85 protein-coding genes, 5 tRNA genes and 1 pseudogene (1 of these 91 running past the window's edge) are annotated in these 115,343 nt (G+C 72.1%); 44 read left to right on the forward strand and 47 right to left on the reverse strand.

Annotation, left to right across the window (positions count from 1 at the left end):
• Positions 1-354 precede the first annotated feature (354 nt).
• The 7 genes and pseudogenes from glgB to RIN46_RS00035 form a co-directional block, all read right to left on the reverse strand.
• Positions 355-2,583 (reverse strand): annotated as a pseudogene (glgB, locus tag RIN46_RS00005) (1,4-alpha-glucan branching protein GlgB); the annotation flags it as partial.
• Positions 2,580-4,637, reverse strand: coding sequence for an alpha-1,4-glucan--maltose-1-phosphate maltosyltransferase (locus tag RIN46_RS00010; RefSeq protein WP_309080834.1), 2,058 nt, complete (start codon positions 4,635-4,637; stop codon positions 2,580-2,582). The pseudogene glgB and the gene RIN46_RS00010, both read right to left, overlap by 4 nt.
• A 151-nt stretch (positions 4,638-4,788) precedes the next feature.
• Positions 4,789-6,882, reverse strand: a complete 2,094-nt coding sequence (gene glgX, locus RIN46_RS00015; protein ID WP_309080833.1) for a glycogen debranching protein GlgX — start codon at positions 6,880-6,882, stop codon at positions 4,789-4,791.
• 17 nt (positions 6,883-6,899) lie between these two features.
• Positions 6,900-7,871, reverse strand: a complete 972-nt coding sequence (rlmB, locus tag RIN46_RS00020; RefSeq protein WP_309080832.1) for a 23S rRNA (guanosine(2251)-2'-O)-methyltransferase RlmB — start codon at positions 7,869-7,871, stop codon at positions 6,900-6,902.
• A 278-nt stretch (positions 7,872-8,149) separates the two neighbouring features.
• Positions 8,150-9,589, reverse strand: a complete 1,440-nt coding sequence (gene cysS, locus RIN46_RS00025; RefSeq protein ID WP_309080831.1) for a cysteine--tRNA ligase — start codon at positions 9,587-9,589, stop codon at positions 8,150-8,152.
• A gap of 48 nt (positions 9,590-9,637) precedes the next feature.
• Entirely contained in the window at positions 9,638-11,086 is a 1,449-nt protein-coding gene (ispD, locus tag RIN46_RS00030; RefSeq protein WP_309080830.1) for a 2-C-methyl-D-erythritol 4-phosphate cytidylyltransferase, read from the reverse strand.
• A gap of 182 nt (positions 11,087-11,268) precedes the next feature.
• Positions 11,269-11,751, reverse strand: coding sequence for a CarD family transcriptional regulator (locus RIN46_RS00035; protein WP_309080829.1), 483 nt, complete (start codon positions 11,749-11,751; stop codon positions 11,269-11,271).
• A gap of 266 nt (positions 11,752-12,017) precedes the next feature.
• Between RIN46_RS00035 and RIN46_RS00040 the strand changes: the two genes are divergently transcribed.
• Positions 12,018-12,554 carry a hypothetical protein gene (locus tag RIN46_RS00040; protein WP_309080828.1) on the forward strand — a complete coding sequence of 179 codons (537 nt, stop codon included), beginning with the start codon at positions 12,018-12,020 and terminating at the stop codon, positions 12,552-12,554.
• 112 nt (positions 12,555-12,666) lie between these two features.
• On the opposite strand, the gene RIN46_RS00045 is transcribed toward RIN46_RS00040, so the two are convergent.
• Positions 12,667-13,347, reverse strand: coding sequence for a response regulator transcription factor (locus RIN46_RS00045; RefSeq protein ID WP_309080827.1), 681 nt, complete (start codon positions 13,345-13,347; stop codon positions 12,667-12,669).
• Positions 13,348-13,358: 11 nt separating this feature from the next.
• Positions 13,359-14,540 carry an ATP-binding protein gene (locus tag RIN46_RS00050; protein ID WP_309080826.1) on the reverse strand — a complete coding sequence of 394 codons (1,182 nt, stop codon included), beginning with the start codon at positions 14,538-14,540 and terminating at the stop codon, positions 13,359-13,361.
• 184 nt (positions 14,541-14,724) lie between these two features.
• On the opposite strand from RIN46_RS00050, the gene phoU reads away from it, so the two are divergent.
• The gene (gene phoU, locus RIN46_RS00055; protein ID WP_309080825.1) at positions 14,725-15,387 is read left to right on the forward strand and encodes a phosphate signaling complex protein PhoU; all 663 of its coding nucleotides are present in this window, start codon (positions 14,725-14,727) and stop codon (positions 15,385-15,387) included.
• A 142-nt stretch (positions 15,388-15,529) separates the two neighbouring features.
• Here the strand turns inward: phoU and RIN46_RS00060 are convergent, their stop codons facing one another.
• From RIN46_RS00060 to RIN46_RS00070, 3 genes are all read right to left on the reverse strand, one after another.
• Positions 15,530-16,276, reverse strand: coding sequence for a phosphoglyceromutase (locus tag RIN46_RS00060; RefSeq protein ID WP_309080824.1), 747 nt, complete (start codon positions 16,274-16,276; stop codon positions 15,530-15,532).
• A 163-nt stretch (positions 16,277-16,439) separates the two neighbouring features.
• Positions 16,440-16,739, reverse strand: coding sequence for a DUF2516 family protein (locus RIN46_RS00065; protein WP_309080823.1), 300 nt, complete (start codon positions 16,737-16,739; stop codon positions 16,440-16,442).
• Positions 16,740-16,748: 9 nt separating this feature from the next.
• Positions 16,749-18,035, reverse strand: coding sequence for a PLP-dependent transferase (locus RIN46_RS00070; protein ID WP_309080822.1), 1,287 nt, complete (start codon positions 18,033-18,035; stop codon positions 16,749-16,751).
• Between the two features lie 82 nt (positions 18,036-18,117).
• Here RIN46_RS00070 and tmk point away from each other — a divergent pair, with 82 nt between their 5' ends.
• The 4 genes from tmk (at position 18,118) to RIN46_RS00090 (ending at position 21,712) form a co-directional block, all read left to right on the forward strand.
• Entirely contained in the window at positions 18,118-18,816 is a 699-nt protein-coding gene (gene tmk, locus RIN46_RS00075; protein WP_375141858.1) for a dTMP kinase, read from the forward strand.
• Positions 18,813-19,952, forward strand: a complete 1,140-nt coding sequence (locus RIN46_RS00080; RefSeq protein WP_309080821.1) for a DNA polymerase III subunit delta' — start codon at positions 18,813-18,815, stop codon at positions 19,950-19,952. Before tmk ends, RIN46_RS00080 begins: the two co-directional genes overlap by 4 nt.
• 48 nt (positions 19,953-20,000) lie before the next feature.
• A complete protein-coding gene (locus tag RIN46_RS00085; protein ID WP_309080820.1) occupies positions 20,001-21,515 on the forward strand; it encodes an alpha/beta hydrolase in 1,515 nt (504 codons plus the stop codon).
• Between the two features lie 124 nt (positions 21,516-21,639).
• Positions 21,640-21,712 (forward strand) — tRNA-Thr (locus RIN46_RS00090).
• Positions 21,713-21,844: 132 nt separating this feature from the next.
• Here the strand turns inward: RIN46_RS00090 and RIN46_RS00095 are convergent.
• From RIN46_RS00095 to RIN46_RS00110, 4 genes are all read right to left on the reverse strand, one after another.
• The gene (locus tag RIN46_RS00095; protein ID WP_309080819.1) at positions 21,845-22,690 is read right to left on the reverse strand and encodes an aldo/keto reductase; all 846 of its coding nucleotides are present in this window, start codon (positions 22,688-22,690) and stop codon (positions 21,845-21,847) included.
• 184 nt (positions 22,691-22,874) lie between these two features.
• Positions 22,875-23,348 (reverse strand): hypothetical protein, encoded by a 474-nt coding sequence (locus RIN46_RS00100; protein ID WP_309080818.1) that lies wholly within the window; start codon positions 23,346-23,348, stop codon positions 22,875-22,877.
• A gap of 96 nt (positions 23,349-23,444) precedes the next feature.
• A complete protein-coding gene (locus RIN46_RS00105; protein WP_375141862.1) occupies positions 23,445-24,434 on the reverse strand; it encodes an NAD(P)H-quinone oxidoreductase in 990 nt (329 codons plus the stop codon).
• 62 nt (positions 24,435-24,496) lie between these two features.
• Complete coding sequence (locus RIN46_RS00110; protein ID WP_309080816.1) at positions 24,497-26,110, reverse strand: OFA family MFS transporter; 1,614 nt, start codon at positions 26,108-26,110, stop codon at positions 24,497-24,499.
• A 218-nt stretch (positions 26,111-26,328) separates the two neighbouring features.
• On the opposite strand from RIN46_RS00110, the gene RIN46_RS00115 reads away from it, so the two are divergent.
• Positions 26,329-26,416: transfer RNA gene (locus RIN46_RS00115), tRNA-Ser, on the forward strand.
• Between the two features lie 172 nt (positions 26,417-26,588).
• Here the strand turns inward: RIN46_RS00115 and RIN46_RS00120 are convergent.
• Both RIN46_RS00120 and RIN46_RS00125 read right to left on the reverse strand, forming a co-directional pair.
• On the reverse strand, positions 26,589-28,310 hold the full coding sequence (locus tag RIN46_RS00120; RefSeq protein WP_309080815.1) for an ABC transporter transmembrane domain-containing protein: 1,722 nt from the start codon (positions 28,308-28,310) through the stop codon (positions 26,589-26,591).
• 77 nt (positions 28,311-28,387) lie between these two features.
• Positions 28,388-29,647, reverse strand: coding sequence for a DUF1611 domain-containing protein (locus RIN46_RS00125; RefSeq protein ID WP_309080814.1), 1,260 nt, complete (start codon positions 29,645-29,647; stop codon positions 28,388-28,390).
• A 274-nt stretch (positions 29,648-29,921) separates the two neighbouring features.
• Here RIN46_RS00125 and RIN46_RS00130 point away from each other — a divergent pair, with 274 nt between their 5' ends.
• Complete coding sequence (locus tag RIN46_RS00130) at positions 29,922-32,489, forward strand: ExeM/NucH family extracellular endonuclease (protein ID WP_309080813.1); 2,568 nt, start codon at positions 29,922-29,924, stop codon at positions 32,487-32,489.
• Between the two features lie 84 nt (positions 32,490-32,573).
• Here the strand turns inward: RIN46_RS00130 and RIN46_RS00135 are convergent, their stop codons facing one another.
• A complete protein-coding gene (locus RIN46_RS00135) occupies positions 32,574-34,586 on the reverse strand; it encodes an FAD/NAD(P)-binding protein (protein ID WP_309080812.1) in 2,013 nt (670 codons plus the stop codon).
• A gap of 487 nt (positions 34,587-35,073) precedes the next feature.
• On the opposite strand from RIN46_RS00135, the gene RIN46_RS00140 reads away from it, so the two are divergent.
• Both RIN46_RS00140 and RIN46_RS00145 read left to right on the forward strand, forming a co-directional pair.
• On the forward strand, positions 35,074-37,176 hold the full coding sequence (locus RIN46_RS00140) for a prolyl oligopeptidase family serine peptidase (RefSeq protein ID WP_309080811.1): 2,103 nt from the start codon (positions 35,074-35,076) through the stop codon (positions 37,174-37,176).
• Positions 37,177-37,217: 41 nt separating this feature from the next.
• Positions 37,218-37,309: transfer RNA gene (locus RIN46_RS00145), tRNA-Ser, on the forward strand.
• Positions 37,310-37,385: 76 nt separating this feature from the next.
• On the opposite strand, the gene RIN46_RS00150 is transcribed toward RIN46_RS00145, so the two are convergent.
• Both RIN46_RS00150 and RIN46_RS00155 read right to left on the reverse strand, forming a co-directional pair.
• Positions 37,386-38,480, reverse strand: a complete 1,095-nt coding sequence (locus RIN46_RS00150) for a hypothetical protein (RefSeq protein ID WP_309080810.1) — start codon at positions 38,478-38,480, stop codon at positions 37,386-37,388.
• A gap of 25 nt (positions 38,481-38,505) precedes the next feature.
• Positions 38,506-40,710 (reverse strand): RecQ family ATP-dependent DNA helicase, encoded by a 2,205-nt coding sequence (locus tag RIN46_RS00155; protein WP_309080809.1) that lies wholly within the window; start codon positions 40,708-40,710, stop codon positions 38,506-38,508.
• Positions 40,711-40,827: 117 nt separating this feature from the next.
• Here RIN46_RS00155 and manB point away from each other — a divergent pair, with 117 nt between their 5' ends.
• Together manB and RIN46_RS00165 are read left to right on the forward strand one after the other, a co-directional pair.
• Complete coding sequence (gene manB / locus RIN46_RS00160) at positions 40,828-42,312, forward strand: phosphomannomutase/phosphoglucomutase (RefSeq protein ID WP_309080808.1); 1,485 nt, start codon at positions 40,828-40,830, stop codon at positions 42,310-42,312.
• A complete protein-coding gene (locus tag RIN46_RS00165; RefSeq protein WP_309080807.1) occupies positions 42,309-42,788 on the forward strand; it encodes a hypothetical protein in 480 nt (159 codons plus the stop codon). Before manB ends, RIN46_RS00165 begins: the two co-directional genes overlap by 4 nt.
• 123 nt (positions 42,789-42,911) lie before the next feature.
• On the opposite strand, the gene RIN46_RS00170 is transcribed toward RIN46_RS00165, so the two are convergent.
• From RIN46_RS00170 to RIN46_RS00180, 3 genes are all read right to left on the reverse strand, one after another.
• Positions 42,912-43,685, reverse strand: a complete 774-nt coding sequence (locus RIN46_RS00170; RefSeq protein WP_309080806.1) for an alpha/beta fold hydrolase — start codon at positions 43,683-43,685, stop codon at positions 42,912-42,914.
• Positions 43,682-44,209, reverse strand: a complete 528-nt coding sequence (locus RIN46_RS00175) for a PadR family transcriptional regulator (protein ID WP_309080805.1) — start codon at positions 44,207-44,209, stop codon at positions 43,682-43,684. The genes RIN46_RS00170 and RIN46_RS00175 overlap by 4 nt, the downstream gene beginning before the upstream one ends.
• A gap of 131 nt (positions 44,210-44,340) precedes the next feature.
• Positions 44,341-46,182 (reverse strand): phosphoenolpyruvate carboxykinase (GTP), encoded by a 1,842-nt coding sequence (locus RIN46_RS00180; protein ID WP_309080804.1) that lies wholly within the window; start codon positions 46,180-46,182, stop codon positions 44,341-44,343.
• Positions 46,183-46,493: 311 nt separating this feature from the next.
• Between RIN46_RS00180 and RIN46_RS00185 the strand changes: the two genes are divergently transcribed.
• Positions 46,494-46,567, forward strand: a tRNA-Arg gene (locus RIN46_RS00185).
• 84 nt (positions 46,568-46,651) lie between these two features.
• On the opposite strand, the gene RIN46_RS00190 is transcribed toward RIN46_RS00185, so the two are convergent.
• The 4 genes from RIN46_RS00190 to RIN46_RS00205 form a co-directional block, all read right to left on the reverse strand.
• Positions 46,652-47,188 carry a DUF488 domain-containing protein gene (locus RIN46_RS00190; RefSeq protein ID WP_309080803.1) on the reverse strand — a complete coding sequence of 179 codons (537 nt, stop codon included), beginning with the start codon at positions 47,186-47,188 and terminating at the stop codon, positions 46,652-46,654.
• Positions 47,189-47,197: 9 nt separating this feature from the next.
• Positions 47,198-47,413 carry a DUF2945 domain-containing protein gene (locus tag RIN46_RS00195; protein WP_309080802.1) on the reverse strand — a complete coding sequence of 72 codons (216 nt, stop codon included), beginning with the start codon at positions 47,411-47,413 and terminating at the stop codon, positions 47,198-47,200.
• A complete protein-coding gene (locus RIN46_RS00200) occupies positions 47,410-47,955 on the reverse strand; it encodes a histidine phosphatase family protein (RefSeq protein ID WP_309080801.1) in 546 nt (181 codons plus the stop codon). The genes RIN46_RS00195 and RIN46_RS00200 overlap by 4 nt, the downstream gene beginning before the upstream one ends.
• A 166-nt stretch (positions 47,956-48,121) precedes the next feature.
• A complete protein-coding gene (locus tag RIN46_RS00205) occupies positions 48,122-48,925 on the reverse strand; it encodes a winged helix-turn-helix domain-containing protein (protein ID WP_309080800.1) in 804 nt (267 codons plus the stop codon).
• 457 nt (positions 48,926-49,382) lie between these two features.
• On the opposite strand from RIN46_RS00205, the gene RIN46_RS00210 reads away from it, so the two are divergent.
• Both RIN46_RS00210 and RIN46_RS00215 read left to right on the forward strand, forming a co-directional pair.
• The gene (locus RIN46_RS00210) at positions 49,383-50,123 is read left to right on the forward strand and encodes a response regulator transcription factor (RefSeq protein ID WP_309080799.1); all 741 of its coding nucleotides are present in this window, start codon (positions 49,383-49,385) and stop codon (positions 50,121-50,123) included.
• A 59-nt stretch (positions 50,124-50,182) separates the two neighbouring features.
• A complete protein-coding gene (locus tag RIN46_RS00215) occupies positions 50,183-51,646 on the forward strand; it encodes a HAMP domain-containing sensor histidine kinase (protein WP_309080798.1) in 1,464 nt (487 codons plus the stop codon).
• Between the two features lie 21 nt (positions 51,647-51,667).
• On the opposite strand, the gene upp is transcribed toward RIN46_RS00215, so the two are convergent.
• Positions 51,668-52,306 carry a uracil phosphoribosyltransferase gene (upp, locus tag RIN46_RS00220; RefSeq protein WP_309080797.1) on the reverse strand — a complete coding sequence of 213 codons (639 nt, stop codon included), beginning with the start codon at positions 52,304-52,306 and terminating at the stop codon, positions 51,668-51,670.
• A gap of 57 nt (positions 52,307-52,363) precedes the next feature.
• Between upp and tadA the strand changes: the two genes are divergently transcribed.
• Positions 52,364-52,846 (forward strand): tRNA adenosine(34) deaminase TadA, encoded by a 483-nt coding sequence (gene tadA, locus RIN46_RS00225; RefSeq protein ID WP_309080796.1) that lies wholly within the window; start codon positions 52,364-52,366, stop codon positions 52,844-52,846.
• 111 nt (positions 52,847-52,957) lie between these two features.
• Positions 52,958-53,048: transfer RNA gene (locus RIN46_RS00230), tRNA-Ser, on the forward strand.
• A gap of 62 nt (positions 53,049-53,110) precedes the next feature.
• Here RIN46_RS00230 and RIN46_RS00235 read toward each other — a convergent pair.
• The 3 genes from RIN46_RS00235 to RIN46_RS00245 all read right to left on the reverse strand — a co-directional run bounded on the left by RIN46_RS00235 (position 53,111) and on the right by RIN46_RS00245 (position 56,470).
• Positions 53,111-54,070 carry a carbohydrate ABC transporter permease gene (locus tag RIN46_RS00235; protein ID WP_309080795.1) on the reverse strand — a complete coding sequence of 320 codons (960 nt, stop codon included), beginning with the start codon at positions 54,068-54,070 and terminating at the stop codon, positions 53,111-53,113.
• Positions 54,067-55,038: a sugar ABC transporter permease gene (locus RIN46_RS00240; protein WP_309080794.1), complete on the reverse strand. Its 972-nt coding sequence runs from the start codon at positions 55,036-55,038 to the stop codon at positions 54,067-54,069. The genes RIN46_RS00235 and RIN46_RS00240 overlap by 4 nt, the downstream gene beginning before the upstream one ends.
• Positions 55,039-55,132: 94 nt before the next feature.
• Positions 55,133-56,470: an ABC transporter substrate-binding protein gene (locus tag RIN46_RS00245; RefSeq protein ID WP_375141856.1), complete on the reverse strand. Its 1,338-nt coding sequence runs from the start codon at positions 56,468-56,470 to the stop codon at positions 55,133-55,135.
• Between RIN46_RS00245 and RIN46_RS00250 the strand changes: the two genes are divergently transcribed.
• From RIN46_RS00250 to RIN46_RS00305, 12 genes are all read left to right on the forward strand, one after another.
• Positions 56,456-57,667, forward strand: coding sequence for a LacI family DNA-binding transcriptional regulator (locus RIN46_RS00250; protein WP_309080793.1), 1,212 nt, complete (start codon positions 56,456-56,458; stop codon positions 57,665-57,667). The genes RIN46_RS00245 and RIN46_RS00250 overlap by 15 nt on opposite strands.
• Positions 57,668-58,051: 384 nt before the next feature.
• Entirely contained in the window at positions 58,052-60,037 is a 1,986-nt protein-coding gene (locus RIN46_RS00255) for a BCCT family transporter (protein WP_309080792.1), read from the forward strand.
• A gap of 64 nt (positions 60,038-60,101) precedes the next feature.
• Positions 60,102-60,560: a 23S rRNA (pseudouridine(1915)-N(3))-methyltransferase RlmH gene (locus RIN46_RS00260; RefSeq protein ID WP_309080791.1), complete on the forward strand. Its 459-nt coding sequence runs from the start codon at positions 60,102-60,104 to the stop codon at positions 60,558-60,560.
• 136 nt (positions 60,561-60,696) lie between these two features.
• The gene (locus RIN46_RS00265) at positions 60,697-61,830 is read left to right on the forward strand and encodes a hypothetical protein (RefSeq protein WP_309080790.1); all 1,134 of its coding nucleotides are present in this window, start codon (positions 60,697-60,699) and stop codon (positions 61,828-61,830) included.
• Positions 61,831-61,947: 117 nt separating this feature from the next.
• Positions 61,948-62,118 carry a hypothetical protein gene (locus tag RIN46_RS00270; protein WP_309080789.1) on the forward strand — a complete coding sequence of 57 codons (171 nt, stop codon included), beginning with the start codon at positions 61,948-61,950 and terminating at the stop codon, positions 62,116-62,118.
• Positions 62,061-67,295, forward strand: a complete 5,235-nt coding sequence (locus tag RIN46_RS00275; protein WP_375141861.1) for a DEAD/DEAH box helicase — start codon at positions 62,061-62,063, stop codon at positions 67,293-67,295. Before RIN46_RS00270 ends, RIN46_RS00275 begins: the two co-directional genes overlap by 58 nt.
• A complete protein-coding gene (locus tag RIN46_RS00280; protein ID WP_309080788.1) occupies positions 67,288-68,094 on the forward strand; it encodes a DNA-formamidopyrimidine glycosylase family protein in 807 nt (268 codons plus the stop codon). Before RIN46_RS00275 ends, RIN46_RS00280 begins: the two co-directional genes overlap by 8 nt.
• A 200-nt stretch (positions 68,095-68,294) precedes the next feature.
• Positions 68,295-69,398, forward strand: a complete 1,104-nt coding sequence (locus tag RIN46_RS00285; protein WP_309080787.1) for a hypothetical protein — start codon at positions 68,295-68,297, stop codon at positions 69,396-69,398.
• Between the two features lie 130 nt (positions 69,399-69,528).
• The gene (locus tag RIN46_RS00290; protein WP_309080786.1) at positions 69,529-70,605 is read left to right on the forward strand and encodes a pseudouridine synthase; all 1,077 of its coding nucleotides are present in this window, start codon (positions 69,529-69,531) and stop codon (positions 70,603-70,605) included.
• Positions 70,602-71,216: a VTT domain-containing protein gene (locus RIN46_RS00295; protein ID WP_309080785.1), complete on the forward strand. Its 615-nt coding sequence runs from the start codon at positions 70,602-70,604 to the stop codon at positions 71,214-71,216. Before RIN46_RS00290 ends, RIN46_RS00295 begins: the two co-directional genes overlap by 4 nt.
• Positions 71,217-71,225: 9 nt before the next feature.
• Complete coding sequence (locus RIN46_RS00300) at positions 71,226-72,242, forward strand: DUF1684 domain-containing protein (RefSeq protein ID WP_309080784.1); 1,017 nt, start codon at positions 71,226-71,228, stop codon at positions 72,240-72,242.
• 50 nt (positions 72,243-72,292) lie between these two features.
• The gene (locus RIN46_RS00305) at positions 72,293-73,378 is read left to right on the forward strand and encodes an NADH:flavin oxidoreductase/NADH oxidase (protein WP_309080783.1); all 1,086 of its coding nucleotides are present in this window, start codon (positions 72,293-72,295) and stop codon (positions 73,376-73,378) included.
• 156 nt (positions 73,379-73,534) lie between these two features.
• Here RIN46_RS00305 and RIN46_RS00310 read toward each other — a convergent pair whose 3' ends face one another.
• Positions 73,535-75,025: an MDR family MFS transporter gene (locus RIN46_RS00310; protein ID WP_309080782.1), complete on the reverse strand. Its 1,491-nt coding sequence runs from the start codon at positions 75,023-75,025 to the stop codon at positions 73,535-73,537.
• A gap of 363 nt (positions 75,026-75,388) precedes the next feature.
• Between RIN46_RS00310 and RIN46_RS00315 the strand changes: the two genes are divergently transcribed.
• Together RIN46_RS00315 and RIN46_RS00320 are read left to right on the forward strand one after the other, a co-directional pair.
• Entirely contained in the window at positions 75,389-75,928 is a 540-nt protein-coding gene (locus RIN46_RS00315; RefSeq protein ID WP_309080781.1) for an NUDIX hydrolase family protein, read from the forward strand.
• Between the two features lie 41 nt (positions 75,929-75,969).
• Positions 75,970-76,869, forward strand: coding sequence for a DUF6707 family protein (locus tag RIN46_RS00320; protein WP_309080780.1), 900 nt, complete (start codon positions 75,970-75,972; stop codon positions 76,867-76,869).
• 114 nt (positions 76,870-76,983) lie between these two features.
• Here the strand turns inward: RIN46_RS00320 and RIN46_RS00325 are convergent, their stop codons facing one another.
• A complete protein-coding gene (locus RIN46_RS00325; RefSeq protein ID WP_309080779.1) occupies positions 76,984-77,253 on the reverse strand; it encodes a DUF6480 family protein in 270 nt (89 codons plus the stop codon).
• A 216-nt stretch (positions 77,254-77,469) separates the two neighbouring features.
• Here RIN46_RS00325 and RIN46_RS00330 point away from each other — a divergent pair, with 216 nt between their 5' ends.
• Together RIN46_RS00330 and RIN46_RS00335 are read left to right on the forward strand one after the other, a co-directional pair.
• Positions 77,470-78,483, forward strand: coding sequence for a TIGR03885 family FMN-dependent LLM class oxidoreductase (locus RIN46_RS00330; protein WP_309080778.1), 1,014 nt, complete (start codon positions 77,470-77,472; stop codon positions 78,481-78,483).
• Positions 78,480-80,222: an alpha-amylase family protein gene (locus RIN46_RS00335; RefSeq protein ID WP_309080777.1), complete on the forward strand. Its 1,743-nt coding sequence runs from the start codon at positions 78,480-78,482 to the stop codon at positions 80,220-80,222. The genes RIN46_RS00330 and RIN46_RS00335 overlap by 4 nt, the downstream gene beginning before the upstream one ends.
• A gap of 24 nt (positions 80,223-80,246) precedes the next feature.
• Here the strand turns inward: RIN46_RS00335 and RIN46_RS00340 are convergent, their stop codons facing one another.
• Entirely contained in the window at positions 80,247-81,344 is a 1,098-nt protein-coding gene (locus RIN46_RS00340) for an FUSC family protein (protein ID WP_309080776.1), read from the reverse strand.
• Between the two features lie 41 nt (positions 81,345-81,385).
• Here RIN46_RS00340 and tgt point away from each other — a divergent pair, with 41 nt between their 5' ends.
• The 3 genes from tgt to RIN46_RS00355 all read left to right on the forward strand — a co-directional run bounded on the left by tgt (position 81,386) and on the right by RIN46_RS00355 (position 86,264).
• Positions 81,386-82,717, forward strand: coding sequence for a tRNA guanosine(34) transglycosylase Tgt (gene tgt / locus RIN46_RS00345; RefSeq protein ID WP_309080775.1), 1,332 nt, complete (start codon positions 81,386-81,388; stop codon positions 82,715-82,717).
• 411 nt (positions 82,718-83,128) lie between these two features.
• Positions 83,129-85,750, forward strand: a complete 2,622-nt coding sequence (locus RIN46_RS00350; protein WP_309080845.1) for a phosphoenolpyruvate carboxylase — start codon at positions 83,129-83,131, stop codon at positions 85,748-85,750.
• Between the two features lie 259 nt (positions 85,751-86,009).
• Complete coding sequence (locus RIN46_RS00355) at positions 86,010-86,264, forward strand: hypothetical protein (protein WP_309080774.1); 255 nt, start codon at positions 86,010-86,012, stop codon at positions 86,262-86,264.
• 35 nt (positions 86,265-86,299) lie between these two features.
• Here the strand turns inward: RIN46_RS00355 and RIN46_RS00360 are convergent, their stop codons facing one another.
• Positions 86,300-86,998 carry a queuosine precursor transporter gene (locus RIN46_RS00360; RefSeq protein WP_309080773.1) on the reverse strand — a complete coding sequence of 233 codons (699 nt, stop codon included), beginning with the start codon at positions 86,996-86,998 and terminating at the stop codon, positions 86,300-86,302.
• A 158-nt stretch (positions 86,999-87,156) separates the two neighbouring features.
• Between RIN46_RS00360 and RIN46_RS00365 the strand changes: the two genes are divergently transcribed.
• The 4 genes from RIN46_RS00365 (at position 87,157) to dctA (ending at position 95,283) form a co-directional block, all read left to right on the forward strand.
• Complete coding sequence (locus RIN46_RS00365; RefSeq protein ID WP_309080772.1) at positions 87,157-89,175, forward strand: penicillin-binding transpeptidase domain-containing protein; 2,019 nt, start codon at positions 87,157-87,159, stop codon at positions 89,173-89,175.
• Between the two features lie 135 nt (positions 89,176-89,310).
• Positions 89,311-90,126: a hydroxymethylpyrimidine/phosphomethylpyrimidine kinase gene (locus RIN46_RS00370; RefSeq protein ID WP_309080771.1), complete on the forward strand. Its 816-nt coding sequence runs from the start codon at positions 89,311-89,313 to the stop codon at positions 90,124-90,126.
• Between the two features lie 153 nt (positions 90,127-90,279).
• Positions 90,280-93,564, forward strand: a complete 3,285-nt coding sequence (locus tag RIN46_RS00375; protein ID WP_309080770.1) for a S8 family serine peptidase — start codon at positions 90,280-90,282, stop codon at positions 93,562-93,564.
• Positions 93,565-93,843: 279 nt separating this feature from the next.
• Entirely contained in the window at positions 93,844-95,283 is a 1,440-nt protein-coding gene (gene dctA / locus RIN46_RS00380) for a C4-dicarboxylate transporter DctA (RefSeq protein WP_309080769.1), read from the forward strand.
• Positions 95,284-95,380: 97 nt separating this feature from the next.
• Here dctA and RIN46_RS00385 read toward each other — a convergent pair whose 3' ends face one another.
• Both RIN46_RS00385 and RIN46_RS00390 read right to left on the reverse strand, forming a co-directional pair.
• Positions 95,381-96,706, reverse strand: a complete 1,326-nt coding sequence (locus RIN46_RS00385) for a Y-family DNA polymerase (RefSeq protein ID WP_309080768.1) — start codon at positions 96,704-96,706, stop codon at positions 95,381-95,383.
• Positions 96,703-97,104: a S24 family peptidase gene (locus tag RIN46_RS00390; protein ID WP_309080767.1), complete on the reverse strand. Its 402-nt coding sequence runs from the start codon at positions 97,102-97,104 to the stop codon at positions 96,703-96,705. The genes RIN46_RS00385 and RIN46_RS00390 overlap by 4 nt, the downstream gene beginning before the upstream one ends.
• A gap of 195 nt (positions 97,105-97,299) precedes the next feature.
• Between RIN46_RS00390 and RIN46_RS00395 the strand changes: the two genes are divergently transcribed.
• Together RIN46_RS00395 and RIN46_RS00400 are read left to right on the forward strand one after the other, a co-directional pair.
• Positions 97,300-97,842: a hypothetical protein gene (locus tag RIN46_RS00395; RefSeq protein ID WP_309080766.1), complete on the forward strand. Its 543-nt coding sequence runs from the start codon at positions 97,300-97,302 to the stop codon at positions 97,840-97,842.
• A 254-nt stretch (positions 97,843-98,096) separates the two neighbouring features.
• Positions 98,097-100,346 (forward strand): LuxR C-terminal-related transcriptional regulator, encoded by a 2,250-nt coding sequence (locus tag RIN46_RS00400; RefSeq protein ID WP_309080765.1) that lies wholly within the window; start codon positions 98,097-98,099, stop codon positions 100,344-100,346.
• A gap of 34 nt (positions 100,347-100,380) precedes the next feature.
• Here RIN46_RS00400 and RIN46_RS00405 read toward each other — a convergent pair whose 3' ends face one another.
• From RIN46_RS00405 to RIN46_RS00430, 6 genes are all read right to left on the reverse strand, one after another.
• A complete protein-coding gene (locus RIN46_RS00405; protein WP_309080764.1) occupies positions 100,381-100,995 on the reverse strand; it encodes a malonic semialdehyde reductase in 615 nt (204 codons plus the stop codon).
• A 237-nt stretch (positions 100,996-101,232) separates the two neighbouring features.
• Entirely contained in the window at positions 101,233-103,275 is a 2,043-nt protein-coding gene (locus tag RIN46_RS00410; protein WP_309109428.1) for a DUF222 domain-containing protein, read from the reverse strand.
• A gap of 312 nt (positions 103,276-103,587) precedes the next feature.
• Complete coding sequence (locus tag RIN46_RS00415) at positions 103,588-105,069, reverse strand: aldehyde dehydrogenase family protein (RefSeq protein ID WP_309080762.1); 1,482 nt, start codon at positions 105,067-105,069, stop codon at positions 103,588-103,590.
• A gap of 166 nt (positions 105,070-105,235) precedes the next feature.
• Positions 105,236-106,804: an APC family permease gene (locus RIN46_RS00420; protein WP_309080761.1), complete on the reverse strand. Its 1,569-nt coding sequence runs from the start codon at positions 106,802-106,804 to the stop codon at positions 105,236-105,238.
• An 88-nt stretch (positions 106,805-106,892) separates the two neighbouring features.
• Positions 106,893-107,840 carry a helix-turn-helix domain-containing protein gene (locus RIN46_RS00425; RefSeq protein WP_309080760.1) on the reverse strand — a complete coding sequence of 316 codons (948 nt, stop codon included), beginning with the start codon at positions 107,838-107,840 and terminating at the stop codon, positions 106,893-106,895.
• 94 nt (positions 107,841-107,934) lie between these two features.
• Positions 107,935-108,543, reverse strand: coding sequence for a TetR/AcrR family transcriptional regulator (locus RIN46_RS00430; protein ID WP_309080759.1), 609 nt, complete (start codon positions 108,541-108,543; stop codon positions 107,935-107,937).
• 540 nt (positions 108,544-109,083) lie between these two features.
• Between RIN46_RS00430 and RIN46_RS00435 the strand changes: the two genes are divergently transcribed.
• Positions 109,084-111,177: a primary-amine oxidase gene (locus RIN46_RS00435; RefSeq protein ID WP_309080758.1), complete on the forward strand. Its 2,094-nt coding sequence runs from the start codon at positions 109,084-109,086 to the stop codon at positions 111,175-111,177.
• A gap of 567 nt (positions 111,178-111,744) precedes the next feature.
• Here RIN46_RS00435 and RIN46_RS00440 read toward each other — a convergent pair.
• A complete protein-coding gene (locus RIN46_RS00440; RefSeq protein ID WP_309080757.1) occupies positions 111,745-112,326 on the reverse strand; it encodes a TetR/AcrR family transcriptional regulator in 582 nt (193 codons plus the stop codon).
• 245 nt (positions 112,327-112,571) lie between these two features.
• Positions 112,572-114,263: a ribonuclease J gene (locus RIN46_RS00445; protein ID WP_309080756.1), complete on the reverse strand. Its 1,692-nt coding sequence runs from the start codon at positions 114,261-114,263 to the stop codon at positions 112,572-112,574.
• A gap of 117 nt (positions 114,264-114,380) precedes the next feature.
• Here RIN46_RS00445 and RIN46_RS00450 point away from each other — a divergent pair, with 117 nt between their 5' ends.
• Complete coding sequence (locus RIN46_RS00450; RefSeq protein WP_309080755.1) at positions 114,381-114,782, forward strand: VOC family protein; 402 nt, start codon at positions 114,381-114,383, stop codon at positions 114,780-114,782.
• A gap of 25 nt (positions 114,783-114,807) precedes the next feature.
• Here the strand turns inward: RIN46_RS00450 and RIN46_RS00455 are convergent, their stop codons facing one another.
• Positions 114,808-115,343, reverse strand: the 3' portion of a protein-coding gene (locus RIN46_RS00455) for a response regulator (protein ID WP_309080754.1). It continues 283 nt past the right edge of the window; 536 of the gene's 819 nt are visible here — the last part of the coding sequence; its start codon lies beyond the right edge, outside the window; the stop codon is at positions 114,808-114,810.

The following is a 115,343-nucleotide window of genomic DNA, read 5'->3' on the forward strand; positions in this document are numbered from 1 at the left end:
ACCAATTCACCAAATAAAACAATTTGGTATCAACAAACTTGGCACACTATTGAGTTCTCAAACAACAGACACCCCGGACTACCACAACCAGGACCATTCATCCCGACCGCTTCGCTCCGAAGCAACTTGTCAACCTTACCTCAGTCCGTTCAGCGTGTCAACTCGACTCCGCCGAACCTCCTGAGAAATTCATCCGCCGTTCTCCGTCAGGCTTCGTTTCCGTTGCCTTCCGTCCCCGGCGCGAGAAAAAACTATACACGCCCCGGGGCACCCTCGCAACTCGAGGGGCCACCTCCCCGCGGGACGCGCTCGGATCCCCGGAATCCCGGGCCGTAGCCCGCCTCCGCCGCCTCGTCAGCGCGTCTCCGGGGTGCCCTTGGCCGGGGTGAAGTAGAGCACAGAGAACGCCGGGACGGTGATGTCGGCGCTGGCCGGCTGTCCATAGTGCGGCTCGGGCTCGGCCTCCAGCCCGCCGGCGTTCCCGAGTCCAGAGCCGCCGAACTCCTCGGCGTTGGTGTTGACGGCCTCCGTCCACCGGCCGGCACGCGGCAGGCCCAGGCGGTAGCCGTGATGGTCCGAGCCGGAGAAGTTCGCGACGACGACCACCAGTCCGCCGTCCGTCCCCCGACGGGTGAACGCCAGGATGTTCCCCAGCGCATGGTGTGCGTCGATCCAGTCGAACCCGGCCGGGTCGTTGTCCTGGTTCCACAGCGCGGGCGTCTGCCGGTAGGCCTCGTTGAGCGCCCGCACGGAGAGCTGCACTCCCCGGTGCGCGGGCGTCTCGGTCAGCCACCAGTCGAGCCCGTGCTGCTCGCTCCACTCGGACTCCTGGGCGAACTCCGTCCCCATGAAGATGAGCTGCTTGCCCGGGTGCGCCCACTGGAACGCCAGGTAGGCGCGGACCTGGGCAGCCTGCTCGTACCGTCCGCCCGGCATCCGGCGCAGCAGCGACCCCTTGCCGTGCACCACCTCGTCATGGCTGATGGGCAGCAGGTAGTTCTCGCTCCATGCGTAGGCCAGGGAGAACGTGATCCGGTCGTGGTGGTACTGCCGGTGGATCGCGTCCTCCTGCATGTACTGCAGCGAGTCGTGCATCCAGCCCATGTTCCACTTCAGCCCGAACCCGAGGCCGCCGTGCGCGGTCGGACGGGTCACGCCGTCGTACGCCGTGGACTCCTCGGCGATCATGATGATGCCCGGGTAGCGGCCGTAGGCGGTGGCCGTGGCCTCCTTGAGCAGGGCCACCGCCTCCAGGTTCTCGTTGCCCCCGTGCACGTTGGGCTCCCACTCGCCGTCCTCGCGGGAGTAGTCGAGGTAGAGCATGGAGGCCACGGCGTCCACGCGCAGGCCGTCGACGTGGAACTCGTCCAGCCAGTACAGCGCGTTGGCGACGAGGAAGTTGCGGACCTCGTTGCGCCCGAAGTCGAAGATGTGGGTCCCCCAGTCCGGGTGGTCGCCCCGGCGCGGGTCCGGGTGCTCGTAGAGCGCCGTGCCGTCGAAGCGCGCCAGCGCCCACTCGTCCTTGGGGAAGTGCGCCGGGACCCAGTCGAGGATCACGCCGATCCCGGCCCGGTGCAGGGTGTCGACCAGGTAGCGGAAGTCGTCGGGCGTGCCGAAGCGAGACGTCGGCGCGTAGTAGCCCGTGACCTGGTAGCCCCAGGAACCGCCGAAGGGGTGCTCGGCCACGGGCATGAACTCCACGTGGGTGAACCCGAGCCAGCCGACGTACTCGGCGAGCTGGTGCGCCAGCTCCCGGTAGTCCAGCCCGGGGCGCCAGGAGCCGAGGTGGACCTCGTACACGCTCATCGCGGACTCGTGCGGGTTGCTCGCCGCGCGGGCCGCCATCCACTCGTCGTCGTGGAACGCGTAGGCGGACTCCGTGACGACCGATCCGGTCCGCGGCGGCACCTCGGTGCACCGGGCCATGGGGTCGGCCTTGTCCCGCCACACGCCGTCGGCACCGAGGACCTCGTACTTGTAGACCGCGCCGTCGCCGACGCCGGGGAGGAAGATCTCCCACACGCCCGAGTGGCCCAGCGAGCGCATCGCGGTGCCGCCGCCGTTCCAGTGGTTGAAGTCGCCCTTGACCCGCACGGCACGCGCATTGGGTGCCCACACCGCGAAGCTGGTGCCGTCGATGTCCCCGAGTGCGGAGTGGTAGCGCCGCACGTGCGAGCCGAGCACCGTCCACAGCCGCTCGTGCCGGCCCTCCCCGATCAGGTGCAGGTCCAGTTCCCCGAGGGTGGGCAGGTGCCGGTAGGGGTCGTCCTGCAGGACGGGCCCGGCGTCGGCGTACGTGGTCCGCACCCGGTAGTCGGGCACGTGCCCGGGGCGGGCGGTCTGCGGCAGGACGGCGACCCAGACGCCGCCGTGCTCGTGCTGCATCGGGAGCGTCTCGCCGGAGTCCAGCACGACGTCGACCGACTCGGCCAGGTGCCGCAGCGCGCGGAAGGTGACGGCATCGTCGTCGTGCAGGTGCGCGCCGAGCACCGCGTGCGGCTGGTGGTACGTGCCGTGCGCGACGGCGTCGAGCACGTCCGGGGCGATCGGCAGTGGTGCGGGGCGGGCGGACTGATGGGTCATGCGGTGCTCCGGACGATGTGGAGGATGTGCGCCGGCTCCTGGTAGGGATCCAGCCGGACGTAGTTGTGCTCGCCCCACCGCCAAGTCTGGCCGGTGAGCAGATCTCGGACCTCGAAGCGGCCGTCGTCGTCGAGGTCGGCCGGCGTCAGGTCCAGGGCCGCGAGGTCCAGGGTGACCGTGGACTCCCGGGCGGCGTGCGGATCCAGGTTCACCACGACGACGACGGTGTCCGCCGGCTCGGTGTCGGCGGCGTCCAGCAGGCCGCGCGGGGCCGGCCTGGACTTGGAGAACACGAGCGTGGCCTCGTCGGTGGCCGTGTGCAGGTGCAGGCTGGCCAGGTCCCCGAGGGCGGGGTGGGCGCGGCGGATCTCGTTCAGCCGCGTCAGGTACGGCGCGATGGACCGGCCCTCGGCCTCGGCGGCCGCGAAGTCGCGCGGCTTGTACTCGTACTTCTCGTTGTCGACGTACTCGCCGGATCCCGGCCGGGCGGCGTTCTCGCAGAGCTCGTAGCCCGTGTAGACGCCCCAGAGGGGGCTGCCCGTGGCGGCGATGACGGCCCGGAGCTTGAACGCCGCCGGCCCGCCGTACTGCAGGAACTCGGGCAGGATGTCCGGGGTGTTGACCCAGAAATTGGGCCGGAAGTAGGGAGCGGTCCGGTGCGAGACCTCGGTGAGGTACTCCTCCAGCTCCTCCCGAGTGTTCCGCCAGGTGAAGTACGTGTAGGACTGCTGGAACCCGGCCTTCCCGAGGGCATGCATCATCGCCGGGCGCGTGAACGCCTCGGCGAGAAACACCGCGTCCGGGTGCCGCTGGGAGACCTCGCGGATCAGCCACTCCCAGAACCAGAGCGGCTTGGTGTGCGGGTTGTCGACGCGGAAGATCCTCACCCCGCGCTCGATCCAGAGCAGCACGATCCGCAGGACCTCCTCGCGCAGGCCCTTCGGGTCGTTGTCGAAGTTCAGCGGGAAGATGTCCTGGTACTTCTTCGGCGGGTTCTCCGCGTACGCGATCGAGCCGTCGGCGCGCGTGGTGAACCACTGGGGGTGCTCGGTCACCCAGGGATGGTCCGGCGATGCCTGCAGGGCCAGGTCCAGGGCCACCTCGAGGCCCAGTTCCCGGGCACGGTCGACGAACGCCGCGAAGTCCTCGACCGTGCCGAGGTCCGGGTGGATGGCGTCGTGCCCGCCCTCGGCCGCGCCGATCGCCCACGGCGAGCCGGGGTCGTCCTCGCCGGCGGTGAGGGTGTTGTTGGGCCCCTTGCGGTGGGTCCGCCCGATCGGGTGGATGGGCGGGAGGTAGACGACGTCGAATCCCATCTGCGCGACGGCGTCGAGCCGGCGCTGGGCGGTGGCGAAGGTGCCGGACGCGTACCGGCGCGTGCCGTCGTCGTACTCCTCCTCGAGGACGGCGCCCTCGGAGCGCGGGAAGAACTCGTACCAGGCGCCCTGCCCGGCGAGGCGGCGCTCGACGAGCAACGGGTACGCGCCGCCGCGGGTGACGTGGCGGCGGATCGGCCGCTCGGCCAGGAGGGCGGTCAGCTCGGGCGCCTCGGCCGCGGCGAACCGCTCGGCGACGCTGCGGCCGGTGTCCTCCAGGACGCGGGCGACGCCGCGGAACACCTCGGCGTCGGCGGCGGCGGTCTTGCGGTCGCGGGCGGCGGCGGCGAAGAGCCGCGCGCCCTCGGCGAGCATGAGCTCCTCCTCCAGGCCCGCGCCGATCTTGATACCCGCTGCGTGGTGCCACGTGCCGTAGGGGTCGTCCCAGCCCTCGATCTCGAAGGTCCAGGTGCCGACGTCGTCGGGGCGGAGGGTGGCGTGCCAGCGATCGGTGCCCGGCGCGCCGGGGGTCATCCGGACCCGCTGGGCCGCCGTCCCGTCGGGCCGGTACAGCACCGCGGTGGCGCCGACCGAGTCGTGCCCCTCGCGGAAGCAGGTCGCGGAGACCGGCACGTCCTGCCCGGCGACGGCCTTGGCAGGGAAGCGGCCCCCGTCCACCACTGGCTGGACATCGGTGACGGGGATCCGTCCGAAACGCGTCGCGGGAAGTCTCTTCACACGCTAGACGCTAGTGGGCACGGGTGGGCATGCCAAGGGTTTGACCGAAAACGACGCAGGTCAGCACGCGGGGACGCCCGGCCCGGCCCGGGTCCGGCCGGGACGCGGGCGCCGACGGCGGCGCCGTCGGTGCCCGGCGCGGGCCCCGGCCTCAGCAGCGGAAGACGGCCACCGAGTTGGCGGCGACGGTGTGCGCCGCACCGGCCCCCAGGACGGTGCCGCGGCGGGGGCGGTCGTCGGGATCCGTGCTGAAGCGGAGATCGAAGCGCAGATCGTCCTCGTCGCGGCCGATGAACTCGCGCAGCTCCTCGCCGTGCGGCAGCGTCAGCTCGACCGGCTCCAGGGTTCCGTTGAAGACCACCAGCCCGTCGAGCCGACCCTCCGGGGACCCGATGAGCAGCTGCATGACCCGGGTCCCCGGGTCCACCCACTCCTCCTCCTGGAGCGGCTCCCCCGCCGTGTTGAACCACAGCAGGAATCCGCTGTCGTCGTGGGCGGGGTACGTGTAAGGCTGGTTCGCGAGGAACTCGCGCCGGATGCGCACCAGGGCGCGCGTGATGCCGAGCATGGCCTGCTGGTCCGCCGTCAGGTCCCAGTGCAGCCAGGACATGGGGTTGTCCTGGCAGTAGGCGTTGTTGTTGCCGGTCTGCGTCTTGCCCCGCTCGTCGCCGGCGGTGATCATCGGCACCCCCAGCGACAGCAGCAGGGTGGCCATCATGTTGGAGGCCGTCTTGAGCCGCTCGTGGTTGATCCCCGCGTCGCCGGTCTGGCCCTCGACCCCGTGGTTGTAGCTGTGGTTGTCGCTGGTGCCGTCCCGGTTCTCCTCGCCGTTGTCCTCGTTGTGCTTGCGGTCGTAGGAGACCACGTCGCGCAGGGTGAAGCCGTCGTGAGCGGTGACGAAGTTGACGGAGGCGAGCGCCCCGCGGCCCGACGGCGCGAAGAGGTCGCGGGACCCGGCGAGCACGGTCGCCAGGGAGGCGACGGAGGAGCCGTGCTCCCCCGCGGCCAGGCGGCCGTGGTCAGCGGCCCAGAAGGTGCGGACGGTGTCGCGGAACTTGTCATTCCAGTCGGCGAATCCGCGGGGGAACCGGCCCGTCTGCCAGCCGCCCGGGCCGACGTCCCACGGCTCCGCGATCATCTTGACGCCCGTGAGGGTCTCCGAGGCGGCGATCGCGGCGAAGAAGGGATGCTCCGGGGTGAACGCGTTATTCCCGTCGCGGCCCAGCGTCGCGGCGAGATCGAAGCGGAAGCCGTCCACCTGGAACTCCTCCACCCAGTAGCGCAGCGAGTCCATGGCCATCCGGATGACGGCCGGCTCGGTGAAGTCCAGCGTGTTCCCGCAGCCCGTGGTGTCCAGGTAGTGACCGTCCGCGGTGTGCCGGTAGTAGTGGTGGTCGGCGAGGCCGCGCCAGGACAGCGCCGGCTCGGCGGGCCCGCCCTCGGCCGTGTGGTTGTAGACGACGTCGAGGATCACCTCGATGCCCGCGGCGTGCAGGTGCTTGACCATGCCCTTGAGCTCGTCGCGCACGGCGGCCGGGCCGGCGGCGCGTGCGGCGGCCGTGGCGTAGTCCTGGTGCGGGGCGAAGTAGCCGAGCGTGTTGTAGCCCCAGTAGTTGGGCAGGCCGAGTTCGCGCAGGTGCGGCTCGTCGATGTGGAAGTGCAGCGGCAGCAGCTCGACGGCGGTCACGCCCAGCTCGCGCAGGTACCCGATCATGGCCGGGTGCGCCAGCCCCGCATAGGTCCCGCGCAGCTCCTCCGGGAGCTCCGGGTGGAGCATCGTCAGGCCCTTGACATGGGCCTCGTAGATCACGGTGTCCCGCCACGGGATGTGCGGGCGGCGGATCTCGCCCCAGTCGAAACCGGCGTCGGGGACGTACACGCCCCAGTAGTTGCCGTCGTCGTCCTGCTCGATCGCCCGGGCGTAGGGGTCCACGAGCAGTTGGCCGCTCTCCGGGCGCTCGGCCCCGTGGGCCCAGAACGCGTAGCGGGCGCCCGGGCGCAGGCCCTCGACGGCGCCGTGGTGGGCGCCGTCGGTCAGCTCGGTGAGCGTCGCCGGGGCGAGCTCGCCGCCCGGGACGGTGAACCAGACGTCGACGCCCCCGAGCTCGGGGGCGAACACGGACACGTTCACGGTGTCGGCGACGTCGGCGATGCCGGCGACGTCGTCGTGCACGCCGCGCGGGAAGGGGCGCGACGGGTGGCCCCGGCCCTCGAGCGAGGCCGGGACGTTCAGGGGTTCGGTCATGACAGCGTCCCGGGTCCTCATGCGCCCCGGCGCCGGGAGACCTCGTAGAGGGAGATGCCCACGGCCATCGAGGCGTTCAGGGACTCCATGGCGGAGTCGATCGGGATGGACACGATCGCGTCACAGGTCTCGCGGACGAGCCGGGAGAGGCCCTTGCCCTCGGAACCGACGACGATGCACAGCGGCTCCGTGGCGAGCTGGAGGTCGGGCAGCTGGACGTCGCCGTCGCCGTCGAGTCCGACGACGAACACGCCCATCGCCTTGATCTCCTTCAGGGCGGTGGTCAGGTTGGTGGCGCGGGCCACCGGCACGCGGGCGGCGGCGCCTGCGCTGGTCTTCCAGGCCGCGGCCGTCATGCCCACGCTGCGGCGCTCGGGGACGATCACACCGTGGCCGCGGAACGCGGAGACGGAGCGCACGATCGCACCGAGGTTGCGGGGATCGGTGATCCCGTCCAGGGCGACGAAGAGCGGCTGCGTGCGGATGTAGCCCTTCTGGGCCCGGGCCACGGTCGCCTCGGCGAGCTCGATCGCCTCGGCGTACTCGTAGGGCGGGACCTGCAGGACCAGACCCTGATGGACGGCGTCGTCCGTCATCCGGTCCAGCTCCTGCTTGCTGGTCTCCAGCACGGCGATCCCGCGCTCGGCGGCCAGCTTGAGCGTCTCGCGGACGCGGTCGTCCACGTCGATGCGGGTGGCGACGTAGAGGGTCTTCGCGGGGATCTCGGCGCGCAGGGCCTCCACCACGGAGTTGCGGCCGGTGACCATCTCGGCGGCGTTCTTGGAACGGCCGGTGCGTCCCCGCCCGCCCTGCTTGGCGTTCGAGCGCTCGGAGAGCTGCTTGGCGCGATAGGCCTTGTGGTAGACGCGCTCCTCCGCCTTGGGCGTCGGGCCCTTCCCCTCGAGGGACTTCCGGCCGTGGCCGCCGGTGCCGACGGAGGGGCCCTTCTTCGTCTTGCGGACGGCGCCGGGACGCTTGGGAGTTGCCATGATTCGGATCCTTGTCACGTGTGTACTGAGTCGCGCGTACTGAGCCGCGTTCGAACCGTGCCGCGCTGGGATGTCGCCGGGAGCACAGGGGGCCTGCAGCGGCACAGGGCACGGCTCGAGAGAAGGCCCCGGGCAGGGACCATCCTACGCGGGCGATGCGGGCCCGGCGCGAGGGACCCGAACTCTTGAGCAAGCCTGCATGCAACGCGGTGCTGCTGGCGGGTCCTGGCCGGCGGCCCGTGCCGGCGCCCGCTCCCGCGCCAGCGCGGGCCTGCGGGCTAGCCGCCGAGGCTCCAGCGGGCCCCGTCGGTCGAGTCCTCGACGACCACCCCGGCCGCGGAGAGCGTGTCGCGAATCGCATCCGCGGTGGCCCAGTCCTTCGCGGCGCGGGCCGCGGCACGGGCCTCGAGCTGGGCCTGGACGAGCACCTCGAGTGCCGTGGTCACCCGGGGGTCCGTGCCGGCGTCGTTCCCGGCGTCGTCGAGGCCCAGGACCTCCGTGGCCGCGGCGGCCTGCGCGTAGGCGGCCGCGACCGCGTCGCGCTCGCCGGCCGCGAGCGCCGTGTTGCCGGCCCGGACGGTCTCGTGGAGCGCGGCGAGGGCCTGGGGGACGTTCAGGTCGTCGTCCATCGCGGCGGCGAAGGCCTCCGGGACGCTGCCCGGGACGGCGTCCGCCCCGAGCAGCTGCTGCGCGTTGCGCAGGAAGGTGTCCACGCGCTCGACGGCGGCCGCGGCCTCGGTCAGCGACGTCGGGCTGTAGTCGAGCTGGCTGCGGTAGTGAGCCTGGCCGAGGAAGTAGCGGACCACGCGCGGTGCGGCCGCCTCCAGCATCTCCTGCGGGGAGACCGTGTTGCCGACCGACTTGGACATCTTCTCGCCCTCGAAGGTGACCATGCCGTTGTGCATCCAGAAGTTCGCGAAGTCCTGCCCGGCGGCCGTCGACTGGGCCAGCTCGTTCTCGTGGTGCGGGAACCGCAGGTCCAGCCCGCCGCCGTGGATGTCGAACGCGTCCCCGAGGTACTTCCCGGCCATCGCCGAGCACTCGAGGTGCCAGCCCGGCCGGCCGCGGCCCCACGGGCTCGCCCAGGACGCCGTCTCCGGGTCGGTGTCCTTGTGCCCCTTCCAGAGGGCGAAGTCGCGGGGATCCCGCTTGCCGCGGGGGCCGGCGTCGGGCGCGGCCTGCATGTCCTCGATCCGCTGGTGGGTGAGCGAGCCGTAGGACTCCCAGGAGCGCACGTCGAAGTAGACGTCTCCGGAGCCGTCGAGCGCCGGGTAGGCGTGGCCGCGCTCGATCAGCTCGGCGATGAGCTCGTGCATCTCGCCGATGTGGCCGGTGGCGCGGGGCTCGTAGGTCGGCCGCCGCACGCCCAGGGTCTGGTAGGCGCGGGCGAACTCCTGCTCGAACCGGTACGCGAGCGCGAACCAGGGCTCGTTCACGCGGTAGGCCGGGTCCGGGACGAAGCCCTCGGCGAAGGACGCGGCGGACTTCTCGAGGATCTTGTCGTCGATGTCGGTGACGTTGCGGACCACGGTCACCCGGAGCCCGCGGTACTCGAGCCAGCGGGTCAGGATGTCGAAGGCGATGGCGGAGCGGATGTGCCCGACGTGCGGCATGCCCTGCACGGTGGCGCCGCAGTAGTACAGGCCCACCTGCCCGGGGACGAGCGGCGTGAAGTCGCGGACCTGGGCCTGGCGGGTGTCGTAGAAACGGATGCTCACCCGCACAAGGGTAACGGAATGGCCGCACGCGTCCCGGCCGCGGCCGGGCTACGCCCGGAAGACCAGCGCGCTGGCGTAGGCGGTGACGCCCTCGCCCGCCCCCTCGTAGCCGAGACCGTCCGACGTCGTCGCCGTCACCGTCACAGGCGCCCCCGCGGCGGCGCTCAGGACCCGGTCGGCCTCCTCGCGCCGCGCGCCGAACCGGGGCCGGTTGCCGACGAACTGGACGGCCACGTTCCCGATCTCGAAGCCGGCAGCGCGGACGAGGCGGGCCGCCTCGGTCAGCAGTGCCGCTCCCGAGGCGCCGGCGAGCTCCGGCCGCAACGTGCCGAAGTGCGTGCCGAGGTCGCCGATCCCGGCCGCCGAGAAGAGCGCGTCGCAGGCGGCGTGAGCAACGGCGTCCGCGTCCGAGTGCCCCTCGAGGCCGCGCTCGCCCGGCCAGTGCAGGCCAGCCAGCCAGAGTTCGCGATCGCTGCCCTCGGGGGCGAACCGGTGGACATCCGTCCCCACACCGATCCTGGGCAGCGAGGTCTGGTCGCGGTCCATGGTCTCCTCCGTCTGGTCGACTGGACTCTGGTCTGCTGGCTTCTGGTCTGCTGGCTTCTGGTCTGCGGGCTCGGTCCCCGCGGGCCCCGGACGGAGGGAGGCCTCGGCGATCCGCAGGTCCAGGTCGGTAGTGATCTTCAGTGACTCGAGGCTGCCCGGCACCAGGTGGACCGGGAGGCCGGTCAGCTCCATGAGCATCGCGTCGTCCGTCACGGCCTCGGACCGGTCGCCGCCCCAGGCCTCGGCCTGGCGGTGCGCCGCCACGAGGGCCGCCCGGACGAATCCCTGCGGCGTCTGCACGGCGCGCAGCGCAGAGCGCGCGGGGGTGTCGTAGACCTGCTCAGGGGCGATCCCCCGGTCCTCGGCCGGCACTGCCGTCTTGACCGTGTCCACCACCGGCAGGGCCGGGACCACGGCCGTCGCGCCGGCCTCCAGCGCGCCGACGACCGCGAGGAAGACCTCCGGCGGCGCGAGGCAGCGGGCCGCGTCGTGCACCAGCACGACGTCGGCGTCCGCGCCGATCGCGTCGAGTCCGGCGCGCACGGAGGCGGTCCGCGTCCCGCCGCCGGCCACCAGGACCAGACCGCTCTCGTTCCGCCCGGTCTCGCCGGCACCGGCGGGGACGCCGCCGAGCTCGCGACCGAGCCGCCAGAGCTCCTCGCTCTCCCGTGGCAGGACCGCGACGATCTCCGCGGCCGGCAGGGCCCGGCGGACGCCGCGGAGCGCGCGGGCGAGCATCGGTTCGCCCGCGACCGGGACCAGGGCCTTGGGCATGTTGCGTCCGAGCCGGGTCCCGCTCCCCGCGGCGACGACGACGACGGCGACCCGGGATCCCGGGCCGCGCGGGTCGGGCGCCGGTGCCGGGTCGGGCGACGGCCCACCCGGGTCCTGCGCCCTCGGCGTCTGAGCACTCAAGGTCGGACGGACGGTGGAGGGCGTGGGTGAGTTCACGTCAGCACTCTATCGACTGCGGCTCCGCCGCGGGGAGCGGGGGCGGGGCGGGCCGGCCCGCCCGTCCACCGGAGGCGCACCGGGCGGAGCTCGACCGGACCGTTAAAGCAAAACAGCCCGTCCCCTCGAGGGGAACGGGCCGGTATGCCTGCGTAAGCCGCTGCCTGCGCTGCGCGGAGCGCCTAGGAGGCGAGCACCTCGTCGAGCATGCTCTCCGCCTTGACCTCGTCCAGCTTCTTGGCCAACGCCAGCTCGCTGATGAGGATCTGCCGGGCCTTGGCCAGCATGCGCTTCTCGCCGGCCGAGAGCCCGCGATCGTGCTCGCGGCGCCACAGGTCGCGGACGACCTCGGCCACCTTGATAACGTCGCCCGACGCCAGCTTCTCGAGGTTCGCCTTGTAGCGACGCGACCAGTTGGTCGGCTCCTCGGTGAACTCCGCGCGAAGGACGTCGAAGACGTCGTCCAGACCGTCCTGATCGACGACGTCGCGCACGCCCACCAGATCCACATTCTCCGCCGGAACCTCGATCGTCAGATCGCCCTGGGCGACCTTCAGCTTGAGGTACATCTTCTCTTCGCCCTTGATGGTCCGCATCTTGATCTCCTCGATCCGTGCGGCCCCGTGGTGGGGGTAAACTACCGTCTCGCCAACCTCAAAAACCATGTTTGATTTTCCCCTTTCCCACAGACAAGTTTATCACGAGCCTGCTGGAAATTCCGGCGCGTTGCCCTTCCACCCCCGCCCCGATGCGCAATAATCCGCCCGCAGCGCAACGCGGGGTCGCCGCACGGGCCGCTGTGACGCCGGCACCCCCGGACCGGGCGGAGAATCTCTTCTACAACGAGTAGGATTGACGCGAATGCCATCGCAGCGGGCCCGGCCCGGTGCGATCGACCAGTCGAGACCGAACCTGATGAGGAGTTCGTGCAGTGATCACCGCACAGAAGACGCGCGGACGCCGCGCCCTGGCCGCCGTCGCGCTCGGCCTGGTTGCCCTGAGCGCAACCGGCTGCGGCGCCATCAACGACCAGGCCACCGCCACCGAGTACGCAGCGTCCGACGGCGTGAACTTCACCGCCGGCGATGTCGAGGTCCGCAACCTCATGCTGGTGACCACCGGTGCCAACGCCGAGACCCGAGTGCTCGCGAACGTCATCAACGGGTCGGACCAGTCCGCCGAGCTCGAGCTGGGCATCAACGGCTCCTCCGTGACCATCGAGATCCCGGCCGACACCACGGTGCCGCTGAGCGAGGACGACCACAAGGCCACCGTCCCCGCCGCCGGGGCGATCCCGGGGTCCATGATCCCCGTCGACGTGACCGTCGGCAGCGAGTCCACCGAGCAGTCGGTCCCCGTCATCGACGGCACGCTCGAGGAGTACCGCCAGTACCTCCCCGAGGGGTACGAGCCGGAGAACAACGAGCACCTCAAGCACGCGGAAGAGGAAGAGGCGGGCCACCACTAGCCGCCCCGCGGTGCCGGCGACAGGACGTCGGACGGCCACCGCCAGCGCGAAGGGCTGCGGCCCCGGCCCACCGAGCGGTGGGCCGGGGCCGCAGCCCTTCGTCGTCGGAGGCTCAGGCCTCGAACTTGTAGCCCAGCCCGCGCACCGTCACCAGGTGCTGCGGGTTGGACGGATCCGGCTCGATCTTCGAGCGCAGGCGCTTCACGTGCACGTCGAGCGTCTTCGTGTCGCCCACGTAGTCCGAGCCCCAGACGCGGTCGATCAGCTGCCCGCGGGTGAGCACCCGCCCGGCGTTCCGCAGGAGCATCTCCAGCAGCTCGAACTCCTTCAGCGGGAACGGCAGGGGCTCCCCGCCCACGCTGACCACGTGGCGCTCCACGTCCATCCGCACGGGCCCGGCCTGCAGGGTCGCCGTGACCAGCTCCTCGGGCTCGGCCCGCCGGCGCAGCACGGCGCGGACGCGGGCCACGAGCTCCCGGGAGGAGTACGGCTTGGTGACATAGTCGTCGGCGCCGAGCTCCAGCCCCACGACCTTGTCGATCTCGGAGTCCTTGGCCGTGAGCATGATGACCGGGACGTTGGAGCGCTGACGCAGCTGCCGGCACACCTCCGTGCCGGACTGCCCTGGCAGCATGAGATCGAGCAGCACCAGATCGGCGCCGGCCCGGTCGAACTCCGTCACCGCGTCCAGCCCGTTGTCCACGACCTCGACCTCGAAGCCCTCCTTGTCGAGCAGGTAGGCCAACGGGTCGCTCAACGATTCCTCGTCCTCGACCACCAGAATCCGCGTCATCAGTTCTCCTCCTAGTGCGTCGCGCGCGAACCGCGCGGTTCGTCTACGGACGGCGGGGCCTCCGCCGTCGTGCCTTCCTCGAAGACCGGCAGCCGCACCGTGAACGTCGACCCCTGGCCGGGCTGGGACCAGACGGTCACCTCGCCGCCGTGGTTGGACATCACGTGCTTGACGATGCTCAGACCGAGCCCCGTGCCGCCGGTCTGGCGGGACCGGGCCGCGTCGACCCGGTAGAAGCGTTCGAAGATCCGTTCCTGGTCGTCGGCGCTGATGCCGGGGCCCTGATCCGTCACGGACACCTCGACGATGTCGTCGCGCACCCGGACGCCGACGCCGACCGTCGTGTTCTCCGGCGAGTAGCGGATGGCGTTGTCCACCAGGTTGCGGAACGCGGTCATCAGCAGATCCGGGTCGCCGTGGACGACGGCGTCCCGGGCACCCCCGACCTTGACGACGATATTCTTTCCCTCTGCGGTGAGCTTGTTGCGGTCCACCGCCTCGGCGATGGTCTGCGCGACGTCGACGGGCCGGCCGCGGAGCACCACGTCGGTGCCCTGCAGGCGGGAGAGCTCGATGATGTCCTGGACGAGCGCGGAGAGGCGGTGCGTCTCCTTGTGCAGGCGGCCGGCGAAGCGCTTGGTCGCGACCTCGTCGCCGGCGGCGTCCTCGATGGCCTCGGCCAGGAGCGAGACGGCCCCGACGGGCGTCTTCAGCTCGTGGGAGACGTTGGCGACGAAGTCGTTCCGGATCGCCTCGGTGCGGGTGATCTCGGTGCGGTCGTCGGCCAGGAGCAGGATGTACCGCTCCGCGAGCGGGGCCACGCGCACGTGGACGACGATCCCGCCCTGGCCCAGCGGGCCGCGCGGAAGCTCGAACTGGCGCTCCTCGATGACACCGTCGGTCCGCACCCGGGCGGCCAGATCCAGCAGCTCCTGGTGCACCACGGTGTGCCCGCGGACCAGGCCGTACGCGTAGGCGGCCGGATTGGCCCGGACGACGCCGTTGACCTCGTCGATGACCACGAACGCGCGCCCGACGATGGAGAGGATCTCGGCGGTCCCCTCCGGCAGCGTCGGCTCCAGGACCTCGGGCACGGCGTCCCGGCGGCGCTGGCTGATGTGGAAGGCCAGCAGCCCGCCCACGCCGAGAAGCAGGCCCGTCAGGCCCGCCAGCACCAGGAGAAGGGAATCCATCACTGCACCAGCTTAGGCCGGGCCGGACGGCGGTTCCCGCCATCGCGGGCACCGCGGCCCCCGGTTCACCCAACGTTCACTTGCCCCGCCCGGACGGTTTACTTAGTAGTGTCAGTGTGATCAATTGAGCCAGACCGCCTCTCGCAGGTTTCAGGACGCCAGGTTCTGATGAAAGGACCCCTTAATGCGCAAAGTCTTCCAGGCCGAACTCCAGACCATCGGCGAGGAACTGATCAATCTGTCCAAGCTGGTCGCCGAGGCGATGGAGCGGGCCTACGAGTCATTCGCCCAGGCCGACACGCAGCTGGCGCAGGAGGTCATCGCCGCCGACGCTCGAATCGACTTCCTGCAGAACAAGCTCGACGAGCATGCGATCGACGTCCTCGCACTCCAGGGCCCGGTCGCCTCGGACCTGCGCATGATCGTCGGCTCGCTGCGCATGAGCGCCTCGCTGGAGCGCATGGGCGACCTGGCCCGGCACATCGCGCAGCTGACCCGCCTGCGGTTCCCGAACCAGGTGGCCCCCGAGTCGGTGCAGCCGACGTTCGCCGAGATGGCCCGCCTGAACATCGAGATCGCCATGAAGGTCGGCGAGCTCCTGGACACCCGCGACCTCGCCATCGCCGCGGAGATCATCGGGCTGAACAAGGAGATCGACGACCTGCACGCCTCCGTCTTCAAGGCGATCGCCAGCGAGGACTGGAACGAGTCGGCGCCGACGACCACGGACGTGACGCTGGCCAGCCGCTACATGGAGCGCTTCGGCGACCACGGCGTCTCCGTGGCCCGCAAGGTCAACTACCTCGTCACGGGCGAGTGGGAGCCGAACCTCAACGACTCCGTCTGAGACCGGTCGGCCCCGCCCGTGCCTGAGGCGGGGGCGCCGGGGGCCGCAGGGGCTCGACACGATGAAAGGGGAGGTCCCGGCATGGCGCCGGGACCTCCCCTTCTCGTCTGCCGTCCGCCGGGACGCCGCGTGCGGGTCGTCGCTACTTGCGGCCCTGGCTCGCGACGGCCTTGATGGCGTCGGCCGCCGCGTCGGGGTCCAGGTACTTGCCGCCGGCGACGACCGGCGTGAAGTCCTCGTCCAGCTCGTAGACCAGCGGGATGCCCGTGGGGATGTTCAGCCCGGCGATCTCCTCGTCGGAGATCCCGTCCAGGTGCTTCACGAGCGCGCGCAGGGAGTTGCCGTGCGCGGTGACCAGAACGGTCTTCCCGGCGACCAGGTCAGCCTTGATGTCCGACTCCCAGTACGGCAGCATCCGCTCCAGGACGTCCTTGAGGCACTCGGTGCGCGGGGCGTCGTCGCCGAGATCCGCATAGCGGGGGTCCCCGATCTGGGAGAACTCCGAGGAGTCGTCCAGGGGCGGCGGCGGGGTGTCGTAGGAGCGGCGCCACTCCATGAACTTCTCCTCGCCGTACTCCTCCAACGTCTCCGCCTTGTTCTTGCCCTGCAGGGCACCGTAGTGGCGCTCGTTCAGCCGCCAGTTGCGCCGGACCGGGATCCAGAGGAGGTCGGCCGCCTCGAGGGCCAGGTTCGCCGTCGTGATCGCCCGCTTGAGCAGCGAGGTGTGCAGCACGTCGGGACGCAGGCCCTCCTCGGTCAGGAGCTCGCCGCCGCGCTTGGCCTCGGCGCGGCCCTGCTCGGTCAGGTCGACGTCCACCCAACCGGTGAACAGGTTCTTCTCGTTCCAGTCGCTCTGCCCGTGACGGAGCAGGATCAGGGTGTAAGTCATGGATTCATCCTACAGAGAGGCCGCCGCCGGGCCTCGGCCGCGGCCTCGCCGGCGGTAACGTTCCGGGTAACTTTCCCGCGGGCGCCGTCGGATCCCGACGGCCCCGGCGGCGCCCCGTCTCGTGCGGCCGGGCACGGGCCGCGGGACGCGGCGCCGGCAGGCCTCAGTAGCTGTAGCCGCCGCGGCCCGAGACGGCCGGGCGCACGTCCGCGAGGTACACCGCGGCCACGCAGGCGGCGATGAGCTGGAGCAGCCCGGCGCTCCCGCCGTAGACACTCAGCAGGCAGAACAGGGTGGAGCCGGCGGTCAGCGCCAGCCAGAACCCCTTGGTGCGCTTGCCCTCCCGGGCGAAGTTCGCCGCCGGGCGGCGCACCGCGTCCAGGAACGCCCAGACGGCGAGGACGAGTGCGACGACGCCCAGCGCCAGGAAGAGATAGTGCTCGATCGCGTATGCCAGACCCATGCTGACAGTCTAGGCGTGCGGCCCGGCCGCATGGTCGAGGGCACGCGCCAGATCCGCCCAGAGATCCTCGGCGTTCTCGATCCCCACGCTGAGCCGGATGAGGTTCTCCGGGACGCTCGGCGCCTCCCCGGGGTGCCGGCGGCGCCGCTCCGCAAGCGATTCGACGCCGCCGAGGCTCGTGGCCGGGGTCCACAGCTCCAGCGCCGCCACGACGGCGTCGGCCGCCGCCCGGCCGCGCGCTGCGCCGCCGTCCCCACCGCCGTCGTGCGCGGGGCCCGCGCCGGGGGCGACGGTGAGGGAGACGACCGAGCCGAAGCCGTCCATCTGCGCGGCGGCACGCGTGTGGCCCGGGTCCGAGGGCAGCCCCGGGTACCGGACGGACTCCACCGCCGGGTGAGCGGCGAGGCGCTCGGCGAGCAGCTGGGCGGTCGCCTGCGAGCGCTCGAGGCGCACGGCGAGCGTGCGCATCCCACGCAGCGTCAGCCAGGTCTCGAACGGGCCGGCGATCGCGCCGTGCAGGGTCCGGTAGGCCAGGAGCCGCTCGCGCAGCGGCGCCGACGACGTGACGACGGCCCCGAGGATCACGTCCGAGTGGCCGCCGAGGTACTTGGTGGCCGAGTGGACGACGACGTCGGCGCCGGCCTCCAGCGGGCGCTGGAGCAGCGGGGTGGAGAAGGTGTTGTCGACGACGGTCAGGACTCCGCGCTCGCGCGCCGCGGCGAGGAGCGCCGGCAGGTCGGCGACCTCGAGCATGGGGTTGGTGGGGCTCTCGGCCCACAGCAGGACGGACGGCCCGTCCTCCGCGGCGGCGCGCGGGGTGGCGGCCGACGCGGTGTCCAGGGCGGCGATGACGGCCTCGGTGTCCGCGATGTCCACGTGCACCGCGCGCAGACCGGTCCGCCGCGTCAGGTCCCCGACGAGGGCGAGGCTGCCGTTGTAGCTGTGACGCGGCAGGACGACGGTCCCCCCGGCCGGCAGCAGCGACATGGCCGCGGCGATGGCCGCCATCCCGGAGCCGAAGGCGAGGGCGGGCAGCTCGGCGCGCTCGAGCTCCGCCAGCGTGGCCTCGAAGGGGTCCCAGGTGGGATTGGTGAAGCGGGCGTAGCCCCGCTCGCCGGCGTCGGGCAGGCCGGCGCCGCGGAAGGTGGAGGAGAGCACGATCGGCGGGTTGACCGGCTCGTCGGTCTCGTGCGGCGGGCGCCCCGACGCCACGACGACGCTGTCGGGCGCCAGAGCGCCACGGCGGGTGTGCGTGGAGTCCTGCCCGATGCCCTGCTCTGCGGTGCCTTCGCTCATGGTGACGAGGGTAGGGCGCGGCGCTGTCCACGGGCCAGCCCGCGACCCTCGGCGACGGCATTGTTGCGGCTAGGCTGGTGGGGTGAGCCAGCAGCATGAGGACCCCCGCACGCCCGAGCCCTCGCCGTCGGCCCACCCCGGACCGGGCCTGTTCGTGGTGTTCGAGGGCGGCGACGGCGCCGGCAAGTCGACCCAGGCGGCCCGACTGGCCGAGGCGCTCGACGCCGCCGGCGAGACCGTCCTGCAGACCCGCGAGCCGGGCGGGACGCCGATCGGAGAGAAGCTGCGCTCCCTCGTCCTCGACCACGGGCACGGGCCCGTGGACCCCCGCACCGAGGCGCTCCTCTTCGCCGCCGCGCGCGCCGCGCACGTGGAGCAGGTCATTCTCCCCGCCCTCGCCTCCGGGCAGGTGGTGGTCTGCGACCGCTACATCGACTCCTCCGTCGCCTACCAGGGCGTCGGACGCGGCCTCGGGGCCGAGGACGTCCTGGGCCTCAACCGCTGGGCCACGCAGGGCCTCCTCCCCCACCTGACCGTCCTGCTGGACGTGGCCGCCGAGGACGGGCGCCGCCGTCGCACCGTCCGCGACGCCGGCGGGGCCGACCGGCTCGAGGCCGAACCGGACGACTTCCACACGCGCAACCGCCGGGCCTTCCTCGACCTGGCCGCCGCCGACCCGGAACGGTACCTGGTGCTCGACGCCGGTCTGGGCGTCGACGAGCTCGCCGCGTCCGTGCTCGCGCGGGTGAGCGGGCTGCGCTCCGCCGGGGCGGGCGCATGAGCGTCTGGGACGAGCTGCCCGGGCAGGAGCAGGCCGTGGCGCAGTTGGAGCGCGCCGTCGCCGACGGCAGTCCGGCCCACGCCTGGCTGTTCACCGGCCCGCCCGGCTCCGGGCGGTCCAACGCGGCGCGGGCCTTCGCGGCCGCGCTGCAGTGCGAGCGGGGCACCGGGTGCGGTGCGTGCAAGCCGTGCCGGCTGGCCCTGGCCGGGGCCCATCCGGACGTCGCCATGGTGACCACCGAGAATGTGAACTACATGATCAGCGACGTGCGCGAGCTGATCACCAAGGCACAGGACCGCCCCTCCGGCGGGCGGTGGCGCGTGATCGTCATGGAGGACGCGGACCGCATGACCGAGCGGACCACCAACGTCCTGCTCAAGGCCATCGAGGAACCGCCTCCGCACACGGTCTGGGTCCTCTGCGCCCCGAGCCCGGCGGACGTGCTCGTAACGATCCGCTCGCGCTGCCGCCCGCTGGGGCTGCGCGTGCCCAGCCGGGACGCCGTCGCCGAGCTGCTGATCCGCCGCGACGGCCTGACCCCGGAGCAGGCGGAGTTCGCGGCCCGGGTCAGCCAGTCGCACATCGGCGTGGCACGGCGGCTCGCGCAGTCCGAGGAGGCGCGGATGCGCCGGGACAAGACCGTCCGCCTGCCGCTGTACCTGCGCACCGTCGCCGACGCGGTCGCCGCGGCCGGGGAGATCGTGGAGATCTCCACCAAGGAGGCCACCAGCTCCGCCGAGGAGCGCGCCGCGACCGAGACCGCCGGGCTGCGCGAGCTGCTCGGGCTGGAGCCGGACGCGCAGATCCCGCCCCAGCTGCGGAGCCAGTTCAAGCAGGTGGAGGAGGCCACGAAGCGCCGCGCCCGGCGCGGCGTCACCGACTCTCTCGACCGCGCGCTCATCGATCTGACAACCGTCTACCGCGACGTGCTGGTCCTCCAGCTCGGCACCGGGACGGAGCTGGTCAACGACTACCTGTCCGAGCCGCTCCGCCAATTCGCCGCCCGGAGCTCCGCGACCGATACGCTGGCGAGGATCGACCTCATCGCCGAGGCACGACGGCGTATCACGGCCAACGTGACGCCGCTGCTGGCGATGGAGGCCATGATGGCCGGCCTCCTGCCGCGCCGCAGCTGACCGACGCACCCGCGCACCCCTCCCCTGCACCCAGGAGCCTCTCCCCGCATGACCCGACGCACCGGCCTCCCCGCGCACCCCCACCACCGACCGGGCGCGCGCCGCGCCCGGTGGACCGGAGCGCTCGCAGCGGCCGCCGCCGTCGTGCTGGCCGCTGCCGGCTGCACGCCGCAGCCCGACGACGCCGGGCCGGAGCCGGCGGAGGTCCCGGCCGGGCTGGAGCGCTTCTACGCGCAGAACGCCGCCTGGGAGTCGTGCCAGGGCAATTTCGAGTGCGCGCGCGTCGAGGTGCCGCTGGACTACGCCGAGCCGGACGGGGAGACGATCGAGCTGGCGATGATCCGCAAGCGCGCGCCCATGCCCGAGGGGTCGCTGCTGGTGAATCCCGGCGGGCCGGGCGCCTCCGGAGTGCAGCTCGTGCGCAACACTGCGACCTCGACGTTCTCGACTGAGCTGCGCGAGAACCTCCACCTCGTAGGCTTCGACCCGCGCGGGGTCGGCGAGTCCGCGCCGGTGGAGTGCCGCACCGACGAGCAGCTGGACCAGGGCCGGGCCGGGGAGCCGCTGTCGATCGCCGAGCTGGGGGCGCTGTGCGACGAGAAGAACGGCGAGATCCTCGCCCACGTGGACACGGACAGCGCCGCCCGCGACCTCGACATCCTGCGCGCCGTCAACGGGGACCAGGACCTGCGGTACCTCGGCTTCTCCTACGGCACCAAGCTCGGGGCCGCCTACGCCGACCTCTTCCCCGAGAACGTCGGGCGGATGGTGCTCGACGGGGCGATGGACCCCACGCTCGGGATCTCCGAGGTGACGTTGGCGCAGGCGGAGAACTTCCAGCAGGAGCTGCACGCGTTCGTGGAGTGGTGCGGGGCCGAGGGGTCCTGCCCGCTCAGCGGCGGGGTGCAGAACGGCCTGGACGAGCTGGACCAGATCATGGACCGGCTCGAGGAGGAGCCGATCCCGGTCGAGGACGGGCGCACGTTCACCGAGGAGGAGTTCGTCAACGCGCTCCTGCTGCCCATGTACGACGACGGCTGGCGTCAGTCCTTCAGCGAGGCCCTGAACGAGCTGCAGCGGGAGGGCACCGCGGAGTCGCTGATGTATCTCGCCGACGCCCGCTCCGGCCGGCTCGACGACGGCACGTACGCCGACAACTCCTGGGACGCGTTCACGGCGATCAACTGCCTCGACTACCCGGAGCCGAGGGTCGACGGCGCCGCGCTGGACCGCGCGCTCGACGATGTCTCCCCCACGCTCGGGTGGTACCTGGGCGGGGACCTCTCCTGCAAGGACTGGCCGGCACCGGCGGTCGGGGACCTGGAGCCGGCGAAGCGGCTGACCGGGGACGCGGAGGCCCTGGTCATCGGGACCACGGGCGACCCCGCGACCCCCTACGAGTGGGCTGAGTCGCTCGCGGAGCAGCTGGGGCCCAACGCGCACCTGGTCACGTACGAGGGACACGGGCACACCGCCTACGGCCGCAGCAACGACTGCATCACGCGGGCGGTCGACGACTTCCTGCTCGACGGCGAGGCCCCGGCGGAGGGACTCACCTGCTGAGGCCGGACGGCTCGCCGTCGGGCCTCAGCCGACGCCGGGCCGGAGGGGCGGACCGCGTTTTGACCCGGCGCTGACCTGTCCTATAAAGTTGTCGCTCGTGGGAAATCCTCGGATCGCCCACGGTGCCTCCTTAGCTCAGTCGGTAGAGCGTTTCACTCGTAATGAAAAGGTCGCCAGTTCGATTCTGGCAGGGGGCTCAGCGCGTGGAGCGGCCGATCTGCAGAGGCAGGTCGGCCGCTCCTCTCATTCCCGGTCGTCTCCGCCCGGGGAGACGGCGAGGCGCCGCCCGGGTGCCGGGCGGCGCCTCGCCGTCGTCCTGCGCGCGTCGACTACTCGAAGTCGCTGACCGCCGGGTCCGGGCCGATGCGCCCCTCGGCTCCGCGGTCGAGCCCGTCGATCCGGGCCAGGTCCTCCTCGTCGAGCGTCAGCCCGAGGGACTCCCAGTTCGCGACGATCCGCTCCGGCGTCACGGACTTGGGAATGACCACCAGACCGTTGGCCAGGTGCCAGGCGATGACGACCTGCGCCGGCGCCGCCCCGTGCTTCTCGGCGATCTCGGTGATCACCGGGTTCTCCAGCAGGTCGGAGCGGTTGCCCAGCGGCGACCACGACTGGTGCAGGATGTCCCGGGACTGCTCGTACTCCCGGAGGCTGCGCTGCGGGAAGTAGGGGTGCGTCTCGACCTGGTGGATCGCCGGGACCACCCCGGTGGCCTCCTCGATCTCCTGCAGGGCCCCGACCGTGAAGTTGGAGACGCCGATCGACTTGACCCTGCCCGACGTCTGCAAGTCCACGAGGGCCTTCCAGGTGTCCACGTACTTGCCCTGCTTCGGCTGGATCCAGTGGATGAGGTAGAGGTCGATGTACTCGAGACCGAGCCGGTTCAGCGACGCGTCGAACGCCGCCAGCGTCTCCTCGTAGCCCTGGTCGGCGTTCCACAGCTTGGTGGTGATGAACAGGTCCTCGCGCGGCAGACCGGACGCCGCAATGGCCCGGCCCACGCCCTCCTCGTTGCCGTACACCTTCGCGGTGTCGATGTGCCGGTAGCCGGCCGCGAAAGCGTCGCCGACGACCTTCTCGGCGACATCGTCCTCGACCTGCCAAACCCCGTAGCCGAGCTGCGGGATGGTGTTGCCGTCGTTGAATTTCAGGACCGGTGATTCATAGGTTGTCATGGCCCTCATCCTGCCATCGAAGACGCCGGTCCGGCAGACCGCCTACGCGCACGGCGTAGCGCTCGGTCGGACGGGAATAAGGGCGGGCCGGCCGTCGGTTGAATCGTTTCTCTCCGCCGTCGGCCATCGCCCGGGGAATCCGTGCCCGGATGCACGAATCGCGGGGACGGCAGTGCGCCGGCCGTCAGCGCAGCGCTTCGACGGCGGCCCGGGCGCAGCGGACGCCCTCCACCACGACGTCGGCGCGGCGCCGGACACTGTCGAGTCCCCGCGCGAGGTCGGTGGACGCGTGGCTCTCGGCGTCGAGCCGGGCCATGGCGGCGGCCTGCGCGGCCTGCGCGACGTCGTTGGCCGCCTTCGACAGGGCGCGGTGGACCGCCGAGGCCCCGGGCGGGATGTCGGTTCCCTCGCTCGGCCGGGCCGCCTGGGCCTCGACGCAGATGCTGCGCACCTCGGGGAGCTGGTCGGCCAGCCGGTTCGCGATGGCGACCAGCCCGTTGTAGAGATCGTTGTACTGGGCGTCGTCCTCGATGCCCTCGAGGACCTGGTGGAAGCGGTCGAGCCCGCGCTCGAAGCGGTCGTGGGCACGGCGCCACACTCCCAGTCCCAGCTCCTTGGTGTCGCGGTGCGTGCCGCGAAGTCGTGCGAAGAGACCCACGGCTCCATCTTGCCACGAACGCCCGGACGGGCGGCGGTCCCGCCCGGCCTCCCCGAGGGCCGGCGGGCACGAGCCCCGCGCCGGAGGCCGGGGCCCTCAGGGCCGCAGGAGGATCTTGCCGCGGTGCTCGCCCGAGTCGAAGTAGGCATGGGCCGCGGCGGCATCGGCGAGCGCGAACACGCGGTCCGTCGTCGGCCGCAGGCGCCCCGCCGAGACCATCGGCCAGACGTGCCGGCGCACCTCGCCCATGATCGCCGCCTTCTCCGCGGCCGGCCGCGCGCGCAGCGTGGTGGCGATGATCCGGCCGCGCCGGCCCATCAGCGCCGCGAGATCCAGCTCGCCGCGCACGCCGCCGGCCAGCCCGATCACCACGAGCCGGCCGCCGGTGGCCAGCGCGGACACGTTGGCGCCCAGGTACTTCGCGCCCACGACGTCGAGGATCACGTCCGCGCCGTGGCCGCCGGTGGCGGCGCGCATCCGCTCGGCGAAGTCCTCGGTGCGGTAGTCGATGAGGACGTCCGCTCCCAGTCCCGCCGCGTAGTCGAGCTTCTCCCGGGTGCTGCCCGTGACGGCGACGTGGGCGCCGTAGGCCTTCATGATCTGGATCCCTGCGGCGCCGATGCCGCCCGAGCCGCCGTGGATCAGGACCCACTCCCCCGGGCGGACCCCGGCCTCCAGCACCAGGTTGGACCACACGGTTGCGGCGACCTCGGGCAGCCCGGCGGCATCGACCGGATCGACACCGGACGGGAGCGGGACCACCTGGCCGGCCGGCACCGCGACGTACTCCGCGTACCCGCCGCCGGCGAGGAGCGCGCAGACGGGTGCGCCGTCGTCGTACTCCCCCGCCGCGGACTCGACCCGCTCGCCGCGCGCGGCGATCGTGCCCGAGACCTCGAGCCCCGGGATGTCGCTGGCCCCGGCCGGCGGCGGGTAGACGCCCTTGCGCTGCTGGACGTCGGCCCGGTTCAGTCCGGCGGCCGCCACGCGGACGAGGACCTCCCCGGGACCGGGGACCGGCACCGGGCGGCGGACGGACCGCACGACGTCGGGCCCGCCGGCGCCCTCGAAGACGGCCGCGGTCATCGTGTGGGGGTGGGTCTCGGTCATGCGTTCTCCTCCTGCGTCCGGATGGGGGTCGGTCGGCGTCAGTCGAACAGCTGCGCGACCCGCAGGAGCGTCTGCCACACGCCGAAGAGCAGCGGGACGCCCACCAGCAACCAGCCGAAGACCACGCGTCCCACTGCCAGGTCGGTCTCCGGCCGGTCCTCTCCGGCCCCCGTGGCGGCACTCTTGGCGCCCGGGCCGTCCGGGTGCGCCGCCCGGGACTCTGGGCTGCTCCCGGCCGAGCCGCTCGGCGCACGGACCGGCTCGGGCACCGGTTCGGCGCCGCCGACGGGCTTCGCGTCCGCCGGCTCGTGGAAGCGTGAGTGGACCGGCCGGATCAGGGCATTGGCGACGAGGCCGATGCCCAGCAGCACGACCATCGTGAACAGGACCGGCCGGTAGTTCTCGGCCATCATGGTCCCGGGCTCGCCCTGCGCGTCGAGGAACCCGTTCACGATCGCGGGCCCGGCGATGCCGGCGGCCGACCAGGCCGTCAGGAGCCGTCCGTGGATGGCGCCGACCTGGTACGTGCCGAAGAGGTCCCGCAGGTAGGCGGGGGCGGTGGCGAACCCGCCGCCGTAGAAGGAGATGATCACGAACGCGAGGAAGATGTAGAGCAGGCGGCTGGTGTCGCCGAAGAGGGCCAGGACGGTGTAGAGCACCGCCCCGACGCCCAGGTAGACCATGTAGATGGGCTTGCGGCCGATCCGGTCCGACGTCGACGACCACGCAAACCGGCCGAGCATGTTGCCGATCGAGAGCAGGCCCACGAAGCCGCCCGCGACCGCGGCGGACACGGCCGACGCGCCGTCCCCGGCCCGGAAGAAGTCCTGGATCATCGGGGCGGCCTGCTCGAGGATGCCGATGCCCGCCGTGACGTTGAGGAACAGGGCCGCCCAGAGCAGCCAGAACTGGGGCGTCCGGACCGCGTTCCGGGCGGAGACGTTGTTGTCTGTAACGAGCGCCGACTTCCTGGCCTGGCTCGGGTCCCAGCCGCGCGGACGCCAGCCCTCAGCGGGGACGCGGATGGTCAGGGCGCCGTAGAGCATGAAGAGGAAGTAGACGACGCCGAGCGTGACGAACAGCTGGCCGACGGCGTCGCCGGAGGGGATCCAGCCCTCGGTGCCGGACTCCGGGTCGTAGAGGCGCATCAGCCGGGTGGACAGGGGCGAGGCCACCAGGGCGCCGCCGCCGAAGCCCATGATCGCCATGCCGGTGGCCATGCCCGGGCGGTCGGGGAACCACTTCATGAGCGTGGAGACCGGGGAGATGTAGCCGATGCCGAGCCCGATGCCGCCGAGCAGGCCGTAGCCGAGGTAGACCAGCCAGAGCTGCTGGGAGAAGATGCCGGCGGAGCCGACCAGGAAGCCGGCGGACCAGAAGCAGGCGGCGACGAACATGGCCTTGCGCGGGCCGGACCGTTCCACCCAGGTGCCCATGACGGCGGCCGAGAGGCCGAGCATGACGATCGCGATGGAGAAGATGATGCCGATCTCGGTCAGGCTCGCGTCGAAGTGCTCCACGAGCGCCGTCTTGTAGACGCTGGTGGCGTACGCCTGCCCGATGCACAAGTGGACGGCCAGCGCGGCGGGCGGGATCAGCCACCGGTTGAAGTTCTGCGGCGCTACGGAATGCGACCGGTCCAGCCAGCTCATGCGTCCTCCTCGTTGGCGTCCGCCGCACCGGCGGACCGTGCCCGCCGCCAGCGGATCGCTGTGACTCGACCGCTCGGTGGAGACGGTCACCCCGCATTGTGCCTCAGGTCGGGGTACACGTGGAAGAACCGCTTCGGGTGTCCTTGCGCTTCGGCGCGTCCGGCGGCCGCCGCCGGCTTTGGCGGCGCGCGCCCGCTGGCTCTAGAGTTGGTCTCTCCGGATGGTTGTCCGAGCGGCCTAAGGAGCCGGTCTTGAAAACCGGTGTGCGGCGACCCCGCACCAAGGGTTCAAATCCCTTACCATCCGCGCCGGCGAAGGCCCCTGCTCCCCGTCTCGACGGGGAGCAGGGGCCTTCGCCGTCCCCGGGGCACCGGCGTCAGGCAACCGTCGTCGGGCAACCGTCGTCGGGCAACCGGCATCGGGCCACCGGCGTCGAGGCGCGCTCGGCGCGCGTGGCCGGACTGCGAAGGGCGGCGGGTCAGCCGGGTACGACGACGGTCCGCGCCCCGGGGGCCGGGCCGTCGCCGTGGGTGGCGAGGACGACGATCCCCGGGTAGTCGCGGACGAGCTCGCGCAGGGCCTCCCGGCCCGCGCGGTCCAGCTCGGCGTCGATCCGGTCGAGCAGGAGCAGCGGCGGCGTCCCCAGCAGCGCGCGGGCCATCCGGACCTGGGCGCGCTGGGCGATGGACAGCGGCTGGCCACCGTTCCGCAGGAGGGTCCGGAGTCCCTGCGGCAGCGTCGCGTCCCAGGCCGCCGGGTCGGCCCCGGCCGCGGCGAGGGCCGCGCACGCCTCGTCCTCCCCGGCGTCGGGCACCCGGTAGCGGACCGCCCGCAGGATGCTCCCGCGCTCCAGCGGCAGACCGGAGGCCGCATGGCCGACGAGCAGGCGGCGCTCCCGGGCGCCCGCGGCGGCCAGGTCCCGGCCGCCGAGTCGGCACTCCGCCCGGTCCGGGGCCAGCCCGGCGAGCTCCTGGAAGACAGCCTCCACCTGCGCGTCCCCGCCCACCAACCGGACCACCTCGCCCGGCACCGCGCTGATGAGCGGGTCGGCGGCGACGCCGTCGTCCACCGACGGACGGGCGAGGACCAGGGGGCCGGGCGCGGATCCGCCGTCGGCGCTGGCCCCTCCGACCCTCCCCGGACGGGCGTCGCCGGCGGAGTCGCCCCGAGCGGGCCGGGCCGTCGCCGACTCGACCGCGGCGGGGCGGGCGACCCCGGACTCCTCGATGACCGGGGCGATGATGCGCCGCGCGGCCCGGAAGTTCTGCCGGTACTCGACCACGCGGCCGAGCTCGGTGCACTGCGCGCCGATCACGCCGGCGAGCATGAGCGCGCTGGCCGCCGTGGCAGCGTCCACGCGGCCGCTCGAGGCGAGCAGGCCGACGCCGAGCGAGGCCGCGATCGGCGCCACCATGGCCGCCGAGCGGAGCCCGCCGGTGATCCGCGCGCGCGACAGGGCCGCCTCCACGACGCGCTGGCCCGCACGGTCGACGCGCCGGGCCTCCCGGGACGTGCCGCCGCCGAACCGGACGGCGTCGCGGGCGTGGACCGTGTCGGCGACCTGCGCGGCGAGCCGGCCCCGGGCGCGCCGGACCGCGCGGGCCCGCTCGTAGGCCGGGCGCGCCAGGACCAGGAGCACCGCTACGAGCAGCAGCAGAGGTACGCCGACCGCCACGCCGAGCCAGACGTTGGTCAGGCAGAGCCACCCGAGGGTGACGACCACGAGCGGGATTCCGGCCACGAGCGGCGCGATGCCCTGGGCCACCCAGTTCCGCACGGCGGTGAGATCGTTGGTGCTGCGCGCGATGGTCACCCCGGCGCTCCGCGTGCGCTCGGAGTCCAGCGTGGAGCGCACCAGCCTCACGCGCAGCTCGTGGATATAGTCCTGGCCGAGCTGCTCCGCGACGAGGCCCTCGGCGAAGACGCTGGCGCCCACGGCGACGACGGCGGCCGCCGCCGCGACCAGGAGCCCCTGCACGGGCGCCCCGGTCCCGGCCGCGCCGACGAGTCGGCCGGCCAGCGCCGCGGCCAGGACGGACGCCCCGGCACGCACGAGGGCCAGCACGACCAGGCCCGCCAGATACCAGCGACGGGAGCCGATCAGCAGGGGCGGCAGTCGGCGATCCCGTCCGCATTCGTCCCGGCGGCCCTGCGCCTGGCCGTGCTCTAAGGGCTCGCGCTCCACCGGGCCGCTCTCCACCGGGCCGCTCTCCCCCCGGCCGCTTCCCCGCCGGATGTGGACTCGCCCCGGGGCGGGCGGCGGTGCACCGGCGGAGGTCACCGGCGAGCCCCCGCGAGGAGGCCTGCCGCCACCTCCGGCCGGCAGAGGTCGAACGTGGGGATGATGCGCTCGGGGACGTGGCCCGCCGCCTCGGCCGCGGCCAGCGGCGACGCGGTCAGCACCCCGGAGATGGCGGCGACCTCCACGCCCGACTCACGCAGGATGCGGCTTCCGGAGAGCGCGCCGAGCGCTTCCTGCGCGGCGAACAGCGTGGAGTCGACGAGCCGGTGGAACAGCGGGTCGGCCAGCAGACGCCCCGTCTCCCCCTGGAAGACCCCGTCGGCGATCTCCAGGACGATCACGTCCGGGGACTCCTCGGCGAGCGCGGCGACCATGCTGGTGAGCAGTCGGCAGATCTCGTCGTAGTCGGTTTGGAACGTGGTGGGGTAGCCGAAGTCGGTGAAGTCCATGACCCGGGTGGCGCCGGCGTCACGGAAGAGGTTGACGTCGTTGCCGGCTCCCGTGCCGGTCACCTTGCCGGCCGCGACGGTGAGCCCGCTGTTGGCGAGCCCGTTGACCAAGCAGCCGACCGTGGTGGACTTTCCGGAGTTCATGGAGGAGCCCAGCACGGCGAAGATCGGCGGCAGCGCGCCCGGCAGCCCGTCCTCGGAGACCAGGCGCTCCGGCGCGTGGTCGCGGAGGTTGACGACGCCGTCGCGGTCCGCGAGCAGTCCGATCGGCTCGATCCGCGTGGCCGCGTCGACGCGGGCGTGCGCGTCGCGGACCTGGGAGGCGAGGCCGCCTCCGGCCACGAGGTCGCACGGTTCCAGGGACGAGGGCACGTAGGCGAGGAACTGGTCCGGGGCGTAGCGGTGGCCGTAGGCCACCAGGATCTCCTGGCCGGGGAAGAGCAGGGCCTTCCGCGAGACCGGGCTCTCGAGCCGCTTGTGCTGCCCGATCTCCAGCACGCGCGCCAGAACGACGTCGCCGGGCTGCGGGACGACATCGGCCCCCGAGCGCAGCCCGAACCCGGAGGGGGCCGCCGCCGCGTGCTCGGCGACGTAGCGGGTGGTGTAGGCGGGGCGGGCGGCGAGCAGCCGCGCCGCCGGGAGTGCCTCCTCGCGGAGGCCCGGCCGCACCGCCTCGAACGTCGGGGCGAAGAGCGGCTCGGGCTCCACGGCGGCGCTGCGGAAAGCGGGGCTCGAAGCGTCGGGGCGGCCGGCGGGACAGCCGGCGGGACGGTCGGCGGGGTCGTGCAAGTCGTTCAGGCCGGGGCTGGAAACGGTGGTCGAAGGCCGGGTGTCGGTGACGGTCATGATGCGCTCCTCGCGGTGGTCGATCGGCGACGGCAGGACGTCCGGTCGCAGTACCCATCTAGTCAGAGCCAGATGAGGTGCGGATGAGAGACACAGGAGGGCTCGATGAGAGGACGCCCGCATCTCCCCGCGGGCGCCGGCGCTCCACCCCGCGGACACGGTGACGCAACTCACCGTTCATGCAAGACTGATGAACTCTGAAGCGATCGCTTGGCGTCCGCGTCGCGGACGTGCCGCCATCGTCCTCGCTCCCGCCCTCGAGAAGGAACCTCCCGTGCATCCACACCCCACCCGTCCCGCCGCCGTGGCGGCGACCCTCGCCCTAGCGGCCGCCCTCACCGTCGCCCCGGCGGCGTCGGCAGCGCCGGCCGCACCCGCACCGACCGCATCGGCGACCGCGAGCGGCGTCGTCATCAACGAGGCCTACCTCTCCGGCGGCAGCCGCAACGCCGTCTACACCCACAAGTTCGTCGAACTGCTCAACACCTCCGGCGCCCCGGTGTCGCTGGAGGGCTGGAGCCTGCAGTACCGCTCCGCCTCCGGCACCGCGGCGACGCACTCCTCGGTCGAACTCTCCGGCACGATCGACCCCGGCGAGACGTTCCTCGTCGCCGGTGGGAGCAACGGCACCACCGGCGCCGCGCTGCCCGGCCCGGACCTGACGACGTCGTTCAACCCCGGCGGGACGAACGGCACCGTGGTCCTCGCCGAGACGACCGAGCCGCTGACCCTGCCCACCGGGTCGGTCGTCGGCGTCGAGGACGTCGCGGACCTGCTGGGCTACGGCGGCTCCAACACGTTCGAGACGCAGACCGCCGCCGCGCCCTCCAGCAACTCGGATCCGCGCTCCTTCAACCGGACCGACGGCGTCGACACCGACGACAACCGCGCCGACTTCACGCTCAGTGCGGAGATCACCCCGACGCCGTCGGGCGGGACCGGCGGCCCCGGCACCACCCCCGAACCCGAGCCGGAACCGGCGCAGGAGGTCTCCATCGCCGAGATCCAGGGCACGGGCGCGGCCAGCCCGCTCTCCGGCGAGCGCGTCTCCACGCGGGGCGTCGTCACCGCCGCGTTCCCCACCGGCGGGATCGACGGGTTCTTCCTGCAGACCCCCGGCACGGGGTCCGACGACGGCGATGCGGCCAGCCACGGCGTCTTCGTCTATGCGCCGGACGCCGTGCCGGGCGTCGTGGTCGGCGACCACGTGGAGGTCACCGGCACCGCGACGGAGTACTACGGCATGACCCAGGTCGACGCGACCGAGGGACAGGTCTCCGCCCTCGATGAGCCTGCGGAGGCCGTCAAGCCGCTCACCGCGGCGTGGCCGGCGACCGACGCGGAGCGCGAGCGCTACGAGGGCATGCTGTGGCAACCGGAGGGTCAGTGGACCGTCGCGGACAACTACTCGCTGAACCGGTACGGCGAGATCGGCCTCGCCTTCGGGGAGAGCGCGCTGGTCCCCGGGGAGGCGCGGCTGCCGCAGCCGACCGACGCGGCGCCCGCCGGGTCGGACCTCGCCTCCGCGATCGAGGCGGAGAACGCCCAGCGAAGCGTCACGCTCGACGACGGCGCGACCGTGAACTTCACGGGCGGCAGTCGAAACCAGGACATCCCACTGCCCTACCTCTCCCCCGGGACGCCCGTGCGCGTCGGCGCGGCGGCAACGTTCACGTCCCCGGTGGTGCTCGACTACCGATACGACTTGTGGCGCTTCCAGCCCCAGACCCAGGTGACCGGCGAGAACCCGGGCGACGCCCCGGCGTCGTTCGCCGACACCCGGACCACGGCGCCGGCCGAGGTCGGCGGCGACGTGCGGATCGCCTCCTTCAACGTCCTGAACTACTTCACCACCACCGGCCGGGAGTTCGTGGAGGAGCTCGGCGGCAGCTGCTCCTGGCACACCGACCGCGACGGCGAGCCCGTCGGCACCAATCGCTGCAACCCGGACGGACCGCGCGGCGCCGCCGACGAGGAGGACCTCGAGCGCCAGGAGGCCAAGATCGTCGCCGCGATCAACGGGCTCGGCGCGGACGTCGTCTCGCTGGAGGAGATCGAGAACTCGGCCGCGTTCGGCCAGGACCGCGACGAGGCCCTGGCGACCCTGACCGCAGCCCTCAACGAGGGGGCCGGCACGCCGGTCTGGGACTTCGTGCCCAGCCCGGCGGACCTGCCGGCGGACGAGGACGTGATCCGCACGGCGTTCATCTTCAAGCCCGCGGCGGTGAAGCCGATCGACGAGTCGGTCATCCTGGACGACCCCGCCTTCTCCAACGCGCGCCAGCCGCTGGCGCAGGCGTTCCAGAAGGTCGGCGGGAACAGCAAGACGCGCTTCCTCACGATCGTGAACCACTTCAAGTCCAAGGGCTCCGCGCCGGACGACGGATCGGCCAACGACGACGCCGGCGACGGCCAGGGCGCCTGGAACGCGGCCCGCGTGGCCCAGGCCGAGGCGCTGGTGGCCTTCGCCGAGGAGATGACGCAGGAGCGGAACACCGAGAAGGTCTTCCTCACCGGCGACTTCAACGCCTACACGCAGGAGGACCCGATGCGGGTCTTCCACGCGGCCGGCTACACCAACCTGGGCGCCGCCGCCGATGGGGAGAAGGAGCACACGTACCTCTACGGCGGGCTGGTCGGCTCGCTGGACCACATCCTGGCCTCCCCCGCGGCGGCCGGGCAGGTCACCGGCCACACCGTGTGGGACATCAACGCGGACGAGCCGATCGCCCTGGAGTACAGCCGGTACAACTACAACGCGACCGACTTCTACGCGCCGGATCCCTACCGGGCCTCGGACCACGACCCGGCGATCGTCGGCGTCGACCTGCCGAAGAAGTAACGGCCCGGGCCGCCGCCTCGGGCCACCTCGCCGGCCGCGGCCCGGGCCTGGCCTGCCTGGCCTGCCTGGCCTGCCTGCGGCCGGCTACCGGGCGGCGAGCCGGACGATCTCCACGGCGACGGCGTCCGCATCCGCGAGGGTGCGGGCGCCGTCGTCGTCCGTGCCCTCCGACTCCGCGGCGATGGCCGTGCCCCACTGCACGCTGGAGAGCTGCAGGCCGAGCACGAACAACGCGCGGTGCGCGACGCCGTGGGCGTCGACCAGGCGGTAGGGCCGCCCGACGACGTCGAACCCCGAGCCGGGCATGAGCTCGCCTTCCTCGGTCGGCATCGCCCGGGGGCGGGCCAGTCCGTCGTCCTGGAGCTGGCGGAGCAGCTCGGACGCGGTATGGGCGACACGGTTGGCGGGCATCATGGCCTCGAGCATGTGGTGCGCGGTGGCCGGGGAGGCATCCACCCACGGGGAGGACGCGGTGAACACGCCCGCGTACTCGCCCTCCTCCTCGAGGGAGAAGACCGGGTCCGGGCCGAGGAAGCGCACGATGCCGGCGCGGCAGAGCGCGATCAGCTCCTCGATGCGGCGCAGGGGCGGCCCGCTGGCAGTGCCCTCGACCAGCGGCTCGAACCAGCGCTGGAGCTCGTCGGTGCGGGAGACCTCGTCGACGAGCCCCTCGGCGACCATGCGCTTGATCAGGAGCCGCCCGGCGTGCAGGGCGCCAATGGCCATCTTCAGGGGGTCGTCCTCGCCGGCCGCCGAGGAGCGGGCGTCCTCCTCGAGGTAGGCGATCACCGCCCGTTGGTACTCGTCCCCGTCGGTGAAGCCCCGCTGGGCGAAGGGGTGGCCGAGCGCCGGCACGTCGAGCCAGCCGACGCCGGGCGCGAGTTCGTCGACGAGGCCGGCCAGCCGCGAGCGCCAGACCTCCTGGCCGTGGACACGCGTGCCCTGCACGGTCTGGTCCGGGTGGCGCGGTGCATCGAGGATCTCGTCCATCCGCGTCAGGAACCCGGCGGGGTCGGCGAAATCGTCCGGTCGCACGCGCGCGGCGACCGTGTAGAACGTCCGCAGCACGTCGCGGTGCAGCAGCGGCCAGACGTGGGCGTCGAACCCGACCTTGCCGTGCGGCTCGCCGGGCGCGCCGGCCGCGGCGAGCGCGTGCACCCGCTCGAAGGTCAGGTAGGCCAGCTCGACACTGGGCGGCACGAAGGCCGGCACCTCCGCCTTGGCCCGGTAGGGGACGCCGCGGCGGGACCCGGCGAAGATCAGCGGCTCCCGGCCGCTCGGACGGTACTCGAGGCGGCGGCCGGGCTCACGGCCGACCGGGTGGAAGTCGCCGCCCCGGCCCTGGGTCAGCTGGGCGAGCGCGTCGAAGAAGTTCAGCCCGAGCCCGCGCACCAGCAGCGGTTCGCCCCCGGGGAAGATCGACCAGTCGACGTCGGAGGGCACGTTCGGGCCCTGGTACACGAGCCCGAGCTCCTCGGCCCGCTGCCCGGCCGCGGCCTGCCGCGGATTCAGCTCGGCCGGGACGTGCCCCACGGCGAGGACGACGGCGTCGGTCTCCAGCGTGCTCGTCTCCCCGTCGGCGGAGCGCAGCACGAGCAGGTAGTCGGTGCCGCGCTTCTCGAGCCGCACCGCCGAGGCGGGCACGTGCTCCACGGAGGCGACGGCGGGGTGCTCCCGCAGTCGCTGGGCGACGGCGTCGTACACGTGCTCGAGGTACCGCCCGTAGAGCGCCCGCGACGGGTAGTCGCCGGGACCGAGGGCGTCGAGCTCCGCGAGCTCGACCGGCGCCAGGGTGGCCCCGTCGCCGCGGAGGCGGCGCCACTGGTCGAACGTCAGGCCCGGCTCGCCCGCGCGGCGCGGCGGGGCGACCGTCGGGTACACCGCGGGCGTGTTCATGAGGAAGAGCCGGGACTGCCGCGGCGACCAGACGTGACCGGACCCGGGCCGGTACGGGTCCACCACGCGGAGGTCGATCGGTCCCGGGACGGTCTCCCCGGGCGCCGTCGCCGACTCGAGCCGGGCCAGGAGCCGCTCCAGCGCCGAGGTCCCCCGGGGGCCGGCCCCCACCACCGTGACGACATACCGTTCGCGCCGCATACCACTCTCTCCAAAATCAGTCCGGCCGGTTCCCTGTCCCCGGTCCTGCACCCCGGTCCCCGCACCCGGGCCCGGATGCCGAGGCCCGCGCGCCGGTACCGCGTGCCCCTCAGCGTAGCGCGGCGCACGGTTCGTCCCCGCCGGGAGCCGGGCCCGCGGCCTAGACTGGCTCGCAGGCGCCCGCCCGCCGCGAGCACGTGTTCCGGTGGACGGCGGGCGGAGGCCCGGACGCGAGGGGAGCACCGATGGACGGAACCGGCACGGCACTCGGCGGCGACGAGGCGGCCGTCGGCGAGACAGCGGACCCGTTGGCGTGGCTCGAGGACATCCACGGCGCCGAGGCGCTCGCCTGGGTACGCGAGCGCAATGCGGAGACGGAGGCCTGGCTGCGACACGGCGGCCCCGGCGTGTCCGGCGACCCCGGCGCATTCGGTGGCTCGGGCCCGGCCGGGGACCTCGACGACGCCGACGGGCCGGAGCGGGACGGGTGGCCGACGGTTCCGACGGTTCCGACGGTTCCGACGGTTCCGGCGGCTACGACGCCCTCGTCGACTCCCTGCAGGAGGTGCTGGAGGCCGAGGACCGGATCCCCGGCGTCGTGAAGCGCGGTCACCACTACTACAACTTCTGGCGCGACGCCGAGCACCCCCGGGGCGTGTGGCGGCGGACCGACTGGGCCTCCTATGTGACGGACGAGCCGGAGTGGGAGACGCTTCTGGACGTCGACGCGCTCGCCGCCGCCGAGGGCGTCGACTGGGTGTACTCCGGGGTGCAGATGCTCCGGCCCGCCGCCCGCGAGCCCTACGCACGCGCCCTCGTGAAACTCTCCCCCGACGGCGGCGACGCCGTCCGCGTCCGCGAGTACGACGTCGTCCGGCGCGCCTTTGTCCCCGCCGCCGAGGGCGGCTTCGACTTCGAGGTGGCGAAGTCGCGGGTCTCCTGGGCGGGTCCGGACGCCGTCTACCTGGCGTCGGACTTCGGTCCCGGCTCGCTCACGCGCTCCTCCTACGCGCGGACAGTCAGGATCGTGGAGCGCGGGCAGGACGTCGGCACGGCGCGCGAGGTCTTCGCGGTGGATCCCGGGCACGTCATGGCCGTGGTCGTCCACGACCAGACGCCCGGCTTCGAGCGGACGCTCGCGTTCGACATGGTCGACTTCCACCGCGCGCGGACCCACCTGCTCCGCACGCTCCCGGACGGCGGCGAGCAGTGGATGCGGATCGAGGTGCCGGAGGACGTGCGCGTCGACGTGCACCGGGACTGGCTGGTCTTCGCCCCGCGGACCGACTGGCGCCTCCCGGACGGTGCCGTGGTGCCGGCGGGGGCGCTGGCCGTCACCGCCCTCGAGCCGTTCCTGGCCGGCGAGCGGGACGTGACGGTGGTCTTCCGCCCCGACGCGCGCACGGCCCTCCAGGGGTACTCGTTCACCCGCGACTACCTGGTCCTCGCGGTGCTGGAGGACGTCGCCTCCACCGTCCTCGCCGCCGACCCTACCGCCGGGTGGCGCCTCACCCGGCTGGAGACCGGCGCCGAGTTCGAGACGGTCTCCGTCACGGCGGTGGACGACGAGGACCCGGAGCGCCCCAACGATGTCTGGGTGACCCGATCCGGCTTCCTCACCCCCACCACGCTGCTGCGCGGCACGCTCGACCCCGCCGAGCCGGATCCCGACGCCGAGGGCGAACCCGTCCCGGGCGTCGAGATCGTCGCTCTCGCGCCGGTCAAGGCGGCCGGATCGCACTTCGAGACCTCCGGGCTGCGGGTGGAGCAGCACTTCGCCACCAGCGACGACGGCACGCGGGTGCCGTACTTCCAGATCGGCCCCACCCGGCTCGTCGCCGACGGGCAGAGCCCCGTCCTGATGACCGGCTACGGCGGGTTCCAGGCGAGCCTGACGCCGTCGTACTCCGCCGTCGTGGGGCGCGCCTGGCTGACGCGCCGGGACGGGCACGACCGGTCGGGCGTCTACGTGGTGGCCAACATCCGGGGCGGTGGCGAGTACGGACCCGAATGGCACCGGGCCGCCCTGAAGGAGCGGCGCCACCGGGCCTACGAGGACTTCGCGGCGGTCGCCCGCGACCTGATCGACCGCGGCCTCACCTCGCCGGAGCGCCTGGCCGCGACGGGCCGGAGCAACGGCGGGCTGCTGATGGGGAACATGGTGACCGGCTACCCCGAGCTGTTCGCAGCCGTCTCCTGCGGGGTGCCGTTGCTGGACCTGCGGCGGTACACGCGCCTCTCGGCCGGCCATTCCTGGATCGCGGAGTACGGCGACCCGGACCTGCCCGAGGAGTGGGAGTTCATCCGCACATTCTCCCCGCTGCACCGGCTCGACGACGTGCCCGAGGCGACGCGCTTCCCGGCGACGCTGATCTGGACGGCCACGAGCGACGACCGGGTGGGGCCCGTGCAGGCGCGGAGGATGTACGCGAAGCTGGCCGAGCGGGGCGCCGAGCACGTCCGCTATCACGAGGACCTCGAGGGCGGACACGCCGGGGCGGCCGATCAGCGGCAGGCGGCCCGCCTGCTCGCCATGAGCTACGAGTTCCTCTGGAGGCACACAGCGGCCCCCGTTTTGGCAAGGGGGTGACCGATTCGCTAGTCTTGTCTGGCTGGTTCTTCCAGCGGTCTGGAGACGTGCCGGAGCGGCCGAACGGACTTCACTGCTAATGAAGGGTCGGGGTTAAACTCGACCGGGGGTTCAAATCCCCCCGTCTCCGCCAAAAACCCCCTCGTCAGAGGGGGTTTTTTGTTGCCCCGTGCCGCGTGTCCCGACGGGCCTGGGGGCCGGGGCAAGGGCTACTTGCCGCCCTGGAAGCTCGTCAGTACCTGACGGACCACGGGCTCGGGCAGGCCGGTGAAGTCGACGACGATCCGTCCGGCCTCCTCGAGTCGCCCGGCACCGAGGTGCTCGAGGAACTCGGCCCGCAGGGCCGGCGGGAGGTCGGCGGAGTTGAACGAGACGGGCCCTTCGGGGCCCTCGCCCTCGAACCCGAAGTCGGAGACGCCGTCGCCGATGCCGCCGTTCTGCGCCGCGGGGGCGGACTCGAGGAGCGGCTGGATCTTCTCCTTGGTCAGCCCCGAGAAGTTCGCGAAGAGCTCGGCGGCGCCCTCGTAGTCGCGGTCGCGCATCATGGACTGAAACTGGTCCGCCTCGGCGGGCGGCAGGTCCGCCGTGCTGAACTCGCGGGCCTCGCCGTCCACCTGCTCGGTGATCTTGTAGGTCGCGACCCTCCGGTCGGCCTCACTGCCGAACTGCTCCGTCCAGTCGGAGGGGATGACCAGCTCGCCGGCGGGCCCGTGGCCCGACGGCCGGTCACGCTTGGGCTGCTCCGGCTCGCGCTGCTCCTGCTCCGGCGCTGCGGAGTCGGGACGTTCAGGGCCGCGCTCGGAGCGGTCGGTGCCGGGGCGCGGACCGGGTTTGGGCACCGGCCTGTCGTCCGGGGCGCCGGTTCCGCCTGCGGCCGGCGCCTCGGGTCCCGCCCCGTGCTCCGCCTCCGGTCGCGCGGTCGGGAACTCCGGCTCCTCCGCCTCGGCGGCAGGGCCCTGCGGCGTACCGGGGGTCTCCCGCGCGGCGTCCATCAGGTCGCGGGGGCCGTGGATCTGCGGGAACTGCTCGAGGCTGCGCACGGCGATGATGCACTTCTTGACGCTCCGCTCGCCCGTGGCGCGCTGGTACTCCTGCACCGCGCCGAGGAAGTTCCCGCTGCCCAACTGCCGGTAGATGGCCCGGTGCTGGTCCGCGTTCAGCCGCGCCGAGGCCTCGCGCGCGCCCTCGGCGTTGACGTGCGCGGCGACGTCGGCCGCGTTCCGCTTGCGCAGCGTGGAGACTCCCCACCACAGGAGGGTCAGCACGAGCAACGGAATCAGGACCCAGAACAGCGCTTCCAGCATGCAATCCAGTGTAGTAGCTCGCGGCCTACGCGCTGAGGGCGAGCGTGAAGGGCAGGACGCCGGGTGCTCCGGCTCGTCGGAGCACCCGGACCGCCTCGGTCAGCGTCCACCGGCTGTCGGCGATGTCGTCGACCAGGAGGACGGGGCCGGAGGCCGCCGCGACGTTCGGCGCCATCTGCTCGGGCACGCCGAACTGTCCGTAGACGTCCGCCAGCCGGAAGGCGCTGCTGCCGCCGGGGCCGTTGCGCGGGCCCTCGTGTGTGTACTCGAGCTCCCCGCCGTAGGGCAGCTTCCCGATCTCGGCCAGACCCCGGGCCAGCGAACGGATGAGCTGCGGGCGCCGCCGCGAGGGCAGGTTCAGCACCGCGACCGGCCGGTCGGACCAGCCCCACTGGGCGAGGACCTGGACGCAGGCCCGGAGCATCTCCTCGGGGATCGGCGCATCGGGGGCCTCCCCCTCGAAGATCGCGCGCAGGGGGCCGCCCCACCCGAGGTCGGTCAGCCTGGCGAGGGCCCGGCCGGGGGTGCTGATCTCCTCGGGCTTGATCTTGCCCTTCAGCGGGACGCCGAGCCGGTCCATGCCGCCCGGCCACATGGCACGCGGCTCGAGTTCGACGCCGACGCGGCCGAGCGCGGCCTGCGCCCCGGCGGTTGCGGACTCCTCGATGCCGGTCGGGTACCAGGCGCCGGCGCAGTTGTCGCATCGGCCGCACGGGGCCGCCTCGGGATCGTCGAGCGCCAGGGCGAGGAACTCCATGCGGCACGACGACGTGTTCTCGTAGTCGAGCATGGCGTTCTGCTCGGCCACACGGGCGGCGGCGACGCGCGCGTACCGTTCGCCGTCGTAGGTCCACGGCACGCCGGTGGCCGCCCAGCCGCCGGAGACCCGCTGAACCGCGCCGTCCACCGCGAGGACCTTCAGCAGCAGCTCGAGCGGCGTCCGGCGCAGGTTCACGCGGGCCTCCAGCTGGGGCGCGGACAGGGTCCCCGACTCGTTCAGCGCCGCCAGGACCGCCTCGGCGCGGTCCCGGTCCGGCATGGAGGACGTCGCGAAGTACTGCCAGATGTCCCGGTCCGCCGTCCCGGGCAGCAGCAGCACGTCGGCGTTGTCGGTCCCGCGGCCGGCACGGCCCACCTGCTGGTAGTAGGCGACCGGCGAGCTCGGCGCCCCGACGTGCACCACGAACCCGAGGTCGGGCTTGTCGAACCCCATGCCGAGGGCGCTGGTCGCCACCAGCGCCTTGACGGCGTTGGCCTTGAGCGCCTGCTCGGCCTCCGCGCGTTCCTCGGTGCCGGTGCGCCCGGTGTAGGCGAGGACGTCGTGACCGGCCTCGCGCAGGGCACGCGCGATGTCCTCGGCCCCGGCGACGGTCAGCGCGTAGACGATGCCGCTGCCCGGCAGGGAATCCAGATTGGACAGCAGCCAGGCGAGCTGGCTGCGCGGGCTCGGGAGCTTGAGCACACCGAGCCGGAGGGACTTGCGTGCCAGCGGCCCGCGCAGGACGAACACCTCGCCGGCGTCCGCGGCGAGCTGCTCCTGGACGTCGTGGACCACGCGCTCGTTGGCGGTCGCCGTCGTCGCCAGGACGGGCACCTGTCCCGGCAGGGCCCGGATGAGGTCGCGGATGCGGCGGTAGTCGGGGCGGAAGTCGTGTCCCCAGTCGGAGATGCAGTGCGCCTCGTCGATCACCAGCAGGCCCATGCGGCGGACCAGCTCCGGAAGCTGCTCGTCGCGGAACCGCGGGTTGTTCAGGCGCTCCGGGGAGACCAGCAGGACGTCGACCTCGTCGGCCGCGAGGCGGGCCCGGATCTCCTCCCACTCGAGCGCGTTGGCGGAGTTGATGGCGGCGGCGCGCACGCCGGCCCGCTCGGCGGCAGCGACCTGGTCCCGCATCAGCGCGAGCAGCGGGCTGACAATCAGCGTGGGCCCGCCCCCGCGGGCGCGCAGGAGGAGGCTGGCCACGAAGTAGACGGCCGACTTGCCCCAGCCGGTGCGCTGGACGACGAGCGCCCGGCGACCACCGGAGACCAGCGCCTCGATGGCCTCGAACTGGCCGGCGTGGAAGTCGACGCCCTCGCGTCCGACGAGCCGCCCGAGGACGTGGCCGGCCTCGGCGCGCAGCCCGGTCCCCGCCGCCGCGCCCGGGGCGACGCCGCCCTGTCCCGGCGCGGCGGGCGGTGCCGCGTATCCGGTGTGCCCCGCGGTGTTCGATCCTGCGTTCTCAACCATGCCGGCCAGTATGTCAGCCGATCCTCACAGATAGGCGGGAGGACCTCACGGGTGTGGACGACGCCGGCTCGGCCCACGGTCGGGCGGCGAGTCCGGCACGGCCGGCGCGCTCCTACTATGCTCGTCGTCGTGGACAGACTGAATCTCACTGACTCATTCAAGGCGTACGACGTCCGCGGCGTCGTGGGCTCGACCCTCACGGCCGCGGCCGTCGAGGCGGTCGGCGCGGCTTTCGTGGACGTGCTCGGCCTGGCGGGGCGGCCGGTGCTGGTGGGCCGGGACATGCGCCCGTCCTCCCCCGGGTTCGCGGACGCGTTCGCCCGCGGGGCCGCGTCGCGCGGCGGGGAGGTGCGCCTGCTGGGTCTCGTCTCGACCGACGAGCTGTACTTCGCGTGCGGCACGCTGGAGGCCGCCGGCGTGGTGTTCACGGCGAGCCACAACCCCGCCGAGTACAACGGCATGAAGATGGCCAAGCCCGGGGCCGTGCCGGTCTCGGCCGACACCGGACTGTTCGAGATCCGCGACCTCGCCCAGCAGTACCTGGACGAGGGCCTCCCCCAGCCGGTGGCCAGCGGGGGCATCGCCGAGACCGACGTGCTGGCCGATTACTCCGCGTACCTGCGCTCGCTGGTGGACTTGTCCTCCATCCGCCCCCTGAAGGTCGTGGTCGATGCGGGCAACGGCATGGGCGGGATGACGACGCCGGCCGTGCTCGGGGACGCGATCCTGCCCGCGCTGCCGCTGGAGATCGTGCCGCTGTACTTCGAGCTGGACGGCACCTTCCCCAACCATCCCGCGAATCCCCTGGAGCCGGAGAACCTGCGCGACCTGCAGGCGGCCGTCGTCGAGCACGGGGCGGACATCGGACTGGCGTTCGACGGCGACGCCGACCGCTGCTTCGTCATCGACGAGCGCGGCGAGCCGGTCACCCCGTCGGCCATCACGGCGATGGTCGCCCGCCGGGAGATCGCCCGTGCCCGCGCCGGCGGCGAGGAGGCGCCTGTGGTGATCCACAACCTCATCACCTCCCGGGCCGTCCCCGAGCTGATCGAGCGCGAGGGAGGGCGCGCCGTCGAGACGCGCGTGGGCCACTCGTTCATCAAGGCGGTCATGGCCGCCGAGGGCGCCGTGTTCGGCGGCGAGCACTCGGCGCACTACTACTTCCGCGACTTCTTCAACGCCGACACCGGGATGCTCGCGGGGCTCCACGTGCTCGCGGCGCTCGGCGGCCAGGACCGCCCGCTGTCCCAGCTGGCCGAGGAGTTCGACCCGTACTTCGCCTCCGGCGAAATCAACTCCCGGGTCGAGGACAAGGACGCCGCGGCCCGGGCGGTGCTCGCGCAGTTCGCCGACGGCTGGGAGTCCGACGCCGACCAGCGCGGGACCGTGCGCGCCGCCGGCCTGAACGGTCTGGTCGGCACGGGAACGAGCGTCGGCACGATGGACGGTCTCACGGTGTCCGCGGAGGACGGCAGCTGGTGGTTCAACCTCCGTCCGTCCAATACCGAGCCCTTCCTGCGCTATAACGGCGAGGCCACCGAACGTGGCACGATGGAGGCTGTCCGCGACACCGTCCTTGAAATCGTCAGGAGTCACGCATGACCACCAACCGCATCGCCGATCTGGGCGCCGCGGCGCACGAGGAATTGAACCGCCTGCTGGGCACTTCGCTGGGCATCGCCCGCGAACAGCTCGAGGAGCACGGCGTATTCCTGCCCTTCGCCGTCGGGCTGACGCCCTCGGAGGGCGACGCCGACGGCGAGATGCGCCTGCTGGCCGTCCAGCCGCCCGAGGAGGCGGAGGATCCCGAGGCCGACATCGACGCCGACGTGATGATGCAGGACCTGATCGCCGTCCTGAAGGAGCAGAAGGACGAGTTCGTCGCCGTCTCGATGGTGTCCGACGTGACGCTCCTGGAGGAGGGCCGCGACGCCATCCACGCCGCCGGCGAGCACAGCCTCGGCGGTGCCGTCGCCGCGCTGCAGGCCTACTCGGCCCCGGCGCCCGACGCCGACGAGCCGGTCTGGGACTTCGCCGAGCCGAGCGTCGAGTCGAGCGACCTGGTCGTCTGGGCGTAGGCCCCTCCCGAATCCGCACGCGCCCGTCCGGGGCCGCACCGACCGGTGCGGCTCCGGACGCCGTCGTTTAACGACTCGACCGCAACCGCAGGGGCCGCTCCACCCGCGCGACCGGAGCCGCGCTCACGCCTCGCCGAGGCGGGGGTGCGGCTCCGTCCGCTCGGCCCAGCGGCGGACGACGGCGTCGAACAGCAGCGGCTCCTCGAGGTTCCACGCATGGTGCGCCCCCGGGGCCAGTCGGACGGTCGCCCGCGGGATCGCCCGCTGCAGCTCCGCGAGGCCCTTGCGGACGAACGCGGGCTCGCGGGCGCCGGCGGCGAGGAGGACGTCGGTCTCCAGGCCGTCGAGCTGCGGCGCTCCCCCGCGGGCCACGTCCTCGGCCACGGCGCGGAGCGTGGCCGCCTCGGCGTCGTCGGTCCCGGCCGTCTCGAGGGCGCCGTACGCTCCGGCCTGGGTCCGGACGAACCGGTCGGCGCCCCACATCCGGGGGCGCGTGCGGGCGGCGGCCCGCTGGGCGGACGTCTGCGGCAGCACCGGGAGGCCGGTGAGGAATGCGGTGCCCACCAGCTCGGGGTGGCGCTCCAGGACGCGCAGGCCGACCAGTCCGCCGAGCGAGATGCCCACGAGGTGGACGACGCCGGTGTCCACGCGCTCGGCCACGAAGGCCGCGACGTCGTCGGCGGCGCTCTCGAGGCCCTGCCACGGCTCGCCGCGGCGCGCGCCGTACCCGGGCAGGTGCGGGGTCAGCACCCGGTAGTCGCCGAAGGCCTCCACCTGGCGGTGCCAGGACCAGTTGCCCGTGGCACCACCGTGCAGGAACACGATGGTCCGGGTCGGGCCGCCGTCGGTGCGTGGGCGGCGGGAGGGATGCACCTCGGGGTAGATCGCTGCGTTCACGGCAGGTTCCTCTCCACCTGGCGCAGCCATCTGAGCTCCGACTCGGCGTGCCCGATGCTCCGCTCCAGGGTGGCAGCCATCAGGTAGGCGCGGCGGTCGAATCCCTCGAGGTCTCCCAGCTCGGCCCGCTGCCCGCGGTAGTCCTCGAGCTGCGCGGCGACGCGGGCACGGCGTTCCTGCAGGAGCAGCACGACGGCGTCGCGCTCGAGTTCCCCGGCGAAGAAGATCCGCCCCAGGAACGGTTCCCGGGCCGGCTCGGCGTCCGGCTCCGCATTCAGCCAGGCGCGGAGCGCGCCACGACCGGCATCGGTGATGTGGTGCTCCTTGCGGTCCGGGTAGTTCTCCTGCGGGACCACCTTGACGACGGCCATCCCGGTTTCGACCAGCTGGCCCAGGGTCCGGTAGATCTGGGCCTTGTCCGCGTTCCACACGTGCCCGATGCTCGCGTCGAAGTGCCGCTTGAGGTCGTATCCGGTCATCGGCGCCAGGGTGAGGAGGCCGAGAATCAACCGTGCAAGGATCATGAGCCGATTCTTCCATCGGCTAGTCGCCACGTCGCCTAGGCGCGCTGACGACCGGGGGCCGGGGTCCGGGACGCCGCTGGCCCGGGACGTCGTCGCGTCCCTGGCCAGCGGCATCGGTGCCTCGGGGCCGCTCAGGCCCCGAAACGCTCCTTCAGGCCGGCGAGCTCGTCGCGCAGGGACGCCGGCAACGCCTCGCCGAAGTTGGCGTACCACGCATCGATGTCCTCGACCTCGGTCCGCCACTCGTCGGCGTCGACGCGCACGGCCGCCTCGACGTCGTCGGCCGTGTACCCCTCGAGCCCCGTGAGGTCGAGCGCATCGCCCGTCGGGACGAAGCCGACCGGCGTCTCCCGTGCGCCGCCACGGCCCTCGATCCGCTCGGTGACCCACTTGAGCACGCGGCTGTTCTCGCCGAAGCCCGGCCAGGCGAACCCGCCGTCCGCCGTGCGGCGGAACCAGTTGACCAGGAAGATCTTCGGCCGGCGCTCGGGATTGAGCCGGCCCGAGATCTTGTCCCAGTGGTTCAGGTAGTCGCCGGCGTTGTAGCCGATGAACGGCAGCATCGCCATGGGGTCGCGGCGCACGACGCCGACCGCCCCCGCCGCGGCCGCCGTCGTCTCGGAGGACAGGGTGGAGCCCATGAAGACGCCGTTGGCCCAGGAGCGGGCCTCCGTCACCAGCGGGATGGTGGTCTTGCGGCGGCCACCGAAGAGGATCGCGTGGATCTCGACGCCGTCCGGGTTGTAGTACTCCTGGGAGAGCATGTCGATCTGGCTGATCGGCGTGCAGAAGCGGGAGTTGGGGTGAGCCGCCGGACGGCCGGAGTCGGGCGTCCAGTCGTTTCCCTGCCAGTCGGTCAGGTGCTCGGGGACCTCGTCGGTCATGCCCTCCCACCACACGCCGCCGTCGTCGGTGAGCGCGACATTGGTGAAGATCGAGTTGCCCTTGGCGATGGCGCGCATGGCATTCGGGTTGGTGGACCAGCCCGTGCCGGGCGCGACGCCGAAGAGGCCGTACTCCGGGTTGACGCCGCGCAGCTCGCCGTCCTTGCCGATGCGCATCCAGTTGATGTCGTCGCCGAGGGTCTCGGCCTTCCAGCCCTCGATGGTCGGGTCGAGGAGGGCCAGATTGGTCTTGCCGCAGGCCGAGGGGAACGCGCCCGCGATGTTGTACGACCGGCCCTCCGGGCTCGTCAGCCGCAGGATCAGCATGTGCTCGGCGAGCCAGCCCTCGTCCCGGGCGATGACCGACGCGATGCGCAGGGCGTAGCACTTCTTGCCGAGGAGCGCGTTGCCGCCGTAGCCGGAGCCGTAGGACCAGATGGAGCGCTCCTCGGGGAAGTGGACGATCCACTTCTCCTCGTTGCACGGCCAGGGCACATCCTCCTCGCCCTCGGCCAGCGGCGCGCCGACGGAGTGCAGAGCGGGGACGAAGGAGGCGTTCTCGGACTCCATCTTGCGCAGCACCTCGGTGCCGATGCGGGCCATGATGCGCATGGAGGCGACCACGTAGGCCGAGTCGGTGATCTCGACGCCGTACTGCGGCTGCTCGGCGTCGAGCGGCCCCATGACGAAGGGGATGACGTACAGGGTGCGTCCGCGCATCGAGCCCGTGAAGCGCTCGCGGAGAATGGACTTCATCTCCTGCGGGTCCATCCAGTTGTTGGTGAAGCCGGCGTCGCGCTTGTCCTCGGAGCAGATGTAGGTGCGCTCCTCCACCCGGGCGACGTCCGCGGGGTCCGAGAACGCGGCGTAGGAGTTGGGGAACAGCTCATCGCTGAGCTTGCGCAGGGTGCCCGCTTCGACCAGTCCGGCGGTCAGGCGATCGTTCTCCTCCTGACTGCCGTCCACCCAATAGACATCAGCCGGCTGCGTCATCTCCGCCACCTCGTTCACCCAGGCGGCGAGGGCCTCGTGCGTCGTCGGCATGTGTGCCTGCTCGTCACGAACCTGCTGATTCAAGCTCACGCTCATGTCCATTCCCTCCATTGGGCTGTTACTGGTGCATTCGATGCTAGGTTGCCGTTCTGTCGGCCTCCTGTGACAGACGTCTCCGCGACGGGCTCGCAGCATCCGGGTCGCCGGCGACTCCCGCGGGATTCCGGGGTTTACACCGTCTGTGGTGTGATGCAAGTCACATAGACCGGTCTAGCTCCCGCGTCGTTCGGCGCGCACGGCGCGGCATCACCCCGCACCTCGGGGACATGCCGAATTTGCACGCCCGTCGGACTCGTGTAAAGTTATTCGAGGTCGAACGCACCGCGGTCGGCCGGATAACACAAGATGCGCCCATAGCTCAGCTGGATAGAGCGTCTGTCTACGGAACAGAAGGTCAGGGGTTCGAATCCCTTTGGGCGCACAGATCGAAGAATCCCGGGAAGCGGTTCCGCCGTTTCCCGGGATTTTTTCGTGCTCCCGAGCGCCCGGCCGGATCGCCGACCGGTCACCCCGGATACTCGACCGTCCCGCCACTGGCCACGGCCCCACGCGTCAACTCGGCGGGCGCGACCCGACCACCGGGCATGAGGTGCCGCACATCGGTTCCGCGCGCGAGGAGGTGGTCGGCGATGATGCGGCGGTGGCACCGCCACCAGACCGCCTCGGAGCACATGATGGCGGGCCGCGCCTCACGGGCGATCTCCAGCAGCTCGGCCAGTCCGCCGTCGAATTCCTCCGAGAGCGCGTAGTCGGCATAGTTGTGGAAGCTGCGGTTCTGCCAGAAACCGTTGACCTCCGGGTCGATGGCGCGCTGGAGGTTCCGCCGGCCGCCGAGGGCCGCAATGCGCCGGTAGACGATGCCGTGCTCGGACAGCCCTGCGGCGAGGCTCTCCGCGTTGAACTGCGGGTGGCGGTTCGAGCCGGGGAGGCTGCGCACATCGACGACTGCCGTCGCCCCGGCGCCCTGGAGGAGATCGACGAACTCGCCCAGGGGGTGCGTCGAGTGGCCGACCGTGAGGATCTCCGCTTCCGCCTCAGGCATCGGGCGCTCCTAGTCCTCGAGGCGCTTCAGCGCGCCGCCCTTGTGCGCGGCGACGTGCTCCGTCTTGTCGCTCTCGATCTCGTACTGGGGCTCCTCCTCGCTCGCGCGGCGGCGGTGGCCCTTGTACTCGAAGTCGGACGTGTGGACCTTGACGATCCGGCCGGAGACCCGGCCCGCCTCGGAATTCCAGCTGACGTGGTCGCCGACCTTGAAGTCCCGGCTCATCGGGGATCCCCTCTCTCCTCGCGACTGGGTGGGACGAAGTCCGTCACGCGCGCGTCGCGCCCGTCGAGTTCGGCCCAGGCGGCCGTCGTCTCGAGCACGGTCAGCCCGGCCGTGGGGTACTCCATGGCCAGCTCCATGACCGCCTCGTGGTCGGAGTCGGCCGAGGCCAGACGCAGGGCGAGGTCCTGGAGCGTGGGCATGTGCCCGATGACGAGCAGTGTCCCGACGCTCCCGGGGGTCTCGTTGACGATCGAGAGCAGGCGGGCGACATCGGCGCCGTACACGCGCGAGTCGACGTACGGCGTCGGGCCCCGCTCACCGAGCACGTGCGAGACCCAGACGCAGGTGGAGCGGGCGCGGAGCGCGTCTGAGCACACGATGTAGTCCGGTACGACGTCGTGCTCGAGCATCCAGTGCCCGGGACTCGGAGCCTCCTGCTCGCCGCGCGAGCCCAGCGGCCGATCGCGATCCTCCACGCCGAACAGGAAGTCGGCCTGCGCATGGCGGAGGAGCAGCAGCCGCTTGAGGTGATGGCGGTTCATGCCCCCACCCTACTCACGCACCGGCACCCGGGGGCAGGGCACGGGGAGGCACTGAGGCCTCGCGCAGCGCCTTCGCGGCGCCCGGAGACGACAGAGCGGCCCCGGGGCATCCGAAGGGATGCCCCGGGGCCGCTCCGGCAGTCGGTCGGGACGACCGGCGGCCTGCCTAGATGGAGTACTCCGGCGCCGCCCAGACGACGACCTCGGGGTGCTCGTAGAAGCGGTAGCCCTGGCCGCGGACGGTCCGGACGGTGTTGGCGAGTCGGCCCAGCTTGGAACGCAGCCGGCGGATGTGCACGTCGATGGTGCGCTCGTTGGGCACCTCCTCGGCGTTGCGCCACAGGTTGACCAGCAGCTCGTCGCGGCCGACGGTGCGCGTGCCGTTCTCGACCAGGTAGTTCAGGAGTTCGAACTCCTTGTAGGTCAGGTTCAGCGACTCGCCGTCGAGGTGGACCTCGCGGCGCGACAGGTCGATCAGCACGCCGGACGGCCGCGGCGCGGCCTGCTGCGGGCGCTGCTCGCCGCGCGGGCGACGGGAGACGGTCGGGTCGCCCAGGGCCTGGCGGACGACGTCGAGGCTGTCACCGGTGGCGTCGGCCGGGGCCAGCGCGACGGCCGCATGCGTCTTGGCGTCCGGGGCCAGCGTCTGCAGGAAGGCGCGGACCTGGGTCGCCAGCTTGCCCAGCGAGGTGCCGGCATCCTGCGCAGCGGCTTCGTCGAGGCCGACATAGAGGACGAACCCGCGGGCCTGCGTGTCGTTCTTCACCGGCTGCGGTCCGGCCTGGCCGTTCGGGGTGACGACCGGCGTCGGCGCGGTCATCGGCTGCTGCTCCTGCATGCCCGGCACCGCATGGAGCGGCCGATAGCCCTGCGGCGCCCCGTAGCCCGCCTGCGGCTGGCGCTGGGCGGCGGCCGCCCGGTTCTGGGCGTTGCGGACGGAGATGTGGACGTATCCGGATGTCACGGACATGCTTTACCTCTTAACTGTGCGAAGAGCAGGTGGCGCCGCCGCAGTCCGTCCGCCGAGGCCGGGAAGCCGCCGGCGGTCGTCTGTGACGATCACACCACCCAGTGTGACGGGGCTCTTAGCGAACCCGCAAGTAACATTCGTCGCTACTGTTCAGTATTTGAGACGAATGGGGCCGATTGTGAGGATGATCACATTGCCCACATCGACAGTTGAGGCTTCAGGAATTGAACAAATTGCCCATCCTGGGACCTCCGCACTGGCAGCCGCAGAGGAAAATGAACGTCGAATATATCTTTATGAGGGCCATCGTATAACTATTCATGCTCCGCGAGGGGTTCACACGGTGGATTCCCAGCCGGTGCCGCTTGACTCGGAGCACGCACCGTGCCGCTGATTTCACAGGGCCGGCACAGGTCCACCCTAGATCCGGCCCACCTCGCGGGTGCACAGTTGGAGCATGACTCCCGAACCCTTCGCGCCGCACCAGCTGCCGCGACTGCATCACCCGGATGGGACGCCGGTCCGGGTCCTCGTCGTCGACGACGAGCCGTCCCTGGCCGAACTGGTGAGCATGGGCGCGCGGATGCTCGGCTGGGACGCACGCATCGCCGCGGACGGACCGGGCGCCGTCGCACTGGTCAAGGAGTTCTCCCCGGACGTCCTGGTGCTGGACTGGATGCTCCCGGGCTTCGACGGCCCCGAGGTCCTGCGCCGGGCCCGCGCCCACCTGCCCTCCGTGCCGTGCCTGTTCCTCACCGCGAAGGACGCCCAGGAGGACAAGATCGCCGGGCTGGCCACTGGTGGCGACGACTACGTGACCAAGCCGTTCAGCCTGGAGGAGGTCCTCCTGCGCCTGCACCGGCTGGTCGAGCGCTCCGGTGTCGCCGCGAGCGACGCCTCCGAACTCGTGGTCGGCGACCTGGTGCTCGACCTCGACCTGCGCGAGGCCCGGCGGGGTGGCCAGACCATCGCGCTGACGGCGACGGAGTTCGACCTGCTCCGGTTCCTCATGGAGAACGCCCGGCGGGTGATGAGCAAACGGCAGATCCTCGACAACGTCTGGGACTACGACTTCGGCGGCCAGGCCAACATCGTGGAGCTGTATATCTCCTACCTGCGTAAGAAGATCGATGCCGGGAACGAGCCCATGATCCACACGGTCCGCGGGGCGGGGTACGTCCTGAAGCCGGCCCCGTGAACCCTCGCACCGGCCTTCCGCCGCGCCCGGCGTCCCCTCCGCCGGGAGCTCGCCGCCCGATGTCCCTGCGCTCCCGGATGCTCCTGGCGCTCCTGGGCATGCTGGCCCTCGTGTGCCTGGTGATCGGCGTGGTCACGTACTCGGCGATGTCGAGCCAGCTGCACCACCGGCTGGACCAGGACGTGGCGCAGGCCGCGGAGCGCTCCGCCTCCCACCTGTCCCAGTCCGGGACGGCCGACCCGCTGCGGGCGCCCGGCCAGGCGTCGGGCACGCTGAGCTTCCTGCTGGTGGACGATCGGCTGGGCGTCGGCGGCGTCCTCGACTCGACGACGGGCGAACGGCGGACGGTCTCCGCGCTGTCCCCCGGCGATGCCGAGGCGCTGCTCAGGACACCACCGGACGGGCGCGCCCGCACCCTGCAGCTGAGCCTCGGCGGCTACCGCGTGATCGCGTTGGAGGTCCGCGGGACCACGCTGGTCACCGGACTGCCGACCGCACCGGTCCAGTCGACGCTGGGCCAGCTCGCGTGGACCATCACCCTGGTGGCGGCGTCCGGCCTAGTGGCGACGGGACTCGTCGGCTCGCTGATCGTGCGCCGCTCGCTGGAGCCGCTGGAGCGGGTGGCCGCCGTCGCGGACGGCGCGGCGAGGCTCCCCCTGGAGGCCGGCCGGGTTGAGCTGGCAGAGCGCGTCCGCGCCGTCGATGCCACGCCGGGGACCGAGGCCGGGACCATGGGCGCGGCGCTGAACCGGCTGCTGGACAACGTGACCTCGGCACTGCAGGCCAGGCAGGAGACGGAGGAGCGGCTCCGCCGATTCGTCGGCGACGCCTCCCACGAGCTGCGCACCCCGCTGGCCGCGATCCGCGGCTACGCGGAGCTCGTCGGCGCCACGGAGCACCTGAGCGACGACGGACGGTCCGGCCTGGACCGGGTCGTCGAGCAGAGCCGGCGGATGGGCGCCCTGGTGGACGATCTCCTCCTGCTCGCCCGCCTCGACGCGGCCCGCGATGGCTCAGTCGCTCCGGCTCCCGTGGAGGACGTCGACCTCTCCCGGCTCGCCGCCGAGGAGACCGCCGACTTCCGCGTCGCGGCCCCGGGGCACCGCTGGCGCCTGGAACTCGCGCCGGAACCGGTCCTCGTGCACGGGAACGCGGCCCAACTGCGGCAAGTGTTCGTCAACCTGCTCTCCAACGCGCGCAAGCACACGCCCGACGGGACGGAGGTGACCGTGTCGCTGCGCACCTCCGGAGCCGGCGCGGACGGCACGACGGCGGTGCTCACCGTGGCGGACGACGGCCCGGGGATCCCCGCCGACTTCCTGCCGCACGTATTCGAGCGGTTCGCCCGGGCCGACGCAGCGCGCTCGGGCGGGGAGGGCACGACCGGGCTGGGCCTGCCGATCGTCCAGGCGATCGTCGAGGCGCACGGCGGCAGCATCTTCGTCGACAGTCGGACCGCAGACGCGCCCGACGCCGCCGGGCGGGGCTGGACCCGGTTCGAGGCGCGGCTGCCGCTGACCTAGCGGGCCGGGCGACCGAGTCGGCTAGTGCGCCAGGCCGTACAGGCGGTCGCCGGCGTCGCCGAGGCCGGGCACGATGTACGCCTTCTCGTCCAGTCGCTCGTCGAGCGAGGCGAGGACCACGTGCAGCCGCGCGTCGTCCCCGTGGGCGTCCTTGAGCCGTTGCAGCCCTTCGGGCGCGGCGATGAGGCAGATGCACGTGACGTCGTCGGCTCCGCGGTCGAAAAGGAACTTGATGGCCTCGATCAAGGTCCCCCCGGTGGCGAGCATCGGGTCCAGGACGAAGACCTGGCGGCCCGTCAGGTCGGCCGGAAGGCGCTCGGCGTAGGTGACGATGTTGAGCGTCTCCTCGTCTCGCGCCATGCCGAGGAAACCGACCTCGGCGGTCGGCACCAGCCGCGTCATGCCCTCGAGCATGCCGAGACCGGCCCGGAGAATCGGGACCACGAGCGGGGTCGGCTTCGCGAACGCCGTGCCCGTCGTCGTCGCCACGGGCGTCTCGATCTCGACCTCGACCGTGCGGACGTCCCGGGTCGCCTCGTAGGCCAGGAGGGTCACCAGCTCGTCGGTCAACTGCCGGAAGACCGGCGAGGGGGTGGTCTTGTCGCGGAGAACGGAGACCTTATGGGCGACCAGCGGGTGGTCCACAACCTGTACACGCATGCTCCAAAACTACCAGCAGGGCCCCTGCGGGCCCGGCGGCTCCACTAGGCTTGGACCGTGATCTCGCGCGCGTCCGTCCACGAAGAGTGGATGGGCCTCGCCCTCGCCGAGGCCCGCGCTGCGCTGACGACGGCGGATGTGCCCATCGGCGCCGTCGTCCTCGATCCGGAGGGCTCGATCATCGCCGTGGGGCGCAACCGGCGCGAGGCCGACGGCGACCCGACCGCTCACGCCGAGGTGGAGGCGATCCGTGCGGCCGCCGCCGCGCTGCGCGGCACAGGGCACGACGACGGGTGGCGGCTCACGGACTGCACGCTCGTCGTGACGCTGGAGCCGTGCGCGATGTGCGCGGGAGCCATCGTCCTGGCGCGAATCCCCCGGGTCGTCTTCGGGGCCTGGGACGAGAAGGCCGGGGCCGCCGGCTCGGTGTTCGACGTCCTGCGCGAGCCCCGCCTGAATCACTTCGTGGAGGTCCACGCCGGTGTCCGCGAGCAGGAGTGCGGTGAGCTGCTGCGCTCGTTCTTCCAGCGCAGGCGCTGATCCCGTGCGTCAGCCGGGAGCATTCCAATCCCGCATCGGGGCACGGCCGGCGCTCCCGCGGGAGGGCCGATTTGAGCGGATCGGAGAGGCTCCGGTACAGTAGTCCAGTCTGGTGACGTGTCCGAGCGGCCGAAGGTGCAACACTCGAAATGTTGTGTACGGTAACCCCGTACCGTGGGTTCAAATCCCACCGTCACCGCCAGCCGAAAAGGCCCCGAGAGCTCATCTCGGGGCCTTTTCCGTGTGCGCTTCTGCGGGTGCCGGCTACCCCTTCGCCGAGCCCGCGAGGAGACCGCGGACGAAGTACCGCTGGAGTGAGAAGAACACGATCAGCGGCACCACCAGGGAGACGAACGCGCCGGCCGTCAGGCGGGCCCAGCTCTGGCCCCGCGAACCGGCCAGCTCGGCCAGCCGCTGGGTCAGCGGCGCCGTATCCGGGGTCCCGGAGGAGAAGACCAAGGCCACGAGCAAGTCGTTCCAGACCCAGAGGAACTGGAAGATCGCCACCGAGGCCAGTGCCGGCATCGCCAACGGCAGCACGACCTTCAGGAAGATCTGCCCGTGCCCCGCGCCGTCGACGCGCGCTGCCTCGATCACATCGCGGGGGATCTCCGAGATGAAGTTGTGCAGCAGGAACGTCGCCAGCGGCAGCGCGAAGATCGTGTGCGCGATCCAGACCGGCAGGTACTGCTGGTCCGGGATCATCGGGATGACGTCGCTGATGGAGCGCATCGCTGGGTGCAGGAAAGCGACCGTCATCTGCAGCAGTGGGATCAGAGCCAGCTGCAGCGGGACGATCTGCAGGGCGAAGACCAGGACGAACAGCGTCGAGGAACCCTTGAACTTGATCCAGGCGAAGGCGTACGCCGCCATGGCCGCGAGGGCCAGGGGGAAGAGCGTCGCCGGGATCGCGATGAAGAGCGAGTTGATGAAGTACTCGCCCAGCTGCGGCGCGGACGAGGACCCGGAGAGCAGCACCTCCTGGTAGTTCTGCAGCGAGAATCCGGGGTTCTGGAATACGGTCCACCAGCCGGTGGACTCGATCAGATCCGGCTCCCGGAACGAGGAGAGGAAGAGCCCGAACGTGGGGATCGTCCACAGCACGGCGATGACCAGCGCGATCACGGATGCGACGCGCGACGTCATCCGCTTCTTGACGCGGCCCGCCTTGGCCTCCACCCGGCCCCGTTCGACGGGCGGCGTGGGTACGGCTACCTGGGTCATCGGATCTCCCTCTGCTTCCGGAGCACGCGGATGTTGTAGACGACGATCGGCGTCACCATCAGGAACAGGATCAACGCCAGGGCCGCGCCACGGCCCGGCTCACCGGCGCGGAACGCCTGCGTGTACATCTCGTTGGCGACCACGGAGGTGTCGAAATTGCCGCCGGTCATCGTGCGCACGATGTCGAAGACCTTGAGCGTGGCGATCGTGATGGTAGTGACCACGACGACGATCGAGGATTTAATGCCGGGCACGGTCACGTTGAAGAAGCGCTGGATCGGGGATGCTCCGTCCAGCTCGGCGGCCTCGTGCTGCTCCGCGGGCACGCCCTTGATGGCGGCCGAGAGGACCACCATCGCGAAGCCGGTCTGGATCCAGATCATGACCACGATCAGCGCGAAGGTGTTCCACGGCGAGTCCTGCAGGATCTGCTGCGGTTCTCCTCCGAACCAGACGATGATCTGGTTGACCAGGCCGTACTGCTCCCTGCTGGGCGAGCGGTAGGCGTACATGAAGCGCCAGATGATGCTGGCGCCGACGAACGAGATCGCCATCGGCATGAAGACGAGCATCTTGTAGTACTTCTCGCCGCGGGACTTGTCGATCAGTACGGCGTAGACCAATCCGACCACGGTGGAGATGGTCGGCACGAGGAGCACCCAGAGCACGGTGTTCCAGAGGGTGATGAGCGCCTGCGGCTGGGTGAACATCCAGATGAAGTTGTCCATGCCGTTGAAGGCACCGGTCCGGTCCGTGAAGGCCATGAAGCTGGTACGGATCGCCGGATAGATCAGACCGACGGCCAGGAGGAGCATCGCCGGGCCGAGGAAGAGGGCGAGCTGGATGAAATCCTTGCGCCCTCTGGAACTGCGGTCGAGGAAGAAGAGGATCAGCCCGAAGACCGCGATGAAGGCCACGATGCCGGTCGCGAACTGGAGGATCTTCCCCATGAGGTCGAGTGATGTCATGTTGTCTCCGTTCTTCGATGGGCGGACGACTCACGCCGTCCGCCCATCGAAGGTGAAGGGGCCCCGAGTTCGCTCGGCGCCGTCGGACTCAGGTCTACGGCCAGCTGCTCTCGACCTGCTTCAGAACTGCCTCGGACTCTGCGCCGCTGATCCAGTCGACCATGGCCTTCCAGAGCGAGCCGGCGCCGACGGCACCCGGCATCAGGTCCGATCCATCGAAACGGAACGAGGTCTCCGGGTTCTGCAGCATTTCGATCGAGTCGACCAGGAGCTGGCCCGAGGTCTCCGCCGCGGCCGGATCCACGCCGCTGTTGGCGGAGATGACGCCGCCGAGCGAGACGCGCTCATTAGCCCAGGTGTCCGAGGCCAGGAACGTCTGGACGGCCGTGATGGCCTCCGACTCGCGGAACGCGCCGACCAGCTCGCCACCGCCGGTGACAGCGGGGGCCCCTTCCTCGGTCCCGGGAAGCAGGAACGCGTAGACGTCGCCGTCCTCGGCGATGGTCGTACCTTCCGGCCAGAATCCAGCGTAGAAGGACGCCTGGTGGTGCATGGCGCACTCGTCGTCCAGGATCGGAAGGCCCGCCTCGCCGAAGTCCGTTCCTGCGATCGTCGAGACGTCGCCGAACCCGCCGTTGACATAGTCCGGGTTCTTGATCAGAGCGCCGACGCGGTCGAGCGCCTCGACGATACGGGGATCATTGAACGGGATCTCGTGGTTGACCCACTGGTCGTACACCTCGGGGCCGTGGAGCCGGAGCACGTAGTCCTCCAGCCAATCGGTACCGGGCCATCCCGTAGCCTCCTGCGAGCCGAAACCGACGCACCAGGGCTTGTTGCCGTCGGACGCGATCTGCTCCGTCAGCTCGTCCACCTCGTCCAGCGTCGTCGGCACCTCGTAGCCGTTCTCCTCGAAGAATGCTGGTGAATACCAGATGTAGCCCTTGATATTCGCCATGAGTGGGGCCGCGTAGAACTCGCCGTCGACCGTGCCGTAGCCCTTCCAGTCCTCGCTCCAGAACTCATCGACATTCGCTTCGACGGAGTCAGCGGCCGGCACGAGGTGCTCCTGGGCCACCATGGTCGCGAGCAGGCCCGGCTGCGGGAAGAACGCCAGATCGGGCGCGTTGCCACCCTGGGCACGCACGTTGATCTGCGTCTCGAACTCGCCTGATCCCTCGTATTCGATATCGATACCCGTGCAGGATTCGAAGTCGGCCCAGGATTCGTTCAAGAGGTCGGCCTCGACGTCGATGATGGAGCCGTAGGCCGAGACGGTCTCCCCCTCGAACGTGCCGTACTCCTCGTACTGGCTGCAGTCCGTGTCTCCCCCGGCCTGCGGATCCGTGTCCCCCACGCAGCCGGCCAGGGCGAGCGAGGCGACGCCCACCATCCCCAACGACAACGCGGCTCTGCGATGTGTGTGCTTCACGTGAACTCCTGTGCTCGAAATGCCATCGGAAAGCTGACCAGCCGCCCGTGCAACCGGTTCCACTGGTACCGTAACGTACATCACACGGACTCCCAAGGGTTCGGGTGGAGGATTTCGGCTACAGATCGGTCACGACGTGCGGGGGCAGCGTCGCGTCCCGGACCCACTGGGCCGTGCGAGCAGATCGGAGATGAGGATCGCATGGTCACCCTCGCGGACGTCGCCCGGAGGGCAGGAGTGTCCAAATCCACCGCCTCCCGCGCCCTCTCCGACGGCCGCGTCTCGGCGGCGACCCGCGAGCACGTCCTGCGCATCGCCGCGGAGCTGCACTACGTGGCCTCCCCGGCGGCCGTGAGCCTGGCCACCGGCCGGACGGGGACCATCGGAGCGATCGTCCCGACGTTCGACACCTGGTACACCTCCACGCTCATCCGCGGCCTCGCCCATGCCGCCCTGCGGCACGACTTCGACCTGCTGCTCTTCGAGCTCGGCGAGCACGGCGAGCACCGCGACCGCGCCTTCGACCACTTCCGGCGGCGGCGGCACGTCGACGCCGTCTTCTCCGCCAACTTCGCCCTGACCCGCCGCGAGGTCGGCGCCCTGCGGGACCTCGGCATCCCGGTCGGAGCCATCGGGGGCCCGACCCCGGGCATCCGCACCTGGTGCCTCGACGACGAGGCGGCGGGACGGCTCGCGACCCAGCACCTCCTCGACCACGGCCACACGGACATCCTGTTCGCCGGGGGTCGCCCCGACGAGGAGCTCGCGATGTACGTGGCGGAGGATTCGCGCCACGCCGGCTACCGCGCGGCCCTCCGCGACGCCGGCATCACGGCCCGTGCGCCTCGACCCCTGATGCCCACCGTCCCCGCCGCCAAGGAGGCGGCCACGGCAGTCCTCGCCGCAGCGGACCGCCCCCGAGCCGTCGTCGCGGCGAGCGACGAGATCGCCATGGGCTTCGTCCTCGCGGCCCGCGGCGCGGGCGTCTCCGTTCCGGGGGACGTGTCCATCGTCGGGATCGACGACCACCCCCATGCCGCGGCCTTCGGCCTGACGACCATCCGCCAGCGGCCCGCCGAGCAGGGGCGGCTGCTCGTCGACTGGCTCGTCGGCCAGATCGACGAGCCTTCCGGCGAGCGCCACCACACGGGCCTACTGCCCGAGCTCGTCGAGCGCGGTTCGACCGGACCGGCCTGACCGGCGCGACCGACCGGCGCGACCGACCGGCGCGATTGAAGGTGCCGTTCCGTGGGCGCAGGAGTGACTCGCATCACCTTCAGGTGTGATAACGATGACGCAACGATCCCGGGGTGCACCACTCGGCCGCCAGCCGTTCCCGGCGCTCCACCACTGGTATCGGGACCCGCGGGCGGCCTCGAGGCGGGGACGCGGGGCGCCCTCCGTGGCATGGATCACTGCTAGGGTCTTGGCTTTGTCCGGCGCGGAGACCCCGAGGAGCACGCACCGCGCCTCCTCACCGGGTTCGGGCGGGGCTCCCCGAGCCCCGCGCAGCGCTGCGTCTCGCGCCACACCGCGCACGCACGCTGCCGGATGGCCCTGCCCCCGATCCGAGGAGTTCCCGTGGACGCACCACGGCCGACCCACCTTCCCGTCCGTCCCACCGCATCGGCCCGACCGGGCCCGGCAGGGGGCGGCGGAAGCTACCCGCACGACACCCATCCGGGCCTCGTCCCGGGCATCGCGGTCGACGAGCAGCGCGTCCGCTACAGCACCGATCGACTCGTCTTCGGCGTGGCCGCGGTCCTGATCGTCGGCTTCATCCTCTGGGGCATCACCAGCACGGATTCGCTCACGACGGTCTCCGGCGTCGCCCTGACGTGGGTCGTGGCCAACACCGGCTGGCTGTTCAACGTGCTCGTCGCGATCGTCCTCGGCTTCCTCATCTACCTGGGGCTCAGCCGCTACGGGAAGATCCCGCTGGGACGCGACGGCGAGAAGCCGGAGTTCAAGACGTTCTCCTGGATCACCATGATGTTCTCCGCCGGAGTCGGCATCGGGATCTTCTTCTTCGGGCCCTACGAGCCCCTCTACTACTTCATGAACCCGGCGCCGGGCGCAGCCGACCCGGAGACCGTCGAGGCCATGCACAAGGCCATGGCGCAGACGCTCTACCACTGGGGCTTCCACGCGTGGGCCCTCTACTCGCTCGTCGGAGCCGCCGTCGCCTACGGCGCCTACCGCCGCGGCCGGGTCCCCCTCATGAGCTCCATCTTCACCCCGGTGTTCGGCCGAGACCGGGTCAACGGCTGGCAGGGCAAGGCCATCGACATGCTCGCGATCATCGCGACCCTGTTCGGCACCGCGGCCTCGCTCGGCATCGGCACGCTGCAGATCGGCCGCGGCGTCGAGATCGTCACGGGCATCGGGGAGATCGGGAACACGGCCCTGATCGCGATCATCGTGGTCCTGACGATCGGCTTCATCCTCTCCGCGGTCTCCGGGGTGGGCCGGGGCATCCGGTGGCTGTCCAACATCAACATGACCGCCGCGTTCGGCCTGGCCGTCTTCATCTTCGTGGCCGGACCGACCCTGTTCCTGCTGAACTTCCTGCCGTCGGCCACGTTCGAGTACTTCGGCGACTTCTTCGAGATGATGACGCGCAGCGCCTCGTGGGGCCCTGAGGCGGCTGCCTTCTCCGAGGCCTGGACGGTCTTCTACTGGGCCTGGTGGGCCTCCTGGGCACCCTTCGTCGGCATCTTCCTGGCCCGGATCTCGCGCGGCCGCACCCTGAAGCAGTACATCTTCGCCACCCTGGCCGTCCCGTTCATGGTCTGCATCCTGGCCTTCGGGACCTTCGGCGGCACCACCCTGTGGATGCGCGCCAACGGCAACGAGTCCATCACCGCAGACACGTCGCCGCAGGACCTGCTCTTCAACCTCCTGCACTCGTTGCCGCTGGGGACCGTCACGCCGTTCATCGCGATGTTCTGCCTGGCGATCTTCTTCATCACCTCCGCCGATTCGGCCTCGCTCGTGATGGGCACGCTCTCGCAGCGCGGCAACCCGACGCCGGACAAGAAGGTCACCGTGTTCTGGGGTCTGGCCATGATGGGCATCGCGGTGGTGATGCTGCTGATCGGCGGCAACGAGGCGCTCTCCGGCCTGCAGAACCTGATCATCGTCTCGGCTCTGCCGTTCGCGGTCATCCTGCTGGTGATGATCGTCGCGTTCTTCAAGGACCTGCAGACGGATCCGGCGGTCATCCGCACCGAGTACGCCCAGACCGCGCTGGAGAACGCCGTCCGCTCCGGCATCGACGAGCACGGCGACGACTTCGCGCTCTCGATCGAGAGGGCGCCGGAGGGCGAGGGCGCGGGCGCCGAGTTCGATTCCCACGCCGGCGAGGTCACCGAGTGGTACCAGCGCTACGACGAGGACGGCAACCCGGTGGGCTACGACTATGAGCGGGGCGAGTACGCCGACGGGTGGACACCGGAGACCGGGGCCCTGGGCACGATGGAGGCCTCCCCCGGCCTGACCGTCGACGGTCAGGCCGCGGCGGGTCGCGATCCCGACGGCGTGGCCGAACGGGAGCCCGCCCGGTAGGGCCCGCCCGCCGTGGCCCGGTGCCCGTTCCCGGGCGGCCGGGCCACGGTGGAAGACTGGGCCCATGGCAATTCGGGTGTTGGCGATCGGCAAGAAGCACGAGTCGTGGGTGCGGGAGGGCATCGACCGCTACGGGCAGCGCATGAAGAAGCCGTACGACGTCGCCTGGCAGCTCCTGCCCCACTCCTCGCGGGAGGCGGACGCGGCCCGGGCGGAGGAGTCGGAGCGGCTGCTCGGCAAGGTCTCCGCCCAGGACTACGTGGTGCTCCTGGACGAGCGCGGGAAGAATGTGGACTCGCCCGCGCTCGCGCGGACGCTGCAGCAGCAGTTCGACACGTCGAGGCCGGTCACGGTGATCATCGGCGGCGCCTACGGGGTGGATGACTCGGTGCACCGGCGCGCGGACTTCGTCTGGAGCCTGTCCAAGCTGGTGTTCCCGCACCAGTTGGTCCGGCTGGTCCTCGCCGAGCAGCTCTACCGGGCGCAGGAGATCTCCGGCGGGCGCCCCTACCACCACGTGTAGCCGCCCCCGCGCAGGCGCCGGGAGCGGCCGGGCCGGATGGCCTAGAATTCCAGTCGACTGACGCGTCGGCCCCACGGCCGGTTGGGGGACCGCTACGCAGCGTCCATCCAGTTCGACCGGTTAGGAAGAAGACTGCATGCCGCGCAGAGACCTCACCCGCTTCGCCGGCCTCCGGCACACGGAATTCGCCTCCATCGAGGACTTCCTCGCGTCACCCCTGCCCGACGGCGTGGTGACGATCTACTACCACGGCTCCCCCCTGGACCTCCTCATCCAACCGGAGCCCGACGCCGACACGACGCTCGTCGTCTTCCACTCCGCGCTCTCGCCGAACATGCAGACCCTGCCGGTCTTCTCCGGCCTCGGCGTGACCGAGGGCCTCGGCCTGAACGTGGTCTGCGTGGCGGATCCGAGTCTCGAGCTGGACGACGAGCTGAACATCGGCTGGTTCTCCGGCAATGCGCGCCAGCCCCTCCAGCAGGACCTCCCGGGCGTCCTGCGGCACGTGGTGGACGGGCTGGGCGCCGAGCACCTGGCGTTCTTCGGGGCATCGGCGGGTGGTTTCGCCGCCCTGCACTACGCCGCCCACTTCCCCGGATCGCTGGCGGTGCCGGTCAACCCGCAGATCATCCTGAGGGACTTCGCCGACGTCGACGTGCTCGCCTACGGCCGCTCCGCCTTCGGCGCCGAGGACCTCGCCGAGGCCCGGACCGCGCTGACCGAGCGGATCGCCGGGGACCTGCGCCAGGCGTACACCGGGCGCGACGACGTGACCATCGGTTACGTCCAGAACCTGCGCGACGGCCGGCACTTCTGGCGGCAGCTGAGCCACTTCATGATCGCGGTGCAGGACACCGCGGACCTGCTGATCCTCACCGGCGACTGGGGCCTCGGTCATGTGCCGCCGCCGAAGAGCGTCAACCGCACCGTCCTCGAGGCGGTGGCCGGGGCGCACGGCGACTGGGCGGCGTCTCTGGCCCGCATCGGGTTCCGCGGGGGTCTCACCTTCGAGGACCTCAAGGCCGAGCAGGCCGCCCTGCCGCCGGCGGAGGCCGCCGCTCCCGTCGCCGCGGAGCCGCCCGCGCCGGAGCCCGCTCCGGAGGCTGCGCCGGAGACCGTCGCGCCCACCGCGGCCGGCGGCGGATCGCACGGCGAGCCGTCACCCGGCGAGGTGGGACTGAGGGCGGAACGACGGCGGCCAGCCGTCCTCCGAGGCCTGCGGGCGGGCGCCGCGAGGGTGACGTCCGCCCTGAAGCGCCGCCTGCTGTAGCGCACCAGACGCCGGACCGGGACATTCGGGCCGTACGGCGTGGCGGGCCGACGCTTCGGGTACGGTAAAACCACTAGTGAGCAAAACCTTCAGCGCAGGCCCAGCGAGGTGAAGAGTATGTTCCACCGCAACGCACGCCCGGACGCCCCGGACCGCACGGCCCGCCGTGCCGCCGGGACGCATGCCGCCGCCGTCGTGTGCTCCGGCATGCCGGCCGATGACTCGCTGGAATCCGCCGTGCTCGAGGGAGCCCCGCTGGAGGTCGCGCCATATCGCGTTCAGTTCTGACCCGGTTCAGCCCCGCGACCCGCGAGTGGTTCGAGGGTGCCTTCAGCGCGCCCACCCAGGCGCAGGACGGTGCCTGGGAGGCGATCAGCCGCGGCGAGAACGCCCTGGTGGTGGCGCCGACCGGCTCCGGCAAGACGCTCTCGGCCTTCCTCTGGGCGCTCGACTCGTTCGTCCGGCACACGCGCGACGAGGAACCGGACGGGCAGGCACCGCCGACGGCCACGGCCCCGGAGACCCGGCCCGCGTCTGAACCCGCAGCCCCGGCGACGGTCCCCGCAGTCGCCGACCCGGCGCCGTCGTCCGCGGCCCGGAACCGGCAGAAACGCGCCACCCGGGTCCTGTACATCTCGCCGCTGAAGGCGCTCGGCGTGGACGTGGAGCGGAACCTGCGCAGCCCGCTGATCGGCATCACGCAGACCGCCGCCCGGTTGGGCCTGCCCGCCCCCGAGATCCGCGTGGGTGTCCGTTCCGGCGACACCCCCGCCGGCGAGCGCCGCAAACTGCTGACCAACCCGCCGGACATCCTCATCACGACGCCGGAGTCGCTGTTCCTCATGCTGACCAGCCGCGCCCGCGAGACGCTCGGCGCGGTGGACACGGTGATCGTCGACGAGGTCCACGCCGTCGCCGGGACCAAGCGCGGCGCCCATCTGGCGGTCTCCCTGGAGCGCCTCGACGCGCTGTTGCGGAGGCCGGCCCAGCGCATCGGCCTCTCCGCCACGGTGGAGCCCCGCGAGGAGGTGGCGCGGTTCCTCGGCGGCACCCGCCCGGTCACGGTGGTGGCGCCCGAGTCGACCAAGAAGTGGGACCTGACCGTCACGGTCCCGGTGGAGGACATGACCGATCTCCCCGCGGCGGCGTCGGCCCACGACCAGGGCCCCGCGTCGGGGCTCCAGCCGCAGGCGAGCATCTGGCCGCACGTCGAGGAGCGGATCGTCGACCTGATCGAGGCGAACCGCTCGACGATCGTCTTCGCGAACTCGCGCCGCCTCGCCGAGCGGCTGACCGGCCGGCTGAACGAGATCCACGAGGAGCGCCTGCAGCTCGCGGCCGAGCAGGCGGCGCCCGCCGGCGGCCCCTCCGATCCCGACCGGGCCGCGGGCGGGGACCGCGACGCCGACTGGGCCGCCGCGTGGGAGGGTCTGCGCGAGGGTGCCGCCGCCCGCCCGGAGCCGACCCGCACGCCGGCCGAGATGATGGCCCAGGCCGGCCAGACCTCCGGCGCCCCCGCGGTGCTGGCGCGCGCCCACCACGGCTCCGTGTCCAAGGACCAGCGCGCCGAGATCGAGGACGCCCTGAAGTCCGGCCGGCTGCGCTGCGTGGTCGCCACCAGCTCGCTGGAGCTGGGCATCGACATGGGCCTGGTGGACCTGGTGATCCAGGTGGAGTCGCCCAACTCGGTGGCCTCGGGCCTGCAGCGCGTGGGCCGCGCCGGGCACCAGGTGGGCGCCGAGTCGCGCGGCGTCTTCTTCCCCAAGCACCGCGGCGACCTCCTGGACACCACGGTGACGGTGGAGCGGATGGTCCGCGGGGCCATCGAGCCGCTAAAGATCCCGCAGAACCCCCTGGACATCCTCGCCCAGCAGACGGTCGCGGCCGCTGCGCTCGGCGAGGTCGACGTGGAGGAGTGGTACGACGTCGTCCGGCGGTCCGCGCCGTTCGCCGCCCTGCCGCGCTCGGCGTACGAGGCGACGCTGGACCTGCTGGCCGGGAAGTACCCCTCCGACGAGTTCGCCGAGCTGCGCCCCCGCGTGGTCTGGGACCGCGACGCGGGCACGCTCGAGGGACGCCCCGGCGCGCAGCGGCTCGCGGTCACCTCGGGCGGCACCATCCCCGACCGCGGGCTCTTCGGCGTCTTCCTCGCCGGCGACGAGTCCGGCGCCAAGCGCGTCGGCGAGCTGGACGAGGAGATGGTCTACGAGTCGCGGGTCGGCGACGTGTTCGCGCTCGGGGCCACCAGCTGGCGGATCGAGGACATCACCCACGACCGCGTGATCGTCACCCCCGCCTACGGCCAGCCGGGCAAGCTGCCGTTCTGGCACGGCGACGGGCCCGGCCGGCCCGTGGAGCTGGGCTACGCCGTCGGGCGCGCCCGCCGCGAGCTCGCCGCCCTCGGCGAGGACGACGCCGTCGCCCGGCTGTCCGCCGCGGGCCTGGACCCGTGGGCGGTCTCCAACGTGCGGGCCTACCTGGAGGCCCAGCGCGAGGCGACGGGCAGCATCCCGTCGGACCAGACGCTCGTCGTCGAGCGGTTCCAGGACGAGCTCGGCGACTGGCGCGTGGTCCTGCACTCGCCGTTCGGCATGCCGGTCCACGCCCCGTGGGCGCTCGCCGTCGGCGCCCGGCTGCGCGAGCGGTACGGGCTGGACGGGGCCGCCATGGCCTCCGACGACGGGATCGTGCTGCGGGTGCCCCTGATGGAGGACGAGCCACCGGGCGCCGACCTCTTCCTCTTCGACCCGGAGGAGCTCGACGACATCGTCACCCGCGAAGTGGGCGGGTCGGCGCTGTTCGCGTCCCGGTTCCGCGAGTGCGCGGCCCGGGCGCTGCTGCTCCCCCGGCAGAACCCCGGCCAGCGGACGCCGCTGTGGCAGCAGCGGCAGCGGTCCGCGCAGCTGCTGGACGTGGCGAAGAAGTACCCGACCTTCCCGATCATCCTGGAGACGGCCCGCGAGTGCCTGCAGGACGTCTACGACGTCCCCGCCCTGCGCGACGTCGCCGCGGCGGTGGGCCGGCGGGAGATCCGGATCGCCGAGACCACCACGCGCCAGCCGTCGCCGTTCGCCCAGTCGCTGCTCTTCGGCTACGTGGCGCAGTTCCTCTACGAGGGCGACTCGCCGCTGGCCGAGCGCCGGGCCGCGGCCCTCTCGCTGGACCCGACGCTGCTCAACGACCTGCTCGGCCGCAGCGAGCTGCGCGAGCTCCTGGACCCGGACGTCATCCGGCGCACCGAGGCGGAGCTGCAGCGGACCGCGCCCGACCGCCGGCTGCGCGGCGTGGAGGGGGCCGCCGACCTGCTCCGTCTGCTCGGTCCGCTGACCGCCGAGGAGCTGGCGCTGCGGCTGCGGCCGGACGGCGAGGCCGCCGACACGGAGCCGGCGGGGGGCGCCCCTTCGACGGAGTCGACCGACGACGCCGGGGCCGAGGACGCGAGCCCGGACGGGGAGGGGGTCGACGACGGCGGCCACGCCTCGGTGGCGACGGCCCGGGCCTGGGCGGAGGAGCTGGTCCGCAGCGTGCGCGCCCTGCGCGTGAACGTCGCCGGGCGCGAGGTCTTCGCGGCCATCGAGGATGCGGCCCGGCTGCGCGACGCACTCGGGGTGCCGCTGCCCATCGGCGTGCCGCTGGCCTTCGTCGAGCCGGTCGAGGACCCGCTCGGCGACCTGGTGGGCCGGTACGCGCGCACGCACGGCCCGTTCGCCTCCGCCGAGGCGGCCGGCCGGCTGGGGCTGGGCGTCGCCGTCGTGCACTCGACCCTGCAGCGGCTGGCCCAGTCCGGGCGCGTGCTGGACGGGGAGTTCCGGCCGCGGGAGCTGCTGCCGGCGGAGCACCGCGGCGGCGACGCGGGACTCGAGTGGTGCGACGCCGAGGTCCTGCGCCGGATCCGCCGCCGCTCCCTGGCGGCCCTGCGTGCCGAGGTCGAGCCGGTAGACGCCGCGACGTACGCCCGCTTCCTGCCCGCGTGGCAGTTCGTCGGCGACGGCGAGACCGCCGCCCCCCAGCTGCGCGGGGCCGACGGCGTGGCGGCCGTCGTCGAGCAGCTCGCCGGCTACCCGGCGCCGGCGAGCGCCTGGGAGACCCACATCCTTCCCGCCCGCGTCGCCGACTACCGGCCCGGGCTGCTGGACGAGCTGCTCGCCTCCGGCGAGGTCCTGCTCACCGGAGCCGGTGCGCTGAGCGGCAACGACGGCTGGGTCGCACTGCACCCGGCGGGCACGGCCGAGCTGACCGTCAGCGGGACGGCCGCCCCGCAGCCGGATCAGCCGGCCGTCCCCCCGGCCGACGAGGCGGAGGCGCCGGCCGCGGCGCGCGACGCGGTTCTGTCCACGCTCTCGACCGGGGGCGCGTACTTCTTCCGCCACCTGGCCGAGGCCCACCCCGGCGTCCCGCAGCCGGACCTGCTGGACGCGCTCTGGGAGTTGTTCTGGGCCGGCCGCCTGACCAACGACACGTTCGCCCCCGTCCGCGGGCTGCTCGACGGCGGCCGCACCGCCCACAAGGCGCGCGCGTCGACGCCGCGCTCGCGGCTGGCCCGCCCGTCGCGGCTCGGCCTGCGCTCGGGACTCCGCGCGCGGCTCGAGTCCGGCGGCGGGCCGGGCGCCGGCTCGGGGCTGCGCACGGGTCTGCGCTCGGGTCTCGGCGGAGACCACAGCGGGCACGCCGGCGGCGATGCCCAGGCGGTCACCACCGGCGTGCTGACGCCGGCGCAGCAGGCCCGGGCGGCCGGCCGCTGGTCGCTGGCGCCGGCCCCCGAGCGGGACGCCACGCTGCGCGCCCACGCCACCGCGGAGCTGCTGCTGGACCGTTACGGGGTCCTCACCCGCGGCCCGGTCGCCTCCGAGGAGGTCCCGGGCGGGTTCGCGCTGCTCTACAAGGTCCTGGCGCGGCTGGAGGAGGCCGGGCACATCCGCCGCGGCTACTTCATCGAGCACCTGGGTGCCGCGCAGTTCGCGCTCTCGGCCACGGTGGACCGTCTACGCGCGCACGTCGGCTCGGGCGGACGGGCCGGCCTCGACGGCGGCGGCGCCGGGCCGGACGCCCTGCAGTACAGCGCTGAGGCCTCCCGCCGCGCCCCGCTCGCCGTGGCGCTCGCCGCCACGGATCCGGCCAACCCGTACGGTGCGGCACTGGGCTGGCCGGCGGCGCCGTCGTTCTCCGGCGAGGAGGCGTCCCGGCACCGCCCGGGGCGGAAGGCGGGGGCCGTCGTCGTCCTGGTCAACGGCGCGCTCGCGCTCTACGTGGAGCGCGGCGGCCGGACCGTCCTGGCCTGGACGGAGGACCCGGCCGAGCTGGCCGCGGCCGCCGAGGCCCTGGTCCGCGCCCTGCGCGCCGCCCGGGTGGAGAAGATTTCAATCGAGAAGGTCAGCGGAGTCCCGGTCCTCGGGACGCCGCTGGCGCAAGCGCTACGTGCCGCCGGGTTCTACGCGGCGCCGAATGGGGTGAGATTCCGTGCCTGAGGGTGATTCCGTGCACCGGGCCGCGCGCATGCTGGACGCTGCGCTGACGGGCCACGTACTGACCAAGACGGACTTCCGGGTGCCGCAGGTGGCCACCGTGGACCTGGCCGGGCGGCCGGTCGACTCGGTGTGCGCCCGGGGCAAGCACCTGCTGATCCGGATCGGGACGGACCCGGCGCAGCTGCTGACCATGCACACGCACCTGATGATGGACGGCCGCTGGGAGGTCTACGCACCCGGCGAGCGCTGGCGCGTGGCCGGGCACAAGGTGCGCTGCGTGCTGACGAACTCGACCTTCGAGGCGATCGGCGTGGACCTCGGGTTCCTGCGGCTCTTCCCCTCGCGTCTGGAGCCGCAGGCGGTGGGGCATCTGGGCCCAGACCCGCTGGGGCGGGACTGGGACCCGGACGAGGTGCGGGACCGGATGCTGAAGGAGCCGGAGCGGGCCGTCGGGCTGGCGCTGCTGGACCAGCGGAACATGGCCGGCGTCGGCAACATCTACCGTTCGGAGGCGCTGTTCGTGTGCCGGGTGCACCCCCTGACGCCGGTGGGCGAGGTCCCGGACCTGCCGCGCCTGATCGAGCGCTGCTTCCTGATGCTCCACGCCAACCGGGACCGCGAGCGGCGCAAGACCACCCCGGCCGAGCTCCGCGAGCCGTACTGGGTGTACCAGCGGGCCGGCCGGCCGTGCTTCCGCTGCGGCACGGCGCTGGACCTGCTGCGCATCGGCCCGGTGAAGCTGCAGCAGGACCGCGACGCGTACGTGTGCCGGACCTGCCAGCCGGACCCCGCCGCGTAGACCGGACGGCGGCGGCTGGGCGTCCGCTGGCGGCGCGCTCCCAGCTCGCTGCGGATCCGCCGGGAGACTCGCCCCGCCGCGGCCGAGCGGCGTACGTTGTGAACTGGACGGCGTCCGTCCCGGCACGCCCCGCGTGTGCCGGAGCGGAACGCGCCCGCGCCTCCGACCGGCGCACGAGTGGAGAAACGAGGAGCCGAGAGATGCCCACCGTGGGAGTGATGGCCGACCCCGGCCTGCCGGAGATCATCTCCCGTCAGGTCCACGGCGTCGTCGAGAAGAACCTGGCCGCGTACGACGGCGAGGGGTGGACCGTCGTCGTCGAGCGCGGCGCCCTGCCCCTGAACGACGACGGGGACATCCCGCTCATGGAGCGCTCCTCGGCGCTGCTCTCCGAACGGGGCTGGGACTACATCATCTACGTCACCGACCTGCCGCGCACCTACGACGGACAGCCGCTGGCCTACGAGCTCGAGAACGAGACGAACGCCGCCCTGCTCTCGCTGCCGGCGCTCGGCCTGTGGCGCCTCACCGCGCGCCTGCGCACCCTGCTCACGGACCTCTCGCTCACCCTGCACGAGCGGCAGGCGCCGGAGGAGGAGCGCCGGGAGTCGAACATCCGGACCCCCGGGGTGCGCACCGCCCACCACGAGGACGACGACGGCCGTGTCTTCGTCACCCTCGACTCCCCCGTGAGCCGGCTGCGTCTGCTCGCCGGCATGGTCCGGAACAACCGTCCGGGCCGGCTGCTCACGGCGCTCTCGACCTGCATCGCCACCGCCGCCGCGGCCGGCGCCTTCGGCATCTTCTACACGAGCATCTGGAACATGTCCGATGCGCTGCCCGCCCGCCGGCTGTTCCTCATCAGCATCGTGGCCGTCCTGACGCTGAGCGTCTGGCTGATCGTGCGCAACGGCCTCTGGACGCGGCGGGCGAGCATCGAGCAGTCCGGCACGGCACGGGTGGGCGTGGGCTCGGCGTCGAACCAGGCCGCGCTGGACAACGCCGCGACCCTGGTCACGGTGGTCCTCTCCGTGGGGTTCATGTACGCGGTCCTCTTCACGGTGCTGTTCGCCGGCTCCATCACGATCGTCGACTCCGGATACCTGGAGTCCCAGCTGGAGCACCCCGTCGACGTCGGCGACTACGCCACCCTGTCCTGGCTCGCCGCGTCGCTGGGCACGATGGCCGGCTCGCTCGGCTCCAACTTCGACAGCGACGCGGACATCCGCGAGGCCACCTACAGCCGGCGGGCGCGGCAGCGGCGCCAGCTCAACGAGGGGGCCGAGGAGGGCGAAGCCGTCTAGCCGCCCGGCCGCCGTCGTCCCGTCTCCGCGGGGCTCCCCCCGCGTCGACCACCCCTCCCCACGGGCCCCCACGCCCGTGGAGCACCGCGCCCGCGGGGCGCTGCGCCCATGGGACACTGGAACGGTGGCCATGAAGTCTCCCCTCCCCGTCCGGAACGGCGTCGGCGCAACCCGGCTCCGGCTCCCCGAGGCACCCCGCGCGGGCCAGGCCACCGTGCTGGAGCACCTGGTCGCCCGCTTCGGCCACATCGACCCCGGCGAGATCGCGCAGCGGTTCGACGACGGCGAGGTCGTCGCGCGCGACGGCGCTCCCCTGTCCCGGGCCACGCCGCTGGGGGCCCACGATTTCGTCTGGTACTACCGGACCCTCCCCCCGGAGACGCCGATCCCGTTCGAGGAGCGCGTCCTGGCTCAGGACCGGGACCTGCTGGTGGTGGACAAGCCGCACTTCCTGCCCACGACGCCCGGGGGCGGGTTCCTGCAGGAGTCCGCGCTGGTGCGGCTGCGCAACCGGCTCGGCCTGCCCGAGCTGACGCCCATCCACCGCCTGGACCGGGCGACGGCGGGCGTGATCCTCTTCTCCGTCCGCGCCGAGACGCGCGGGGCCTACCAGACCATGTTCGAGCGGCGCACCGTGCGCAAGGAGTACGAGTGCGTCAGCGCGCTCCCCGCCGGGGTACGGGGCGACGGCCTGCGCGGCGGGGACGATTCCGTGGACCTCCACGACCTCGGGGGCTTCCGCGGCCTCGGGGACTTCCGCGATCTCGGGAACCCCCGTGATCTCGGGGACTTCCGCGAATTTCCAGTCGTGGTGCGCAGCCGCATCCGGAAGACCAAGGGGGAGCTGCGGGTGCGGCTCGAGGACGGGCCGGCGAATGCCGAGTCCGCCGTCGAGCTGCTCGCGACCGGCGCCAGCGGGGGCCACCGGGCGGGTCTGCCCGTCGCGCACTTCCGGCTCACGCCGCACACGGGGAAGACGCACCAGCTGCGCGTGCACATGGCGTCGCTGGGCCTGGGCATCCTCAACGACGTCTTCTACCCGGACCTGCTGGACAAGGCCCCGGACGACTACGATCGCCCGCTGCAGCTGCTGGCGCGCAGCATCGAGTTCCCCGACCCGGTGACGGGGAACCGCCGCCGCTTCGAGTCGGGCCTCCGGCTCGCGGAGGCGCCCGTCGCCGAGGCACCCGCCGGCCCGCCCGCGTGATCGAACCCGGGACGGGTCCCCTCGGGCTCGACGGCGGCGGCCTCTGGTACCACCTAGCCACGTTCGTACTCGTGGCGCTCGATGCCGCCTTCCCGCCCCTCCCCGCCGAGCTGCTGGTGCTCGGCTCCGGCCCGCTGGCCGCCGACGGCCGGGTCTCGGCCCTCTGGGCCTGGCTGGCCGCCGCGGCCGGATGCCTCGCCGGGGACCTCGGGCTCTACTGGGTCTTCCGGCGCGGCCTCACCCGGTGGCTGGACCGGTTCCGGGCGGGGCGCTGGGTCCACCGCAACACCGTGGCGGTCATGAACCGGCTCGGCCGCGACGCCACCTACGCGTCACTGCTCGGCCTGCGCTTCGTCTCCGGCGGGCGGACCGCCTCGGTCGCCGCCGCGGGCCTCGCGGGCGTCGGGCCGCGCCCCTTCGCCGTGCTGGCCGCCGCCGGCTCCGGGATCTGGGCGGCCTGGATGATGCTGCTGGGGCATCTCACGCAGTCGGTCACCGGCTGGCCGACGTGGGCCGCCACACTGGCGTCGCTGGTCCTCGGCGCGGCGATCGCCGCCGCGCTGGCCGGCGCGCTGACGTGGGCGGACCGTCGTCGGGGTCCCCGGGCGTAGGCTGGAACCATGGCTCAGGATGCAACGGCACAGGATTCCACCCTGCCCTCCCCCTCCCCCGCGCGCACCGCCTGGCAGCAGTGGCGCATGCTGCGCGAGGAGTCGCTGGCCGCCGAGTTCGGCTGGCTCACGCTGACCAGCTACCAGTGGCTGCCCTCCGCCCCGGCGCCCGTGGAGCTGGTCCCCGGGCGCTTCGGCGCGGGCCCCGACGGCGCGGTCTTCGAGCCCGACGGCGCAGAGGTCCTCGGATGCGACGACGACGCGCCGGTGACCGCCCCGCTGACCCGTGCACTCGCCGAGGGCGAGTCCGTCGACTGGCTGCGCACCCGCGACGTCACGGGTCAGGACACCGTGGTGGAGCTGGGCGTGCGCGGCGGTCGCTACATGGTCCGCACGCATGCGCGCCGGAGCCCCCAGCTGGACGCGTTCGACGGCGTCCCCACGTTCGACTACAACCCCGCGTGGGTGGTGCCCGGTCGGTTCGAGGCCTACCCGGAGCCCCGGCCCGTGGAGGTCGGCACCTACCGGCCGGACACCCGCCTGGACAAGGTGCTCGCGGGCGAGGTCGTCTTCGAGATGCCGGCGGCGTTCCCGCACCGGCTGGCCGCCGAGCAGAACCCGGACGGGTCGCTCGCCATCGCCTTCCACGACGCCTCCAACGGGGACACCACCCCGGAGTGGCGCTTCGTGACGGTCCCGGCCCCCGGTCCCGACGGGACCGTGACCCTCGACTTCAACCGCACGCTCTTCTACCCGTTCGCATTCTCCCAGTTCGCGGTCTGCCCCCGCCCGCCGGAGGGCAACCGGCTCGAGATCGCCGTCAATGCCGGCGAGCGCTCGGAGCGCCCCGCCCCCACGGGCGGGTTCGCGACCGGCGGGAACCCCACGGGCGTGAGCACCACCGGTGGGCCGGCCACCGGCGGGAACCCCACGGACGGGAGCACCACCGGTGGGCCGGCCACCGGCGTGGACCCCACGGGCGGGACCGCCACCGCCGAGGGTGGCGCCCGCCACACCGGGGAATAGCGGCCGCGCGGGGTGGGTTCGGCCTGAGTGTGAGCACACTCTTCAGCCCCGTGACCCTGTCTACCCCCGACGGCGACGGCCTGGCGCTGCGCAACCGCGCCGTCGTCGCACCGATGTGCCAATACTCCGTGGACGCCGAGGACGGCGTCCCCACCGATTGGCACCTGTCCCACCTCGGCGCGCTGGCCGCCGGCGGGTTCGGCCTGGTGATCGCCGAGGCGAGCGCGGTGACGCCCGAGGGGCGGATCTCCCCGCGGGACACCGGCCTCTGGAACGACGAGCAGACCCGCGCCTGGCGGCGCATCACGGACCTGATCCGGGCCAACGGCTCGGTCCCGGGAATCCAGTTGGCCCATGCCGGCGCGAAGGCCTCCACACAGCCGATGCTGCCGGGCCTCTCCGAGTCCACGGTCCCGGAGGACGACGGCGGCTGGCCGACCGTCTCCTCCTCGGTCTCGGACGCGTTCGGGCTCGCCCCGGCGCGGGAGCTGACCGGGGAGGAGATCGAGCAGCTGATCGCCGATTGGGCCGCCGCCGCCCGCCGCGCCGACGAGGCCGGCTTCGACGTCGTGCAGATCCACGCCGCCCACGGCTACCTCCTCCACCAGTTCCTCTCGCCGCTGGTCAACACGCGGACCGACGAGTACGGCGGTTCCTACGAGAACCGCACGCGCCTGGTGAAGCGGATCGTCGAGGCCGTGCGCGATGCGTGGCCGGCGCACAAGCCGCTCGCGGTGCGCTTCTCCGGCACGGACTGGACCGACGACGGCTGGACCCTGGCGGAGACGGTGCGCCTGGCCGGGGAGCTGCGCGAGCTCGGCGCCACGGCGTTCGACGTCTCCTCCGCCGGCATCGGCCGCTACTCGGGTCCGAGGTCGGCCCCCGGCTACCAGACCGCGCTCGCCGCGGCGGTGAAGGCCGGACTGGAGGGCACGGACTCGTTCGTGACCGCCGTCGGGCTGATCACCACCGGCGTGCAGGCCGAGCACGTGCTCGTGACCGGTCAGGCCGACGGCGTCGCGGTCGCCCGGGCGGCCCTGGAGAACCCGCACTGGGCAGCCGTGGCCGCTCGCGAGCTCGGCGTCCCGGCCGAGGAGAACCCACGCGCGACGCCCCTCTGGCGCGGACACTGGTGAGCCACCCCTGACGTGCCGCTGCGCCGTCGGCTCGGCTGGCGGAGGCCCCGCCGACCGCCGACGGGAAGCAGCGAAAGCCGGTGCGCTCCCCCGCCATCGCGGCGGGGAGCGCACCGGCTCTCGTCGTTCGGTCGACGCAGCCGGCCGTCCGGCCCGTCAGTGGGCCGCGGGCGCGTGCTCGGCCGCCGGCTCGTCGGCGAAGACCGACTTGCGCATGAAGCAGGACAGGATCAGGACCAGCACGGCGAAGACCGCCGCGGCGAGGAAGCCCTGCTGGTAGCCCTCGACCTGGGCCTGCACCGGGCCGAGCCCGTCGGCAGCCGCACCCGCGGTCCCGCTGGCCATGATCCCGACCAGCAGGGCCGTCCCGGCCGCGCCGCCGAGCTGCTGCAGCGTGCTGAGCACGGCGGATCCGTGCGAGTGCAGGTGGTGCGGCAGCGGGTTCAGCCCGGTGGTGAAGGCCGGCGTGAACAGCAGGGCGAAGCTCAGGGACATGAGCAGGTGCGCCACGACCATCATCCAGACCGGAGTGGTCTCGGTCAGCTGCGTGTAGCCGAGGAGGACGGCGACCAGGACGACGCCGCCCGGCACCATGAGCGGGCGCGGCCCCACCCTGTCGTACAGGCGACCGACGACGGGCGCCAGCAGACCCATCAGCAGACCGCCCGGCAGCAGGAGCAGCCCGGTGCCCAGCGGGTCCAGGCCGCGGACGTTCTGCAGGAAGAGCGGCAGCAGGATGATGATGCCGAACAGGGAGACCATCGCCATGACCATCAGCGCCAGGGCAAGCGTGAACGGGCGGTAGGTGAAGGGCCGCAGGTCCAGCAGGGCGCGGTTCTCGCGCTGGAGCCGGAGCTGCAGCAGCGTGAAGCAGGCCAGCAGGACCAGGGCCACGCCGATGGCGACGAACGGCGTCGTGTCCGGACCGGAGGCCGAGCCGGCCGCCGCCCCGTGACCGCCGCCGAGCGTGCTCAGCCCGTACACGAGCAGGCCGAAGCCCGGCGCGGCCAGCAGCAGCGAGGGGACCGAGAGCGGCTTGGCCTCCTCGGCCTCGCCGCCGAGCAGCCGCGCGCCGATGACGAGGGCGGCCAGGGCGACCGGCAGCACCAGCAGGAAGATCCAGCGCCACTCGAGGAACTGGAGGATCAGGCCGGAGATCGTGGGACCGATGGCGGGGGCCACGGAGATCACGATCGACACGTTGCCCATCATGGCGCCGCGCTTCTGCGGCGGGACGATGTCCAGGATCGTGGTCATCAGCAGCGGCATCATGATCGCCGTGCCGCACGCCTGGATGACGCGGGCGGCCAGCAGGACGCCGAAGACCGGCGCCATCGCGGCGAGGAGCGTCCCCGCGGAGAAGAGCACCATCGCCAGGATGAAGACGGTGCGGATGGCGAAGCGGCGCAGCAGGTAGCCGGTGGTGGGGATCACCACGGACATGGTCAGCAGGAAGGCGGTGGCGAGCCACTGGACCGTGGACTCGCTGACGTCGAACGCCACCTGCAGACGCGGGAGGGCGACGTTCATGATGGTCTCGTTGAGGATCACGACGAACGCCGCGATCAGCAGCGTCAGGATCGTGGTGCGTGCGCGCGGATCGAGTCGGTCCGGGCGGCGCTCGGAGGTGGCGGCGGAATTCTGCACTGGGGGTCCTTAACGTACGACGCCGTTCGCGCCCCGGCGCGGTGGCGACGGGACGGTGCGACGAGCGGGGCTGCGGGTGTGTCGACGGATGACCGCGACTTCCGGGTCGGGGCGCCCGGGCCGGCGGCCGGTGATCGGGTCCCGGGAGAGCCTCCACAGCTTACCCCCGTCGATTGAGTTACCGGGGGCAATGAGAGCAGGATCTCATCTGATTGATTCTTCTCAATCAGTAAGTCTGCCACAGGAAACCGTGGTGCACCAGCGGACGGCCGCGACGGATCCGGTCGACGCCCCCGGTCGGCGCGGAGCGGATCGCCCGGCCGCCTCCGTGCCCCGGGCCGTCGAGTGCGCTAAACATGAGGTATGAGCGTTCGCACACCAGACCCCTACCCCGGGTGGCTGTCCGAGGAGGACCTGCACGAGGCGCGCCAGCGGCTGCCGATCGCCTACGTCGAGGCCATCCCGGTCCGCGTGGACCCGCTGGGCTACGTCTCGGAGGTCGGCCTCCTCTACACGGCGGACGCCGACGCCCGCTTCCGGTTCGCCTTCGTCTCCGGGCGGGTGATGTACCGGGAGACCGTGCGCGCGGCCCTCATCCGGCACATCGAGCAGGACCTCGGCCCACTCGCGATGCCGCAGTTGCCGCCGTCGCCCGCCCCGTTCACCGTGGCGGAGTACTTCCCGTCGCCGTCGGAGACCGGCCTGACGGACGACCGCCAGCACGCGATCGCCCTCTGCTACGTGGTGCCCGTCCGCGGCGAGTGCAACCCCCGGCAGGACGCGCTGGAGCTGAACTGGATGAGCCCGTCCGACGCCCTGAGCGCCGAGGTCTGCTCCGAGCTGCCCGGCGGCCGCGCCAACATCATCCGGCAGGCCCTCGCGCACGTCGGCTGGTGCGAGTAGCGCCCGCCGCCCACCCGACCCGAGAGGAAGAGGAAGGCCCCGTGCAGACCCCGCAGCCGGAAGACCCCGTCTACGTCCGGAGCGTCCGGGCCGAGCAGGTCCGCCCCGGCGACCGGTTCATCACCCGCCACGGCTCCCCCAGCGCCCCGGTCTCGTCCCTGCGCGTCCTCCCGGACAGCTTCGGCACCCCGGCGCTCGTGGAGGCGACGCTGGCCAGCGGCCAGAAGGCCACCATCGCGTACGGCTCGTCGATCCGCGTCCACACGGCCACGCCGACGCCGTCGCTGACCTACGAGGACCTGCAGGCCCTGCCGGTGGAGGCGGAGTCCCCCGAGGCGGTGCTGCTCTCGATCGCGGAGCATTACGCCGAGGACCCCGGGATGGTCGAGCGCATCGGCAAGCTGGCGCGCGGCGTGAATCTCAAGGCGGGCGCGCATCTGGAGGACCTGTACGCGCTGACGCAGCACCTGGTGGTCGACCGCGACGACCGCGCCAGCGCCTGGCGGCTGCTGGACATCCTGACGGAGATCCCGTTCGACGGGAACTTCGGGCGCTGGAAGTCGGTGGAGGCCGCCCTCGCGCTGGCCGCCTTCCTCGCCTACGACGGCGGCGACCTCGACGCCGCGGAGCGGTACTCCGCGGTCCTGCGCCAGACGGACCACGAGGAGCAGGACCCGGTCCAGGCGAAGCTGACCGCCGAGCTGCGGCAGCGCCAGCTGGACGAGCCCAACCTGTTCGACCGGGAGATCCACCGGGCCGTCGCCGCCCGCGACCCGGAGACCGAGCGCCGCTGGCGCCTCCAGCGCCTCGGCACCCTGCTGTATCTGCTGGCCCACGGCGGGTCCCGCACACTGGACGCGGCGGAGCTCCGCCGTCGCATCCACCACGAGCTCAGGGCGCTCGGCACCCCCGGCGAGCAGCAGGGCTGGAGCGCCTCCTGAACCAGCCCGGGCTCGGCGGCACGGGCCGACCCGGGAACCCGTCCGACCTGCGCGCAGCAGGCCGGACTGCTCCTCCGGACCCGCCGTCCGCGTTACTCGTCGTGTCCCTGGTCGTTACTCGTCGTGTCCCTGGTCGCCGCTCATCTGTCCGCTCGCCGGCGGCGTCTCCCCGGGGCTGACCCCTCCGCCGTCCTCCAGTCCGGCGTCGCGCTGCTGCCCCGGATCCGGATTCGCGTCCTCGGCGTGCTGCGCACCGGCCCCGCTGCGGGAGGCGTCCTCCGTATCGGCCAGGTCGCTGCCTCCGAGGTCGGTGGCCGGCACCTGGCCGGTGTCCTCCGCTGCCTCGCCTGATCCGTGCTCTGCTTCGTTTCCGTGATGTCCCATGCCCGCATCATGGCACCGGTCCGGCGCGCGGTGAAGAGGAGCCCGCATGGGAACTCCCTGACAACCTCCGGGAGCCCTTGACCGTTCGTCGTGCCGGGTCGCTAGGGTGAGCGCACAGGGCGCTCGCGCCGGCACCGGCCCGGCACCGCGCGGTGCCCCGGGACGGAAGCAGAAGACCCGCAGCAGACGACCCCGAACAGACGACACGGAGCAGACATGGTCCTCCTCGGATTCCACGCCTCGCACGAGCAGATCGGCCCCCGGCAGCTGCTGGAGGATGTCCAGCGGGCGGAGCGGGCCGGATTCGGCGCCGCCCTGTGCTCGGACCACCTGAATCCGTGGGGGCGGGCGCAGGGGCATTCGGGGAACGCCTGGGCCTGGCTCGGGGCGGCGCTGGCGAGCACGCAGCTGCGTCTCGGCGTGGTGACCGCCCCCGGCCACCGGTACCCGGCGGCCACCTTCGCGCACCAGGTCGGCACCCTGGCGGCCATGTTCCCGGGCCGCTTCTGGGCCGCCGTGGGCACCGGGGAGTACGTCAACGAGTCCGTCACCGGGGAGCCGTGGCCGCCGAAGGACGAGCGGCGCCGCCGCGTCGACTCCACCGTGGAGGACCTGCGGCGCCTGCTCGCCGGGGAGACGGTCACGAACCGCGACCCGCTGGCCAGACTGGAGGGGATGCGGCTCTGGGACCGACCCGACGTCCCGCCCCCGCTGCTCGCGCCGGCCGTCTCGCCGGAGAGCGCCGCGTGGGCGGCGCGCTGGGCCGACGGCCTGATCACGCTCAACCAGCCGGTCGAGACCCTGCGCCGCGTCGTCGAGGCCTACCGCGGCGCCGGGGGCCGGGGCCCACTGGTCCTCCAGATCCACCTCAGCTGGGCGGAAACCGACGCCGAGGCCGAGTCGATCGCCGTGGACCAGTGGACCACGAACGTCATCTCGCCGCCGGCCACCTGGGACCTGCCGACCCCGGAGCACTTCGAGGCCGCCACGCAGGCGGTCCGCCCCGAGGATGTGCGCGGCGCCGTCGTCGTCTCCTCCGAGACCGGCGAGCACGTCGAGCGGCTGCGCGAGTACGCGGCCCTCGGGTTCGAGGAGATCTACCTGCACCACGTGGGGCAGGACCAGCGCCCCTTCATCGAGGCCTTCGGCCGGGACGTGCTGCCGCACGTCGCCGACGACGGCGTGCCGGCCCCGGTCGGCGAGGGCCCCGGGGCGGGAGGAGCGCGATGAAGGGCACCGACACGTCGGATCTGTGGTGGAAGACCGGACTGATCTACTGCGTCGACGTCGAGAGCTTCCTGGACTCGAACGGCGACGGCGTGGGCGACCTCGCCGGACTGACCCGCCGCATCGACTACCTGGCCGAGCTCGGGGTGACCTGCCTGTGGCTCATGCCCTTCTACCCGACACCCGGGCGGGACGACGGCTACGACATCACGGACTTCTACAACGTCGATCCGCGGCTGGGGAGCCTCGGGGACCTGGTGGCCCTGGTCCGGACCGCCCACGACCGGGGGATCCGCGTCATCGCGGACCTGGTGCTGAACCACACCTCCGACCAGCACCCGTGGTTCCAGCGGGCGCAGGAGGACCCGGAGAGCCCGGAGCACGACTTCTACGTGTGGCGGGACACGGAGCCGCCGGACACCTCCGACCTGGTCATCTTCCACGGCGAGCAGAAGAGCATCTGGTCCAAGAGCAAGAAGGCCGGCAAGTGGTACCTGCACCGCTTCTACAAGCACCAGCCGGACCTCAATGTCTCCAACCGGCGGGTGCGCAACGAGATCGCGAAGATCATCGGTTTCTGGCTGCAGCTGGGGCTCGACGGCTTCCGGGTGGACGCCGTCCCGCAACTGCTCACCGTGGGGTTGCACGACCAGATCGAGAACGACGGATTGACGGATCCGCACGGCTACCTCGGCGAGGTGCACGCCTTCATGCGCCGCCGCTCCACGGACGCGATCCTGCTCGGCGAGGTCAACCTCCCCTACCGGGAGCAGGAGACGCTCTTCGGCACGCCCCCGGCGGTGGAGCTGGACCTGATCTTCGACTTCGTCGCGATGCAGAACCTGTACCTCTCGCTGGCGCGCGGCGAGGCCGGCCCGCTGGCGGCCGCGCTGCGCACCCGGCCGCCGATCGACGACGTCAACCAGTGGGTGACCTTCGTGCGCAACCACGACGAGCTGGCCCTGGACCAGCTCGGGGAGGCCGAACGCGAGGAGGTCTTCGCCGCGTTCGCTCCCGAGGAGCGCCACCGCGCCTTCGGGCGCGGCATCCGCCGCCGGCTGCCGCCGATGCTCGAGGGCGACCAGCAGCGGATCAGGATGGTGTACTCGCTCATGTTCTCCCTGCCGGGGACACCGGCCCTCTTCTACGGCGAGGAGCTGGGGATGGGCGAGGACATCGACGCCGAGGGCCGGCAGGCGGTCCGTTCGCCGATGCAGTGGGCCCCGGACGCGTCGGGCGGGTTCTCCGAGGCCGCGCCGGAGGAGCTGGTCGCGCCCGTGGTCGGCGGCGACTTCGGCCCGGAGAACATCAACGCGCACGACGCCGCCGCGGACTCGACCTCGCTGTTCAACTTCATCCGCCGCCTGGCCGCGGCGCGGCGCCGGTCCGTGGTCCTCGGCTGGGGCTCCACCGAGTTGCTGGAGCAGCCGGAGACCGCCGTCCTGGCGCATCGGGCCGCACTCGACGGCCAGGACTTCGTGGCCGCGGTGCACAACTTCTCCGCCGAGCCGGTCGAGACGCGGGTGCTGATCCCCGATGCCGAGCCCGGTGACGAGCTGGAGATCCTGGTCGACGTCGGATCGGCCGGGAACGATGCGAAGGAGCCGATCGACGCCGGCGAGCACCGCCACCGCATCCGCAAGCTCACGGTCGAGGACGACCGGCGGGTCCCGGTCGCCCTGGAGCGCTACGGCTTCCTCTGGTTCCGCCCGTTCCGGCTGGGACCCGACGGCATCTTCTAGCCACGGCGGATCCGCACGCGATCCCTATCGGCGCCGGGTCCGTGCGCGGCCGCGGGCCCTGCCGAGCAGCCGCGGCGCGACCACCACCGCCAGACCGACGGCGGAGCCGATGACGGTCTCGACCAGCCGGTCGTACAGCAGCGCGGTGTCCAGGCCGTGGGTCAGCGAGATGCCCAGGATCGCCAGCGGCGTCACGAACGCCTGCGCGAAGAAGTAGTTGCGGAGGATGAACATCTCCGCGGCGAACTGCAGCAGCCCCATCAGCAGCAGCGTGGCCACCGGGTGGGGGCTCAGCGCCGCGATCCCGGCCGTCAGCAGCAGTCCGGCGAGCGTCCCGGCCACACGGTGCACACCGCGGGCGACGCGCTGCCGCGTGGACTGCCCCACCAGGGGCACGACGGCGGCGACCATCGCCCAGTAGCTGAACTCGGTCCCCAGCACCGGCATCAAGAGGGTCGCGACGATGCCGGCGCCGGCCGGCGCGACGAAGTAGCCCACCGCGTCCCGCCACACCCGCCGACGCGCCTCAGGGTCCAGCGGGGCCTGCTGGACCGGCCGCCACGGCGTGCGCCGGTGCGGCAGCAGCCGGCCGGCCTGCCCGAGCAGCAGCGAGAGCAGCACGGTCAGGCCGGCGGTGAGCATCCCCTCGCCGATCGGCAGCGGCGCCGCGGCCCCGGCCGGCAGCGAGGAGATCGCCGCGAACGCGAAGACCTGGAAGAGCGATCCGGCGGGCCGGATCCGGTTCAGCCCGGCGATGACCGACGTGATCACGGACACCACGGACGTCAGCCCGACGGCGACCCAGATGCCCGCCCTCTGCCCGTGCAGCTGCGAGACGGGCTCGACCAGATACCACCCCGCCAGGGCCGCCGCGAGGATGAGGAGCAGCATGTAGGCGCCCACCTGCCCCTGGCGCACCAGGCGCGGCCGGTGCCCCACCACCCGGCCGTAGATCCCCGTGAAGGCGGCGAACACGACGAACAGGGAGAGGTCTAGGCGGTCCAGCTGGAGCAGCACGAACAGCGGCAGGAAGATGCCCAGCCCGCAGCGCAGCCCGAGCCAGTGGTCCTCCCGCGCGGGACCGAGGCGGAAGAGCTGGCGCCAGTGCAGGGGATCGCTCATGCCTCCCTTTCTACCCGCATCGATGCGGCAGACTTGGAGGCATGACCGTGCCAGAGACCTCCGTGACCGACTCCGCTGCCGCCCCCGCCACCCGGGCGGCCGCGCCCGCGTCCGCCCCGGACGTGCCGCCGTCGCACCCCCGGCAGTCCGAGTTCGGCTTCACGGTGGGCACCCGGCTGCCGAACGGCCGCGGCCGCACCGGCGTCATCCGCACCCCGCACGGCGAGATCGCCACCCCCGCGTTCGTCGTCGTGGGCACCAAGGCGACCGTCAAGGCGGTCACGCCGGAGGCCGTCTCGGACCTCGGCGGACAGGCCGTGCTGGCCAACGCGTACCACCTGTACCTGCAGCCGGGCGCCGACGTCGTCGACGCCGCCGGCGGCCTCGGACGGTTCATGAACTGGTCCGGCCCCACGTTCACCGACTCCGGCGGCTTCCAGGTGATGAGCCTGGGCTCCGGGTTCAAGAAGGTGATCGACATGAAGGCCGCCGACTCCTCCGGAGGGGACGACGCCGTCGCGCCCGGCAAGGAGCGCCTGGCCAACGTGGACGACGACGGCGTCTGGTTCAAGTCCCACCTCAACGGCGACGTCCACCGGTTCACACCCGAGGTGTCGATGGGCGTCCAGCACCAGCTCGGGGCGGACATCATGTTCGCGTTCGACGAGCTGACCACGCTGCACAACTCGCGCGGCTACCAGGTGGAGTCCCTCGAGCGCACGCGCCGGTGGGCGGAGCGGTGCATCCGCGAGCACTTCCGGCTCACCGACGCCCGCGTGGGCAAGGACTACCAGGCCCTGTTCGGCGTCATCCAGGGTGCCCAGTACGAGGACCTGCGGCGCACGGCGTGCCGCGACCTCGGCGCGATGCCGTTCGACGGGTACGGCATCGGCGGCGCGCTGGAGAAGGAGAACCTCGGGACGATCATCGGCTGGTGCGCCGAGGAGCTGCCCGAGGACCGGCCCCGGCACCTGCTGGGCATCTCCGAGCCCGACGACGTCTTCACAGCCATCGAGAACGGCGCCGACACGTTCGACTGCGTCTCCCCCACGCGGGTGGCGCGCAACTCGGCCTTCTACACCCCGCACGGCCGGTTCAACCTCTCCGGCCGGCGCTACCGGACCGACTTCACCCCGCTGCAGGAGGGCTGCGACTGCTACACGTGCACCCACTACACCCGCGCCTACATCCACCACCTCTTCAAGGCCAAGGAGATGCTCAGCCACACCCTCATCTCCATCCACAACGAGCGGTTCGTGGTGGGCCTGGTGGACGCCGCGCGCCAGGCGATCGAGGACGGGACGTTCGACGAGCTCAAGGAGCGCGTCCTCGCGGACTACTACGCCGGCACGGGCGACCCGCAGGGGCTGTAGCCGGCCCGCCGGCGGCGGGGCCGGACCGCCCGCGGGCCACGCCGGGAGCCCGCCGACGGACGCCGCGGACCGGTGCGCCCGGCACTGCGCCGGGGCCGCCGTCGCACCGTTCTATGACGCCGCCGACAGGCGGGATCCGCGCCACGTTGGTACCGTGTGAGCCATCTGACGTGACGACGGGGTCGCGTGAAGTCCGACTGCCGCGGCGATCCCGCGGCGTGATCGAGGAGATTCATGCCCCACGAGAGAACACTTCACAGCGCCCGGAACCAGGCCGCGCAGGAGCCCCGGAACGGGGCCGCGGACGACGTCGTGATCGGCGCGGCGGACGGTACCGCGGACGGTGCCGCGGACGGTGCGACGGCGGAGGCCGCGGCCCGCGCGGTCGCCTCCCACGAGATCCCCGAGGCGATGCGCCACGACGTCGGCCTGCTCGTCGGCTTGCTGGGCCAGGTGCTCACCGAGTACGGCGCCGACGGTCTGCTCGACGACGTCGAGCGGCTCCGCGGCCTGACCATCGAGGCGCTCGGCGATCCCGACGGCGAGGCCCTGCGGTCCGCCGAGGAGCTCGTCGAGTCCTTCACCACCGAGCGGGCCGAGGAGGTCGCCCGGGCCTTCACCTGCTACTTCCTGCTGGCCAACCTCGCCGAGGAGCAGCAGCGGATCCGCGCGCTGCGGGCCCGCGACGGGCAGGTCCCGCTGGAGGAGCAGGAGCCCTCCGAGTCGGTGGCCGCGGCCTTCACGCACCTGGCCGGCGAGGTCGGCCGGGACGAGGCCGAGCGCCGGCTGCGCGAGCTCCGCTTCCACCCGGTGCTCACGGCGCATCCCACCGAGGCACGCCGCAACGCGGTCTCCGCGTCCATCCGCCGGATCGGCGACCTCCTGGACGAGCGCAACGACCCGCGACTCGGGGCCGGTGCCCGCGACCGGACCACGCGCCGGCTGCTCGCCGAGATCGACAATCTCTGGCGCACCGCGCAGCTGCGCGTGGCCAGCCCCTCCCCGCTGGACGAGGTCCGCAACGCCCTGGCCGTCTTCGACTCGTCCTTCTCCAGCGTCTTCGCCGCGGCCTACCGCCGCATGGACGACTGGCTCCAGGGCGAGGCACGCGGCACCCGGCCGCCCCTGGCGCCGTCGTTCATCCGGCTGGGGTCCTGGATCGGCGGCGATCGCGACGGCAACCCGAACGTGACGGCCCAGGTCACGCGCGCCGCCGTCGGGCAGGCCGCCGACCGGGTGCTCGCCGAGCTCGCCGAGCGCACCCGCCGCGTCGGCACGGCCCTGACGCCGGACGAGCGGTTCGCGACGGCCTCCGCCGAGCTGACGGCCCTGTGGAACCGGCAGCGCCAGCTCTCCGACGAGCTCACCGACGCCGCGGCCGCGCACTCCCCCAACGAGCCGCACCGGCAGGTGCTGCTGGCCGTGGCCGGCAGGCTGGACGCGACCCGGGCCCGCGACGCCGACCTGTCCTACGCGCGCCCGGACGAGCTCCTCGCCGACCTCGCCGTGGTGCAGGACTCGCTCGCCGCGGCCGGGGACGTCCGCGCCGCGTACGGTGAGCTGCAGGAGCTGATCTGGCAGGTGGAGACGTTCGGCTTCCACCTGGCCGAGCTGGAGGTTCGCCAGCACTCCAAGGTCCACTCGCAGACCCTGCAGTGGCTCGCGGACCCGGAGTCGGTGGAGCGGATGGCCGTCCCGGGCGAGGAGGTGCTGGAGACGTTCCGCGCGATCGCCGCCGTCCAGCAGCGCTACGGCGTGGACGCCGCCCGTCGGTACATCGTCTCCTTCACGACGTCGGCCCAGAACCTCGCCGATGTCTACACGCTGGCCGAGCACGCGCTCGGATCCGCCGAGGACGCCCCGGTCCTGGACGTGGTCCCGCTGTTCGAGACCTACCAGGACCTGCAGAACGCACCGCGGATCCTCGAGGAGATGCTGGAGATCCCGGCCGTGCAGCGCCGGCTCGAGGCGACGGGGCGCCGGCTGGAGATCATGCTCGGCTACTCGGACTCCGCCAAGGACGTGGGGCCGGTGGCCGCGACGCTGGCACTGTACGAGGCGCAGGAGAGGATCGCCGCCTGGGCGCAGCGGCACGGCATCCTCCTCACCCAGTTCCACGGCCGCGGCGGCGCCCTGGGCCGCGGCGGCGGACCGGCCAACCGGGCGATCCTCGCCCAGCCCCCGCACTCGGTGGACCTGCGGTTCAAGGTCACCGAGCAGGGCGAGGTCATCTCGGCGCGCTACGGCCACCCGGAGATCGCGCTGCGGCACATCGAGCAGGTCGCCGCGGCCACGCTGATGGCCTCGGCGCCGTCGACCGAGCAGCGCAACGCGCGTGCCGCGGAGCGCTTCGCCGATCTGGCCGCGCGCATGGACGCCGTCTCGCGGGAGCGGTTCGACGGGCTCGTCGGCGCCGACGGCTTCGCGCCCTGGTTCGCGCAGGTCACGCCGCAGGACGAGGTGGGCCTGCTGGCCATCGGCTCGCGCCCGGCCAAGCGCGGTCTCTCCGTGGAGTCGCTCGAGGACCTGCGTGCCATCCCGTGGAACTTCGCGTGGAGTCAGGCCCGCATCAACCTGACCGGCTGGTACGGCCTGGGCTCGGCACTGGAGGCCGTCGGGGACACGGACCTGCTGCGCTCCGCGTACGCGGAGTGGCCGCTGTTCCGCGCACTGATCGACAACATCGAGATGTCGCTGGCGAAGACGGACCGGCGCATCGCCGAGCGCTACCTCGCGCTCGGCGACCGCGACGATCTCGCCGCCCTGGTGCTGGAGGAGCTGGACCTGACCACCAAGTGGGTCCTGGCGATCACAGAGCAGGACCGGCTGCTGCAGGACCACCGCGTCCTCGGCCGCGCCGTCGAGTTGCGCAACCCCTATGTCGACGCGCTCTCGCTGCTGCAGCTGCGGGCGCTGCGCACCCTGCGCTCGGAGGACGCCGGGAGTCTGGACGACGCCGAGCTCGACGACCAGCGCGACCTGCTCCTGCTGACGCTCAAGGGCGTCGCGGCCGGCCTGCAGAACACCGGATAGGCGGGCGTCGGGAGACCCACGGCCGGCCGCGCCGACCGCCGACCCGGCCGGGCTCTCCCGGACCGGGCTCTCCCGGGCCAGGCTCGCCCGGTCCGCGCCCTCGGCGCACGACGACGGCGGCACCCGCGTGGGTGCCGCCGTCGTCGTCCGTCCGCCCGTCCCGCCCCCGGGACCGCCCGTGCCACAGAGCCAGAGAGCCGCGGTTCAGCGGCGCCGCGTGCTTTCACCGTCGCCCCCGCCGTTGGTTAGAGTCGGAAGCATGGAGCCCCTCGCGCGTCGACCGCTGCTGCCGGAGACGCTGCGCGGACGCCTGACGCTGTGGCTGATGCTCTCCACCGCCGTGCTGGTCCTGGGCTACTGCGGCTCGCTCCTGCTGCCGGAGGAGCTGCCCGCTCCCGACGCCGGCAGCGCGTTCAAGGTTCTCTTCACGACGCTTCCGCTCCTGTACGGTCGCGGCGGACTGCAGAGCGGCCGTCCCCGCGCCGACGGCCCCCGCGGCCAGCAAGCCGACTGAGCGCCGCGGCCTGAGCGCTTCCTCGGCGCCGGAGGTCAGGCCGCGTAGGTGGGCTCGCGGCGCTTGAACCAGGCGATCACGGCGGAGGTGACCGGGACGAGGATGACCTCCACGGCCGTCTTGTAGAGGAATCCGACCACCACGTAGTTCACGAAGGTGCCCGCGTCCGTGATGCCGATGACCCCAGCGGCGATGGAGCAGAAGATCAAGGTGTCGGCGAACTCGCCGACACCCGTGGAGCCGATGAGCCGGGCGACGAGTCCACGCTCCCCGAAGCGCTCCTTCATCCGCACCAACACCCACGAGTTGAGCGTCTGGCCGGCGGCGAAGCCGAGCAGCGACGCGGCCACGATCTGCCACACCGGGCCCAGCGTCGCGGCGAGCGCCTCCTGCCCCTCGTACCACTCGGCGCCGGGCAGGGCGATGATGACCCAGAAGCACAGGCTGGTGAAGGCGGAGAGCGCGAAGGTTGTGACGATCGCCCGGCGCGCGGCCTTGAACCCGTACACCTCGGATACCACGTCGCCGAGGATGTAGGCCATCGGGAAGAGGAAGAAGCCGCCGTCGGTGACGATCGGCCCGAAGGTCACGCCCTTGGTGGCGCCGATGTTGGACAGGACGACGACGACCGCCATCAGCGCGAGCACGGTGGCGAAGTAGGGGCTGCCGGCCGAGGCGAACGCCGCGTGGGCGGTGCGCTGGGGCGCAGTGGAGCGAGGAGTGGCTGAGGCCATGAGGTGAGTGTCCCGTTTCTTAAGTGGTTCGCCTGGCGCCCCGGGCGATGTCCGCCGGCGCCGGCTGTATTAGCACTTGCCCCGCAATTCTCCCACGCACCGCCCCTCCTTAAGCCCCGCTGATTGCGCAACCCCGTCCCGGCCAACATAATGGCGCCATGCGTCCACTCCTCCGCGGCCTCGGCCTCGTCTCTGTCCTGAGCCTCGCCGGGGCGTCCCTGGCCGCGTGCAGTCCGGCGCCGCCGGATCCCCGTCCGGCCGCCGAGGCGCTGGTGGAGGCCCTCGACGCCGGCGATCTTTCGGCCGTGCCGATGACGGGGGTCGAGCCTGCCGCGGCGACCGAGACCCTGACGACGGCGTACGGATCGCTGGAGGCGGTGGACCGCGACCACTCGCTCGTCTCCGTCGCCGTCGACGAGGACTCCGCCGAGGGCGACGGCCCTGCCACGGCGACGGGTACGATCCGCACCGTCTGGGACATGGACGAGACCGACAACGACTTCACCTACGAGACCCGGGCCACGTGGGAGCTCGACGAGGAGTCCGACCGGTGGCAGCTGCGCTTCGATCCCGCACTGCTGGCGCCAGACCTCGCCGCGGGAGAGTCGCTCGCTGTCTCCTACGAACCGGCCCCGCGCGGGGAGATCCTCGGTGCCGGCGGCGACGTCCTCGTGACCGAGCGGCCCGTGGTCCGGGTGGGCATCGACAAGACCCGCGCCGAGGCCGACACGTGGGAGTCGTCGGCCCGGGCGCTGGCCGAGCTGGTCGGCGTCGACCCGGACGCGTACGCCGAGCGGGTAGCGGCCGCCGGCGAGCGCGCCTGGGTCGAGGCGATCGTGCTGCGCGACGACGAGACGCGGACGGCCACCGACGCCGAGATCGCGGCCATCCCGGGCGCCGCCGCCAACCCGGACACCCTGCCGCTGGCCCCGACCCGCACCTTCGCCCGCCCCCTGCTCGGTTCCGTGGGCCAGGCGACGGCGGAGATCATCGAGGCGTCCGACGGCCGCGTCAGCGCCGGGGACCAGGTGGGCCTCTCCGGTCTGCAGTCGGCCTACGACGCCACACTCGCCGGGACCGCCGGACTGACGGTCTCCCGCTACTCCGCGGAGGGAGAGCCGGTCGCCGAGCTCTTCTCGGCCGAGCCCGCCCCCGGAGCGGATGTGGAGACCACGCTCGACCGGGACCTCCAGGCCCTCGCCGACTCGCTGATCGCCGACTCCGCCTCGCCGGCCTCCATCGTCGCCGTCCGCCCGTCCGACGGCGCTGTCCTCGCCGCCGCCTCCGGCCCCGAGGACAACGGCTACAACACCGCCCTACTGGGCCGGTACGCGCCAGGCTCCACCTTCAAGGTGGTCACCGCCCTCGCGATGCTGCGCGACGGCGCCACCCCGGAGACCGAGGTCCAGTGCCCCGAGACCATCACGGTCGACGGCCGGTCCTTCAAGAACTACGACGGCTACCCGGAGTCCTCCCTCGGGACCATCACCCTGGCGGAGGCGCTCGCCCAGTCCTGCAACACGGTCTTCATCCAGGCCGCCGGCGATCTCGGCGCACCGGCCCTCGCCGAGGCCGCCGCCGCCCTCGGCCTGACGGCGGAGGCCGCCACGGGGCTGGAGGCCTTCCTCGGCTCGGTCGCCGCCGACTCCACGGGCACGGAGCTGGGCGCCAACGGGATCGGCCAGGGCGTCGTCCAGTCGTCCCCGCTGGGCATGGCGACGGTCATGGCCTCGGTCGTCGCCGGCGGCACCGTCCAGCCGCGGCTGGTCGTCGATCCGGCGCCCGAGGGCGCCGCGTCGGCAACGGGATCGCCGGCGGAGTCGACCCCGCCATCGGAGTCGGACTCGTCGTCGGCGTCGGACTCGTCGTCGTCTGCGGCGCCGGCCGAGTCCGCGCTGACCGACGAGGAGGCCGGGACGCTCGCGGCGATGATGGCGGGGACGGTGGAGCGCGGCACACTGACCGACCTGCAGTCGGTCCCGGGGGCGGCTGTGATCGGCAAGAGCGGCACGGCCGAGTACGACGCCGAGCAGAACGCGCACGCCTGGGTGATCGCGGCGCAGGAGGACCTCGCCGTCGTCGCCTTCGTCGAGGACGGACAGGGCGGCTCGCAGACGGCCGGGCCCCTGGTGCGCGACTTCCTCACGGGCGCGCGGGAAGCCTCGGCGGCCGAGTAACCAGCCGCCGCGTCGCCAGCAGGCCGATGGGTCGCAGGCAGCCTCGGACCAAGGTGGCAACCTGCACAGCCCGGTCCCGGGAGGAGGGCGCTTCGCGCGAATGCAGGACCGGGCCCCGCCCCTAAAATGGGGGCCATGACTTCCACCGACTACGCCACGGCCCCCGCCGTCACGCTGACCATCGCCGGTTCCGAGGCGACGGGCGGCGCCGGCGCGCAGGCCGACCTGAAGACCTTCCAGCAGCTGGGGACCTACGGCATCGTGGCCCTGACCTGCATCGTCTCCTTCGATCCGAAGGAGAACTGGAACCACCGGTTCGTCCCGGTGGAGCCGCAGGTCATCGCTGACCAGTTGGAAGCCGTGCAGGAGTGCTACCGCGGCCGGCTGGACACCGTGAAGCTGGGCATGATGGGCTCCCCGGCCACGATCGGCACCGTCGCCGACGCCCTGAAGGGCCAGGACTGGCGGCACGTCGTCCTGGACCCGGTGCTGATCTGCAAGGGCCAGGAGCCGGGCCACGCGCTCGACACCGACGAGGCGCTCAAGGCGGAGCTGCTCCCCCTGGCCACGTTCGTCACGCCGAATCACTTCGAGGCCGAGCAGCTCTCCGGACTGAGCATCCGGGACGAGGACGGCCTTGCCGCCGCGGCCAAGCGCATCCACGAGCTCTCCGGGGCGGCGGTCCTCGCGAAGGGCGGCGTCCGCCTCGCCGGCGGGGACGCCGTCGACGTCTTCTACGACGGCGAGACGCTGGAGGTCCTCCGCGCGCCGAAGATCGGCGAGGTCGCCGTCTCCGGGGCCGGATGCTCCCTGGCTGCAGCCATCACCGCCGAGCTGGCCAAGGGTGCGACGCCGCTGGAGGCCGCCCGCACCGCCAAGGCCTTCGTCACCCGTGGCATCGAGCGTCGCGTGGAGTCCAACGCGCCGTTCGACGCTCTCTGGCAGGGCTGAGACACCCCTCCTCGCACCGTAAATATCAAAGAAGTCCTTGACAAGTGATCGAGGTCACCTAGGCTGGCTCGCGGAGGCCGCCCGTGCATCACGCCCGGATCGGCCTCCCGCGCCGCCTCACGACGTGCGCGAATCCTGAATCCAAGGAGCAGCATGTCCCACTCGCACCGTTCCCGCCGGGCCGCCCGCGGCCTGTCGCGGGCCGTGGCCACCTCCGCGGGCCTCGCGCTCGCGGTGACCATGGCCTCGCCGGCCCAGGCGACGCCGTCGGACCCGCCCGCGGATGCCATCTCCGGCACCTCGCTGAAGGGCCACGACGCCGCACTGTCGCCGTCGCTCGCCCGCGCCGAGGGAGAGGTCTCGGTCTTCGTCCAGTTCGCAGGCGAAGGCGCCTACGAGCAGACGCAGCCCGAGGCCGTCCTGAAGCGCCACGGCAAGCCGGTCGACAAGTCGGCCAAGGTCAAGGAGATCCGCAAGAACATCAAGGCCCAGGGCAAGGCCGCCGCGAAGGCTGCCAAGGCCGAGGTCATCTACACGACCACGAACACGCTCCCCGGCGTCGCGCTCCGCGGGGACGCGGAGCAGCTCCGCGCCCTCGCCGAACGCGACGACGTCGTGAAGGTCAGCGCCATCACCCCGAAGACGCCCAGCAACGCGGGCGCCGTCGTCGACACCCGCACCCTGAACGCGTGGCAGGACCTCGGCGCGACGGGCGAGGACACCACGATCGCGGTGCTCGACACCGGCGTCGACTACACGCACGCCGGGTTCGGCGGCCCCGGCACCCGCGAGGCCTACGAGCAGGCACAGGCCTCCACCGAGCTCCCGGGCCCGGACTCCGGGCTGCTGGACCCCGCGAAGTTCATCGGGGGCTGGGACCTGACCGGCGACGACTACAACGCGAACCCGAGCGCCGACAGCTACCAGCCGATCCCCCACCCCGACCCCAACCCGCTGGACTGCGCGTCCGCCGGCCACGGCTCCCATGTCGCCGGCAGCGCCGCCGGCTACGGGGTGAACGCGGACGGGACCACGTTCCGCGGCGACTACTCCTCGCTCACCGAGGCCCAGGTCGCCGAGCTGAAGGTCGGCCCCGGCACGGCCCCGCTGGCCCAGGTGGTCGGCATCCGCGTCTTCGGCTGCGAGGGCTCCTCCGCCGTCGTCGGACAGGCCCTCGACTACGTGCTGGATCCCAACGGCGACGGCGACTTCTCCGACCGTGCCGACGTCGTGAACATGTCGCTCGGCTCCGACCACTCGCCGGTCGACGACCCCGAGAACGACATCGTCGACGCCCTCTCCGAGGTCGGCATCCTCTCCGTGGTCGCCTCCGGCAACGCCGGCGACGTGACCAACGTGGGCGGCTCCCCGGGCAACGCGGCGTCGGCGCTGACCGTGGCGAACAGCGTCGGCTCGACCGTCACGCTCGACGGTGCCGAGGTGCTCGCCCCGGCCGATGTCGCCGGCCGCGCCGCCGGCCAGTACTCGCGGAACTTCGACTACCAGACGGCCACCGAGGAGCAGCTCACCGGCGAGGTCGTCATGGCGCCCGCGGACAACGCGTTCGGCTGCGACCCGTGGCCGGCCGGCACCGATCTGGGCGGCAAGTGGGTCTGGATCCAGTGGGAGGAGGACGGGTCCTTCCCGTGCGGCTCCGCCCAGCGCTTCAACAACATCGAGGCCGCCGGCGGCGCCGGCGTCGTCCTCGACTCCCCGCGACTGGTGTTCGACGCCGGAATCGCCGGCAACGCGACCATCCCGGGCATCCAGCTGAACCAGACCTTCTCGGAGAAGCTGCGCCCGGCCGCCGAGGCCGGGACGCTGCAGATCCGCCTGGACGCCGAGTGGATCGGCTCCACCAAGGCGGAGTCCGGCGCCCTGGACACGCTCAACGCGAGCTCCTCGCGAGGCATCCACGGCAGCGACGGCACGGTCAAGCCGGACGTCGCGGCCCCGGGCACCTCCATCGGCTCGGTGGGCGTCGCGACCGGCAGCGGCCAGGCCGTCATGACCGGCACCTCGATGGCGACCCCGCACGTGGCCGGCCTCGCCGCGCTGCTCTACGGCGCGGACGACTACACGCCGTACCAGGTCAAGTCGATGCTCATGAACACCGCGACGGCGGACCTCGAGACCGCCGAGGGCGAGGTCTATGGGCCGAACCGCGTGGGCGCCGGCCGCGTGGTCGCCGACGCCGCGCTGCAGACCCCGGCCCTGGCCTACGCCACCGACGCCCCGGAGCGCACCTCGCTGGTCTTCGGCGTGATCGAGCTGGGCACCGAGGCCTACACGGCGACGAAGTCCGTGACCGTGCAGAACCTCTCGGACGTCGAACGCACCTACGCCCTCTCCTACGAGGCGGCGACGGAGATCCCGGGTGCCGCCTACTCGCTGAGCGCTGACAGCGTCACCGTTCCCGCTGGCGGAACCGCCACGCTCGACGTCACCCTGACGATCGACCCGGCACAGTTCGCCAAGACCATGGACCCGACCATGGACGCCACCCAGCAGGGCCTGGCCCGCCAGTGGCTGGCCGACGCCACGGGCCGTGTCGAGCTCCGCGCGGACTCCGTCCCGACCCTGCGCGTCCCCGTGCAGGCGGCCCCCAAGCCGGTCGCGGCGATGGAGGCGGCGAAGAAGTCCAAGGTCCGCGACGGCGAGGCCTCGATCCAGCTCTCCGGCCGCGGCGTCGACCAGGGCGAGGGCTCCGAGAGCATCACCTCGCTCGTCTCGCCCTTCGAGCTCGGCGCGAGCTCCGGCGACCAGCAGGACTCGACGACGCCGGGCGCGAACCAGATGGACCTGTCCTTCGTGGGCGCCAACTCGGACGCCTCCGAGGTCGGCGCGGCCGACGGCGTGCTGAGCATCGGCGTCGCGACCCACGACCAGTGGGCGCATCTGGCCGGCGGCATCGAGATCAACGCCGAGTTCGACGTCGACCTCGATGGCACCGCGGACTTCTACACAGTCACCACGCGCTACGACGACATCGATCTGGACGTGGCGGCGACCTTCGACGCCGAATCCGGCGAGAACGTCGACGTCTGGCCGGTCAACCTGGCCCAGGGCGAAACGGACACGAACCTGTTCGACTCCAACGTGGCCAGCCTGCCGGTATCGCTCGCCGCGCTCGGGGTGACCGAGGACCAGCAGATCAACTACCGCGTCGCCACGTACAGCGTCTACTACACGGACGACGACGGCCGCTCCATCCCCGTCGACGCCACCGACTGGATCGGCTACAACCCGGTCTCCCCGGAGGTCTCCTTCGGTGGACTGCTCTTCGCGGACCTGCCCCAGAGCACCCTCGAGGCGACCGTGGCCACCAGCCCGGCCGGCCAGAACGGCAAGGGCAAGCCCAAGCCTGAAGCCGAGGCGCTGCTGCTGCATCACCACAACGCCCTCGACGCGCGCGCCGAGGTGGTGGAGTTCAAGTAACCCAATGAAAACCAGCGGGCCGTGCCCGCGGCGGGCAGATCCCTCCGGGGATCAGACCGCTGCGGGCACGGCCCGCTTCTATGTGTCGTTGGCCGGAAATCGACCTGACCTTCCTTTTTCCGTTCTCCGCCGGGAGAACATTCCACGGAGCCCGCTTCTACTATTCCGTATTGTGGAAATTGATTATCCTCTTGTGAAATCTCTCCCGCCCGCCTACCTTTGAGATGCCCGCCGCAGATGTGACGGGCCTCTCACAATCGAACGAATGGGTTCCGACCGATGAAGATTTCACACGAGGCCACGCTGAAGGCGAGTTCGGCGCCGGCCAAGAAGCGGCGACTGCATCAGTCGCTCTTCTTCCAGATCCTGATCGCCGTAGTCGCGGGGGTGCTGATCGGCCATTTCTGGCCGACGATCGGCGAGCAGCTGAGGCCGCTCGGAGACGGCTTCATACGTTTGATCAAGATGATCATCGCCCCGCTGATCTTCCTGGTCATCGTCACCGGCATCGCCGCCGTGGGCGATGTGAAATCCGTGGGCCGCGTGGGAGTCAAGGCCCTGATCTACTTCACCGGCGCAACCCTCTTCGCGCTCCTGTTCGGTATGGTCGTTGCCAATGTCGTCCAGCCCGGCAAGGGCTTGAACATCGATCCGGCCACGATGTCGCAGGAGGCCCTGGATGAGAAGACAGGGGGCGCCCAGCCGCACGGTGCCTCGGAGTTCCTGCTCGGCGTCATTCCCGAGAGCGCGCTGGGTGCTTTCGCCGAGAACTCGCTCCTCCAGGTGCTCTTCTTCTCAGTCTTCTTCGGCATCGCCGTCATCGTCCTGGGCCAGGACCGCTGCCGCCCGCTGTTGAACATCTTCGAACTGGTCCTGGAGATCGTCTTCAAGATCATGTCCTGGATCATGCGGGTCGCACCCATCGGCGCCTTCGGGGCCATGGCGTTCATCATCGGCCAGTACGGCATCGAGACGCTCGGCACCTACGCCAAGCTCATCGCTGCCTGCTACGCAGCTGCGTTGATCTTCATCGGCCTGCTGTTCGTCGTCGCCTGGGTCATGGCCGGCGTGCCGCTCTGGTCCTTCATCAAGTACACCCGCGAGGAGTTCCTCCTGGCGCTGGGCACTGCCTCCACCGAGGCCGTCATGCCCCGCATCATGACGAAGCTGACACGGGCGGGCTGCTCCCGGGCCACCACGGGCCTGGTGATCCCCACCGGCTACTCGTTCAACCTCGACGGCGCCGCCATGTATCTCTCCATCGCTGTCCTCTTCCTGGCGCAGGCCTTCGGCCACGACCTGACTATCGGCCAGCAGCTCGCCGCCCTGGGGATCCTGCTGCTGACTTCCAAGGGCATGGCGGGCGTGCCAGGCTCCTCGTTCCTGGCACTCTCGGCGACGGCCGCGGCACTCGGGATCTTCCCCGTCGCCGGCGTCGCCCTGATGCTGGGCGCTGACCGCCTCATGGACTCCATGCGCGTCGCCGTCAACCTGCTGGGCAATTGCGTTGCCACCTTCGTCGTCGCCAAGTGGGAGAACCAGTTCGACCGCGGCGTGATGCAGCGCGCCTTCGCGGGCAAGCTCACGGACGAGGACGAAACCGAATTCCAGCGTCAGCACTCGCCCGAAACGGTCGCCGTACTCGGCGGCGACGGAGCCCCGGCTCCAGCTTCCGTCCAGACGGCCCAGCCCCTGCCGACAGCCGGCGCCGCACGATAGGCGCCCCGCCCAGCGCGCCCCTGCATGCTGCAGTATGAGCGGGCGGCCAGGAGCATCAGCTCCCGGCCGCTTTCTCGTCCCGGTCCCGCTCTCTCCGCTATCCGCGCACGAGCGGGAGGTCCTTCCACTCGGTCGTGAACTTCGGCGAGGAGAACTGCCGCCGCATGCTCCACGCGGCGGGCTCGGAGAGGCCGCCCCGGCCGAGCCCGATGGAAGTCTGACCGAAACGCGACTTGACGCGCCCGAGGACCTCGCTGAGCTGGGGCGCCTCGTCCGGGCAAGCGGCGCCTGCCGGACTGTCGTGGTCAGCGGCGAGCGCGGAGAACAGGTCCAGCTCCTGCTGCAGCGGCGCGCCGGCAGGGGTCAGGCCGGAGAGCACCACGCCCGCGCGGGCGTACGCAGCGTCCGGCGCCACCCGCCCGCCGAGGGCGTTGACGGCGGCGCGGACGATCTCGATCGGATCGTCTGTCGGGGCCGCAAGCGGCACGGACACGGTGGGATTCGACGCGGGCCCGGCGGCGAAGCGGCTGGTCCCGGCAAACGCGGTGACCACGCTGGCGCGCAGTCCACGGGACGCGAGTCGGGAGGCTGCGCTCTGGGCGTAGACGGCCATGACCTCGCGCATCTCGGCGGCCGAGCCAACGGGCTGGGAGAACGAGCGGGAGAACATGATCTGGTGGGCATCGGCCCGCTCGTCGATCGGCGGAATGCACGGGGTCCCGTTGAGCTCGAGCACGGTGCGCTGCAGCACCACGGAGAACTTCCGCCGGATCCACGCGGGGTCGGCGTCGCGGAGATCGGCGACCGTGCTGATGCCCAGGCCCTCGAGTTTTTCGCCGCTGCGCCGACCGACACCCCACACCTCGGTGGCCGGCAGCCGCTCCTGCAGTCGTCGCAGCTGTTCGGCGGGCATGGAGCCCAGGGAGCAGACCCCGCCGAACCCCGGGTTGTTCTTCGCCACGTGGTTGGCGAACTTGGCCAGCGTCTTGCTGGAGGCGACGCCCACACAGACCGGCAGGCCCACGTGGCGACGAACGGCCTCCCGCACGGTCCGGGCGGCCTCGACAGCGGCTGTCGCGTCGCCGTCAGGGAGGCCGAGAAACGACTCGTCGATGGAGTAGATCTCCTGCCACGCGCCGAACCGGCCGATGACCTCCATCGCCCGCGCCGACATGTCGCCGTAGAGCTCGTAGTTGCTGGACCGGGCGACCAGCCCTTGCTGCTCGGCCAGGGGCGCCAGCTTGAACCACGGCGCACCCGTGCGAATACCCAGGGCCTTGGCCTCGGCGCTGCGCGCCACGACGCAGCCGTCGTTGTTGGAGAGTACGACGACGGGGCGGCCTTCCAGACCCGGGTCGAAGACGCGCTCGCAGGAGACGTAGAAGTTGTTGACGTCGACCAGGGCGAAGAGGTGCCCGCTCATAGCCGGTGCAGGCTCCGGGTGACAACGCCCCAGACGACGAACCCGCCGGCGATGCGCTCGAGCGCCGGTTCGCCCGGCGGCAGGGGGTCGGTCTCGAGTGCGCCGCCCTCGCCGTCGTGCCGGAGCCGACGGACGACCAGTTCACCGCCCACGACGGCGACCACGACGTTCCCGGGGCGCGGCGTGCGGGCGCGCTCGACGATGATCTCGTCGCCGTCCGAGATGCCCGAGGCGGCCATGGAATCGCCGGTCACGCGCATGACGAACGTGCTGGTGCGGTCCGGGATCAAGTGCCGGTTCAGGTCGATGCCGCCGTCGTAGTAGTCTCCGGCCGGCGACGCGAACCCGGTCGCGGCCTTCGGGCGGACCGTACCCGCCGCGTGGTCGGACGACTCCATGGCACCTCCTCGACGCCCCGCGTCATCCATCGAACAAACTTTCGATCCTCAGTCTAGTGCTGGCCCCGGCCCTCCGCCACGGAGGGTGACCGGCGGGGTGAGACCCAGCCGTGGAGGGCGAAAAGACGGATGAAGGACCGCCTTCTTCCGGTCCGCCCGGCCGCGCAGCCCCCGTGCGGCAGTCCACTGGTGCGCATGGATACACTCGACACCACCTCAGTCACGCACCTCCACGCCACCGGGACACCCCCGGGGATCCGCCGACGGCGAGTCCTCACGGGAGCCGCCTGGTCCGTGCCGATCATCGCCGCCGCGGTCTCGGCGCCAGCCGCGTCCGCCAGCCCCTCCACCGGCGGCCAACTGACCTACCCGGCGTCCTTCCGCTACAACGGGGCGGGGCTCCAGGTCGAGCAGACCTTCATGACCGCGACGGCGGACGGCTTGGCTGCCGGCGTCGCGACCGGGACCATCACCCTCACCGTCACGGCGCCTGCGGGGACGACCCTGCAGACGCTCACGCTGAACGCGGGGTGGGTCCTGACGAACCCGGACTCCACCAACGGCGTCTTCATCTTCGTCCACTCAGAGGGCGTCGTGACCGGCCGGGACGGGACGCACAGCTTCTCGCTGCCGACCTACACCCTCCGGACGCCCGAGGAGCCGCCGGCCCCCGGCTCGGTCACTCTCTCGTGGACGAGCGACAACTTCACGGGCGGTTCGGCGACCTACACCGGCTAGCCCCGAGCAGGAGTCCACGAGCGACGATTCGCACCAGCCCGACCGCCGGCACGGGAGGGGGTGAGGAAAAGGGTTAAAGGCTCAAGTAAGTGTCAATACCCCGCCCTCCCCGGTTCCCCCGTGCCCAACGCGACGTACCCTCGGGGATACCGGCTGTTCCGCCCAGCCGGATCCGGGGGAGGCGACGCATCGTGGAGGAGAGGCTCGCGGGGACGATTCCGGTCTGGACGCGATTCCACACTGTAGCTCCTGACGTGCGCCTCGTCGGCCTGCGCGGACCCCTCGGCTCGGGCAAGTTCGATTTCGCCGCCCGGTGGATCCGCTGGCAGGCGTCGGAGTTCGGCCGACGGCCCTTCCTCGTCGACGCGCGCGTTCCCGGCGTCGACCTGCCCGGCCGGCCCGACCCCGGCGAGGCGGCGTGCGTGCTCCTGCCTCCGGAAGCCGCTGCGGAGGCCGCGCTGCGGGCCCTGGGCGGCTTCGTGCTGGGGCCCCGCATGCTCATGCTCACCCGCGACGAGGCCGTGGCCTCCCTGTGCCCGCACGCCACGGCCCCGGAGGCCTTCGCGCCAGTCGTGGACCAGGCGCGCCGGTACGTCGGCGGCTGGCTCCACGGCCTCGCGTTCCTGACGGCCCCGTCCGCCCTCCCGATGACGGAGCGCGCCGAGCAGCTGCTCCCCGCCGTCGAATCCGCGTGGCTGCCTTGGCTCCTGGCGCAGGACGAGCCCGAGCTCCTGCTCGATGCCGGATTCCTGCCCCGGCTCTCCCCCGGCCTCCTGACGGCCCTGACGGGGAACGACGACGGCCCCGGGCTCCTGGACCGGGCCGTCCGCGCGGGGCTCGCGCAGGAGGGGCGGGTGCCGGACCTGATCCAGACCGCCGTGATCGGGCAGGTGCGGCGGACCCGGGAGCCCGATGCGGGCCTCCGGTTCGACGCCGCCACCCGCGCCCTGGCGTCGGAGGCGGGACCGGTGGAGGCCCTGCGCTACGCGGTGACTCACCGGCGCTGGACCGCAGCCTCCGACCTCGCGCGGCGTGCGTGGCCCCGGCTGCTCAACACGGATCCGCAGTTCCTCATGGAGACCGTGCGCCTGGTGCCCGAGCGCTTCGCCGAGGCGCATCGGGAGAACGTCATCGGCCGGATCCTGCTGGACCTCCTGGGTCCGCTCCGGCGCGATGTGCCCTTGCAGTTCGTCGACGTGCCCGAGCACCCGCCGGGGCTCGAGGAGTTGCGGCTGACCCTCCGCCACTCCCCGCGGCGGGATCACGTGCTGACCCTGAACGGGTTGACGCTGCTGACGATGTACGAGCGGACCATCGGACTCTATGACGACGCGGCCAAAACCGCACGGAGGTCCCTGGCGCTCGCGTCGACGCTGCCCGGCGGGGATCAGGGCAGCGATCTCTCGGTCGCGGCGCTCCACGCGGGGCTCTCGTTGCTGCTGATCGACGACGCCGAGCGCGCCCTCGAGGCCTTCGAGCTCGCCTGGCACCACAGCGGGGTGCGGAAGAACCCCTATTCGGCCTCGGAGGCTGCGGCGACGGCGGCTCTGGTCCAAGCCGAGCGCGGCGGGCGCGACGCGGCGCTCGGGTGGCTGGAGCGGTTCGAGCACGTGGCCGCCCTCGAGTGCTGGAACATCCCACGGGCACGGGACAAGGCGAACGTCGCCCGCGCGCTGCTGGCGCTCGACGAGCTCGACCGCACCGCCACGGCCGAGCACCTGGAGCGTCTGCGGCACCAGCCGGAGATCGCAGAGCTGTGGCCGTTCAGCGTGCTGGCACGGGTCCGGCTGCAACGGCTCCAGGGCCACCCGAGCCTCGCCGGCGAGACGCTCTCCGCGGTGGTGCGGCAACGCCGCCGCCAGGCCACGGCTCCGCTGTCCCGACGGGCTCTCGCCGTTCTGCGTGCGGAGGCACTTCTCGCCGGCGATCGACCGCACGAGGCCCGCGACTTCGTGCGCTCGACGATGGAGGGCATGCCGGAGGCGATCGTCTGCGACGCGTGGCTGGCGGTCGCGTTCGATGACAAACGGCTCCTGGCCTCCGCGCTCCGGCATGTCGACGACCCGACGCTGGCTCCCCGCTTGCAACGGCTCCTGACCGGTATCGCGGTGGCGATGCGGAACTCCCCCGTGGAGATCGAGGCCGTGGTCCGGGACCACGTCGCGGCGGGCCTACCCCTCCTGGGGCTGGTCCCCTATTGGAGATCGACGGCGGCTCGCGACCTGATCCGCGATCAGGGTCTCTTGCCGCCGGCGTGGGAGGTCCGACTCGACGGACTGGCCATGACGGAGCAGGATCCGGGCGAGCGGCGCCCCTCCCTGACGGTACGGGAGCGCGAGATCCTGTCGGCACTGGCTGACGGCAAGTCCCGGCCGCAGGTCGCCCAGGAGCTGTTCGTCTCGACGAACACCATCAAGACGCAGACGTCCGCCCTCTACGCGAAACTCGGAGTCTCCACTCGGGAGGACGCCGTGCGAGAGGGCGGACGTTGGGGCTACCTGTGAGCCGCGCGGTGAATGCGTCGAGTGACGCGCCGACTTAGACGGTACGGACTGCGACGCCGGGGGTCAGCCGCGGCAGGCGCTCGTGGACGGCGTCCTCGCCCGGATGGCCGACGTTGATCACCATGAAGGAACGGTGTCCGGTGCCCTCGTTGAAGGCGGCGTCGACGGCATCTGCGTCGAAACCGGCCATCGGACCGGCATGCAGGCCCACTGCCCGGACGGCCATGATGAAGTAGCCGGCCTGGAGCCAGGCGTTGTTCTTACCGACCTCGAGCCGGGCGCCTTCCTCAGCGAACATCTCGACTGCCTGCGGGGCGTGCGGGAAGACCTCCGCGAAGTGCTCGGTCCACGCCGTGTCGAAGGACAGGATGGCAGTGGCGGGAGCCGACTGCGTCTTCGGACGGTTGCCCTCGGCCATGGCGGGGACAAGGCGCTCGCGGGATTCGCCCGGCTCCACCCAGGTGATGCGGAGCGGCTGGTTGTTCATGAGCGTCGGGCCGAACTTCATCAGCTCGTAGATCTCGGCCAGCTGCTCGGCCGAGACCGGCTCGTCCGAGAACGTGCGGATGCTGCGGGCCTCACGGAAGAGCAGGTCAGCGGCTTCGTCGTCGATGGCGAGCGGGCGGGTCATCGTGGTTTCGACGGTCATGGAGGGATCCTGTCGGTCGGGAAGCAGTGTCCTTCGCGTCAACAGACCAAGTCGCCGTGGCCATACCGATTCGAGGAGTGAGATCCGTCATACCACCCCGTCGCCTGCCGCCGGAGTCTGGGCCACCGCCTCGTGTTGGTTCATCAGACTCTTTCGAGACCGGGTTCCCTCTTCGTTCACTGTCGGCCGGCTCACTGCCGGCCGACCCCAACGAATCGAGTGGATCGGGTGAACTGCCTAGAAGGGGATGGGTGTCGGTTCGGGTGGGTCGAGGGGCAGGAGTGCTGTCTGGTCGGCTGTTTCGGGGTGGAAGTAGGGGTTGCGCATCAGGGGTCTCTGCGGGTCGACGGTCGCCGGGGGTCGCCAGAGTGGGATGCCGGTGCTGGTGTCGATGTCCCAGGTGCTGTTGTCGGCCAGGGTGTGGTGGAACAGGCAGCACAGGGCCCCGTTGGACACGTCGGTGGCCCCGCCTTGGTGCCAGGGGATGACGTGGTGGGCCTCGCACCAGGTCGCCGGGACCGTGCAGCCGGGGAACGTGCATCCCCGGTCGCGGATGGTCAGGGCGCGGCGTTGGGCGGCAGTGAAGGTCCGTTGGGCCCGCCCGAGGTCCAGGACCTGGCCGTGGCCGCCGAGCACGGCCGGCAGCACCGCCGCATCGCAAGCCAGTTCCCGCAGCTGCGCCGGCGGCATCATCGGGGTATAGACGCCCCGACTGACGGGCAGCCGCCACGACGAACCACCCGACGGCTCATCCGATAACTCGCCCGACGGCTCAGCCAGTGAGTCGCCCGGTGGGTCATCCGGTGAGTCGCCCGGTGGGCCGGGTCGGGCGGCCGGGCCGCTGAGCCCGTTGGGCCCGTCGATTCCGTTCGCCTGGTGCAGCAGGGTCTGGTGGTCGATGGTGACCATGACGACGGGGCGTTGGCCGCCGGTGGAGGGCAGCCGGTCCGTCGCCAACGCGATGTTCAGGGCGGCGAGGATCCCGTCGAGCTCCTGCTGCGCCCTCGACCGATCATCCGCGAGCGCGGCGCCGGGCTCGGGGAGGAACGCCACCGGGACCGCCGAAGCACCGGGACCCGGATCAGAATCAGGATCAGGGCCGGAGCCAGCGGAGCCAGCGGCGCCGGCGGTCGTCTCGCCGTCGCCGGCCGCGGAGCCGCCATGATCCTTCTCGCGCTCGTGCTCGTGCTCGTGCTCACGCCCGTGCTCGTGTCCGTTGGCGTCGATGCCGACGCCGCTCCTCGTGCCCGTCCGGGCCGTCTTCTCCGTGGCGGCCGCGAAGTCGCCACGCCCGTTCTCGTTCTCGTTCTCATTCTCGTGTCCGTCGACGCCGCCACCGGCGTCCGTTCCCGTCCCGCCGGCCGTGGAGCCAATGAGGCCCGCATCGGCGGCCGCGTCGGAGAGCGGACCGTCTGCTCCCGGCCGGTCCGTGTCGGCGGCGGGCCCGCCGGCGGCAGGTCCCTTCGCTCCGGTCGCCTCGTCGTTGTTGTCGTTGTTGTTGCGGGTGGTGCGGGGGTTGGTGGCGGCGCCGGTGACGGTGCGGAGGATCTCGAACTGCGCGGTCGTGACGTTCAGGTGGAACCGGTGCAATCCCTGCCGCCGGCCCTTGTAGAACAGTCCCTGCTGGGACTGCTTGACCGCCGCGGAGGGCTCGAGGCCGTCCTGGTCGATCGCGACCTCCCACTGCTGGGCCACGGCCTCGACAGTGCGCGGATCGAAACGCCGGGCCGCCTGCGCGAGGTTCTCCTCCATCGCCTCCCACATCCGCACCGCGTCCGGGCCGAGCTGTCCGGCCCGCGGGCCCACCCGGTCCAGGCAGCGCACCGCGATCACCGCAGCCTCCGCGGAGACCTCCCCGGCGACAGCAGCCTCACCCAGGTGCGGGTACCTCGGCACCAACGCCTCACCGGTGAGCGCACGGCGGGGCAGCAACGACCCGGCCAGGTTCAGGCGCCGGTTCGTCTCCGTGGTCGTGACGCGTTCGGCGTGCCGGTACCAGTCCGCGGTGCTCTTGAACTCCGACAACCCCCGCCCCGTCCCGCCAGCCCCGGCCCCGGCGAGATCGGCCTCCTCCGCGACCCGCGCCCCCAGCACCCGCCCGAAATCCGTGCCCCGGCCCACACCCTCGAGCACGTGCACCAGCCGGGCCCCCGACCCCGGATCCCACGGACCTTCGCAGACCGCCTCGGCCGTCTCCGCGAGAAGCTCCCGAACCACCACACCCAAGGCCTCCCACCGCTCCACCAGGCCAGAGCGCCCGAGCGTCGAGCCTGCGGCCACGGTGGACGCCGCCGTGCCGGTCGACGCGGAAGAAACAGGCGCGGCAGCCGACGCGGCGTCTGCAGCTGCCGCTGCTGCCGCAGACGCTCCGCCCGCCCCATCCGCTCCGGTGAAATCCATGTACCCATCCTCGCCCGCCATCAGGTGGGGCGCCCGGACGGCCGGCACCACTGTGCACGGCAACGCCCGGCAACAGACCTGTGGAGGACAAGTCGGCGTCCTCGCCTGATTCTGGGCATGGCACTGCCCGCGGCCCCGGGCGAGGACCGGGAACTGCGGACAGAGATACGCCGGATTGATTCGTCGACGGCCTCAGTAGTTGATGACCTGCGGCGCTCCCAGCTGCTTGAGCCCCTCGACCCCGAATTCGAGGCCGAAGCCCGACTGCTTCATGCCGCCGAACGGCATCCGCGGATCCACGGCGCCGTGCTTGTTGATCCAGACCGTGCCGGCCTCGATCCGCGCGGCGACCTCGAGGGCAGCCTCCCGATTCGACGACCAGACCGAGCCGCCGAGCCCCACCTCGAGGGCATTGGCCATCCCGACGGCGTCGTCGACGCTGGAGTACTTGATGATCGGCAGCGCCGGCCCGAACTGCTCCTCGGCGACCAGCGGGTTGTCGTTGTCGATGTCCGCCACGAGCGTCGCCGGGTAGAAGTAGCCGGGAGCGGAACCGTCCGGGTTCCCACCGGTCAGGACCCGCGCTCCGGCGTCCCTGGCGGCCTGCACCAGCTGCGCGACGACGTCGTACTGGGCCCGGTTCTGCAGCGGTCCCAGGACGTTCTGCTCCTCGAGGCCGACGCCCATCGGCATCGCCTCGGCGACCTCGACGAGGGCCGCGCAGACGTCGTCGTACACGTCCTCGTGGACGTAGAGGCGCTTGAGCGCCGCACAGGTCTGGCCCGTGTTGATGAACGCGCCCCAGAAGAGATCCTCGGCGATCGCCCGCGCGTCCACGTCCGGCAGGACGATGCCGGCGTCGTTGCCGCCGAGCTCCATGGTCACGCGCTTGACCGTATCCGCGGAGTCCTTGATGATCCTCTTCCCCGCGGCCGTGGAGCCGGTGAACATGATCTTGGCGACGTCCGGGTGCTCCACCAGCAGCGCGCCGACGTCGCGGCGGCCGGCCACCACGTGCAGCACGTCCGCGGGGAGAGCCGTGCTCATCACGTGCGCCAGGGCGAGGACGGACAGCGGCGTGTTGCCGGACGGCTTGACCACCACCGCGTTGCCCATGCGCAGCGAGGGCGCGATCTGCCAGACGGAGATCATCATGGGCCAGTTCCACGGCCCGATCGCCCCGACGACGCCGAGCGGCCGGTAGTGGAGCTCCGCCCGGCCGCCCTCGTCGTCGAACAGGACCTCTGGCTCCAGCTCGAAGCCGGCGGTCGCGCGCAGCCAGGCGACGCAGGCCCCGACCTCGAAGCGGGCGTTGGGGCCGTTGAGCGGCTTGCCCTGCTCGCGGGAGAGCAGCTCGGCGAGGGCCTCCGCATTGGCCTCGACCGCGTCGGCGGCGGCGTTCAGGGCCGCGCTGCGCTCGGTGTGGCTGCAGGCTCCCCACGCCGGCTGGGCGGCGCGGGCCGCAGCGATGGCGGCCTCGAGGTCCTCGGCGGTCGCCTCGGGGGCACGTCCGACGACGGCGCCCGTCGCCGGGTCGAGGATCTCCCGGCCGCCGGTGGCGGGCTGGACGGCGTCCAGCAGGTCGGCGGCCGTGCTGAAGCGGGCGGATCCAGTGGACTGGTCCCGGGTCGGCTGGGGTGACTGGGCCTGGGGTGACTCGGTCTCGGTGGTCATCGTTGCTCCTGCGGGTTGGAGGGGGGGTGAGTGGTGCGTTGATCGGCGGGAAGGGAGGTCCGGTGCCCATCGTCGTCGACGAGCGCTGCGCGGGTCTTGCCCGCAGGCGCACCGGTCTTGGACCAGCGCGCGCCGTTCGCTGCGCGCCCGGCCGGGCGCGGCGGGGTCATCGGCCGGTCCCGGCGCCGATCCTTTCGTAGACGTCCGGACGACGACGGCGCAGGCCGAGTGCCCAGAGCGAGGCGGCGGCGCCGGCGGCCAGGACGAGGGCCGGCAGCAGCCAGCTCAGCACGCCGCCCTCGGAACCGATGAGGACCCCGAAGTTGGCGAGGATCATGAACAGCAGCACCAGCAGGGCGGCGCCGGCGAGCAGCGGCGCGTAGAACGCAGTCCACGCGCCCTCGCTGCGGGGGTGCCGGCGGAAGAAGCCGACCACCGCGAACGACGTCAGGGTCATCAGCGCGACCAGTCCGAGCGCACCCATGTTGGTCAGCCAGGTGAAGAGCGTGATCACGGGGAACAGTGCACCGAGCTCGTGGCCGGCCCCCGCGACGGCGAAGGCGACGATGACCGCGAGGGCCACGGCCGACTGGACCAGCGACCCGGCCACGGGCGCCTGGGCGCGGTTGGTGCGGGCGAGGATCCGCGGCAGGACGCCCTCGCCCCCCATCGAGAAGAGGTAGCGGGCAATGACGTTGTGGAACGCAATGAGGGCAGCGAGCACGCTGGTCATGAACAGCAGGTTCCCGAGGACGATGAACCATCCCGCCACCCGGCCCTCCAGGAACACGAACATCAGGTCCGGGCCGAGCTCGGCGGAGCGGGCGACCACGGCGGAGTCGCCCTCGCCGACGGCCATGGCCCAGGCGGAGAATGCGTAGAACAGAGCGATCACGACGATCGCGACCAGGGTGGCCCGGCGGGCGGTGCTCCGCGGGTCCTCGACCTCCTCGTTGTAGATCGCGCCGGACTCGCACCCCATGAAGGCGGCGATGCTGAAGACGAGCGCGGCGCCGACGCCCGCCGAGAAGAGCGCGCCCGGCTCGAGCGATGCGGTGGTGAGGCCCTCGGGGGCGGCCCCCAGCGCGACGACGTCGTACACCAAGACGATCAGGAACTCGAGGGCCACGACGAGGCCGAGGACCTTGGCCGAGAGGTCGACCTTGTTGATGCCGAGGAGTCCGACGACGGCCCAGCCGGCAAGCGCCGTCGTCCACCACGGGACCGTGACGCCGAACGTGCCGGCCAGGAACGACGAGAGCACGAAGCCGAGCATCCCGTAGATGCCGATCTGCATGGCGTTGTACGCGACGAGCGCGACCCAGGCGGAGCCGACGCCGGCCCAGCGGGTCAGGCCGAGCGAGATGTAGGAGTAGAACGCGCCCGCGTTGGTGACCCAGCGGCTCATGGCGGTGTAGCCGACGGCGAAGACCATGAGGGCGACGCCGAGGACGAGGAAGGACAGGGGGATGCCGAGGAGGCCGGTCACCGCGTAGTTGCTGGTGACGCCGCCGGCGACCACCGTCAGCGGCGCGGAGGCCGCGATGATCATGAAGGCCAGCGCCGGGACGCCGAGACGACGGCGGCCCAGGCCCGCGGAACCGTCGGTGCCGGGTGCGGCGGTGCCGTGCGCGGCGGCGTGCAGGGCGTCGGCCGCGGCGGGAGACGTGGACGACGATGCGCGCAGGGTGGGTCTGCGGCTAGGTCCTGCTCCGGTTCGAGTCGCTTCGGGCATGGGGGCCTCCTGGGGATAGCGGTCGACGCGACGGTGCGCCGAATCCCAGTGTGGTCCGCCTCACTTTATTTTCTCTAGCCGTAGAGCGTCAGTGGCTTGCCACTCCGTGCACGCCCTTGCGGTAGGCCGCCGGCGAGGCGCCGTAGGCTGTCCGGAAGGAGCGGCTGAAGTGGGCGGCGTCGATGAGGCCCCAGCGGGCGCCGATCGCGCCGACCGGCACCTCGGCCTGCAGCGGGTCGGCGAGGTCGCGGCGGCAGTTCTCCAGTCGGCGGGTGCGGATCCACTCGGCGACGGTGTGGCCGGAGTCGGCGAACAGCTTGTGCAGGGTCCGCGTGGACATGTAGTGCGCCGCCGCGACCAGGCCGGGCGAGAGGTCCGGGTTGCCGAGCTGGCCCTCGATGAAGTGCTGCACGCGCCGGAGCTGGCGGCCGCGGGAGAGCGCCTCGGAGGTGTCGCGGCTGCCGATCTCGTCCGCGAGGAGCGTACCGAGCAGGTCCACGGTGTTGGTCGCCAGCCGGTGGCCGATCGGACCGTCGAGCGTGGGCAGGAGTCCGCCGATCTGCCGCAGGAACGGCCCGATCGCTCCGCCGAGCCGCTGGTCGGAGCCCATGGCGACGGCCGTCAACTCGGCCACGTCCGGCGCCGAGAGCCCGAGCATGTGCTGCGGGAACATGAGGACGAAGGCAGAGAACTCCTCCTCGTAGGTGATGGTGTAGGGCCGTTGGGTGTCGTAGATCGCCAGGTCCCCGGGGCGCAGCACCGTCTCCCGGCCATCCTGCGCCAGGAGCCCCGTCCCACTGAGCTGGATGCTGAGCTTGTAGAAGCCGCGCCGCTCCTCCGCGATGCGGGCAGGGGTCCGCTCGACGCGCTGCGGCGCCGCGTCGATCCGCATCATGCCCACGTCGGCCACTGTCCCGCCGCCAACGCTGCCGCGGAAGCCGCCCCCGGTCACGGGGCGCGCCTCCAGGGGCACGAACGAGTTCGAGACGAGTCGCTGCCAGGCGTCGAAGTCGGTGGCGGTGTGTAGCTGGTACATGAGGGCGCCCTGTGGTATGGATCACGAGTGGATGTAGCCCCAATGTAGACAACGCGGGCAGGCTTGTCACACCCAGCCCTCCCGCGCGCTGCCCCTAGGAGCCCTGCCGGACCTCCGGTCGGAGGTGGCCGAGCTGCACGCCCAGCTGCTGCTCGAGGTGCCCGACCGAGTTGAACGACGTGTCCAGCACGGCCGCGCCCTGCGCGCCGAGCAGGAAGTTCAGGAGGGACTCGACGGCGGGGTCGACATCGAGGTCGGGCCGGATCTCGCCCGCTGCCATCCCCTCGCGCATCCAGGCGCGCATCCGGCCGCGCCAGGTCAGCATGGCGCCGTCGTTGATCTCGGCGAGCCCGGGCTCGTGCAGCGCCAGCTGCCAGAACGGCAGCACCACGCGGGCTTCGTCGAGACGCTCGGCGTCCAGCGGGAGGACCTCGCGGGCGAACCGCTCCAGGGCGAGCATGCCGTACGCGTCGGCGACCGACCGGTCGATCCGGCGGTTCGTCTGCTCGAAGACGTACGTGTAGGTGGCGCGCGCGAGCTCGGTCTTGGTGGGGAAGTACGGTTTCAGGGCGCCATTGGCGAACCCCGCTTCCGCGGCGACGTCCCGCAGCGTGAGCCCATCGAGCCCGCGCCGGGCGACCACCCTGCAGGCGGCCTGGGCGATCTCGTCGCGACGGGCCGCATGGTCGACGATCTTGGGCATGACGACATCCTAAGTCCGCGACCGCCGCGAGGCTCCCGCGAGATGCCGCTCGAGCACCGGTTTCGCCCCGGAAACCGTGCTGGAGGGGCATCTCACAGGGGCGGCGGGGCTGGACCGGCATCTCACAGGGGCGGCGGGGCCGGACAGGCATTTCACGGGGTCGGCCGGGCCGGACCGGGCGCCCCGCTGCCCCACCTGTGCCACTACGGCATCTCACGGAGCCCTGCGGCATCGAGGGGATCCCGGGCGGGCGTCCGCCCGCGGCGACCGCGAAGCCCGGGACGCCTCGAAGTCGCACTCGTGCAGCCTCTCCGCGCCCAGGGGCTGCATGATCGCGACGCCGATGCATCAACCCTGCAGAGTTGCGCCGCCGACGGAACCAGCCTGCAACACGGCGACGCCGACAGCCCCTCCGACCCGCCCCTTGCCACCTCCGGGCCCGGTACGTATTCTCTACGCCAAGAGAAAATAAAAGTGGCTCGCATCACAGGTCGGTGCGACGGCCGCCACTCCGCACGCCACATCACTCCTGGAGGAACCATGTGCAGCCCCGCCTCGCCCCCGTCGCTCGCGACCGATCCGTCCGATGAGACCGGTGCCGTTCCGGCAGCCATCGAGCCCGGCGTGTCCAACGGGTCCGACGGGTCCAATGGGTCCGACGGGTCCGACGGCGCCTATCGGCTCCCGACCGCCGAGGAGATCGCCGCCGTCCGCGACCTCCTTCGACGCGAAGGCCAGCTGACGGACGCGCACCGGGTCGCCTACCTGGGCCTGCTCGACCCCCGCCGTGGCCCCGCGGCGGATCGCGCCCCCGCAGCTCGTCGCTTCCGGGTCTTCACCCTGAACTCGGCCGACGGCACGGCCGCGGACCTCGTGGTCGACCAGACGGCGGACCGCGTCGAGTCCGTGACCGCCCTGGACACCGCCGAGACCGGCGAACTGCCCGTCATGGAGCAGGAGTTCGCCAGGGTCGAGGAGATCCTCGCCGCCGACACGGACTGGCGGGCAGCCATCGCCAAGCGCGGTCTGGAGCTGGCCAAGGTGCGCGTGGCACCGCTCTCGGCCGGCTTCTACGACTACCCGGAGGAGCGCGGCACCCGCATCCTGCGCGGCCTCGCCTTCTACCAGGAGCACGAGACCGACTCGGCCTGGGCGCACCCGATCGACGGGCTGGTCGCCTACGTCGACGTCGTCCGCGGGCGGGCCACACGCGTGCTGGACAGCGCCGTCGTACCCGTCCCCCAGGAGCACGGGAATTACACGGACCCGTCGCTGACCGGCGAGCCGCGCACCACGCAGCGGCCCATCAGCATCACCCAGCCGGAGGGCCCGTCCTTCACGGTCACGGACGGCAACCACGTGGAGTGGGAGCGCTGGAGCCTGGACGTCGGCTTCGACATGCGCGAGGGCCTGGTCCTGCACAACATCTCCTTCGACGACAAGGCGCCCGACGGCGACGTCCGCCGGCGCCGCATCCTCAACCGGGCGTCGATCGCCGAGATGGTGGTCCCCTACGGCGACCCGTCGCCGGTACGGAACTGGCAGAACTACTTCGACACCGGCGAGTACCTGATCGGATCCTGCGCGAACTCGCTCGAGCTCGGCTGCGACTGCCTCGGCGAGATCACCTACCTCTCCCCCGTGATCGCGGACAACTTCGGCAATCCGCGCACCATCCGCAACGGCATCTGCCTGCACGAGGAGGACTGGTCCATCCTGGCCAAGCACTCGGACCTGTGGAGCGGCGTCGAGTACACCCGGCGCAACCGGCGCCTCGTGATCAGCTTCTTCACCACCGTGGGCAACTACGACTACGGCTTCTACTGGTACCTCTACCTGGACGGCACGATCGAGTTCGAGGCGAAGGCCACCGGCATCGTCTTCACCTCCGCGCAGCCGGACGGCGACTACCCGTACAGCTCCGAGCTGGCCCCCGGACTGGGCGCGCCGTTCCACCAGCACCTGTTCGGCGCGCGGCTGGAGTTCGCGCTCGACGGCGGCCCCGGCCGAGTGGTCGAGGAGGAGGCCGTGCGCCTGCCCCTGGGGCCGGACAACCCGCGCGGCAACGCGTTCACGCGGAAGCACACGGTGCTCCGGCGGGAGTCGGAGGCCGTCCGGGACACCAGCATGGAGACCGGACGGACGTGGCTGGTGCAGAATCCGGAATCGATCAACCGGCTGGGCGCCCCGGTCGGCTACAAGCTCCACCCGGAGGGGAACCCGACGCTGCTCGCCGACCCCGGCTCCTCGGTGGCCCAGCGCGCGGCGTTCGCCACCCGGGCCCTCTGGGTCACGCCCTACGACGAGTCGCAGAAGTACCCGACCGGCGACTTCGTGAACCAGCACCCGGGCGGGGCCGGCCTACCGGAGTGGACCGCCGCCGACCGGAGCATCGACGGCGAGGACCTGGTCCTCTGGCACACGTTCGGCCTGACGCACTACCCCCGGGTGGAGGACTGGCCGATCATGCCCGTGGACGCCACGGGGTTCAAGCTGCGCCCGGAGGGGTTCTTCGACCGCTCGCCGGTGCTGGACGTGCCGGCTCCGGCGACGGCGCACTGCGCCTCCACTCCCGGGGCCGGGGCCGCCGGCGAGTCCGGGGCGGGGCAGTGCGGCTGCGACTCGCAAGGATAGCCGTCGCGCTGCTCGGCTGCGCGACGGCGGCGGCCCACGTGGCGCTCCTGCCGGACATGGGCGCCCGCCACGGCTGGGCAGCGGCCGTGCTGATGGCGGCGGTGGCGCTCCACTGCGCGGGGTCCGCGCTCCACGCGGCCGGCCTGCGGCGCCGTCGTACGACGGCGCACGCCGCACCCGCCGCTGCGTGCGGCGGCGAACTCCCGGCGACCCTGCGCCGGGTCACGACGCCGTCCGGCCCGAGGCCCTGCCCTCGCTCCCTGCTCCACGTGCACGGGTGCGCGGCCGCGATGGTACTGGTCCACGCCGCGCTGGTGCTCGGTCTGCCCGGCCACGCGCACGCCGGCGGACACGGCGGCGGACACGGCTTTGGGCACGACGCCGGCCACAGCGGCGGGATGCTTGCGATCCTCGGCCTCGAGCTCGCGCTCGCGCTCTGCTGGGCCGCCGGGTGGGCCCGGAGCCGCAGCCTCCCCGCGGCACGGGGCCCCGCGGCACGGGTCCCCGCGGCACGGGTCCTCGCGGGACGGTCGCCGGGCCGAGCAGGAGGGTGGACGGGCTCCGGGGTCAGCCGCGGAGCAGGTGCAGCAGCGAGTCGACCTGCCCGCGCAGCTGGTGGGCGGAGTTGAACGAACCGTCGGCCAGGGCACCGGCCTGCGCGCCGCTGATGAAATTCAGAACCATCTCCGTGACGCCGTCGACCGAGACGTCCGCGCGGACCTCGCCGTCGGCCATGGCCTCGCGCAGCCAGGTGCGCATCTGCAGGCGCCACGACGCCGTCAGGGCGTTGCCGAGGGCAGCGAGCTCCTGGTCGTGCAGCGACATCTGCCAGGCCGGGACGAGGACCCGGGCGAAGGCGAGGCGCTTGTCATCCAGTGGGAGCAGCTCGAGGACGAAGAGGCGGAGCGCCTCGATGCCGAAGTGGCCGTCGACGGCCGTGGCGATGCTGGCGTTGGCGCGGTCCCGGGCGTGACCGAAGGCGGCCCGGGCCAGGGCGGACTTGCTCGGATAGCAGCGGGCCATGGTCTGCCGGCTGACGCCGGCCTCGGCCGCGACGTCGGCCAGGGTCATTCCGTCGAAACCGCGGCGGGCCACGACCGCCGTGACCGCCTCGGAGTACTCGAGGGGGCGCAGTTCTAGATGAGGCATGCCGATTATCATAACGCCGCGCCGGAGCGTCCGAGGCGCGCTTTTAAACCGGTGTCTGGAGGATCAGAACGCTCCTTCGAACCGCTTCCGGGACGAATTGTTTCCTCACGGCGGCGGTGAAAAGACGAACCGACGCCGGCGCGCCCGGACCCGCCTCTTCCCGGACACGGCAGCGCCCTCCCGGGACGGTTCCCGGGAGGGCGCTGCGGGGCCGGCCCGTCGGGGCGGCCGGTGTGCCGGCGCGGCTAGGCGTCGACGGTGATGACGGTGAAGACGGGCTTGCGGCGCAGGGCGCGCTGGGCCCAGCGGGTCAGGCCGGCCGCGATCGCCTTCTCGGCGTCGGGGCCGGTTTTCTCGCCCTTGAGGCCGTTGATGGTCTTCTGGACGATCCCGGTGGCGGCGTCCAGGTCCTTCTTGTTCAGCTCGAACCCGAGCGGGAAGAACTCGGGGTCCTCCTCGAGGGCCCCGGTGTCCGGGTCGACGATCGCGAGGACGGTGACCGCGCCGTCCGCGGCGAGGCGGACGCGGTGTGCCAGCGACTCCTCGGTCGCAGCGCCGGCCACGTTGTTCTCGACGTACACGTACTCGGCCGGGATGTGCCCGGCGACGCGTGCCACGCCGTCGACCAGGTCGACGACGATGCCGTCCTCGCCGATGATCGTGTTGCGCGGCTCGACGCCGGTGCGGATCGCGAGCTCGGCATTGGCCTTCAGGTGGCGGTGCTCGCCGTGGACGGGCAGCACGTTCTTGGGCCGGACCAGGTTGTAGCAGTACACGAGCTCGCCCGCGGAGGCGTGGCCGGAGACGTGGACCTTGGCGTTGCCCTTGTGGACCACGTTGGCACCGAGCTTGGTCAGGTCGTTGATCAGCCGGTAGATGCCCGACTCGTTGCCCGGGACCAGCGAGGAGGCCAGCAGCACGGTGTCGCCGTCGGCCAGGTCCACCACGTGATCCTGGTTCGCCATGCGGGCCAACGCGGCCATCGGCTCGCCCTGGGAGCCGGTGCAGATGATGACGACCTTCTTCGGCGGGAGCTTGTCCAGCTCCTTGAAGTCCACCAGCATCCCCTTCGGGATGGTCAGGTAGCCGAGCTCCTGCGCCGTGGTCATGTTGCGGACCATCGAGCGGCCCAGGAAGGCGACCTTGCGGCCGTACTTCTGCGCGGTGTCGATGACCTGCTGGATGCGGTGCACGTGCGAGGCGAAGCTGGAGACGATCACGCGGCGCGGGGCTGTGCGGATCACCTGGTCGATCGCGGGCACCAGGTCTGCCTCGGCGGCCAGGAAGCCCGGGACCTCGGCGTTGGTGGAGTCGACGAGGAACAGGTCCACGCCCTCCTCGCCGAGGCGGGAGAAGCCGGCCAGGTCGGTGATGCGGCGGTCCAGCGGGAACTGGTCCATCTTGAAGTCGCCGGTGGCCAGGGCCAGACCGGCGGGCGTGCGGATCGCGACGGCGAGACCGTCCGGGATGGAGTGGTTGACCGCGAGGAACTCGAGGTCGAACGGCCCGAACTTGCGCCTGTCGCCCTCCTTCACCTCGATCATCTTGGCGTTGATCCGGTGCTCGGCCAACTTGTTCTTCAGGAACGCCAGCGTCAGGCGCGCCGAGATCACGGGGATCTCGCGGCCCTCCTTGAGCAGGTACGGGACACCGCCGATGTGGTCCTCGTGGCCGTGCGTGAGGACGACGCCGACGACGTCGTTCCAGCGGCCGCGCAGGTAGCTGAAGTCCGGCAGGATCAGGTCGACGCCGGGGTGCTGCTCCTCGGGGAACAGGACGCCGCAGTCGACGATCAGGATCTTGCCGCCGTACTCGAAGACCGTCATGTTGCGGCCGATCTCGCCGAGGCCGCCGAGGGGGACGACGCGGAGGCCGTTCTTGCTCAGCGCCGGCGGGTTCTTCGAATTCGGATTATTGCGGGTATGACGTTTGGTCATCTCATCCTTTGCGTGGGCGCCACTCGAGGGCGCTATCTATGGGCGCCACAGGAACAGGGCGCAGAAAGTCTGCCCCCAGCCTATCAGCGCGCGTGGAGCCCCGCGTAGGCTCGGCCCATGACGGCACCCCTGGTCTACATCACCTTCCCCGGCACGGCCCGCGAGGCACTCGGTTTCTACGCCGACGTCTTCGGCGGGGAGCTCTCCCTGCACACCTACGCCGATTTCTCCCGCAGCGACGGCCCGGGTGGGCTGATCGCGCACGGCGTGCTCGACGGCGTCGTCTCGCTCGCGGGATCCGACGCCGCCCCGGGCGAGCCGGCCATCGACCCGCGCGGCCTCCGGCTCTCCCTCCTGGGCACGGCGGAACCGGCGGAGCTCCATGCCTGGTTCGACCGGCTCGCGGAGGGCGGCGAGGTGGTGGACCCGCTGGCGCCGAAGCCGTGGGGCGCCACGGACGGACAGGTCAGGGACCGGTTCGGTCTGCCCTGGCTGATCGGCTACGAGCCCGCCGGCTGACCAGCTCGAAGCCGCCAGCGGTCTATCAGGGCCGCCAGCGGTAGCGGTGCTCGGGCCGTCCCGCCGAGCCGTACCGCGGCCGCAGCTCCGCCCGGTCCTGCCGGGTCAGCAGATCCAGGTACCGCCGCGCGCTCACCTTGGAGATGCCGCATGCGCGCGCCACCTCGGCGGCCGAGGCGTCGGGCGTGGCCGAGGGGGTGGCCATCGGGGCGGCGGTCCCGTGGTCCGTCGCCGGACCGGTCAGTTCCCGCAGGGCCCCGGCGACGAGGTCCAGGGTCGGCTGGGAGAACCCCTTGGGCAGCGATTTCGCCGGCGCGTCCGACGCCGGACCGCCCGTCACGCCGGCGGCCGCCTCTCCCCGGGCGCCGCCCACCAGTTCGTCGACGGCGGCCTGGCGCGCGGGGTCGACGGCGTCGCGGTCCCGCGTGCCCCCGGACTCGCTCGCCCGGGTGGCCCGGGACGAGCGGAACATCTGGAGCCGGCGCGTGAACTCGACGACGGTAAACGGCTTGACCAGGTAGTCGTCGATCCCGCTGCCGAGCGCGCTGCGGACCGTCTCGG

This window comes from Zhihengliuella sp. (assembly GCF_031178195.1).
Lineage (GTDB): Bacteria > Actinomycetota > Actinomycetes > Actinomycetales > Micrococcaceae > Zhihengliuella.

Bases quoted from the DNA above. Each gene is read 5' to 3' on its own strand.
- glgX (WP_309080833.1), bottom strand. From the start codon at position 6,882: ATGACCGAACCCCTGAACGTCCCGGCCTCGCTCGAGGGCCGGGGCCAC.
- rlmB (WP_309080832.1), bottom strand. From the start codon at position 7,871: ATGGCAACTCCCAAGCGTCCCGGCGCCGTCCGCAAGACGAAGAAGGGC.
- RIN46_RS00035 (WP_309080829.1), bottom strand. From the start codon at position 11,751: ATGGTTTTTGAGGTTGGCGAGACGGTAGTTTACCCCCACCACGGGGCC.
- RIN46_RS00045 (WP_309080827.1), bottom strand. From the start codon at position 13,347: ATGACGCGGATTCTGGTGGTCGAGGACGAGGAATCGTTGAGCGACCCG.
- RIN46_RS00050 (WP_309080826.1), bottom strand. From the start codon at position 14,540: ATGGATTCCCTTCTCCTGGTGCTGGCGGGCCTGACGGGCCTGCTTCTC.
- phoU (WP_309080825.1), top strand. From the start codon at position 14,725: ATGCGCAAAGTCTTCCAGGCCGAACTCCAGACCATCGGCGAGGAACTG.
- RIN46_RS00060 (WP_309080824.1), bottom strand. From the start codon at position 16,276: ATGACTTACACCCTGATCCTGCTCCGTCACGGGCAGAGCGACTGGAAC.
- RIN46_RS00065 (WP_309080823.1), bottom strand. From the start codon at position 16,739: ATGGGTCTGGCATACGCGATCGAGCACTATCTCTTCCTGGCGCTGGGC.
- RIN46_RS00070 (WP_309080822.1), bottom strand. From the start codon at position 18,035: ATGAGCGAAGGCACCGCAGAGCAGGGCATCGGGCAGGACTCCACGCAC.
- RIN46_RS00080 (WP_309080821.1), top strand. From the start codon at position 18,813: ATGAGCGTCTGGGACGAGCTGCCCGGGCAGGAGCAGGCCGTGGCGCAG.
- RIN46_RS00085 (WP_309080820.1), top strand. From the start codon at position 20,001: ATGACCCGACGCACCGGCCTCCCCGCGCACCCCCACCACCGACCGGGC.
- RIN46_RS00095 (WP_309080819.1), bottom strand. From the start codon at position 22,690: ATGACAACCTATGAATCACCGGTCCTGAAATTCAACGACGGCAACACC.
- RIN46_RS00105 (WP_375141862.1), bottom strand. From the start codon at position 24,434: ATGACCGCGGCCGTCTTCGAGGGCGCCGGCGGGCCCGACGTCGTGCGG.
- RIN46_RS00110 (WP_309080816.1), bottom strand. From the start codon at position 26,110: ATGAGCTGGCTGGACCGGTCGCATTCCGTAGCGCCGCAGAACTTCAAC.
- RIN46_RS00125 (WP_309080814.1), bottom strand. From the start codon at position 29,647: ATGACCGTCACCGACACCCGGCCTTCGACCACCGTTTCCAGCCCCGGC.
- RIN46_RS00135 (WP_309080812.1), bottom strand. From the start codon at position 34,586: ATGCGGCGCGAACGGTATGTCGTCACGGTGGTGGGGGCCGGCCCCCGG.
- RIN46_RS00150 (WP_309080810.1), bottom strand. From the start codon at position 38,480: ATGCTGGAAGCGCTGTTCTGGGTCCTGATTCCGTTGCTCGTGCTGACC.
- RIN46_RS00155 (WP_309080809.1), bottom strand. From the start codon at position 40,710: ATGGTTGAGAACGCAGGATCGAACACCGCGGGGCACACCGGATACGCG.
- manB (WP_309080808.1), top strand. From the start codon at position 40,828: ATGCTCGTCGTCGTGGACAGACTGAATCTCACTGACTCATTCAAGGCG.
- RIN46_RS00165 (WP_309080807.1), top strand. From the start codon at position 42,309: ATGACCACCAACCGCATCGCCGATCTGGGCGCCGCGGCGCACGAGGAA.
- RIN46_RS00175 (WP_309080805.1), bottom strand. From the start codon at position 44,209: ATGATCCTTGCACGGTTGATTCTCGGCCTCCTCACCCTGGCGCCGATG.
- RIN46_RS00180 (WP_309080804.1), bottom strand. From the start codon at position 46,182: ATGAGCGTGAGCTTGAATCAGCAGGTTCGTGACGAGCAGGCACACATG.
- RIN46_RS00190 (WP_309080803.1), bottom strand. From the start codon at position 47,188: ATGCCTGAGGCGGAAGCGGAGATCCTCACGGTCGGCCACTCGACGCAC.
- RIN46_RS00195 (WP_309080802.1), bottom strand. From the start codon at position 47,413: ATGAGCCGGGACTTCAAGGTCGGCGACCACGTCAGCTGGAATTCCGAG.
- RIN46_RS00200 (WP_309080801.1), bottom strand. From the start codon at position 47,955: ATGAACCGCCATCACCTCAAGCGGCTGCTGCTCCTCCGCCATGCGCAG.
- RIN46_RS00205 (WP_309080800.1), bottom strand. From the start codon at position 48,925: ATGTCCGTGACATCCGGATACGTCCACATCTCCGTCCGCAACGCCCAG.
- RIN46_RS00210 (WP_309080799.1), top strand. From the start codon at position 49,383: ATGACTCCCGAACCCTTCGCGCCGCACCAGCTGCCGCGACTGCATCAC.
- RIN46_RS00215 (WP_309080798.1), top strand. From the start codon at position 50,183: ATGTCCCTGCGCTCCCGGATGCTCCTGGCGCTCCTGGGCATGCTGGCC.
- upp (WP_309080797.1), bottom strand. From the start codon at position 52,306: ATGCGTGTACAGGTTGTGGACCACCCGCTGGTCGCCCATAAGGTCTCC.
- RIN46_RS00235 (WP_309080795.1), bottom strand. From the start codon at position 54,070: ATGACCCAGGTAGCCGTACCCACGCCGCCCGTCGAACGGGGCCGGGTG.
- RIN46_RS00240 (WP_309080794.1), bottom strand. From the start codon at position 55,038: ATGACATCACTCGACCTCATGGGGAAGATCCTCCAGTTCGCGACCGGC.
- RIN46_RS00250 (WP_309080793.1), top strand. From the start codon at position 56,456: ATGTGTGTGCTTCACGTGAACTCCTGTGCTCGAAATGCCATCGGAAAG.
- RIN46_RS00260 (WP_309080791.1), top strand. From the start codon at position 60,102: ATGGCAATTCGGGTGTTGGCGATCGGCAAGAAGCACGAGTCGTGGGTG.
- RIN46_RS00265 (WP_309080790.1), top strand. From the start codon at position 60,697: ATGCCGCGCAGAGACCTCACCCGCTTCGCCGGCCTCCGGCACACGGAA.
- RIN46_RS00270 (WP_309080789.1), top strand. From the start codon at position 61,948: ATGTTCCACCGCAACGCACGCCCGGACGCCCCGGACCGCACGGCCCGC.
- RIN46_RS00285 (WP_309080787.1), top strand. From the start codon at position 68,295: ATGCCCACCGTGGGAGTGATGGCCGACCCCGGCCTGCCGGAGATCATC.
- RIN46_RS00290 (WP_309080786.1), top strand. From the start codon at position 69,529: ATGAAGTCTCCCCTCCCCGTCCGGAACGGCGTCGGCGCAACCCGGCTC.
- RIN46_RS00300 (WP_309080784.1), top strand. From the start codon at position 71,226: ATGGCTCAGGATGCAACGGCACAGGATTCCACCCTGCCCTCCCCCTCC.
- RIN46_RS00315 (WP_309080781.1), top strand. From the start codon at position 75,389: ATGAGCGTTCGCACACCAGACCCCTACCCCGGGTGGCTGTCCGAGGAG.
- RIN46_RS00325 (WP_309080779.1), bottom strand. From the start codon at position 77,253: ATGGGACATCACGGAAACGAAGCAGAGCACGGATCAGGCGAGGCAGCG.
- RIN46_RS00330 (WP_309080778.1), top strand. From the start codon at position 77,470: ATGGTCCTCCTCGGATTCCACGCCTCGCACGAGCAGATCGGCCCCCGG.
- RIN46_RS00335 (WP_309080777.1), top strand. From the start codon at position 78,480: ATGAAGGGCACCGACACGTCGGATCTGTGGTGGAAGACCGGACTGATC.
- RIN46_RS00340 (WP_309080776.1), bottom strand. From the start codon at position 81,344: ATGAGCGATCCCCTGCACTGGCGCCAGCTCTTCCGCCTCGGTCCCGCG.
- tgt (WP_309080775.1), top strand. From the start codon at position 81,386: ATGACCGTGCCAGAGACCTCCGTGACCGACTCCGCTGCCGCCCCCGCC.
- RIN46_RS00350 (WP_309080845.1), top strand. From the start codon at position 83,129: ATGCGCCACGACGTCGGCCTGCTCGTCGGCTTGCTGGGCCAGGTGCTC.
- RIN46_RS00355 (WP_309080774.1), top strand. From the start codon at position 86,010: ATGGAGCCCCTCGCGCGTCGACCGCTGCTGCCGGAGACGCTGCGCGGA.
- RIN46_RS00360 (WP_309080773.1), bottom strand. From the start codon at position 86,998: ATGGCCTCAGCCACTCCTCGCTCCACTGCGCCCCAGCGCACCGCCCAC.
- RIN46_RS00365 (WP_309080772.1), top strand. From the start codon at position 87,157: ATGCGTCCACTCCTCCGCGGCCTCGGCCTCGTCTCTGTCCTGAGCCTC.
- RIN46_RS00370 (WP_309080771.1), top strand. From the start codon at position 89,311: ATGACTTCCACCGACTACGCCACGGCCCCCGCCGTCACGCTGACCATC.
- RIN46_RS00375 (WP_309080770.1), top strand. From the start codon at position 90,280: ATGTCCCACTCGCACCGTTCCCGCCGGGCCGCCCGCGGCCTGTCGCGG.
- dctA (WP_309080769.1), top strand. From the start codon at position 93,844: ATGAAGATTTCACACGAGGCCACGCTGAAGGCGAGTTCGGCGCCGGCC.
- RIN46_RS00385 (WP_309080768.1), bottom strand. From the start codon at position 96,706: ATGAGCGGGCACCTCTTCGCCCTGGTCGACGTCAACAACTTCTACGTC.
- RIN46_RS00390 (WP_309080767.1), bottom strand. From the start codon at position 97,104: ATGGAGTCGTCCGACCACGCGGCGGGTACGGTCCGCCCGAAGGCCGCG.
- RIN46_RS00395 (WP_309080766.1), top strand. From the start codon at position 97,300: ATGGATACACTCGACACCACCTCAGTCACGCACCTCCACGCCACCGGG.
- RIN46_RS00405 (WP_309080764.1), bottom strand. From the start codon at position 100,995: ATGACCGTCGAAACCACGATGACCCGCCCGCTCGCCATCGACGACGAA.
- RIN46_RS00415 (WP_309080762.1), bottom strand. From the start codon at position 105,069: ATGACCACCGAGACCGAGTCACCCCAGGCCCAGTCACCCCAGCCGACC.
- RIN46_RS00420 (WP_309080761.1), bottom strand. From the start codon at position 106,804: ATGCCCGAAGCGACTCGAACCGGAGCAGGACCTAGCCGCAGACCCACC.
- RIN46_RS00425 (WP_309080760.1), bottom strand. From the start codon at position 107,840: ATGTACCAGCTACACACCGCCACCGACTTCGACGCCTGGCAGCGACTC.
- RIN46_RS00430 (WP_309080759.1), bottom strand. From the start codon at position 108,543: ATGCCCAAGATCGTCGACCATGCGGCCCGTCGCGACGAGATCGCCCAG.
- RIN46_RS00435 (WP_309080758.1), top strand. From the start codon at position 109,084: ATGTGCAGCCCCGCCTCGCCCCCGTCGCTCGCGACCGATCCGTCCGAT.
- RIN46_RS00440 (WP_309080757.1), bottom strand. From the start codon at position 112,326: ATGCCTCATCTAGAACTGCGCCCCCTCGAGTACTCCGAGGCGGTCACG.
- RIN46_RS00445 (WP_309080756.1), bottom strand. From the start codon at position 114,263: ATGACCAAACGTCATACCCGCAATAATCCGAATTCGAAGAACCCGCCG.
- RIN46_RS00450 (WP_309080755.1), top strand. From the start codon at position 114,381: ATGACGGCACCCCTGGTCTACATCACCTTCCCCGGCACGGCCCGCGAG.